Source organism: Mesorhizobium sp. WSM4983 (genome assembly GCF_029625765.1).
GTDB lineage: Bacteria > Pseudomonadota > Alphaproteobacteria > Rhizobiales > Rhizobiaceae > Mesorhizobium.
The window spans coordinates 165,126-248,133 of sequence record NZ_JARTVM010000008.1; the positions used below are offsets into that span (position 1 = coordinate 165,126).

Consider the following 83,008-nt stretch of genomic DNA (forward strand, 5'->3'; position numbering starts at 1 on the left):
CCCGCATGGGCGGCGCCGACAATCTCTATGTCGACCCGGTCCATATCCCGATCAACTACGACAATGTGTATGTGAAAGATGTGCAGTAACTGCGACTACACCATCCACGGGCGCCATCACCACTTCGGCTGGGACAATTCCTTTGCCCCGGCCGAGCGCGTGGCACCTGGCTCGACGATCGAGTTCCAGTGCCTGGATTCTTCCGGCGGGCAGCTCAAGGCCGACAGCACCGTCGGCGATATCGCCAATCTCGATTTCGGCATGATCAACCCGGTGACCGGGCCGATCTTCGTCGAGGGCGCCGAGCCCGGCGACGCGCTGAAGGTGACGATCGAAATGTTCAAGCCGTCCGGCTTCGGCTGGACGGCGAACATTCCGGGCTTCGGTCTGCTTGCCGACGACTTCAAGGAGCCGGCACTCAACATCTGGAAATATGACCCCGGCTCGCTCGAGCCGGCGCTGTTCGGCAGACAAGGCCGCGTGCCGCTGAAGCCGTTTGCCGGCACGATCGGCAACGCGCCGGGCGAGATGGGCCACCATTCGGTGGTGCCGCCGCGGCGCGTCGGCGGCAATCTCGACATAAGGGACCTTGCCGCCGGCACCATTCTCTATCTGCCGGTGGAAGTGGCAGGCGCGCTGTTTTCGGTCGGCGACACGCATGCCGCGCAGGGCGACGGCGAAGTGTGCGGCACTGCGATCGAGAGTCCGATGGACGTCGTGCTCAAGCTCGACCTCGTGAAGGACGCGCGGCTGAAGACGCCGCGCTTCACCACGCCGGGCCCGGTGACGCGGCATCTCGACGCCAAAGGTTATGAGGTGACGACCGGGATCGCGCCTGACCTGATGACCGGCGCCAAGCAGGCGGTCAGTCAGATGGTCGACCTGCTGGCCGGCCGATACAAGCTCGACCCGGTTGACGCCTATATGCTGGTCTCGGTCTGCGGCGATCTCAGGATCAGCGAGATCGTCGACATGCCGAACTGGGTGGTGTCGTTCTACTTCCCGCGCTGCGTGTTTGAATGAGAGGTCGGCGCCCCACCCCCGCCCCGCTGCTTCGCAGCGACCCTCCCCACAAGAGGGAGGGTAAAACGCCAGCGCCCTACCTCCCCCTCGTCGGGAGGTCGGACCAAAGGTCCGGGTGGGGACCGGCGCTCCGACTTGCTCGGGGAGAGCAATGACGCAAAGCGTTCGCGAAGTTCCATCAGCGCTGGCCGGCGAGGCGGTGCTGGAAATCGCCGGCCTCAGCGTCAGCGTGCGCGGCGAGGATGGCGAGCGCGAGGTGGTATCCGGCCTATCGCTGTCTCTCAAACGCGGCGAGACGCTGTGCATCGCCGGCGAGTCCGGCTCCGGCAAGTCGATGACCGCGCTGGCAATCATGCAATTGCTGCCGCAGCCGGCCGGCCGCATCGCCGCCGGCACGATCCGGCTTTGCGATAAGGATGGCAGTGCCGTCGAGCTGACGGTGCTCGACGAACGGCGCATGCGCGACATTCGTGGCGACCGCATCGCCATGATCTTCCAGGAGCCGATGACCTCGCTCAATCCGGTGCTGTCGATCGGCCGGCAGCTCACCGAGTCGATCGAGGCGCATACCGGTGTATCCCACACGGAGGCCAAGCTGCGCGCGGTCGCGGCGCTAAAGGCGGTGCGCATCTCCGAGGCCGAAAGCCGGCTGAAACAATTTCCGCACGAGCTGTCCGGCGGCATGCGCCAGCGGGTGATGATCGCGATGGCGCTGGCGCTCGAACCCGCAGTGCTGATCGCCGACGAGCCGACGACGGCGCTCGACGTGACGGTGCAGGGCGAGGTGCTGGAACTGCTGCGCGACCTGCAGCGCCAGCACGGCACCAGCGTGATCCTGATCACCCACGACATGGGCGTCGTGGCCGAAATGGCCGATCGGGTGATCGTCATGCGCAACGGCCGCATGGTCGAAGAGGGGACGACATCGGCTATTTTTGCCAGGCCGCAAGCCGCGTATACGCGCGAGCTCCTTGCCGCCGTTCCGCGCATCGGCTCCGGCGCGCGCCGCCGGGCTTCCGGCGAGTCCGACGTGGCGGCAATGCAAGACAAGGTGGCGGTCGTGAAAGACCTGCATGTCCGCTTCGACCTGCGCGGTGGCTTCTTCGGCCGCGTCAACCGAAGGGTGCATGCCGTCGAAGGCATTAGCTTCTCGATCGCGCCGAACGAGACGCTGGCGCTGGTCGGCGAATCCGGCTGCGGCAAGTCGACCACCGCCAAGGCGCTGGCCGGCCTCGTTCCTTATAGCGGCGGCGTGACGATCGGCGGACGCGAATTGTCCCGCCTCGGGCGCGACGAGCGCAAGGCGGTGCGACGAGACGTGCAGATGGTCTTCCAGGACCCTTATGCCTCGCTCGACCCGCGCATGCGCGTCGGCGAGCTGGTGGCGGAGCCGCTGCTGATCCATGGCATCGGCTCGAAGGAAGAACGGCGGGAGCGCGTGGCAGCGCTGTTCGAGCGGGTCGGTCTCTCGTCTGAGCAGATGGAGCTTTATCCGCATGAATTCTCGGGCGGCCAACGCCAACGCATCTGCATCGCGCGGGCGCTGGCGCTGAGGCCGAAGCTGATCATCGCCGACGAGAGCGTTTCGGCGCTCGACGTTTCGGTGCAAGCGCGCGTGCTCGATCTCTTGAAGGAGCTGCAGCGCGAATTCGGCGTCGCCTATCTGTTCATCTCGCACGACATGGCGGTGGTCGAAAACGTCTCGGATCGTGTCGCCGTCATGTATCTCGGCCAGATCGTCGAGATCGGCAGTCGCGACCAGGTGTTCTCCAATCCGCGCCATCCCTATACGCGGCGGCTGATCGAGGCCGTGCCTGTTCCCGATCCGTCATTGCGCCGGACACGCTTTGCCCGTCTCGACCGCGAAATTCCAAGCGCGACGCGGCGGATCGGCGAGAGCGTGCCGAAACTGGTGCTCAAGGATTTCGGCGGCGGACATTTCGCCGCCGTCGGAGATTGATCAGGATCACGGCCTGCCGCATTCAGCCTGGCATTCGATTGGCTTTCGGGAGCGGCGATCTGTCCGTTTCGGGATGTACGCGAATGATGGTAGAGCCTGAAGCCGCCACTCACCCATTCCGGATTCTCAATGTCGGTCTTCACACGCCGCAGACTCCTGCAGGGCGCCGCGGCGGCCGGCGCGGCCGGCATCGGCCTCTCGACCGCCGGCAAGTTCGCCGGCTGGGCGGCGGCGAAACCCGAACCGCTGATCTTGAAGACGGCAGGCATAGCAGCGCAGTTGATGGCCGGCGCGCCAACGAAGAATGTCCTGACCTATGGCGAGGCCGGCCCGCCGCCGGTCATCAGGATGAAGAAAGGCAAGCCATTCGCTGCGCGGCTCGTCAACGGCATCGACGACCCGACGACCATCCATTGGCATGGCATCCGCGTTCCCAACAAGATGGACGGCGTGCCGTTCATGATCCAGCCCTATGTGTATCAGGGCGATCATTTCGACTACGCCTTCGCGCCGCCAGACGCCGGCACTTTCTGGTATCACCCGCATTGCAATACGCTGGAACAGATGGGCCATGGGCTGACCGGCGTCATCGTGGTGGAAAACCCGAACGATCCTGCCTTCGATGCCGAAGTGGCGCTCAATCTGCGCGACTGGCGCCTCGGCGATGACGGCCAGTTCGTCGCGCAGTTCCGGCCGCGCGATGCGGCGCGCAGCGGCACCTATGGCACGGTGCGCACGGCCAACTGGCTCGACCAGCCGCAATATGACGCGCCGGCCGGCGGGCTGGTGCGGCTGCGGGCCGCCATCACCGACGTCGCGCGCATCTATGGCTTCCGCGTCGACGGCGCCGAGGCCACCGTCATCGCGCTCGACGGCAATCCGGTGCCGCAGCGCTTTGCGCCCGACGCCCTGCAGCTCGGGCCCGGACAGCGGCTGGAGCTTGCCGTCCGCATGCCCGACGACGAAGGCGCGATCGTCAGCCTGCGGGATGTCAGGGGCACGAAGCCAAAGGTTCTGGCGACGCTGCGTGCGGTCGGCCAATCGCTCAAGCGCGACCTTCGCGATCTCGGCCCGCTCGAGCCCAATCCGGTGGCGGAGTTGGACGTCGCCGGCGCGAGGCGCATTCCGCTGGCGCTGAGCGCCACGGCCGAAAATGTCGCGGCCGACAGCATCTGTGGGTCGCTCGGCTATAGTTTCTGGGCCATCAACAAGGTGCCGTGGCCGGGCGACACGCCGGACCCGACGGCGCCGCTGGCCGAGCTGAAACTCGGCCAAAGCTACATCATCGACATGGAAAACCTGACGCCGCACGCGCACCCGATCCACCTGCACGGCATGAGCTTCAAGGTGCTGTCGTCCTCGACGCGAGCGGTCCAGCCGCTTATCTCCGATACCTATCTGATCCAGCCCGACGAGAAGGTGCAGCTGGGCTTCGTCGCCGACAACCCCGGCGACTGGCTGCTCCACTGCCACATCATCGAGCACCAGAAGACGGGCATGACGAGCTATTTGCGCGTGGCGTGAGCGCAAGGAGCGATAGGCGCCCTCGCCTTTGCCCGGAATTTGCGGACCTCGACGGGTTGACGCCCTTGCCCGCTTGCCTAGGTAGGCAAGAGGCGCTGGGGCGGCACGCAACTCCGACCGACGGCATGACATCTTTGCGCATTCGAAAACTTGCCCTTGTTGCGGCAGGCATCTCCATCCTGTCGTCCTGCGTCATCCCCGACGATACGTCGCGGGTCGCGAAAGAGGATCCCACCACGGCCGCCGCCCGCCGGGAAATGGTCGGCCTCAGCGAGGCCGATGTTCGCATGTGCGCCGGCTTTCCGACCGCGACCGCCGATGTGGGACCTTCCGGCCAGATCTGGACCTATCAGCGCAGCGTGCAGCGCGGCAATCTCAACATCGCGGTGCCGACCATGGCCCTGGGCGCTATCCCCGCGGTTGGAGGGTCCGTCAACGTCGCGCCCGGCGGCTATTGCAACACGCAGATTCGCATGCTCGGCGGCCGTGTCGCGGAAGTGACCTATGCCGGCGACAACAATTTGCCCAACAGCATCGATGCGCTCTGCGTCAGCACGGTGGACGCCTGCGTGGCCTATGCGCGACAGCGCAATCGCAAAGCGACGGCGGTCTCCAGGTGATCGGGCAATACCGGCCACGCGGAGCGTCCAATTCGCACTTATCCTGGAGCTGCTTTAGCGTCCGCCGGGATGAATGGCGCCGGGCTCTTTTTCGGAGGCGCCGCGTGAGGCTTGCCGGCCCGTGTCTCTGCGGGTTTCGGGCGGCGAGGCGTCCATCAGGTTCCTGACCTTGGCGTTGTTGTGCGCATGGATGATGGCTCGGCCGAGATGGAGCAGGATTCCCACCACTGACATTGGTACTTCTCCGTTGAGATGGCGGATATGTCGGCGGCGGGACGCCCAACCCAATGCGCCCCGTCTGTTTCGTGGGAATGACGCGGAAGATGGCTTCTCGTTGCCAATTCGTGACCTGGAAACAGAGCAGGCCGGCGTGCAGGACGCAGGATGCTAGTGGAAACATGATCTGACGCCCATATGTGCGGCGGGAAAGAAAAGTGATGCTGGTCGCCGCAAATCGTCCCGAATCCGAAGGTCTCTCGGCCGCCCAATTCGAGACGATGGAGAGGTCGATGAAATTGTCCGTCCTTACCCTTGCCGGCACCATGCTGGCGCTGGCGCCCGCGGTTCAGGCGGCGCCGATGATCGGTATCCCGGCTGGAGACGGCCTCGTGCAGCAGGCGCATGTGACATGCGCGTACCTGACGGAAGACGGCTATTGCGTGCGCCCGCACAAGAAGCACAAGCATTGGAAGCGCGAGCGGCACTACCGGCCGGTCTATCGCACCTACGAGCCGCAGCCGTCGGACGAGTATTACTGGCGCTACGAGCGCCAGCGGCCGATTGTCCGCGTCATCCCCGGCTATCCGCGGCAGGATGAAGACAATTGGGACGATTGGGATGATTGAGCGACTGGCGGGCCCAGAGCCCGCCCCTGCTTTCGGCTGGTGGAGCTGAGGGGGATCGAACCCCTGACCTCATCATTGCGAACGATGCGCTCTCCCAGCTGAGCTACAGCCCCGTTCCAGCGGATCGGCTTGTATCGGTCGCGGCGGTTTGATGTCAAGGCGAAACGGCTGCCCGGCATCGAGCGCCGAAATGGCCGGGCCTTGCCCGTTCCGCGCGCAATGGCTACATGTCGGCGACAATTTGGAGACCGGCATGATCGCCCTTATTCAAACCATCGTCATGGCGCTTGATATCTACTGGTGGATCATCATCGCTTCGGCGATCTTTTCCTGGCTCTATGCCTTCAACGTCGTCAACTCGCGCAACCAGTTTGTCGGCACCGTCGGCAATATGCTTTACCGTCTGACCGAGCCGGCGCTGCGGCCGATCCGCCGCTACATGCCCGATCTTGGCGGCATCGACATCTCGCCGATCATTCTTCTTTTGATCATCTTCTTCATCCGCCAGTTTTTGATCACCACCGTCTGGTCCTGGGTCGCTTAAGGCCGATCCATGGGCTCGCCGTTTCGTCCGCGCGACGACGGCATCGACCTTTTCGTGCGGCTGACGCCGAAGGCGGCGGTGGATCGGATCGAAGGCCTTGAGATGACCGCCGACGGGCGCAGCCATCTCAAGGCCCGTGTGCGCGCGGTGCCGGAGAACGGCGCCGCCAATACGGCGCTGGAGCGGATGGTGGCGAAGGCGCTCGGCGTGCCGGGATCGGCGGTTTCGGTGGTGGCCGGAGGCACGTCCCGGCTGAAGACGCTGCGGATAGGGGGTGATGCGGCCGAACTGGCGAAGAGCGTCGAGGCGCTTTCCGGGTAATCCAAACTTGAGAGGCAGGGCGGGCCGGCGCCCGCCTTTGTCCTGCCGGACATTTCCTCCGCTTGGGTTCCCACTCGGGGAGATCGGCAGTTCAGCGCCGGCGCTTCAATCTCCCAGCGGCAGCTTCGGATCGTCGACCTTCAGCGTGTTCACGCTCTGCTTGATGCGGCGCAGGTTCTCCAGCACCTTCGGCCCGCGCGATTCCGCCACCGTGGTGGCGATCATGTCGAGAATGGCAAGCAGTGCGTAGCGCGACGAGGTCGGCTTGTAGATATTGCCGTCCTCGAAAGACTGCAGTTGGATGACCGTGTCGGCGACCTTGGCCAAAGCCGAATCGGGCGCGGTGATGGCGACGGTGGCTGCCCCATATTGCTGCGCGACCTCGACCGCCTCGATGACCGAGCGGGCATAGCCCGAGACCGAGAAGGCGACCAGCGTCGTCTCCGGTGTCGCGACCGCCGCATACATGCGCTGTAACTGGCCGTCGACCTGGGCGAGCGCCGAGAGGCCCAGCCGGAACAGCCGATTTTGCATCTCCGTCGCCATCATCGAGGAGATGCCGCCGGAGCCGATGCACAGCACATTGCCGGAACCGGCGATGCGGGCGCCGACAGCCATCAGCGTCGTCATGTCGAGATTTTCGCTGGCGCGCTGGATGGCGGCGACCGCTGCCTCGGTAATGGCGGAAGCGATGCGCTGCTCCCGCGCGTCGCGGCTGAGCGGTTCCGGCGACAGGTACTGACCGCCGATGGCGATCGCCTGCGCCAAATAGAATTTGAAATCGCGCAGGCCCTCGCAGCCGAGATTGCGGCAGAAGCGGGTGACGGTCGGCTCGCTGACGCCGACACGCGCGGCAATCTCCGAAATCGCTGCCTTGGAGGCGAAATCGAGATCGGAAAGCACCAAGCCGGCCAGCCGGCGGTCCGATTTGGTGCCGTCCTGCGACATCAGTTGCAGGCGGGTGATGATGTCGGCCGGGGTCTTCATCCTTTCATCTCACAGCGGCAGGCCCGTCGCCTTGTCGAAGAGATGGATGTTGCGCGGGTCGACGCTCACTGGCAGCCGGTCACCCGGCTTCACCTGCAGCCGGTCGCGGAACACGGCGCGTACCGTGTCGTCGCCGATCGAGCCATAGACATGGGTCTCTGAGCCGGTCGGCTCGACCACGTCGACGTCGATGGCGATGGCATCGTCACGCGCGCCGATGATGAAATGCTCGGGGCGGATGCCCGCCTCGACCGTGTCGCCGCCGGACGCTGTCTTGCCGGCAAGCGCCAGCCGGCCGCCGCCTTTGGTCTCGAACCAGGACTTGGCGTCGGCGGTCTTCAGCGCGCCGGAAACAAAACTCATCGACGGCGAGCCGATGAAGCCGGCGACGAACTTGTTGGCCGGCCGGTCGTAGAGTTCGAGCGGCTGTCCGACCTGTTGGATGCGGCCACGATCCATCACGACGATGCGGTCGGCCATGGTCATGGCCTCGATCTGGTCGTGGGTGACGTAGACGATGGTCGATTTCAGCCGCTGGTGCAGCGCCTTGATCTCGGTGCGCATCTGCACGCGCAACTGCGCGTCGAGATTGGAGAGCGGCTCATCGAACAGAAAGACGGAGGGCTCACGCACGATGGCGCGGCCCATGGCGACGCGCTGACGCTGGCCGCCGGACAACTGCCTGGGATAGCGGTCGAGATAGGAGAAGAGGTTGAGCACGCCGGACGCTTTCTTCACCTTGTCGTCGATCGCGGCACGCGTCTCGCCGCGGATCTTCGGGCCGAAGCCGATATTGTCGGCGGCCCTCAGATGCGGGAACAGGGCATAGGACTGGAAGACCATGGCGATGTTGCGCTTCTGCGGCGGCAGGTCGTTGGCACGGGTGCCGCCGATCACGAGATCACCGGAGGAGATCGTCTCCAGCCCGGCCAGCATGCGCAGGAGCGTGGACTTACCGCAGCCGGACGGACCAACCAGCACGACGAACTCGCCGCTTTTGATCTCGAGGTTGATGTCCTCGAGGATTTTATGCTGGCCGAAGGATTTCGATAGGTTGCGAAACTGGACATCGGTCATGGTCACGCTCCCAAAATGTCGTCGATGAAAGGCAGGTAGCCGGCTGTCAGTCCGGCGTCTACCGGCACCACGGCGCCCGTTATGCCGGATGCGCGGTCGGAAGCAAGGAAAGCCACGGCCTCGGCCACTTCCGACGCATTCACGATGCGGCCGAGCGGATAGAGCCGCTTCAGCCGGCCGAGGATCTCGGGATCCTTAGCCAGGCGATGATCCCAGGCGGCGGTGCGGATCGAGCCAGGGCAGACGACGTTGGCGCGCACGCCGCTGCGGCCAAGTTCGACGGCGATCGACTTGGCGTAAGCGTTGATGCCGGCCTTGGCGGCGGCATAGGCCGGATTGCCGAAATGCGCGATGGCGTTGACCGAGGAGATGAAGACGACGCTGCCCGAGCCGCGCGCGGCCATCGCCTTGACCAGCGGATCGGCGAAACTCATCACGCCGGCGAGGTTGAGGTCGAGCTCCTGTTCTATTCTGTCCGGCGTCAACGCTTTCAGCGTCTCGGCGCGCGTCCAGCCGGCATTGTTGACAAGGATATCCGGCACGCCGTCCTTGTCGAGCAGGCTTGAGATCGCCGCTTCGATCGAGGTGCGGTCGAGCAGGTTGAAAACGTGGCACGAGGCGATGTACGGGCTGGTCAGCGCCTCGGCCGACTGGTCGCAGCCGACGATGCGGCCGCCGCGCTCGGCCATCAGCGCCACGATCGCCGAGCCAAGACCGCCGCCGGCGCCGGTGACGACAATTGTCTTGCCCTCGAAATCGCCCTGCGACGCCACGATCAGTGCTCCTCGCCACTTCCGACAGGGAGAGAACGCTACTCAACGAAATGTAATTAAGCAACATGATAAACTGCTTGCTTCCCCGAAAACCATCGATAATGTAGGAAAGTAACATAAATCCTGTGCCCGCCGGGCCAGGCGCGAATGCGCATCACGGGAGGAGATCAGATGAGCCTTGCGAAATGGACTGTCGGCCTGTTGGCCGGAATGAGCATGCTGGCGCTTGCCGCGCCCGCCGATGCGGGCGAGGTGCGCGTCACCGTCGCCGAATACAGCGCCAAGACCGGCCCCTATTTCGAAGAGGTGAAGAAGGAGTTCGAGGCGGCCAATCCCGGCATTACCATCAAATATGAAGTGGTGCCGTGGGACGTGCTCCTGCAGAAGCTGACCACCGACATCACTGCCGGCACCAATGCCGATCTGTCGATCATCGGCACGCGCTGGCTGATCGACTTCGTGCAGCAAGACGTCGCCGAGCCGCTCGACAGCTACATCAAGCCCGAGTTCAAGGACCGCTTCATAGATACCTTCCTGCAGCCCTCGATCATGAACGGCCATACCTATGGCCTGCCGATCGCCGCCTCGGCGCGTGCCATGTATTACAACAAGGAGCTGTTCGAGAAGGCCGGCATAGCCAAGCCGCCGGCAACCTGGACCGAGTTGCAGGAGGACGCGCGCAAGATCAAGGCGGTCGGCGCCTTCGGCTACGGCCTGCAAGGCAAGGAGATCGAGACGGACGTCTATTACTACTACGCGATGTGGTCATTCGGCACCGAGATCCTCAACAAGGACGGCACGTCGGGCCTGAGCACGCCGGGCGCGCTTGAAGCGGCCAAGCTTTACAAGTCGATGATCGACGAGGGCCTGACCGAGCCTGGCGTGACCTCCAACAACCGCGAGGACGTGCAGAACCTGTTCAAGCAGGGCAAGGTCGGCATGATGATCACCGCGCCATTCCTCTCCAACCAGATCAAGGAAGAGGCGCCGAGCCTGAAATACGGCGTCGCCGCCATTCCGGCCGGGCCGACCGGCGCGCGCGGCACCTATGGCGTCACCGATTCCATAATCATGTTCAAGAACTCCAAGAACAAGGACGAGGCCTGGAAGCTGCTCGACTTCCTGTTCACCAAGGAGCAGCGCGCCAAGTTCACGCAAGGCGAAGGCTTCCTGCCCGTGAACAAGGAAGAGGCGAAGATGGACTATTACGTCAACAACGCCGACCTCGCCGCCTTCACCGCGCTGTTGCCCGACGCTCGCTTCGCGCCGGTCATCCCGGGCTGGGAAGAAATCGCCCAGATCACTTCCGACGCCATGCAGAAGATCTATCTCGGCAGCGCCGAGCCGGAGGCCGCTTTGAAGGAGGCGGCAGACAAGGCCAACGGCGTACTGAAGAAATAGGGCGTATCTCCCTGCGCCCGTGGCGCGCCCCACCCCGTCGGGGCGCGCCACATCTCTCCGGCTTGGCAATCGCAGGAAAACGGGCGCGGTTTTCTGTCGGATTGCGGAAGAACGACCGGGCAATCGGTTCAGACAAGGACAATCATCGATGTCGGCTCAAACGCCGGCGAGGAATGCAAATCCTGAAGCAATTGCCCAGGAAGAACGACAGCCAAGCCGGCAGGCCAGCGAAATTCCAATGCGGGGACGTGCCTTGAGCACCAATGCCACTGCCATCTACCCGCAACGCGGTGCAAGCCAGCCGATGCAAAGCCGTGTCGTGCCCTATCTGCTGACGCTTCCCAGCCTTTTGCTGGCGGCGGTGGTGATCTTCTGGCCCGTCTGGGATCTCGTGCAGATCTCGACGCATGACGTGAATCGCTTTGGCCAGCTGCGCGACTTCAGCGGCCTGGCCAATTTCCGGGCGCTTGCTGCCGATCCCGATTTTGTCGCCGCCCTGTGGCGCACCGGCCTATGGACCGTGCTGGTGGTCGGCGGGGCGCTGCTCTTGTCGATCCCGGTGGCGATCATACTCAATACCGACTTCTACGGCCGTGGGCTGGCCCGCGTCATCATCATGCTGCCCTGGGCGGTGTCGCTCACCATGACGGCGGTGGTATGGCGCTGGGCGCTCAACGGCGAAAGCGGCATGCTGAACTCGGGGCTGATGAAGCTCGGCCTAATCAGCCAGAACATCCAGTGGCTGGCGAGCGCCGAGACCGCCTTCCCGATGCAGGTGCTGATCGGCATACTGGTGACGGTGCCGTTCACCACCACGATCTTCCTCGGCGGCCTGTCGTCGATCCCCGACGATCTCTACGAAGCCGCGGCGCTGGAGGGCGCGACCCCCTTACAGCAGTTCCGCGAGATCACCTTTCCGCTCCTAAAACCGTTCATCAACATCGCGATCGTGCTCAACACGATCTACGTCTTCAACTCCTTCCCGATCATCTGGGTGATGACTCAAGGGGGACCGGCGAACTCCACCGACATATTGGTCACCCATCTCTACAAGCTCGCCTTCCGCATCGGCAAGCTGGGCGAGGCTTCGGCGGTGTCGCTGGTGATGTTCGTCATCCTGCTCATCTTCACCATGATCTATGTGCGGCTCGCCATGCGGGAGCAACGCGCATGAGAAACGGCAAGCTGAAACGCTCGATCATCGCCTGGCTGCTGCTTGCGCCATTGATCGTGGTGACGATCTTCCCCTTCGCGGTGATGTTCCTCACTGCGGTCAAGCCGCGGACCGAAGTGCTGACGCCAACATGGTGGCCGAGCGAATTCCGCTGGTCGAATTTTGCCGATATGTGGGTGGCGACCGGTTTCGGCCAGGCGCTTCTCAATTCGCTCTATGTCTCGGCGCTCGCCACGATCGGCGCCATCCTGATCTCGGTGCCGGCGGCCTATGCCATGTCGCGCTTCCGCTTTGCCGGTTATGGCGCCTTCCGCCAGTTCCTTCTGATCTCGCAGATGATCTCGCCGATCGTGCTGGTGCTTGGCCTGTTCAGGCTGATGGCCGCCTGGGGGCTGGTCGAGAGCACGACCGCACTCGGCTTCATCTACATGGCCTTCAACGTCGCCTTCACCGTCTGGATGCTGCAGAGTTATTTCGACACCATTCCGCGCGACCTCGAGGAGGCCGCCTGGATGGAAGGGGCCGGCCGCTGGCTGACGCTGCGAAAAGTGTTCCTGCCGCTTTGCCTGCCGGCAATCGCTGTGACGGCGATCTTCACCTTCATCAACGCCTGGAACGAGTTCGTCGTGGCGCTCACCATGTTGCGCAGCCAGGAAAGCTACACGCTGCCGATCCAGGTTTTCTCGCTGGTCGCCGGGCGCTACACGATCGAATGGCACCATGTCATGGCGGCCACGCTGCTGGCGACGCTGCCGGTGGCGATCCTCTTCATCTGGCTCCAGCGCTACCTGGTCCGCGGGCTGGCATTAGGAGCGGTGAAATAGCAATCCCGGCAATTCCAGGAAAACTGTGCAGCGGTTTTCCGTCCGGAATTGCCAAAAACAAATAGTCCACGGAGTTTTGATGCGCATCTTCACCGCCTCCCTGGCGACGGAAACCAACACTTTCTCGCCGGTGCCGACCGACCGGGCCTCGTTCGAGATGGCCTTCTATGCCGGCCCGGGAAAACATCCGGAGACCCCGACGCTGTGCTCCTCGCCGATCGTGGCGCTGCGCCGGCGTGCGGCCAGCGAAGGCCTGACCGTCATCGAAGGCACCGCCACCTGGGCGGAGCCCGGCGGGCTGGTGCAGCGGCAGGCTTTTGAGGCGCTGCGCGACGAGATCCTCGACCAGCTCAATGCCGCCCTGCCGGTCGATGCGGTGATCCTCGGCCTGCACGGCGCGATGGTGGCGCAGGGTTATGACGACTGCGAGGGCGACCTGCTGGAGCGTGTGCGCGCTATCGTCGGGCCGAAGGTGGTGATCGCCTCGGAATTCGATCCGCACAGCCATCTGACGCCCAAGCGCGTCGCGGCCTCCGACATCATGGCCTATTTCCTCGAATTCCCGCACACCGATTTCTACGAGCGCGGCGAGCATGTGGTCGAGCTCGGCCTTGCCGCGGCGCGGGGCGAAATCAGGCCGGTGATCTCGACCTTCGACTGCCGCATGATCCAGGTGCTGCCGACCAGCCGCGAGCCGATGCGCTCCTTCGTCGACAAGATCAAAGCGCTGCACGGCAAGGACGGCGTGCTGTCGGTCTCGGTCATCCACGGTTTCATGGCCGCCGACGTGCCGGAAATGGGCACGCGAATCCTGGTCATCACCGACAACGACAAGGAAAAGGGCGAGAAGCTTGCCGAGACGCTGGGACGCGAGCTCTATGCGCTGCGCGAAAAGACGGCGATGACGATGCTCTCCGCCTCCGCCGGCATCGAGCGGGCGCTTGCCGTGCGTGCGGCACAGAAGGACAAGCCGGTCGTGATCGCCGATATCTGGGACAATCCGGGCGGCGGCGTGCCGGGCGACGGCACCATCGTGCTCTCCGAATTGCTAGCGCGCGGGATCGACAGGGTCGGCGTCGCCACGATCTGGGATCCGATCGCGGTGACCTTCTGCCAGGCCGCCGGCGAGGGCGCCGTCATCGACCTGCGCTTCGGCGGCAAGGCCGGGCCGCAGGCGGGCGAGCCGATCGACGCACGCGTCACGGTGCTCAAGGCCGTCAGCGAGGGCTGGCAAAGCTTCGGGCCGAGCCGGGTGACGCTCGGGCCGGCTGCGGTGGTTCGCATCGAGGGCACCGAGGTCGACGTCATCCTCAACACCAACCGCACCCAGACCTTCGAGCCGGACATCTTCTCCAATATCGGCGTCGATCCGATGTCGAAGGACATCCTGCTGATCAAGTCGACCAACCATTTCTACGCCGGCTTCGCGCCGATCGCCGCCGAGGTCATCTATGTCGCGGCGCCGAGTTCTTATCCCAGCAATCCGGCGGTGACGGATTACAGGAAGCTGACGAGGCCGATATGGCCGAGGGTGAAGGATCCGTGGAAGGATGAGGCTCCTCCTTCTCCCCCTGTGGGAGAAGGTGTCGCCGCAGGCGACGGATGAGGGGTGCTCCAAGGAATGCTGACGTCTCACTCCGCTGGAACACCCCTCATCCGTCTCGGCGCTCCGCGCCGATCCACCTTCTCCCACATGGGGAGAAGGGAGGGGCGCGCTACACCAACCCTCTTTTCACCATCATCGCCTCGGGCGAAGGCATCTTGCCGCGGAAGGCCGTGTAAAGCTCTTCCGGGTCCTTGGAGCCGCCGGCGGCGTAGATGTTCTTCCTCAGCCGCTCGGCAAGGTCCGGGTTGAAGGGATCGCCTGCTTCCTCGAAGGCGGAAAAGGCGTCGGCGTCCAGCACCTCCGACCACATGTAGGAATAGTAGCCGGCTGAATACCCCTCGCCGGCGAAGATATGCCCGAAATGCGGGGTGCGGTGACGCATGGCGATGGTGTTGGGCATATGCAGCTTTTCCAGCGTTTCAGCCTCGAACGGAAGCGGCTCGGCCGGCGCGTCCGGCCTTGCGTGATAAGCCATGTCGATCAGCGCCGAGGCGGTGAACTCGACCGTGGCGAAGCCGGCGCCGAAGGTGCGTGCGGCGAGCATCTTGTCGAGCAGGTCCTTCGGCATCGGCTTGCCGGTCTTGACGTGCAGCGCATGCTTTTCCAGCACCGCCGGCACCGTCAGCCAATGCTCATAGAGCTGCGAGGGCAGTTCGACGAAGTCGCGGCTGACCGAGGTGCCGGAGACCGACGGCCAAGTGACGTCGGTCAGCATGCCGTGCAGCGCATGGCCGAATTCGTGAAACAGCGTCTTTGCTTCGTCGACGGAGAGAAGGGCCTGCTCGCCGGCCGGCGGCTTGGCGAAGTTCATGATGTTGTAGATGACGGGCTTCGCGCCTTTCCCAAGCTTGTAGCCGGATTTCAGCGCGCTCATCCAGGCGCCGGAGCGTTTCGAGGGCCGCGCGAAGTAATCCGCCAGAAACAGGCCGCGCTCGCTGCCGTCCGCGTTCTTGACCACGAAGACGCGCGCGTCGGGATGCCAGGCGGCAATGCCCTTCTTCTCCTCGAAGCTGACGCCGAACAGCTTGGTCGCGACATCGAAGCAGGCGTCGATGATGCGCTCAAGCTGCAGGTAGGGCTTCAGCTCGGCTTCGTCGAAAGCGAATTTCTCCGTGCGCAGCTTCTCCTGGTAGAAGCGCCAGTCCCATGCCGCGAATTTGTCGTTGCTGCCGGCTTCGGTGGCCAGCCGCTCCAACTCCTTCTGATCGGCGGCCGCTTTTTCCAGCGCCTTTTCCCAGACCGGATCGAGCAAGTTGTGCACCGCCTTCGGCGCCTTCGCCATCGTGTCGTCGAGCTTAAGCGCCGCGAAAGACTCATAGCCGAGCAGCTTCGCCTTCTCGGCGCGCAGCTTCAGCATGTCGCGCACCACATCGGTATTGTCGCTGGCGCCGCCATTCTGGCCGCGCATGATGAAGGCGCGGAAGGCGATCTCGCGCAGGTCGCGGCGCTCCGAGAAGGTCGAGAACGGCTCGTAGATCGAGCGCGACAGCGTCACCGCATAGCGACCTTTCTGGCCACGCATCTCGGCCGCCTCGGCCATCGAGCTCTTCAAGAAATCCGGGAGGCCGACGAGGTCAGCCTCGTCGAGGAACAGCGCCCAGTCGCGTTCGTCGGCCAGCACATTCTGGCCGAATTTGGTGCCGAGCGAGGAGAGTTCCTCGTTGATTTCCGCCAGCCGCTTCTTGCCTTCCGCATCGAGCTTCGCACCGGAGCGGACGAAGCCTTTCCAGGTCTTTTCCAGCACACGCAACGTCTCGGGATCGAGGCTCAGCCTGTCGCGGCGCTGGTAGAGGTCGTCGATGCGGGCAAACAGCTTCTCGTTCATCGAGATCGCGGAGAAGTGCCGCGACATCTTGGGCGAAATCTCGCGCTCCAGCTGCTGGATGGTGTCGTTGGTGTGGGCGCCGGCCCGACACCAGAAGATCGACGAGACATGGTCGAGCGGCTCGCCGGCGACCTCAAGTGCAGCCAGCGTGTTTTCGATCGTTGCCGCCTCGCTGTTGCCGGCGATCGCGTCGATCTCAGCCTGGTGCGCTGCTAGCGCCGCGTCGAATACCGGCCCGAAATCATTGTCGCCGATGCGGGTGAAATCGGGCAGGCCGAGCGGGCCTTGCCAAAGCGTCAGCGGATGGGCGGCGAGGTCGACGGTCTTTGACATGGGCAAATCCATAGGCGCTTTTGGTGGGGCTGAATGCAGGCGGGTTATCCCGATGTAGGGCGGTGCTCGGCACCGCGCAACAACAGGATCAGTAGGCGCTGCAGTCCTGCGCGACCGCCGTCTGAGTGCTGGCGGTGATGCGGCCGCCGACGACGGTGAAGGTCTCGCGCATCAGCGTGTCGTTCTCGGGGAAATCGTAGCAGGCGAGCACCGTGGTCTCGCCCTTTTCGCTCTTCTCGATGCGATGGCGGATGGCGGCGCCGGCAACCGCGCCTTGCCATTCGTCGATCGAAGCGAGGAATTCCTGCTTGTCCTGGACGACGCCGACATCGTCGAGCTTCATGTGCACCTCTTCAGAAAGCAATTCGGAAAGTTCGGTGCGGTCGGCGACCAGGAGTGCCGAATACCAACGATCGATGACGGCGCTGTCATCGGCGCTGGCGCTGATCGTTGCGGACAGCAGCAGCGCTGCCGCAAGGAAAAACCTACACCAGATCCGCTCCATCAACCCTCCATCAAAGCTCCGGCCGCTCGAAATCGCCGGTCTCCTTGTTCATCACCCAGAGCTCGCCGGTCGAGATGTCGAACCAGGCGCCGTGCAGGGTAAGCTTGCCCTTGCCCTCGAGGATCGAAACGCAAGGGAATGTCCTGAGATTGGCGATCGAATAGCGGATCGAGATGCGCTCCAGCGCCGTCTGGCGCTCGGTCGCCGTCATGAAGGTGCTGGACGAGACGGTCTCGGCAGCCGGCGCGATCAGGCTCATCCATTTGCCGATGAAATCGCCGGGCGACAGCGGCGCAAAATTGGTATCGAGCGCGGCGCGGATGCCGCCGCAGCGGCCGTGGCCCATCACCACGATGTTCTTAACCTTCAGGCTCTGCACGGCGAACTCGAGCGCGGCAGAGGTCGAGTGGAACTCGCCGTCCGGCTCATAGGGCGGCACGAGATTGCCGACATTGCGCAGCACGAAGAGCTCGCCCGGCCCGGCATCGAAGATCGCTTCGGGGGCCGAGCGGGAATCGCAGCAGGCGACGATCATGGTCTCGGGCGCCTGGCCCTCGCGCGCCAGCGAGCGGTAGCGGTCGCTTTCGGCGGGATAGCGGCCGCTCATGAAGTTGCGATAGCCGGTCAGCAGATGTTCGGGAAGGTGAGGCATTGGCGGCTAGAGCCTTTCCGAGGGTTTGGGGGCGGCAGCTCGTTGCGATCGAAAAAAGCCTCTAGCGGCAAAAGCCGGTCGCGGGCAATGCCGAATTGCGGATGGCGGCGTCGCAGACGCATGCCGGCCGCCCCGATCGGTCATGCCCAGATGGCGACCTGAATGCCGAACCGGTCGGTAAGCGGCGGATCGGGAGAGGGCCGCGCCTCGCCGCTGGCGATGCGGCCGGCGATCAGCATCATGGCGGCCGCGTCGAGGAAGTCGTCGCCGGCGGCACCCTTCGGCGGCGCCTGGTCGAGGAAGGTCTTGTCGTAGCCTTGCCGGCAAAGCAGCGCCTTGCGCTCCTCCAGGCCGGCCGGGTTGATAGTGCCCTTGATCTTCTTGGGCAGGATCATCGCGGTGCCGCCGTTCATCCGGCAGAAGGCGACTTCTGGGTGCGATTCGAAGATGCGGCCGCGCAAATCCGGTCGCGCGATCAACAGCTGGTCGATCTCGCGAATCTTCGAAAAAATACCGAAGGCCTGGATGGAAACGCCGCGCGGCGGATCGGAAGTCGTCATAGCCACCTCGCTTGCCCGCCGGTGCGCGGCATACCAGGCTTCCTCCATGGTGAAGTTGCCGGTATCGGCGTAAAGCGCAGCGCGCGATGGTATGGCAAAGACGCTCGACTGCCATGCTCCGAGCAGCGGCCGCACCAGCGCCTCCGGCCCGCGACCGCCGCGGTTGGAAAAATCAGGCAGGCCGATCGGCATGTCGACGGCGATCGTGGCGTCTGGCAGGGCGTGTAGCAGAGCCTCGAAAGTCGCGAAGACCGATGCCGATGGCGGCGCGCCAGGTTCGCGATGGACGGCGATCCAGCCGGCCTTGCAGCCGTCGACGCCGGCCAGCACGCCGCCGCCTGGCGTCACGCCCGCTTGTCCCGCCCGGGATGAAGGAGATGGCGAAGCTGCACCATCGCCATCGGATGCGAAAGGCTCTGCGCGTCCGTCTCGAGCTGCAGCTCGTCGCCGCCGCGTTTGGCGGTGCGGGCAAGAATCTCGTAGACGGCGGCCGTGGTCGACTGCAGCGCCTTCGCTGCCGGCTGGCCGGAAAGGATGCGGGCGAGATAGACGGCGGCCGTCAGGTCGCCCAACCCGTTCGGCGGCTTCTCGATCAGGCGGTGCTCGGCAAGCAGCGCGTGTCGGTCGTCGAGGAGGAAGTTACCGGTGCCGCCCGCCATCATCGAGGGTGCCGAGGTGACCAGCATGGTGGAGGGACCGGCGTGCAGGGCGGCCGCCGTCACCGACTTGATGTCGGGCAGCGGCGCTCCGGCCATCCATTCGAGCTCGTAGCGGTTGGGCGTGGCGATGTCGGCGATCGGCATCAGCCTGTCGCGCAGCGCGACGGCCGTCGGCTCCGGCACATAAAGGCCGCCTGAATCGCCCATCACCGGGTCGCAGACATAAAGGGCATCCGGTGTCCTCGCCTTGACGGCCGCAACCAGCGAAGCGACGGCCTCCGCCTGGCCGGCCTCACCGAGATAGCCCGAGAGCACCGCGCTCACCTCGCCCAACCACGGCGCACGCTCGAGATCGGCCATCAGCGCCTTGAACTGCTCGAGCGGCGGCACGATGCGGGTGGCGCGGCTGTGGCCTGGATGCCAGGGCAGGATCACGGTCGGCACCGCCCAGACCGGAAACCCCAGCGTCTCCAGCGCGAACACCGCGGCGCGGTTGCCGACCGAGCCGCGGGCGACATGACTGGAGATGACGATGACCGCGCGCGGCGCGTCGGTTTTATCAGCATTCATGAAATTCGGTTCCTAGCCACCCTGCGTGGCGGCATACACCAGCCAGACCAACAGCCCAATGGCGATGATGAGGCCGAGCGTTCGGCCAATGCGGGTGCCCCAAACTTCGATCGGATCGGAGCGGTCGGCATCGGCCGCGGTCACGTGGTCGCGTGCGTCCTTCGCGGTGCGGGCGACGAAGGAAGCGCCGCCCGGCGTCGTTTCGCGCGCCACGCGCTCGAGGATGCGGCGCGATTCGTTCTCGTCGTCCCGGCGCTCGGCCATGGCAAATGTCCTTTCCGGCCCGGAGCTTAGCCTGTTCGATCGCGTATTCACAGGGGGCGAGCGGCCGGACCAAGGCTGCGTCATCACCGGGTCGTTTTCTTGCGCACGGATTGTGGTAATGCTTCGCATCACAACTTCTGTCGAGGGGACCAATCATGTTCGCCGAGCGCCTTCTTCTACCCTCCGCTTTCCGCAATTTGCCGGCCTTGCTGATGATGGCCTTCGTGCTGCCGCTGCTTGCCGGCTGCGGCTACAACACCATCCCGACGGCGGAGGAGAATGCCAGGGCGGCCTGGAGCGAGGTGCTCAACCAGTATCAGCGTCGCGCCGACCTGATCCCCAACCTGGTCGAGACGGTGAAGGGCTACGCCTCGCACGAGAAGGACACGCTCGACGCGGTCGTCCAGGCGCGCGCCAAGGCGACGCAGATCACGGTGACGCCGGAGACGCTGAAGGATCCGGAAGCCCTCAAAAGATTCCAGGATGCCCAGGCCGGGCTGACGGGCGCGCTGTCGCGGTTGATCGCGGTCTCGGAAAACTATCCCGACCTCAAGGCCAACCAGAATTTCCTCGCGCTGCAGGCGCAGCTCGAGGGCACCGAGAACCGCATCGCGGTGGCGCGTCGCGACTACATCCAGGCGGTCAGGGAGTACAATCTGACGCTGAGGACCTTCCCGTCGGTGCTGTGGGCGACATTCTGGTTCCGCGGCAATGAGCCGTTTGCGAACTTCACCGTCGAGGAAGACAAGATGCAGGTGCCGAAAGTGGATTTCGGCACGAGCACCAAGCAGGGCGGGTGAGCGGCGACCGAATCTATCGAACTTGCCAACCTTGCGTTCCTTCGCACCCCCCTCTGTCCTGCCGGACATCTCCCCCGCAAGGGGGGAGATTAGCCGTCATCTGTCTCTTCGCCAGTTTTCGGCGTGTGGAGGAGATGGCTGGCGGCGAAGCTGCCAATCTCCCCCCTTGCGGGGGAGATGGCCGGCAGGCCAGAGGGGACGGAGTGCCTTCATTGGCGTTTTGCTGAGCATCTTCTGCCTTCTCCTCCCCATCGCCGCCCTTGCCGCCGACCTGCCCCCGCTCACCGGCCGTGTGGTCGACAATGCCGGCATTATCGATGCCGGCACGCGCGCGGCGCTGACCCAGAAACTCGCCGATTTCGAGAAGAAAGGCTCCGACCAGATCGTCGTCGCGACCATCCCCACCCTCGGCGGCGAGGAGATCGAGCCCTACGCCAACCGGCTGTTCCGCTTCTGGAAGCTCGGCCAGGCCAAGGAGAACAATGGTGTCCTTCTCCTGGTTGCGCCGAACGATCGCAAGATGCGCATCGAGGTCGGCTATGGGCTGGAAGGCACGCTGACCGACCTGCACACCAAGCTGATCATCGAAAACGACATGGTGCCGGCCTTCCGCGCCGGAGACTTCTCCGGCGGCATCAGCAAGGCCGTCGACGACATGATCATGGTGCTGGAGGGCAATCCGGAGGAGCTGGAGGCGCGCGGCAAGCGCAACGAGCAGGCGCCGTTCAACTCCGACGACCTGTTCTTCGCCATCTTCATCACCCTCTGGGCGCTGATCTTCTTCGGCAGCATCGCCCTGACGGTGCTGCCGCCGATCTTCGGCCAGAAGATCGGGCCCGGCCGCTACCGCTGGCTCGGCATGACCTTCGAGCCCAGCCGGCGATCCTCCGGCGGATGGTCGTCCAGTGGCGGAGGCTGGTCGTCGGGCGGTGGAGGTTGGTCCTCCGGTGGCGGCGGTGGCGGGTTTTCCGGCGGCGGCGGTTCGTCGGGCGGCGGCGGCTCCTCTGGAAGCTGGTGAGAAACCATGGCAACGCGACCGATCAGCCCCGAGGACCATGACCGCATCGCCGAGACCATCCGTGCCGCGGAAGCAAGGACCGACGGCGAGATATACTGCGTCGTGGCGGGGTCCAGCGACGGCTATTTCTTCCCGGCCGCGTTCGCGGCGGCGCTCGCCACGATTGTCGTCAGCCTCGCAGTGGCCTACGGGCTGGAAGCCTTGTGGCTGACCATCCGTTTGCCGCATTTCGTGCTTGCTCAGCTTCTGGCGTTTGGCTGCATGCTTGCGCTCCTCTGGGCGCTGCCCGGCTTGCGCATTCACCTCGTGCCGAAACGGCTGCGCTACCAGGCGGCGCATGCCAATGCGATGAAGCAATTTCTCGCCCGCAACGTCCACCGCACCCAGGCGAGGACGGGCGTGCTGATCTTCGTCTCCATCGCCGAGCGCTATGCCGAGGTCGTTGCCGACAGCGGCATCGATGCTAAGGTCGGCCAGCATGTCTGGGATGGCGTGGTGCGGGACCTGACACAGCACGCGGGCGACGACCGACTCGCCGACGGCTTCGCCAAGGCGATCGAATCGGTCGGCGCGGTGCTGGCCGAGCATTTCCCGGTTACCGCCGGCGACACCAATGAATTGGATGACCATCTCGTCGAGATCTGACGGAACTGGCTGAAAATCTGCTCTGCCGGGGCCGGGTGAGGGCTGGTTTTCGGCGCCTCCGATGCCGCCAAGCTCGCTTGTGAGAAAGCGCGGGCGCGACAGCGCGGACTCTTTGCAGTCGGGCCAAGCGGGTTTATGATTAACAAATCATGAACACGCTGACGATCGACATCCGGAAAGCCGACCCTCGCGATGCAATGGCTATCGCGGACGTGCACCAGGAGGCATGGCGCGGCGCCTATTCCGGCATCATCCCGCATCGCACGCTGACGGCCATGATCAATCGCCGCGGCCCCGATTGGTGGGCGAACGCAATTCGCAAGGCGGCTACCGTGCTGGTGGTCGAGATCGGGGGCACGATCGCCGGCTATGCCACGATCGGCAGGAACCGCGCCCGCGAGCTCAGGCAGCAGGGCGAGATCTACGAGCTGTACCTGCGTCCGGAATATCAGGGCATTGGCCTCGGCAGCAGGCTGTTCAAGGCGGCGCGGACGCGCCTTGCCGACCATGGGCTCAGAGGCCTGGTGGTGTGGGCGCTGGAAGACAATTACAACGCGCTGGCCTTTTATGCCGGCAATGGCGGCCGCGACGTCGCCGAAGGCGTCGAGGTCTTCGAGCAGAAGGCGCTGAAGAAGGTTGCCTTCGTCTGGGAATGATGGCCGCCACTTAAAACGCGTTGGGGTGACGTGCTTCAAGTCTTCGTTTGATGCATATCGTTCGCCCAAAACCGCTGCGCAGTGTTGGGCGACATGCATTGGGTTACAATCCATCACAAACTGTGCGCTTCCGTTAGCGTCCAGTGCTATTCGCCGCATTGCACCATGAAGCGCCGCCCGCTATCGATCTCACAAATCGAGAGAGGGATTTCAGCATGCGCATCGAAGCCGTACCAACGGGGAAGAATCCGCCCGAGGACATCAACGTCATCATCGAGGTGCCGATCGGCGGCGAGCCGATCAAGTACGAGATGGACAAGGAGGCCGGCACGCTGTTCGTCGACCGCTTCCTGCACACCTCGATGCGCTATCCCGGCAATTACGGCTTCGTGCCGCACACTTTGTCGGGGGACGGCGACCCGATCGACGTGCTCGTCTGCAACACGCGCGCGCTGGTGCCGGGCTGCGTCATCAATGTGCGGCCGATCGGCGTCTTGATCATGGAAGACAATGCCGGCCAGGACGAGAAGGTGATCGCGGTTCCCTCGCCGAAGCTGACGCTGCGCTACGAGAATGTCACCGAATACACGCACCTGCCGGAAATCACCCGCCAGCAGGTGCAGCACTTCTTCGAGCACTACAAGGATCTCGAGCCCGGCAAATGGGTCAAGATCGAGGGCTGGCACGATTCCAACTATGCCAAGAAGATGATCGTCGAGGCGATCGAACGGGCGAAGGCGGTCAAGTAAGTAAGCGGCAGCCAACGGCTGGGCGATGGGGCTTGGGCGAAGCCCTCAACGTCGTCATCCCAGGGCGAAGCAGGAGCGCAGCTCCGTCGCGGAGACCCTGGGATCCATGCCGTGAGGTCGCGCGAAGATCGTTACGGAACAGAATTACTGCACCGTGGCAACGCCTTGATGTAACGGCATGGATTCTTGGGTCTGCGCCGCGTCGCTTCGCTCCTTGCTCCGCCCAAGGATGACGAATGCGCAACCTTCGCCGTCTCGCATTCGTCGAACACCCTCTGATTTCTAGTTATCTACTCGCCCGAAGTCCGGCACGTTGCCGATCACCTCGCGCTTGTCCTTGCCGCAAGCAAAACCCTTCGCCTTTTGGTCGGCGAGCTTGCGGGCCTGATCGTTGGCCTGAGGGTTGCCGGTAGCGAGCACGAGGCCGATTGTGCAGCCCTCATGCTCCTCCGGCTGCGCGACCTTGGCGACGACCAGCACCTCGGTCGGCTTGTTTTCGTTTTCGGGATTGCTGATCTCGCGACGATGAATGACGGCGAAGGGCACCGCCTTGTCGCCATTGGTTTCGATGCGCCACTCGACCTTCGCCCCAGCGGTGTTGAACCCGGAGAAACTCTCCCAGATGGCGGTCATGTCGTCGGAGGGAAAACCGTAGTAGACGGACTCGCGCGCGTCGTCATAGCCGATCAGCACCGGATAGCCGCGATAGCCCGCGCAGGCGAGGTTCGCCCAGTCGCCGTCGCCTTCTTCCGATTGCGCGTAGGTCACGCAGTCCTTCTTCCAGTCGAGGTCGGTATAGTCGCTGGAAATGTCGCCGGCATGGGCCGAGCCACCAAGGATGACAAAGGCAGTAAGAGCAAGCCAGGCGCGCATCCGAAGACCTCCGTTTGGTGCAGCAGCGTAGCGTTAAAACCCGCGTGAGCCTAGGAAGCCGGGTTGGCGCGAAGGGTCAATTGTCTAGGCCGGTGCTGCTCCTCACCTGCCTGCCGGCATCCTCTCCCTGTATAGCGACGGGGAGAGGGGCGCTCTCCTCGATGGTTTCGCCAACAGCCGACGTTGCAGGAAAAGCGCCGAAGCAGCGGACCACTAGTTCTTCAAGCTGGCTTCAATCAGCAGATCGGCGTTACGGGGGACTGATGCCGCCGGTCCGCCGAGGCCGAACAATTGGCCGCTGATATAGGCGCCCTCGATCAGCAGCAGCAGCCCATCGCCCAGCGTGTCGGAATCACTCGCACCCATCGCTGCCGCCATGGCGCGCAGGCGCCGGCGCAATTCCTGCTTGTTGTTCTCGCTCACCACCCGCGCGGGATGGCCGTGCTCGGGATATTCGACCGCCGCATTGGTCATGCCGCAGCCGCGATAGTCCGGCCTCTGCGTGCGTTTGCCCACGCGGGTGAGGAAAGCGATGATCTGCGCGCGCGGGTTGCCAGGATGCGCGTCCACGGCGTCGTCGAACCGCTGCCAGAATTCGAGGTCGTACTTGCGCAGATAGGAAGCGGCGAGTTCGTCCTTGGACGGGAAGGTCCGGTACAGGCTGGGCTTGGTGACGCCGGCGCGCCTGACGATCTCGTCGACGCCGATCGCCCGGATGCCTTCGCGATAGAACAGATCGCGCGCCACGTCGAGGATCTTGTCGGCAGCCTTCGGCGCCGGTGCCGTGCCGGCTCCGCTGATCGACGCTTCAATTTTATTGTCCGATGGCATTCAACAAACTCGCTTGACAATGTTACTGACCGGTACGTATGAATGGCGCCGCTCCATTGCAACGTACCGGTCAGTAACATGATAGCTCATTCCCGTCCCTTTGGCCAGCGCTACGCCTTCGTCGTCGTCGCAGTCATCTTCTTCTGCCTGCTGATCGCCGCCGGGCTTCGTTCCGCGCCGGCGGTCATGATGCTGCCGCTGGAAGAGAGCTTCGGCTGGCGGCGCGATGTCGTCTCGCTTGCCGCCGCTGTCGGCATCTTCCTCTATGGCCTCACCGGGCCGTTTGCCGCGGCGTTGATGGAGCGGATCGGGCTACGCCGCACGCTGCTTGCCGCGCTGCTGATCATGTCGGGTTCCACAGCGCTCAGCCTGCTGATGACCAAGCCGTGGCATCTGCTGCTCACATGGGGGGTATTTTCGGGCATCGGCTCGGGCGCGGTCGCCACCGTGCTCGGCGCCACCATCGTCAATCGCTGGTTCAAGACCAATCGCGGCCTGGTGATGGGGCTGATGTCCGCCTCGAGCGCGACCGGCCTGCTGGTGTTCCTGCCGCTGCTCGCCTCGTTGGCTCAGTCGGGAGGTTGGAAGCCGGTCGCCGTTGCCATCGCCATTGCCACGGCGGCTCTCGTGCCGCTGGTCTTTCTGCTGGTGCCGGAGCGCCCGGCTTCCATCGGCCAGGTGCGTTATGGCGCCGATGCCGACGACGTGCCGCCGGTGTCGCCGGCCGCGCAAGGCAATTTCCTGGCGCATACGCTGAACACGTTGCGCCGTGCCGCGGGAACCAGGGTGTTCTGGTACCTGTTCGCCACATTCTTCGTCTGCGGTTTCACCACAAACGGCCTCGTCGGCACGCACCTCATCGCCTTTTGCGGCGACATGGGCATCGGCGAGGTGCAGGCAGCCGGGCTGTTGTCGATGATGGGCATCTTCGACCTGATCGGCACGACGCTGTCCGGCTGGCTCACCGACCGTTTCGATCCGCGCAAGCTGCTTGGCGTCTATTATGCCGTGCGCGGCCTGTCGCTGATCTATCTGCCCTATTCCGGCTTCTCGGCCGTCAGCCTGATCATCTTCGCCGTGCTCTATGGGCTCGACTGGATCGCCACCGTGCCGCCGACGCTCAGGCTCGCCAACGAAGCTTTCGGCGACCGCAGCGGCCCGATCGTGTTCGGCTGGATCGTCGCCGGCCACCAAGTGGGCGCCGCGGCGGCGGCGGCCTTCGGCGGCACGATGCGCGAATTGCAGGGCAATTACGAGCTTGCCTTCCTGATCGCCGGCATGACCGGCATAGCCGCGGCCTGTATTTCGCTCTTGATCAACACGAGCAAGCCGGCTTTTGAGCCGGAACCGCAGGCGGCGTAAGCGCGACTTCCCCTTCTCCCGCAAGGGGAGAAGGGGAGAGCTGTGACCTGTTATCAAAATTTCATGGTTCCGATATGCGCCTGAAACATTGAGGCCGGAGGTTGGCGGTCCCGTTCAACGCCATCCGGAGACAGCCATGAACAAGCTCTCGTTAACCCGCCGCGCTTTCGTCACCTCGGCCAGCGCCTTTGGCCTAGTCGGCGCCTCCGGACTCGCGTTGCCTTACTATTCGCGCGCCAATCAGCGCCCGGCCTTCACCCACGGCGTCCAGTCCGGCGATGTCGACGCCACCTCCGGCATGGTCTGGACCCGCACCGACCGGCCGGCGCGCGTGATGTACGAAGTGTCGACCACCGAAAGCTTCGCCGACGCCGTCAGGCTGGCGCCGCTCGATACCTCGCCCGCCAGCGACTATACGGTGAAGCGGCTGCTCACCGACCTCGCCGCCGACCAGGACATTTTCTACCGGATGACGGCCGCCGATCTTTCCGACATCAACGCCGTCTCCGAGCCGATCGTCGGCCGTTTCCGCACCGCGCCGGCGTCGAAGCGCGACGTGCGCTTCGCGTGGTCGGGCGACACCGCCGGCCAGGGCTGGGGCATCGACGAGACCGGCATGAAGACCTACTCCACCATCGCCAAGCACACGCCTGACTTCTTCCTCCATTCCGGCGACACGATCTATGCCGACGGCGCCATGAAGGACGAGGTCGACCTGCCCGGCGGCGGCAAGTGGAAGAACGTCGTCATGATCGACGGCAAGCGCAAGGTTGCCGAAACGCTGGACGAGTATCGCGACCAGTGGAAGTACAACATGATGGACAAGCACGTGCTCGCGCTTAGCGCCATCTGCCCGACCTTCTACCAGTGGGACGACCACGAGGTGGTGAACAACTGGTCGGATTCGAAGGACCTGACGACCGACAACCGCTACACGGAAAAATCCATCCCTGTGCTGGCGGCCCGCGCGGCGCGCGCCTTCCATGAGATGACGACCATCCGCTACGAACCTTCGGAACCGGGACGCGTCTATCGCAAGATCGCCCACGGGCCGCTGCTCGACGTGTTCTTCCTCGACATGCGCTCCTATCGCGGCCCGAACGGCCCCGACATGGAGGACACGCTGACGCCGAAGTCGCGCATGCTCGGCGAGCAGCAGACGCAGTGGCTGAAGCGCGAGCTGGCGAATTCCAAGGCGACCTGGAAGATCATCGCCGCCGACATGCCGCTCGGCCTCGTCGTCTGGAACGACGCGGCCAAAAAGGCCGGAGCCGAGGCGGTCAGCAACGGCGACAATGGCACGCCAAAAGGCCGCGAGCTCGAGTTCGCCGACCTGCTGCGCTACATTAAGAACGCCGGCATCACCAACACGGTGTGGCTGACCGCCGACGTCCACTATACGGCGGCGCATTACTACAATCCGGACAAGGCGCAGTTCCAGGATTTCAACCCGTTCTGGGAATTCGTCTCCGGCCCGATCCACGCCGGAACCTTCGGTCCCAACGATCTCGACATGACCTTCGGGCCCGAGCTGAAGTTCATCAAGGCGCCGAGCGCCGAGCAGGGCCAGAACCTGCCGCCATCAGCGGGCCTGCAGTTCTTCGGCCTGGTCGACATTTCCGGCGCCACCGAGCAGCTAACGGTGCGGCTGATGGATCGCGACGACAACGAGCTCTACAACGTCACGCTCGATCCGGTGCGGTCGGCTTAGGGTCGGCGCCAGGCACCCCCCTGTGCCCTGCCGGACAGTCCGGCAGGGCACAGGGGGGTGTCCCGGAGTGCCACCTTTGTCAGGTAGCCGTCGCAATATTAATCCGGATAGCAGGTCGCGGGAATGTTCGGCCAGACGGCGGTGTCGCAGTTGGCTGCCTTCTGGCGCTGCTTGAAGGCGGCGCTGACCGGGCCGGTGACGATCGGGTCGACCCCGTCCGGGGCGTCGGCAAACATCTGCTGCGCGGTTTTGGCATCACGGGGCGAGGGGTCAGCTTCTCTCAGGGCGGCCGCCGACTGTGCGGCGCCAGCCGCAACAAGCACGCCAAGCGCTGCCCACGCGAAAACCGGACGCAATCTGGACATCTGATCGGTCATGAACATGAAATTGCCCGGCCCCTCAAAGGTTCCGCCTTGGTTAACAGAATCATTTCACACCAAGACGTTTAAGAATCAGTGACCATTTATTTGGGGCGGGGCCTCCCCTTTCGCAATTGCGAAAAACCTTGTATGAGCCGCCCAACCGAAAAAGGCGGCGCTTTCGGGCCTGCTGCCTGCAACGCTCCCGAGACCAGACAATGAACCTCCGCAATATCGCGATCATCGCGCATGTCGACCATGGGAAAACCACGCTCGTCGACCAACTCCTGAAACAGTCCGGCGCCTTCCGCGAAAACCAGCGCGTCGCCGAGCGCGCCATGGACTCCAACGACCTCGAAAAAGAACGCGGCATCACCATCCTGGCCAAGGCGACCTCGGTCGATTGGAAGGGCACCCGCATCAACATCGTCGACACGCCCGGACACGCCGACTTCGGCGGCGAGGTCGAGCGCATCCTGTCGATGGTGGATTCGGCGATCGTGCTCGTCGACGCCGCCGAAGGGCCGATGCCGCAGACCAAATTCGTCGTCGGCAAGGCGCTGAAGGTAGGTCTGCGGCCGATCGTCGTCATCAACAAGATCGACCGCCCGGACGCCCGTCACATCGAGGTGGTCAACGAGGTGTTCGACCTGTTCGCGGCGCTCGATGCGACCGACGAACAGCTCGACTTCCCGATCCTCTACGGCTCGGGCCGCGACGGCTGGGTGTCGGAAAATCCTGAAGGCCCGAAAGACCAGGGCCTTGCGCCGCTGTTCGATCTCGTCGTCAAGCATGTGCCGGCGCCGACGGTGCATCCCGGTCCGTTCCGCATGATCGGTACGATCCTCGAAGCCAATCCGTTCCTCGGCCGCATCATCACCGGCCGCATCGAGTCCGGTTCGCTGAAGCCCAACCAGGCGGTCAAGGTGCTGCACCATGACGGCACGCAGATCGAGACCGGACGAATCTCGAAAATCCTCGCCTTCCGCGGGCTCGAGCGCCAGCCGATCGAGGAAGCCCAGGCGGGCGACATCGTCGCCATCGCCGGCCTGTCGAAGGGCACCGTCGCCGACACCTTCTGCGATCCGAGCGTGAGCGAGCCGCTGCATGCGCAGCCGATCGACCCGCCGACGGTGACCATGTCCTTCCTGGTCAACGACAGTCCGCTTGCCGGCACCGAGGGCGACAAGGTGACCAGCCGCGTCATTCGCGACCGGCTGCTGCGCGAGGCCGAAGGCAATGTGGCGCTCAAGATCGAGGAATCGCCGGAGAAGGATTCCTTCTTCGTCTCCGGTCGCGGCGAGTTGCAGCTTGCCGTGCTGATCGAGACGATGCGCCGCGAAGGCTTCGAGATCGCCGTGTCGCGCCCGCGGGTCGTCATGCAGAAGGGCGATGACGGCCAGTTGCTGGAGCCGGTCGAGGAAGTCGTCATCGACGTCGACGAGGAGCACGCCGGCGTGGTCGTGCAGAAGATGTCGGAACGCAAGGCCGAGATGGTCGAGCTGCGCCCCTCCGGCGGCAACCGCCAGCGCCTTGTCTTCCATGCGCCGACCCGCGGCCTGATCGGCTATCAGTCGGAACTGTTGACCGACACGCGCGGCACCGCCGTGATGAACCGGCTGTTTCATGCCTACGAGCCCTACAAGGGCGAGCTGCCCGGCCGCACCAATGGCGTGCTGATCTCCAACGAACAGGGTGAGTCGGTCGCCTATGCGATGTGGAACCTGGAGGATCGCGGCCCGATGATCATCGATCCGGGCGTCAAGGTTTACCAGGGCATGATCATCGGCATCCATTCCCGCGACAACGACCTGGAAGTGAACGTGCTGAAGGGCAAGAAGCTCACCAACATCCGCGCCGCCGGCAAGGACGAGGCGGTGAAGCTGACGCCGCCGGTCCGCATGACGCTGGAACGCGCGCTGGCCTGGATCCAGGACGACGAGCTGGTCGAGGTGACGCCGAAGACCATTCGGCTCAGGAAGCTCTATCTCGACCCGAACGAGCGCAAGCGCTTCGAGAAGTCGGCCAAGGTGATGGGCGCGGCGTAGGGTTTTAGCCCAGGCAGTTACACAAGGGAGGGGGCATCGCTCCCTCTCTTTTCACTTCATGCACATGCGGCCGAAACGACAGCGTCACGGCCGGTCTCGCCGGAGAGGTCGACGCGTACCACCATGCCGTCGCGCACCGGCCTGCGCAGGGCTTTGGCGCCGCACGGTTCGATGGCGAGCAACCGCCGCGCTTCCCAGGCCTGCAGCCTCGACCGGGAGATGCCGAGCTCGCCGGCGAGCAAGCGGTCAAGCCGCAAGGGCGTTGCGGCATCGAGCCGAAGCTCAAGCCAAAGCGCCGTCGCGCCTTCCGGCCTGCCATCCAGCGCCTCCTTTCGCACCGTGACTTCCGGAGATTCTTCGATCCGCCCGACCCGATTTCTGAGCGCCACGGCATCGAAGCCATAGTGTCGGACCAGCGTCGGATCGTTGCGCTCCAGTGCAGCCAGCAGCGCCGGTGCGATGTCGCGACGGTTGCATCGCTCAAAAATGGCGCGGTTCCAGGAATTGTCGCAGTCGGTGCAGCGATAGATCAGCCAGGCATCGATGCGCTTGCCGTTGGCGTTGACGCGGAACTTTCCGCTGCATTGGTAAGGTTTGACGCCGCCGCAGCGATTGCAGTTGATGAGAGGTCGAGGCGCGACTGCGGGCGCGACCACCCAGCGAATGCGCAAAGTTCGAGACATGCCGATAGGCCCTTCCCGTCGGGAAGTCCGTCAGCGCGGCAATGTCCGAGATGCCCATGCGGGCACGGTGTGGCGAAAGGCTGTAGTGGTTGAAAATCAGGCGCCCGCGCAATTGCGCGACGGCGGCTCAGCAATGCCAAACCGGTCTCGAGCCGCCGCCTGAAGAACACATGAAATGATGCAGGCGCCGCCAAAGCGCGCCTGCGCGTGCTTTCGGGAGTAGACGAGACCGGCGTTTACTGAGGCAAAGTGAAACTCGAAATCGGGAAGGATCGGCTCTTCTAGCCGTGCGACGGCGGGCGGGCAAGAGTATGCCGCCCGCCGTGTTTCACTCTGACGACCTTCGGGCGCTTTGGCGCTACATCATCTCGATGATCGGCGCGACCTCGACGCTGAAGGCCGGGTTCATCAGGATCGGACAATCCCTGGCCTTGGCGACGGCATCGTCGATATCCTTCGCTTCGACGATCGTGTAGCCGGCGGTTGGATTGCTGCCGCCATTGTTCTCGACCGCGCCGCCGGGCAGCACCGTTCTCGACATGCCGACAGGATTGCCGCCGTCGATCACGGCCGAACCCAGCTTGTCGTACCAGCCGGTCCAGGCATCCATCGCGGCTTTGCGCTCGGCCTCGTCGGTCGGCATCTTGCCGGAGCCGTGATAGACATAGAGAAATTTCGCCATGTTCTCCTCCCTTTTCGGCAGCGTCGAGCCGGGATGCGGCAGCGCCGCCTGGCGGTATGCGGCTATGCCGCAATCCGATATGCGGCTACGCCGCAATCGTTGATATGCGAGCTAGCCGCAATCATCGATATGCGGGCTAACCGCAATCGTTGATCATCGACCCAAACGGCGGGGCGGGCAACGAGAAATTCGACGTTGCTAATGTGAGGCCGGTGAGCCTCACCTTGCCATGGCGTGGTATTCGGGGTTCGGTCGCATGTCGACCGCGGCGGCCACACGGTTCGACATGTTGAAGAAGGCGGCAGTCGAGGCGATGTCCCAGATGTCGCGATCGCTGAAGCCCACCTGTCGCAACGCGGCGCGGTCGCCCTCGACGATCTTGGCTGGCTCCTCCGTCAGCTTGACCGCGAATTCCAGCATCGCCGTCTCCCTTTCGGGCAAGCCGGCGGCGCGGAAATTCATCACCATCATCTCGCCAAGAGCGGGCTCACCGGAAAGCTGGCGCACCGCCGCGCCATGCGCGGTCAGGCAGTAGTAGCACTGGTTGATCGAGGAAACGGCGACCGCGATCATCTCGCGCTCCAGCTTCGACAGGCCGGACTCGCCCAGCATCAGCTCGTTGTACATGTCGGCGAAGGCGCGCAGCTTCTTCTCGTCGAAGGCGTAGGCCAGAAGCACGTTGGGCACGAGGCCGAGCTTTTCCTCGCATTTGGCGAAATAAGCCTTCGTCGCTTCGCTCAGCTCCGCCCGGGCCAGGTCGAGCGCCGTAATCCTGTCGGTCATATCCGTTCTCCTCGCAGGGTGAGCGTCGGTTCGATTTTCTTAAAGCGTCGTCAAACCTTTGTCGCCAAATAGCGCTCATCTGCTACCATAGACCCAAAAGCATGTGACGGGAGGGACTTCACATCATGGCCAGCCTGAAAACCGCAAGCCAGCCGAAAAAAACCAGTCCGGCAAAAGGAGGCGCGGCAAGGGCAGGCGAAAAGCCCGGCAGGCTCGCCGACTATCTCCTCGCCCGCACGCCGGCCGAAGACATCGCCGCCTATGACGTCGCCGACCTCGAACGCGCCGCCGATCTCGCCGGCCGGGCGGTCGCCAGGCACAGAAAGGGCGATTGCATCATTGCCATAGACGTGGATTCCGGCGTGACGCGCCAGGGCCGGCCGATGACGGTCATCACCGTCGTCAACGACAACATGCCGTTCCTGTTCGATTCCATCCTCGGCGAGATCACCGAGAGCGCCGGCGAGCCGCTTTTGGTCACCCATCCCGTCATCGTCGTCCGGCACGGCAAGAGCGGCATCGAGGAGATCCTCGGAGACGGCGGCTCCGTCAAGGGCGAAACCAGCCATGACCGGCTGAGCGTCGTCCACGTCCATATCGGCCGCCTTTCGGCGGATCAGGCCGAAGCCCTGGCCGGCCGCCTGAAGAAGCTGCTGGACCAGGTGCGCGCCGCCGTCGCCGATTGGAAGCCGATGCTTGCCCGGCTCGATCAGGCCATCTCGGAATTCCGCTACGCGCCGGTGCCGCTCGACAAGGCGCATGTCACCGAGGCGATCGCCTTCCTCGAATGGCTGCGAGACGACAATTTCACCTTCCTCGGCATGCGCGAGTTCAACTACACCGGCGGCGAGAAGAGCGGCATGCTGGAGCGCGCCGACAAACCCGGCCTCGGCATCCTCGCGGATCCCGACGTCCTGGTTCTCAGGCGCGGCACCGAGGCGGTGTCGACAACGCCGGAGATCCGCGCCTTCCTGCATGGGCCGGAACCGCTGATCGTCACCAAGGCCAATGCCAAGTCCCTGGTGCACCGGCGCATCTATCTCGACTATATCGGCGTCAAAACCTACACCGCCAAGGGCGTGCTTTCAGGCGAGCTGCGCATCGTAGGCCTGTTCACCTCGACCGCCTACACGCGTTCGGTGATGAAGATCCCCTATCTGCGCTCGAAGGCCGAGACGGTCATCGCCAAGTCCGGCTTCAATCCACATGACCATTCCGGCAAGGCGCTGATCAACGTGCTGGAGAGCTATCCGCGCGACGAGCTGTTTCAGGTTCCGGTGCCGATCCTCAGGAAGCACGCCGAAGCCATCCTCGGACTGATCGAACGGCCGCGCGTCAGGGCGCTGGTGCGGGTCGATCAGTTCGACCGGTTCGTCTCGATTCTCGTCTTCGTGCCGCGCGACCGCTACGACAGCGTCGTGCGCGAGAAGATCGGCACCTACCTGAAGACAGTATTTCAGGGCCGGCTGTCGGCATATTATCCGGCCTTCCCAGAAGGCGGGCTGGCGCGTGTGCATTTCATCATCGGCCGCTCCGGCGGCAAGACGCCGAAGGTCGAGCCGGCAACGATAGAGGCAGCGATCCGCGACATCGTGCGCACCTGGGACGATGCGCTGCGCGAAGCAGTGTCGGAATCGGGCGCCGATGCAACGCTTACGGCAATTGCCTCGCGCTTTTCGGAAAGCTATCGCGATTCGTTCTCGCCGGCCGTGGCGCTGGCCGATGCAGGACGCATCGCCAGGATCGATGCGGCCAATCCAATCGCCATCGACTATTACCGCCATGCCGACCAGAAGCCGCACCAGGCGGCGCTGAAGATCTATCACCACGGCAGTCCGGTGGCGCTGTCGCGGCGCGTGCCGGTGCTGGAGAATATCGGCTTCCGCGTCATCAGCGAGCGCACCTTCGAGGTTGGCGACGAAGCCTCCGGCATGGTGTTCATCCACGACATGGAGCTGGAGAACAGCTACGGCAAGCCGATCGACCTCGGCGACGGTGCGCTGTTCGAGGATGCCTTCCTGTCGGTCTGGCGCGGCGACGTCGACAATGACGGCTATAACGGCCTTGCCCAGACCGCGGGTCTCTGGTCGGGCGAAATCACGATCCTGCGCGCCTACGGCCGCTATTTGCAGCAGGCCGGTATCCCGCAGAGCCAGGATTTCATCGCCGCCGCGCTCAACCGCTATCCGGAGATCGCGCGCGGCCTGCATCAGCTGTTCGTTGCCCGCCTTGGCCCGACGGCCGAGACCGAGGGCGTGGTCGCCGCCAAGCACCTCAAGGCCAAGATCAAGGACGCGCTGGAAGAGGTGCCCAACATTGATGACGACACCATCATCCGTCGTTATCTCAACCTGATCGAAGCCTCGCTGCGCACCAATCATTTCGTTGCCGATACGAAAGACAAAGGACAGTCGCTGGCGATCAAGCTGGATTCGCAGGCGGTCGACGGGCTGCCGGCGCCCCGCCCCTGGCGCGAGATCTTCGTCTACGGCTCGGAGGTCGAGGGCGTTCATCTGCGCTTCGGCCCGGTGGCGCGCGGCGGCCTGCGCTGGTCTGACCGCGCCCAGGACTACCGCACCGAGGTGCTGGGTCTGGTCAAGGCGCAGCAGGTCAAGAACGCGGTCATCGTGCCGGTCGGCGCGAAGGGCGGCTTCTATCCGAAGAAACTGCCGATGAGCGCCGGCCGCGACGCGATCTTCGAGGCCGGCACTTCGGCCTACAAGAATTTCGTCTCCAGCCTGCTTTCGATCACCGACAATATCGGTGTCGACGGCATCATCCCGCCGGCCGGCGTGGTGCGGCGCGACCAGGATGATCCCTATTTCGTCGTTGCCGCCGACAAGGGCACGGCGACCTTCTCCGATACGGCCAACGCCATTTCGGAGACGCACAATTTCTGGCTGGACGACGCCTTCGCCAGCGGCGGCTCGGCCGGCTACGACCACAAGAAGATGGGCATCACCGCCAAGGGCGCCTGGGAAGCGGTGAAGCGGCATTTCCGCGAGATGAACCGCGACATCCAGACCGAGCCCTTCACGGTCGTCGGCGTCGGCGACATGTCGGGCGACGTGTTTGGCAACGGCATGCTCCTGTCACCGGCAACCAAGCTGATCGCCGCCTTCGACCACCGCGACATCTTCATCGACCCCGACCCGGACATGGCGGCCTCGCTGGCCGAGCGCCAGCGCATGTTCGGACTGCCGCGCTCGTCGTGGCAGGACTATGACAAGTCAAAGCTGTCGGAAGGCGGCGTCATCGTCTCGCGCAGCCTGAAGTCGATAACGCTGCCGCAGGCGGCGGCCGCCGCGATCGGCCTCGCCAAGACCACGGCAACGCCGGTCGAGATCATGAACGCCATCCTCAAGGCGCCCGTCGATCTTTTGTGGTTCGGCGGCATCGGCACCTATGTCCGGGGCTCCGGCGAGACCAATGCCGATGTCGGCGACCGCGCCAACGACGCCATCCGCGTCACCGCGCTCGACGTGCGCGCCAAGGTCATCGGCGAGGGCGCCAATCTCGGCGTCACGCAGCGGGCGCGCATCGAGTTCGGTATGAAGGGCGGCCGCTGCAATTCCGACGCCATCGACAATTCGGGCGGCGTCAACTGCTCGGACGTCGAGGTCAACATCAAGATCGCGCTGGCGTCGGCCATGCGCAAAGGCTCGCTGGCGCGGCCGGCGCGCAACAAGCTGCTTGCCGAGATGACCGACGAGGTGAGCACGCTGGTGCTTTCCAACAACTACCAGCAGACGCTGGCGCTGTCGCTGGCGCGCAAGCGCGGGCTGGCCGACATCGCGCACCAGGCGCGCTTCATGACGGCGCTCGAAGCGCGCGGCCTGCTCGACCGCGCCGTCGAGACGCTGCCTTCGCCGGCGGCGCTTGCCGAGCGCGAGGCTCGCGGCGAGCCGCTGACCAGGGCCGAGCTCGGCGTGCTGCTTGCCTATGCCAAGATCGTGCTCTTCTCCGACATCGTCGCCAGCGACGTGCCGGACGATCCGCATTTCGACCGCGATCTGATGGGCTATTTCCCGGAGCGGATGGCGAAGAAATTCGCCGGCGAGATCCGTGCCCACCGGCTGCGGCGCGAGATCATCGCGCGCGTCGTCGCCAACGATCTCGTCAATCGCGGCGGGCCGTCTTTCGTCAACCGGCTGCAGGAAGCGACGGGCCGCACAGCGGGCGCCGTCGTGCGCACTTTCGCCCTGGTGCGCGACGGTTTCGCGCTGCCTTCGCTCTACAAGGAGATCGATGCCCTCGACAACCAGATCGACGGCCAGACGCAGCTCGATCTCTACCAGGCAGTCAGCCGGCTCATCTTCATGACCAGCGGCTGGTACCTGAAGAACGACCTATCCTCCGCGCCGCTAGGCCAGCGCATCGCCGACTTGCAGGAAGCGCGCAAGGCTTTGGAGCCGAAGCTCATCTCGCTGCTGCCGGCCTTCTCACGCGAGCGGATCGAGGCGCGGCGCCATGACCTGTTTGAGGGCGGCGCGCCCGACAAACTTGCCGAAAAGCTGGCGCTGGCCGAGGTGAGCGACCTGATCCCGGACATCGCGCTCACCGCACGCACGGCCAATGCCGACATCGTCAGCGCCGCCAGGGCCTTCTTCGCCGTCAGCGACGCTTTTCGCATCCCTCGCGTCGAGGAGGCCGCGCGCTCGATCATGCCGCCGGACTATTACGACCAGCTGGCGCTGTCGCGCGCGACCGACACGATCGGCGCCGCAAGGCGCGGCATCGCGGTGGCGGCGCTTACCGGCCACGGCAAGGCGGCGGATCCGGTGGCGGCCTGGCTGGAAGCCGGCGGCGAGCAGGTCGGGCGCATCCGCGAGCGGCTGCAGGCGCTGACCGAAGGCGGCGACATCACCGTGTCTCGGCTGTCGGTGGCGTCCGGCCTGATGAGCGACCTGACGGGGATGTAGGTTTACCCTGCCCCTTGCGGGGAGGGTCGCTGCGAAGCAGCGGGGCGGGGCTCGGCGCCACCCCCATCCGGACCTGAGGTCCGACCTCCCCAGAAGGAAGAGGTCGCGGCCGGCGCTCTTGTTCCCGCTGACGCGGAGTGGAAACGCGCAAGCCAATGAGCGGCGGCGCCGTGCTTGTTCATTTGCATCGCCGCCCGAAAACATGCAGACATGCGCGGGGCGCGGGGCAAGCGGACGATGCCGGAGGGGACATGGCCGAAGTAGCAGTGCAGCGGGCAACGGGGCGCGGCATCTGGGGCTGGATGTTCTTCGACTGGGCAGCGCAACCCTTCTTCACCGTCGTCACCACCTTCATCTTCGGGCCATACTTCGTCTCGCGCATGGCGAGCGACCCCACAACCGGGCAGGCTGCCTGGGGCTACGGCATCGCTGCCGCGGGTCTCGTCATCGCGGTGCTTTCGCCGGTGCTCGGCTCGATTGCCGACCAGACCGGGCCGCGCAAGCCATGGATCGCCTCCTTCGCGGCGGTCAAGATCATGAGCCTTACGCTGCTTTGGTTCGCCGCGCCCGGCTCCAGCCTGTTCCTGATCGTGCTGCTCTTCTCGCTCGCCTCTGTGGCCGCGGAATTCTCCACCGTCTTCAACGATTCCATGATGCCGCGCCTGGTGCCCAAGGAGGACATCGGCAAGATCTCCAACATCGCCTGGGGGCTCGGCTATCTCGGCGGCATGGTGGCCTTGATCTTCGTGGTGCTGTTCCTGGCCGGCAATCTGGAAACCGGCAAGACGATCATCGGCCTCGACCCGCTGTTCGGGCTCGATCCTAAGCTCGGCGAGGACGCGCGCTTCACCGGGCCGATGTCGGCCGGATGGTACTTCCTGTTCATCCTGCCGATGTTCATCTTCACGCCGGACGCCATCAAGGGGCTTTCAATGGGCCCGGCGGTGCGGGAGGGCCTGTCGGAATTGAAGTCCACGCTCTTCGAGGTGCGCAAGCGCGTCGGCATCTTCCGCTTCCTCGTCGCCCGCATGATCTATCAGGACGGCGTCAACGCGCTCCTGGCGCTCGGCGGCACCTTTGCCGCCGGCATGTTCAACTGGTCGATCACCGAGATCGGCATGTTCGGCATCATCCTCAACGTCGTCGCGATCTTCGGCTGCTGGATCGCCGCGCGCCTCGACACCGCGCTCGGATCGAAGGCCGTGGTGATGATTGCGCTGATGCTGCTTTTGCTGGCTACGATCGGCGTCGTGTCGACCGGGCCAGGCTTCACGCTGCTCGGCCTAATACAGCTGCCCACCACCGATTCCGGCGGCCTCTTCGGCACCGCGGCCGAAAAGGCCTACATCCTCTACGGCCTGCTGATCGGACTCGCCTTCGGGCCGGTCCAGGCCTCCTCGCGCTCCTACATGGCGCGCAGCGTCACGGCCGCCGAGTCCGGCCGCTATTTCGGCATCTACGCGCTGGCCGGCAGGGCAACGAGCTTCCTGGCGCCGTTCCTGGTGTCGACGATCACGCTGGCCAGCGGCTCGGCACGGCTCGGCATGGCGGTGATCGCGCTGTTCCTCAGCCTCGGCATGGCAATCCTGGTCAGGACGCCATATCCGGCAGACAAGCCGGTGGAATAGCGCTCTCCTTCTCCCCTTGTGGGAGAAGGTGTCGCCGAAGGCGACGGATGAGGGGTGCTGGACGGAATGAGGCGGCGGCAATTTCAAGCGCATTGCCAAGCTGGAACACCCCTCATCCGTCTCGGCGCTAAGCGCCGATCCACCTTCTCCCACAAGGGGAGAAGGGAAGAAGGGCACTCAATGCCTGAAGTGCCGCACGCCGGTGAACACCATGGCGATGCCGTGCTCGTCGGCGGCGGCGATCACGTCCTCGTCGCGCATCGAGCCGCCGGGCTGGATCACGGCCGTGGCGCCGGCCTCGATGGCCGACAGCAGGCCGTCGGCGAAGGGGAAGAAGGCGTCGGAAGCGACGACCGAACCCCTGGTCAGCGGCTCGGCCAGGCCAGCCGCCTCGGCAGCGTCGAGCGCCTTGCGGGCGGCGATACGCGAGGAATCGACGCGGCTCATCTGGCCGGCGCCGATGCCGACGGTCGAGCCGTCCTTGACGTAGACGATGGCATTCGACTTGACGTGCTTGGCGACGCGGAAGGCAAATTTAAGGTCGGCCATCTCGGCCGGAGTCGGCGCGCGTTTCGTCACCACCTTGAGCTCGAGGTCGTCGACCACCGCATTGTCCCGGCTTTGCACCAACAGCCCGCCGGCGACCGATTTGGCGACCGTGCCGTCGGCGCGCGGGTCGGGCAGACCGCCGGTGACCAGAAGGCGCAAGTTCTTCTTCGCCGCTATGATCGCCGCGGCCTCATCGGTGGCATCGGGCGCGATGATGACCTCGGTGAAGGTCTTCACGATCTCTTCCGCTGCCTCGGCGTCGAGCATGCGGTTCATGGCGACGATGCCGCCATAGGCCGAGACCGGATCGCAGGCCAGCGCCTTGGCGTAAGCCGCCTTCAGCGTCGCGCCCTCGGCGACGCCACACGGGTTGGCGTGCTTGATGATGGCTATCGCCGCTGACCGGGTCGGATCGAATTCACCGACCAGCTCGAAGGCGGCGTCGGTATCGTTGATGTTGTTGTAGGAAAGCTGCTTGCCCTGCAGCTGCCTGGCGGTCGCGACGCCCGGGCGCTTGTCGCCGGAGAGATAGAAGCCGGCGCCCTGATGCGGGTTCTCGCCATAGCGCATCACCTGGTCCAGACGGCCGCCAAAGGCCCGCCAGGTCGGATGCTCGATTTCGAGCGTGTCGGCAAACCAGCCGGAGATCGCCGCATCGTAGGTCGCGGTGCGGGCAAAGGCCTTCGCCGCCAGCTTCTTGCGGAAATCGAGCGACAGCGAGCCGAGATTCATCTCGAGCGCGTTGAGCACCGAGGCATAGTCGGCAGGGTCGGTGACGATGGCGACATAGGCGTGGTTCTTGGCCGAGGCGCGGATCATCGCCGGGCCGCCGATGTCGATGTTTTCCACGATCGAGGCGTAGCCGGCGCCAGAGCGGCGGACCTCCTCGAACGGGTAGAGGTTGGACACGACGAGGTCGATCGACTGGATGTGGTGGTCGTGCATCGCTTTCGCGTGCTCTGGGTCGTCGCGCACGCCGAGCAGGGCGCCATGCACTGAGGGATGCAAGGTCTTGACGCGGCCGTCCATGATCTCGGGAAAGCCGGTCAGCTCCGAAACATCGCGTACGGCCAGGCCGGCCGCGGCGATCTCCTTCGCGGTGCCGCCGGTGGAGACCAGCTCGACGCCGGCGGCGGCAAGGGCTTTGGCAAAGTCGATCAAACCGGTCTTGTCGAAAACAGAAAGCAGCGCGCGGCGAATCGGAACGAGGTCGGGCGCCGGAATGTTCTTGGCGGGGACGGCCATGGCTGGCGGCCTTTCAAGGCTGGTTGGGAACGTTCGCGGGCCGTAGCATATGAGGCTCGGAAATCAAGCGCGCAACTCGGGTTCCTTGGCCGCGAATCAGTTGTTCTCGGGATAGCCGGCGACGGCGGCGCGCGTCAGCTGCCAGTGCACCTCGGCGATCTCCGAGGCCTTGAAGGCAAGCACGATCTGCCGGCTGCGGCGCGGTCCGCCGAGCCCGGCGAAATAGATCGATTCCTCGATTTCCGGCGCCACTTCGGCACAAGTGAACACCCAGGTGTCGCCCTGGGAGGCCGCCAGGGTCAGGCGGCCCTGCTCGTCGTGCAACAGGCCGATGTCGGGATGGATATGGAAGCGCACGGTGACGAAATCGCGGCCATTGTTGCGGATCGCCGCACCTCCGGGGCGAAGGAAGCGGTCGCGGCCGGTCAGCACATTGCCGTTCTCCGCCAGCTTCACCTCCCGCTCGTGCAGCAAGCCGAAGCGCGCGGCATAGCCGTCGTGGCGCGCGACAAAGCCCTGCACACCCTTCTGGTCGATGCGCTTGCAGGGCACGTGCTGCGGGCCGCCGATCAGCGGCGAGCCGAGTAGGTCGCTGACCCGCAACGAGTGACTGAAGCGCGCCGAGGACGTGTCGTTGACGGTGGCGGTCGAATGCGCGGCGGTGGCGCGGGCGAGCGGCCGGAATTCGGCGGCGCCATAAGTGTCGATGCCTGCGTTGACGATGAAATGCTGGCGCCCGGAGGAAAGCTCGAAGGCGAGGCAGCCGGCATGCGCCGCGTTGGAGATGTCGACAGGCGGCGGCAGGCCGGTGTCGGCAATCACCGTGACGCCGCCCATCGACAGGCGCTCATAGCCGGAATGGGGCGCGTGCAGCAGCGGCGCGCCGACCGTGTCGTCATGACGCAGGATGGTGGCAATGCGATCGTGGATGGTGGCGCCCATGCCGTTGAAGCGGGCAAGGCTGCCGTCCTGGTGGCGGAAGAAGCGCAGCGCCGGCAGCATGCGGTCGATGGCATTGATCAGCGCCGGCGGCGGCGCCTCGGCTTGGTTGGCATAGGTCTGGCGCAACGGCAGAAGGTCGGCCAGCAATTCCAGCACCGTCATCGGGTTGCGCGAGATGTGACCGCCGTCCGGCAGGATCTGGTGGTCGAGCTCCTCGGCCAGGTTGCGCGTGGCGGCGCGCAGCGCCGAGGCCGGCGCGGGTAGCGACAGGGTGGAGAAGGCGAGCGCGATGCGAGCGCGCAGCCTGTCCTTGCCGTCCGGCATCTCGCGCGCCATCGATCTGAGATAGCGGATCTGCATGGCGAGCGATTTGAGGAAGGCGCGGTAGAACGGGAATTCGGCGCCTTGCAGCACGACCGAGGAATGCTGGAGCCAGGCAATCACCCGCTTGGCTGTCGTGCCAGGCTCCCAGGCGACGCCCGATATCTGGTTGCCGTGCATGACGATCCAGTCCGAGACCAGGGCGCGAGCGTTGGCGGCGGCGAGCTCGGTGCCTGCAGCGCGCATATGGCGCAGCCAGCGGAAGCCGTGCAGCGACTTTTGCCAGCCGCGGTTGGGCACATTGATCTGGAAAGGCGATTTGCCGCCGGTCTCGACCATGTGGCCGGACAGCGGATAGCGGCCATAGTAGATTTCGAGCGCGATCTGCGGGTCGGCGAGCCTCAGATCCGGCGGCGCGATGAGGACGCGCTCGGGCGTGCGGCCGGAATAACGCCAGCGATAGATAGGACCGGCACGAAGGCGCCGGCGCGTTTTGCGCCAGAACTCCCTCGCGACAAGCGTCCAAAGACGCGTCGTGCTGTCGGCAGCAAGTGCCAAAACCCCTCCTGATAGTCGTCAGCCCCTAAGCACAAGCTTATATGATTCAAGAACTTATGCGAAGGCGGATTTCGCCGAAGTGAACCCCTTCACGCGGCCATGGCCTGGGCGTCGCTAAAAAAGTCGGCAAGATTTATGCAATAACGTCCTAAATCGTCCTTCTCATCCGGGCGGCAAAGAAGCCGTCGAGCCCCGAAACCCCCGGTGAATTCAGCACCAAATCGGCGGGGGTGGTGCGCAGCGTGCCATCGGGCGTGAGGAAGGGATCGAGGCCGGCGAATTCACCCGCTTGGATCGGATCGGCGATCACGCCGCGAGTTCCGGCAAGGAAGACGCGATAAAGCTCCTCGCCCTCGATCGGGTCGAGCGAGCAATTGGAAAAGACGAGCCGTCCGCCCGGTTTGACGAGAGTGACGGCGTGAGCGAGCAGGCGCCGCTGCAGCGTGGCGAGCTTCTCGACATCGGCCATGGTTTTGGTCCACGGCACGTCGGGATGCCGGCGCACGGTGCCGGTCGAGGAGCAGGGCGCGTCGAGTAGCACGGCGTCGAACGGCTCCGCCGGCCGGTAGTCGAGCAGGTCGGTGTGCGCCAGTTCGGCCGAAAGGCCGAGGCGTTTTAGGTTCTCACCCAGCCTGGCCAGCCGGTTCTTTGAACTGTCGACGGCGGTGACGTTCGCGCCGGCGAGGATCAGCTGGGCCGTCTTGCCGCCGGGCGCGGCGCAAAGATCGGCGATGCGTTGTCCCTCGATGGCGCCGAAAAGGCGCGCGGGCAGGGCTGCCGCCGCATCCTGCACCCACCAGGCGCCGTCGGCGAAGCCGGGCAGATCGGTGACGCCGGTCTGCAGCTTCTCGACGCGCACCGTGCCGGTCGGCAGCACGATGCCGCCCAGCTTCTCCGCCCAGAGCGAAGGGTCGGTTTTAACGGTGAAATCGACCGGAGCCTCATGGCGATGGGCAGCAAGAATGGCCTCGGCCCTGGCGGCGCCATAGGCTGTGGCCAGTCGGTCTGCGAACCACTGGGGCGCCTCGGTCGTCGCGGCGAGCGTCGGCGCCAGCTCGGCGCCCTTGGCACGCGCCAGCGAGCGCAGCACGCCGTTGACGAGACCGGAGAAACGCAGCGTGCGTGGGTCGGACTTGGCGTGGGTGACGGCGAGGTCGACGGCGGCGCTGTCGGGGATGTCGAGAAACAGGATCTGCGCCGCAGCCACGTGCAGGATGTGCGAGAGCACGGTGGCGTTGGCCGGCAACGGCCTTTCCAGACGCCTTGCGAGCAGTCCGGCAATGGTCATGCGGTGGCGCAGCGCCGTGACCAGAATGGCGCGCACCAATGCGCGGTCGCGCTGGTCGAGCGCCTTGTATTGCGGGTGGCCGTGCTCGTTGTCGGTCAGGCCGTCGAGCGGGGTATGGGCATCGATGACGGCGGCAAGCAGGCGGGCGGCCGCCTTGCGCGCCGCGAGGCCGGCGACCGTTTCGCTCGCACTTGCGTCACCTCTGCCTTGGGTTTGCGGTCGGCGCTTCGCTCCGCTCACGACCACGGACCTTTGGATCCTGTGCCGCGGGGGCCGGTCGGGTTGCGACCCCAGGGATTGGGCTTCGGCCGCTCCGGCTCGGCCGGCTGGCTCCATGGTCCTGCCTGCGGCTCGTCCGGCTGGCCTGGCGCAGGGGCTTCGCGCCGCGCGGCTTGGGCGGCACCGCTCGTCTCGCGTGCCATCTGCTGCAGGGCGGCGATGCGGTTCTCTGTGCTCGGGTGGGTCGAGAACAGATTGTCCATGCGCTCACCGTGCAACGGATTGATGATGAACAGATGTGCCATCGCCGGATTTCGCTCGGCATCCGGATTGGGAATGCGCTCGGCGCCGCGCGCGATCTTGTCGAGCGCCGAGGCGAGCCACAACGGATTTCCGCAAATTTCGGCGCCGCGCCGGTCGGCCTCATATTCGCGGGTGCGGCTCACCGCCATTTGCACGATCATGGCGGCAAAGGGCGCAACGAGCATGGCGACAAGCACGCCGACGAAGCCCAGCGGATTGTTGTTTTCGCGGCTGCCGCCGAAGAAGAAGGCGAAATTGCCGAGCATCGAGATCGCGCCGGCAAGCGTCGCGACAATCGTCATGGTAAGCGTGTCGCGATGCTGCACATGGGCGAGTTCATGCGCCATCACCGCCGCGACCTCTTCGTGGCTGAGCCGCTCCAGCAGGCCGGTCGATGCGGCTACAGCGGCGTTTTCGGGATTGCGGCCAGTGGCGAAGGCGTTCGGCTGCGGACTGTCGATCAGATAGGTCTTCGGCATCGGCAGGCCGGCCTGCTTGGCCAGCGCCTCAACGATCGCATAATATTCGGGAGCGTTCCTCTCGTCGACCTCGATGGCGCGGTTCATCGACAGCACCATCTTGTCGGCATTCCAGTAGCTGAACAGGTTCATGCCGGCGGCCAACAGCAAGGCGATCACCATGCCGCCGGTGCCGCCGATCAGAAAGCCGACGCCCATGAACAGCGCGGTCATCGCAGCAAGGAGCATGGCGGTGCGAAGCGTATTCATCGTCTCTTCCGTCTGGCGTGGTGGCGAATAGGGTCGATCCTGCCATTGTCATGGCTATATGATGGGAAAGGCGGGTCCCCGTTTCAATCGGCAGGAAGCATCGCATGACCGATCAACCCAACAAAACCGAAGGCGCCAAGCCGCAAAGGACGCTGTCGCCTGAGGCGCAACGCGCATTGGCGGAAGCGGAAGCCAGGCGGAAGGCATACCGCGAGGCGGAAGCCCACCTGCCGAAAGAGTTCGGCGGACGCGGCGGCAAGGAACCCGGGCGCTACGGCGACTGGGAGGTGAAGGGTCTGGCCACTGATTTTTAATGACACTCAAGGCGCGTCGCGCTGAAGCGGATTCAGGCGACGCGCTTTAAGTCATTGTTCGTGCTGTCGTCTTCGCAAAACCGCTGCACACCGCGACATGCATCAGGCCGCGTCGCGCTGCGGCTCGATGATCATCCAGCCATCGTCGTCAGTGGCGACGCCGAGCGCATCGTAGGTGGCGATGCTGGCGTGCTGCGTCACGACCGGATGGACATGCGTGGCGCTGATCACCATCACCGAGGCGCCGGAGGCTTCGCCCGCGGCGATGCCGGCCGGGGCATCCTCGAAGACGAGGCAATCGCGCGCCTCGACGCCGAGACGCTTTGCCGCCAAAAGAAAACAGTCGGGCGCCGGCTTGCCGCGGGTGACGTCCTCGGCCGAGACCATGATGGCGGGCACCGGAATGCCGGCCGCCGCCATACGCAGCAGCGCGAGTTCCCGCGGCGCCGAGGTGACGACCGCCCAGCGCTCCGGCGGCAGCGACTTGAGAAACGCCACAGCACCCGGAATCGGAACGATGCCCTCGAGGTCGGCCGCCTCGGCCTCGAGCAGCGCATCGGCTTCCACGACGGGATCGACGCCGGGAAGCTTCAGCGCGGCGATGGTCTCGATCGCGCGCTTGCCGTGGATAGTCGGCAGGAAGCTCGCGACGTCGAGGCCGTGACGGCGAGCCCACTTGGTCCACACGCGTTCCGCCGCGGCGATCGAATTGAGGACCGTGCCGCATGTCGAAAAGGAAAGCGGCGAACTTTCTGCCTGGGAACATCGGATATCCTGGGGGAATCGTTTTCGGGGAGCGCGAAACGCACCGCTATCCTAACCTCCGAAGCGGAGCCTGCAAAGGCGCATGCCGGCATTTCGACTCGCCGCCGGAACAACGCTCCTCATTGCGGCGTTCTCCAACCAGTCTTGCAAGACCACCAACAAGGGCAAGACCACCAACAAGGGCAAGACCACCAACAAGGGGAAGTGATGCTGATCAGGCTCGGCTACGAAATCGCCATCGAATGCGATGCCGCGACGCCGATCATCGCGCTTCTCGACATCCACCCGGATCGCCATGCCGACATCAAGCGGCAGACTCGCTTTCTCACCTCGCCTTCGGTGCCGACGACCACCTATCGCGACAGCCATGGCAATATCTGCCGCCGCTTCACGGCGCCGGCCGGCGGTTTCCGCATCCTCTTTGATGGGGTGGTCGAGGACAGCGGCGAGGCCGACGAGATCAGCACGCTGGCGCGCGAAATGCCGGTGGCGGACCTCCAGGACGAGGTGCTCGTCTACCTGCTCGGCAGCCGCTATTGCGAAACCGATCACCTCAGCAACCTCGCCTGGGAGCTGTTCGGCCACCTGCCGCCCGGCTGGGCGCGCGCGCAGGCGATCGTCGACTATGTCCATAGCCGGCTTTCGTTCGGCTACGGCTATGCCCGCGCCACCCGCACGGCGGCGCAGGCGCATGAGGAGCGCGTCGGCGTTTGCCGCGACTTCGCGCATCTCGCGATAGCGCTCTGCCGCGCGATGAACATTCCAGCGCGCTATGTGAACGGCTATCTCGGCGACATCGGCGTGCCGGCCGATCCGGCGCCGATGGATTTCTCAGCCTGGATGGAAGTGTTCCTTGACGGGAAATGGTACGCGTTCGATCCGCGCCACAATCGTCCAAGGATCGGCCGCGTCGTGATCGCGCGCGGCCGCGACGCCACCGACGTGCCGCTGCTGCACAGCTTCGGCCCGCATCGGCTTACCCTGTTCAAGGTGTGGACCTATGAGCAGCAAGGCAATCTGTTCAAGCCGCCGCATCACGGCATCGACAGGACCGCGAGCGCCCAGATGCTCGCGTAAGCCAGGCGGCTGTTTCACTGCGGCGCCAGCACCAGCGCTGACCCGCTTTGGCACAGGGCGCACTGTGCCGAAGCGGGAAGGGCCGCAATGGCTCCGCCACTCATGGTAAGCGCTTTATGAACGGCATTTCCCTATTGTGTTTCCATTTACCCGCCATTCACCTTCCTGTCTGCCGTGTTCCAGCAGAAACAATGAGTTAGCTGTCGCTCCGCGCTTTCGAACAGAAGGGTGGCCGTGTCTGGCCGAAATCCTGCAGCGCTTCCGTTGAGCGGCACCGAAGCCGCAGCAGGCGAGGGTGACGATGCGGCAGTTGAAAGGTCTCGCTCGTGGGGTGGACGGCTTTGCGCGGGATCGCGGAGGCAATTTCGCGGTTCTGTTTGGGGCTGCCGCATCGGTGCTGGCGCTGGGGGTGGGATTCGCAGTCAATATCGCGCAGGTCTACAATGCGAGATCGAGTCTGCAGAGCGTCGTCGATGCCGCTGTGACTTCGACGGCACGCGATCTCACCCTAGGCATCATCAAGGAAGCCGATGCCAACGCATCGGTACAGGCGTTTCTCGACGCCAACAGCGCGGCCGGCATCTTGCAGGCCGGCCAGATCGTGCTCGACAAGCTCACCATCGACAGGACATCGAAGACCGTGCAGGTGAATGCGCATGCCGATGTCGGCCTCTATTTTCCGCTGTTCAGCGTTGGCGATATTCAGCGTGTCGCCGCCTCGACCACCGCGCTCTATTCGGACAAGAAGATCGAGGTGGCGCTGATGCTCGACATCACCGGTTCCATGGCGGCCAACAAGCGCGCCAAGACCAATAAGATCGGCGACCTGCAGGCGGCCGCGTCGCAGACGGTCAAGGATCTCCTGGGACAGAACCGGGATCCCAGCGAGCCTCGGGTCCGGGTGGCGATCGTCCCCTATGCCGAGGCCGTCAACACTGGCGGCCTCGCCGACACCGTCTTCGTCGAGACCTCGACCGGACCGAAGCTGCCGCCGCCGATCGATGCGCCCCTTGCCGTTTCCGTGACGACCGCGCCTGACAAATGCGCCACCGAGCGCAAGGACAAGGACGGCTATGCCGATTATTCGTCCGACGGCCCGTATACGCTGTGGCAGGACAACAATGGCAGGACCTATCAGGCCAAGGTCAACCGCGACTACCGCATGAAAGTGTGTCCATCCGCGGCGCTGGTTCCGCTGACGGCCGATCAGGACAAGCTGCTCACGGCCATCGGTCATTTCCAAGCTGCGGGCGTGACGGCAGGTGGCATTGCCGCGCAATGGGGCTATTACATGCTTTCGCCGTCCTGGCGTTCGGCCATCGCCGATGCCCGCCTGGGCGCCGGTCCGGCGAATTTCGATCCGAAGAAAGTGGCAAAGATCGCCATCCTGATGACGGATGGCCAGTTCAACACCGCCTTTGCCCGCGGGCGCGGCACGTCCGCGTCCGACGACGAGGGCCGGAGGTCGCGCGCCAATGCCGAAGCCATTTGCGAGAATATGAAGCACGACGGCATAGAGGTCTTCACCATCGGCTTCGATCTCAACGATCCGTCGATGACGACGATCGAGAGGGATCAAGCGAGATCCGTATTGAAGGACTGTGCGACCGACGACACGTCGTCGCTGAAGCATTTTTACGAGGCCGCCACAGGCGCCGAACTGTCAGATGCCTTCGATCAGATCACCCGCAACATCGAGAAGCTCACCATCAATCGCTGATCCACAGGTCAGCCCGCAGAAGGAAAAGGCCGCCGCTTCTTGACGAAGCAGGCGGCCTTCCGTGTTTCCGTCCATGACGCGGCTCCTGGCGGCGACCCCTTCGGGTCACCTGCCGCGCGTCTCGCGCCTTAACGGGAAGACTGCTTCCCGGAAGTGCAATCCGCTGAGCTCACGTTATGGAAAACGAAATCACTCGACATCGGATCACCTCCTTTCGGTTTGTTGAACACAGCCAAATGATGGGGTGCGTCGCGGCAAAACACAAGATGACGCTACGGAATGGCCGTGCATCGGGCGAGGATCATCCTCGCGCGATGCTTTTGCGCAACAGATCGGGATTGCGGTCGACGGGCCGGTGGACGACAGTGGCGCTCGAGGGCGGGGTTCGCCTATTGGGAGGTGGGAATGGACGCCGCCGACAGAGCCGCGCGGATCGTACGCAGGGTCGTCGAGACGTTGAAGCCGGGTTTTGCGGTCAGGCTTTGGACCGGCGAGCGGATCGGGCCCGCCGGCGGTCCGGTGCTTGCCATCAACGATCAGGACATCGTCTGGCAACTGGTGCGGCGTCCTGCCTTCTCGACGCTTGTCGAGATGTGGATTTCCAAGACCGTCGACATCGAAGAGGGCACGCTGTTCGACTTCTACGCCGTGCCCTCGCAGGGCAGGCTCAAGACGAAGCTCAGATCATTGCCCAAGCTGGAGATCCTGCGCGACCTGCCGGTGGTGCTGTTCTCGCGAAAACAGATGACGGCGCGCAGCGACCTCTCCGGCGGCAACCCCTATGTCAGCGGGTCGAACAAGGAAGCGATCCAGCATCACTACGACATCTCGAATGCCTTCTACCGGCTCTTCCTTGACGAGCGCATGGTCTATAGCTGTGGGTATTTCAAGGATTTCGCCAACGGCATCGACCAGGCGCAAGTCGACAAGCTCGACCATATCTGCCGCAAGCTCAGGCTGAAGCCCGGCGAAAGGCTGCTCGATATCGGCTGCGGCTGGGGCGCGATGCTGATCCATGCAGCGAAGCATTACGGCGTCGTCGGCCATGGCGTCTCGTTGTCGCGGGCCCAGACGCAGCTTGCCCGCGAGCGCATCCGCGCCGAGGGTCTCGAGGACCGCATCACCATCGAGATCAAATCCTACGCCGAGCTCTCCGGCGCATTCGACAAGATATCGTCCATCGGCATGTTCGAGCATCTGGGTATCGCCAATCACGACGCCTACTTTTCGGCCGTCCATCGTCTGCTCAAGCCCGGCGGCGTCTATCTGCACCACGCCATCACCAGGCGCAGCAAGGGCGACATCCGCAAGACGTTGCGCAAGGGCCCGGAATACAAGGCGCTGATCAAATACATCTTCCCAGGCGGAGAGCTCGACACGATCGGCATGACGCTCGGCAATCTCGAGGCGCGTGGCTTCCTCGTCCATGATGTCGAGAACCTTCGCGAGCATTATCAGCGCACCTGCCGGCTGTGGGCCGAGCGTCTCCATGCGCGCTTCGACGAGGCGATCGCCGAGGTCGGCGAGGCGAAAGCGCGGCTATGGCTGCTCTATCTCACCGGCTGCTCGATCGCCTTCGAACGCGCCTCGGCGCAGATTTTCCAGACCGTCGCCACCAAGCGCGCGCGGGGACCAAGCGGCCTGCCGCCGACGCGTGAAGATTTGTACCGGTAGGGACAAGGCAGGTCAGGCGAACCGCACTTCCGCGCCGATCTCGACGCGTGCCGGCCGGTCGACGGTGCAATAAACGCCGATATTGTGGGCGTTGTAGCGGACCAGGTTGCGCAGGATGCCGGGGTCGTTGTCGAAGCCGTCCTGGGCGATGATGGTGAAGCCGCAGCGGCGGCAGGGCTCGGAGATCGTGAGCAGCAGATCGCCGATCGCGAGCTTGCGGCCGAGCCATTCCGTCTCCGGGAAGGAGCCTTCCACCGGCTCCATGTCGACGACGATGTTGGGGCGAAAGCGGCGCGAATCTGGCACGCCTTGCGGATGCAGCGCCTTCAGCCGCGCCAGCGAGGCGGTGGTGAGCAGATGGATCGGCGTCCTGCTGTATCGCTCGGCCGTCAGCGGGCCGGCATAGCCCGGCGCGTGCTCGCGGAAGTAAGGCCGGATCGAGGCGTCGAAGCCGAGAAATCCGGAAAGAACCCGGTCGCTTTCCGGGTCGGGCGCCGGCAGCCAGTCGCCGCCGGGCACAGCCACTTCGAGCCGGCGGTCTTCGGTCAGCCGGGTGCGGATCAGCGGCACCTTGTGCCATTTCGGTCCGCGGTCCGGCCTGGCGATCTCGCCATCCGAGGCATCGACCAGGCCGAACAGCCGGTCGCCGTCGACAGTCGACGTGCCGACGGAGATGGTGTCCAGCCGCTCGCCGGCGAGCGAGCTCGCCGGATAGCGCCATAGCTGGCTGACGGTGCCGAGTGCGGACTGCGCGTTCATCAGGCCCTTTTATTCTGCCGGTTGGCAACGAGATCGTCGACCACGGCCGGATCGGCGAGCGTCGAGGTGTCGCCGAGCGCGCCGTAATCGTCCTCGGCGATCTTGCGCAGGATGCGCCGCATGATCTTGCCTGAACGGGTCTTGGGCAGGCCCGGCGCGAACTGGATCTTGTCGGGCGTTGCGATGGCGCCGATCTCCTTGCGGACATGGGCGACAAGCTCCTTGCGCAGATCCTCGCTCGACGTCGTGCCGGACATCAGCGTGACGTAGCAGTAGATTCCCTGACCCTTGATATCGTGCGGATAGCCGACGACGGCGGCTTCCGAGACCTTGTCGTGGCTGACCAGCGCCGATTCAACTTCCGCCGTGCCCATGCGGTGGCCTGAAACGTTGATGACGTCGTCGACGCGGCCGGTGATCCAGTAGTAGCCGTCGGCGTCACGGCGGCAGCCGTCGCCGGTGAAGTATTTGCCCTTGTAAGTCGAGAAATAGGTCTGCACGAAACGGTCGTGATCGCCATAGACGGTGCGCATCTGGCCGGGCCAGGAATCGGTGATGCAGAGATTGCCGTCGGCCGCGCCTTCCAGCACCTTGCCTTCGCCATCGACCAGCTGCGGCTTGACGCCGAAGAAGGGCCGTGTCGCCGAGCCGGCCTTAAGGTCGGTGGCGCCCGGCAGCGGCGTGATCAGGATGCCGCCGGTCTCGGTCTGCCACCATGTGTCGACGATCGGCACCTTGGCGTTGCCGACGACGTTGAAATACCACTCCCAGGCTTCCGGATTGATCGGCTCGCCGACCGTGCCCAGCACGCGCAGCGACTTGCGCGAGGTCTTCTTCACATGGGAATCGCCGGCGCCCATCAGGGCGCGCAGCGCCGTCGGCGCGGTGTAGAAGATGTTGACCTGGTGCTTGTCGACGACTTCCCAGAAGCGCGACTGCGACGGGTAGTTCGGCACGCCCTCGAACATCAGCGTCGTGGCGCCGTTGGCCAAAGGGCCATAGACGATGTAGCTGTGGCCGGTGACCCAGCCGACATCGGCGGTGCACCAGTAGATGTCGCCGTCATGGTAATCGAAGACATACTGGTGCGTCATCGAAACATAGACGAGATAGCCGGCGGTGGTGTGCAGCACGCCCTTCGGCTTGCCGGTTGAGCCCGATGTGTAGAGGATAAACAACGGGTCCTCCGCCTTCATCTTCTCGGGTTTGCAGTCGGCCTTAACGGTCGCGGCCTCATCGTGGTACCAGACGTCGCGGCCCGGCACCCAGCCGGTCTTGCCGCCGGTGCGTCGCACCACCACCACTTTTTCCACCTTGGTGCCGGCCTTGGCGGCGATGTCGATGGCCTTGTCGGTGTTGTCCTTCAGCGCAATCGGCTTGCCGCCGCGCAGGCCCTCGTCGGCGGTGATGACGATGGTCGACTTGCAGTCGTCGATGCGGCCGGCCAGCGCATCGGGCGAGAAGCCGCCGAAGACGACCGAATGGATGGCGCCGATACGCGTGCAGGCAAGCATCGCGTAAGCCGTTTCGGGGATCATCGGCATGTAGATGGTAACGCGGTCGCCCTTCTTGACGCCGTGCTTCTTCAGGACATTGGCGAAGCGGCAGACATGCGCATAGAGCTCGTTGTAGGTAATCTTCCTGTCATCGTAAGGGTTGTCGCCTTCCCAGATGATGGCGGTCTGGTTGCCGCGCTTCTTCAGATGCCGGTCGATGCAGTTGTAGGAAACATTGGTCTGGCCGTCCTCGAACCACTTGATCGAGACCTTGCCGTCGAAGGAAGTGTTCTTGACCTTGGTGAAGGGCTTGAACCAGTCGATGCGCTTGCCGTGCTTGCCCCAAAACTTGTCCGGGTTCTTCACGCTGTCGGCATACCATTTGAGATAGGTGTCGTTGTCGATCAGCGCGTTTTTCTTCCACGCCGGCTGGACGCGGTGGACATGGACATCGGACATTTTCTAGCTTTCCTCCGAAACCGTTCCGCCGGCTTGATGTGCCGACGGCATCACGGCGAAGCAGCCGTGAATTCGCGGCATTATTAACAGTTCCGCCGTGACGGCAATATTAGACGTTGGATTCGCGCGGCGGGATGACGCAGGGGCAAGTGCAAACGCCTGTCAGCACTCTCGCCCTAGGGCTGCTAACCGTCTGTTTTTCCGATGGAAAACTTGGGTCTGATATGCGAAAATCAATAGACGGTTAAGCAACGAGGCGCAGAGTTTCGCGTTGGGAGGAAAGGAGAATCAACTGAGGACGGCAATGCGCCATCATCTCGAAATGGACTTGATGCTCAGCGGCTATGGGCTGACCACGGCCAAGATCCTTTATCACTTCCCAGACCATCCACATCTGCTGCAAAGCTATATCTGGCAGGATTACGACATCGCGCCGGAGTTTCCGGTGCTGATCCGCTTCATCGAATTCTGGAAGACCAAGCTCGACGGCCCGCTGCATTCGGTGACGTACACGCACCAGAAGCTGATCGCGCCGAACGAGTGGCGGAAAGTGGACGGGGAGTTCGTGCTGCACTGAGCGGCGCAGAGGTTCTCTGTACGTCGAATGTTGGCGGAAACGCCCATCACTCGTCATCCGCGGGCTTGGTAGGAACGGCCCGGTTCGTTTCAAGCGCCGGCGGAAGCGTTATCGTTCGATTGTCGGCTCGGTAACAAGATCGCTGCCAGCGTGTCGAGGCGCTTAGCGACTGCCGAAGATTGCCGAGCCCAGCCTGACACTGGTCGCGCCGAAGGCGATCGCGGTCTCGTAATCGCCGGACATGCCCATCGAGAGCATTGCGACGCCGGCCTCGCGGGCGATCTTTTCCAAAAGCGCGAAATGCGGGCCGGGATTCTCGTCCGCCGGCGGGATGCACATGAGGCCCTCAATGGCGAGGCCGTGCACCTCGCGGCAGCGTTTGACGAAAGCGACGGCGTCGCGCGGCTCGATGCCGGCCTTCTGCGGCTCGGAACCGGTGTTGACCTGGACATAGAGTTTCGGCGCCCGGCCTTGCCTGGCGGTCTCCTTGGCAAGCTCGGCGGCGATCTTCTCGCGATCGACGGTCTCGATGACATCGAAAAGCGCCACCGCTTCCTTCGTCTTGTTGGATTGCAGCGGCCCGATCAGGTGCAGCTCGATGTCGGGAAACGCCGCTTTCAGCGCCGGCCATTTACCTTGAGCTTCCTGCACGCGGTTCTCGCCGAAAACACGCTGGCCCGCCTCGATGACCGGGCGGATATCTTCGGCCGCGAAGGTCTTCGAGACCGCAACCAGCATGACGGCGCCGGGCTCACGCTTTGCCTCGCGTTCGGCGCTTGCGATCTTCGCCTTGACCGCGCGAAGCTGTTCGACGGGGCTCGTCATGTCCATATCCTGCCCATAGTTTTAGCACCAACGCCGGATCGCCACAGTTGACGGGTCTGGCAATCCATGGTGAACACCGCGACGACATTGTCTCGGCTGCCGGCCTTGCCCAGCGCCGCGCACCCGCTTTTAAGTGAAAAACATCTGATGGCAACCGAACGATACAATCCGCGCACGTCAGAGCCCAAATGGCAGAAGGCCTGGGCCGAAAAGAAGCTGTTCGAGGCCAGGAACGAGGACCCGAAGCCGAAATACTACGTGCTCGAGATGTTCCCTTATCCCTCGGGGAAGATCCATATCGGCCACACCCGCAACTATACGATGGGCGACGTCGTCGCGCGCTACAAGCGGGCCAAGGGCTTCAACGTGCTGCACCCGATGGGTTGGGACGCCTTCGGCATGCCGGCCGAGAACGCAGCGATGCAGAACAAGGTCCATCCCAAGGACTGGACCTACGAAAACATCGCCGTCATGCGCGAGCAGCTCAAGATGATGGGCCTGTCGCTCGACTGGGCGCGGGAGTTCGCCACATGCGACGTCGACTACTATCACCGCCAGCAGATGCTGTTCCTCGACTTCGTCGAGAAGGGGCTGGTGACGCGCAAATCCTCCAAGGTCAACTGGGACCCGGCAGACATGACGGTGCTCGCCAACGAGCAGGTCATCGACGGCCGCGGCTGGCGCTCGGGCGCGCTGGTCGAGCAGCGCGAGTTGACGCAGTGGTTCTTCAAGATCACCGATTTCGCGCAGGACCTGCTGGATTCGCTCGGCCGTCTCGACGAATGGCCGGAGAAGGTCAAGCTGATGCAGCACAACTGGATCGGCCGCTCGGAAGGGCTGCTGATCCGCTGGCCGCTGGCGGCTGCAAGCTCTGCCAAGATCGGCGGCGACATGCACGAGCTGGAAGTCTACACGACCAGGCCGGACACCATCTTCGGCGCCTCCTTCATGGCGGTCGCGGCGGATCATCCGCTAGCCAAACAAGCCGCCGAGAACAATCCGGCGCTGGCCAAGTTCATCGACGAGGTCCGCCATATGGGCACCTCGGTGGCGGCGCTTGAGACGGCCGAAAAGAAGGGTTTCGATACCGGCATCCGCGTCGTCCATCCTTTCGACGACGGCTGGACGCTGCCTGTCTACGTCGCGAATTTCGTGCTGATGGAGTATGGCACGGGCGCCATCTTCGGCTGCCCGTCGGGCGATCAGCGCGACCTCGACTTCGCCAACAAATACGGCCTGCCGGTAGTCCCGGTAGTGATGCCGGAAGACGGCGACGCAAAAAGCTTCCAGATCACCGAGGAGGCCTATGTCGACGACGGCGTGATGATCAATTCGCGCTTCCTCGACGGCATGAAGCCGCAGCGCGCGTTCGACGAGGTGGCGAAGCTGCTCGAACAGAAGACGATCGGCGGCCGGCCGATGGCGGAGCGCAAGGTGAATTTCCGCCTGCGCGATTGGGGCATCTCGCGCCAGCGCTACTGGGGCTGCCCGATCCCGATGATCCACTGCGAGGCCTGCGGCGTGGTGCCGGTGCCGAAGGCCGATCTGCCGGTGAAACTGCCTGACGACATCGAGTTCGACCGTCCGGGCAATCCGCTCGATCGGCATCCGACATGGCGTCACGTGAAATGCCCGCAATGCGGGCGCGACGCGCGGCGCGAGACCGACACGATGGATACATTCGTCGATTCGTCGTGGTATTTCGCGCGCTTCACCGCCCCCTGGGCGAACGAGCCGACCGAGCCGAAGGCGGCGGACGAGTGGCTGGCGGTGGACCAGTATATCGGCGGCATCGAGCACGCGATCCTGCATCTGCTCTATTCGCGCTTCTTCACGCGTGCCATGCGCGAGACCGGCCATTTGAACCTCGCCGAGCCGTTCAAGGGCCTGTTCACGCAAGGCATGGTGGTACACGAGACCTACCGCGTCGGCGGTCCGTCGACAAATGGGCGCTGGCTGTCGCCGAGCGAGGTCAGGATCGAGGATGCCGGCGGCAAGCGCCGCGCCATCGAGATCGCGACCGGCGAGGAAGCGTCGATCGGCGCGCTCGAGAAGATGTCGAAATCGAAGAAGAACACGGTGAGTCCGGAGGAGATCACCGACGGCTACGGAGCCGATACCGCGCGCTGGTTCATGCTGTCGGATTCGCCGCCCGAGCGCGACGTCGAATGGACCGACGAAGGTGCCGCCGGCGCGCATCGCTTCGTGCAGCGCGTCTGGCGCCTGGTGCAGATCTCGGCCGAACAGCTTGGCGACGTGAAGCCGGCCGCGGCGAGCGAAGGCGAGGCAGGTGCCGTTTCCAAGGCCGCGCACAAGATTCTTAAGGCGATCGGCGAGGACATCGAGAAGCTCGGCTTCAACCGAGCTATCGCCCGCATCTACGAGCTTGCCAATGCGCTGGCCGTGCCGCTCAACGACGTCGCCGAAGGCAAGGCTGACGCGGCGCTGAAGGGCGCCTGCCGCGAGGCCGTCGAGATCCTGGTGCATGTGATCGCGCCGGTGATGCCGCATCTGGCCGAGGAATGCTGGGAGGCGTTGGGCGGCACCGAGATGGTCGCCGAACGGCCTTGGCCTGCCTACGATCCGGCCCTAGTCGTCGACCACGAGATCATGCTGCCGGTGCAGGTCAACGGCAAGAAGCGCGGGGATTTGACAATTGCCCGCGACGCGGATCAAGGTGCCGTCGAAAAAGCGGTGCTGGCTCTCGACTTCGTGCAGAAAGCGCTCGATGGTAAAGCCCCGCGCAAGGTGATCATCATCCCGCAGAGGATCGTCAATGTCGTTGCCTGATCCGGAAAAGTCACAGGCGGCGCGTTTGCTGCGTCGCGCTGCTCTCAGCGGCCTGATCGCCTCGCTGGCACTGGTCTCCGCCTGCACGGTACGGCCGCTCTATTCCAGCGCGCCGCTCACCGCCGGCTCGCAGGTCGGGGCCGCCGCCGAGCTGGCCTCGATCTCGATCAAGCCGGTGAGCACCCGCCCTGCACAGCAGGTGCGCAACAATCTGATCTTCGCTTTCGGCCAGGGCTCGGGCGAGCCGGCATCGCCTGCCTATACGCTCGACCTCGGCGTCACCGAGCTTGTCGAGTCGGCGGCCATCGTTCAGGTGCAGACCGAAGAGGACGAGCCGACGGCGGGCACCGTGACCCTCACCGCCAATTATGTGCTCAGAGACGCCGCGACCGGCACTGTGGTCGCGCTCGGCAAGCGCTCGATTCCTTCCTCCTTCGACCGGCCGCGCCAGGAGTTTGCGGCCTACCGGGCGCAGATCGACGCCGAGAACCGCGCCGCCCGCGAGCTCGCCGATCTGCTCAGGCTGGCGATCGCCCAGGACCTAGCCAAGAATGGCAAGAAGGCCTGAGCTGGTCTCTGGGCGCCGCCGCACTATTCCCCTATTCGAGGCAATAAAAAAGGCCAGGTTACCCCCGGCCTTTTGTTGTCTGCTCTCCGGCCTCAGCCAATCTTCTGGCCGGTCTTGGCCCAGTCGGCGAGGAAGGCGGCGAGGCCCTTGTCGGTGAGCGGATGGTTGACCAGCGCCTTCAACGTCGCCGGCGGCGCGGTCACGATATCGGCGCCGATCAAAGCCGCCTGCTTGACGTGGTTCACCGTACGCACGGAAGCGGTCAGGATCTCGGTCTTGAAATCGTAATTGTCGTAGATGGTGCGGATTTCGGAGATCAGCTCCATGCCGTCCGAGCCGGTGTCGTCGATGCGGCCGACGAAGGGCGAGATGAAGGAGGCGCCGGCCTTGGCGGCAAGCAGCGCCTGGTTGGCCGAGAAGCAGAGCGTGACGTTGACCATGCGGTTCATCTCGGTGCGGATCGTCTTGCAGGCCTTCAGACCATCCAGCGTCAGCGGCACCTTGATGGCCACATTCGGTGCGATCTTGGCCAGCACCTCGGCCTCGGCCATCATCTCCTTGTACTCGGTCGCCACGACCTCGGCCGAGACCGGGCCTTCGACAATGTCGCAGATCTGCTTGGTGACCTCGGCGATCTTGCCGCCCGATTTCAGGATCAGCGACGGGTTGGTGGTGACGCCATCGAGCAGCCCCAGATCGTGCAGCTCCTTAATTTCCTTGATGTCAGCGGTATCGACAAAAAACTTCATGGCTGTCTCCTTGGGGATTGCCTGAACGCCGGCCAGGCAGATGCGGGGGTCCCCTTTGATCTAGAGCAAAGTCGGGGCAAGGTCACGCCCGATGATCGAAGATTCGCCCTTTGTCGCGGCCGCGCCGGTGCTGGTGCCGATGCCGGCCGAACGGCCCTACACATATGCCGTGCCGCCAGGCATGCGCGTGGTGCCGGGCTCGATCGTGCGCGTGCCGCTGGGGCCGCGGCAGGTCGCCGGCATCGTCTGGGACGCCGTCGTCGAATCCGTCGATCCGAAAAAGCTGCGGCCGATCGAGGAGGTCTTCGACTGCCCGCCGATCGACAAGGCCATGCGCCGTTTCGTCGACTGGATCGCCCAATACACGCTGTCGGCGCCCGGCATGGTGGCGCGGATGTTGTTGAGGGCGCCGGAAGCTTTCGACCCGGAGCCGTGGATCGAAGGCCTGCAGCGCACGCTTGCCGAGCCCGACCGATTGACCGACGCGCGACGCCGCGTGCTGGAGACGGCCGAAGGCGGGCTTGCCTGGACGCGCTCCGGTCTCGCCCATGCGGCGGGTGTCTCCTCGACCGTCATTGATGGCTTGAGGGCACAAGGCGTGTTTGAGACGGTGATGATCCCGCCAAGGCCGGTGGTCGCCGCACCCGATCCCGGCCATGCTGTGCCGGAATTGATGCCGGACCAGAAGGCGGCGGCCGAGAAGCTGCGCGCGGCGATCGCCGCCGGCGCCTTCAACGTCACCCTGCTCGACGGCGTCACCGGATCGGGCAAGACGGAAGTCTATTTCGAGGCGGTGGCGGCGGCGCTCGACAAGGGCAAGCAGGTGCTGATCCTGCTGCCGGAGATCGCGCTGACGCACGCTTTCCTCGAGCGCTTCCAGGACCGCTTCGGAGCCAAACCGGCGGAGTGGCATTCGGACCTGCCGCCCAGGATGCGCGAACGCGTCTGGCGGCAGGTGGCGGAGGGTGGCGTGCGCGTCGTCGCCGGGGCGCGCTCGGCGCTGTTCTTGCCGTTCAAGGAGCTAGGCCTGATCGTCGTCGACGAGGAGCATGACCCGGCCTACAAACAGGAAGACCGCGTCTTCTATAATGCGCGCGACATGGCGGTGGTGCGCGGCCATATCGGCGCTTTCCCGGTCGTGCTCGCCTCGGCGACGCCGTCGGTCGAGAGCCGCGTCAACGCCAGCCAGGGCCGCTACCAGCGCGCGGTGCTGTCGGCGCGTTTTGCCGAGGCGGCGCTCCCCGACCTGAAATCGATCGACATGCGGAGCGCGCCGCCGGCGCGCGGCGGTTTTCTGTCGCCTCTCCTTCTGGAGCAGATGGAGCGCACGCTGGAGAGACAAGAGCAGTCGCTGCTCTTCCTCAACCGGCGCGGCTATGCGCCGCTGACGCTCTGCCGCGTCTGCGGCCATCGCTTCGGCTGCCCGGTCTGCTCGGCCTGGCTGGTCGAGCATCGCTTTCGCGGCCAGCTCGTTTGCCATCATTGCGGCCACAATGAGCGGCGGCCGGAGGCCTGCCCGGAATGCGGCACGCTCGATCATCTGGTCGCCTGCGGGCCGGGCGTCGAGCGCATCGCCGAGGAAGTGGTGGCGCATTTCCCGGAAGCCCGCACGATCGTATTGTCGTCCGATCTCTTGGGCGGCGTGCGCCGGCTGCGGCTCGAGCTCGAGGCCGTCGCCAATGGCGAGGCCGATATCGTCATCGGCACGCAGCTCGTCGCCAAGGGTCACAACTTCCCCGGCATGACGCTGGTCGGCGTGGTCGACGCCGATCTCGGGCTCGCCAATGGCGATCCGCGCGCCGCCGAGCGCACCTTCCAGCTGCTCAGCCAGGTGACCGGGCGCGCGGGCCGCACCGGCAAGAAGAGCCTCGGCCTGCTGCAGACCTACCAGCCCGACCATCCGGTGATGCGGGCGATCGTCTCGGGCGATTCGGAAGCCTTTTACGAGCGCGAAATCGCGGAGCGGGAGCGGGCCGTACTGCCACCGTTCGGCCGGCTCGCCGGCATCATCGTCAGTGCCGCGACACGCGCCGAGGCCGAAACCCATGCGCGCGGCTTGCGGCGCGCGGCACCTACAGCCTCCGATCTCTTCGTGCTCGGACCGGCCGAGGCGCCGCTGTCGCTGATCGGCGGCCGCCACCGCTTCCGCTTGCTGGTGCAAGGCGAGCGGCGCGCCGACATGCAAGGTTTCATTCGAGCCATGCTGGCGGAGGGGCCGAAGCTGCGCGGCTCGGTCAGGGTGCAGGTCGACATCGACCCGCAGAGCTTCCTATAAGCGAGAAAGACAGCCCCAACGGAGCGCTCGCTTTATGAAAACCCTGGGCCTTATCGGCGGCATGAGCTGGGAATCGACGGCGATCTACTACCGACTGCTCAACGAGATCGTGCGCGAGCGGCTGGGCGGGCTGCATTCGGCCGAGCTGTTGCTCTGGTCGTTCGACTTCGCCGAGATCGGCGAACGCCAGCATGCCGGCGACTGGGACGGCGCCGGTGTCCTTCTGGTAAAAGCAGCGCGCAAGCTGGAGGCCGGCGGCGCCGAGGGCTTGATGATTTGCACCAACACGATGCACAAACTCGCCGACACGGTGCAAGCGGCCATCTCGATTCCCATTATCCATATCGCCGACGCAACTGGACACGCTGTTGTCGCCGCAGGCGTGAAGCGCCCGGCGCTGCTGGCGACACGCTTCACCATGGAACAGGATTTCTATAAAGGGCGGCTCGCCGACAAATACGGCCTGCAGCCGGTCGTGCCCGCCCAGGCCGGCCGCGACATGGTGCACCGGATTATCTATGATGAGCTCTGCCAAGGCGTCGTCAAAGCCGACTCGAAGTCCGCCTACGTCGAGGAAGTCGGCCGTCTGCGGCGCGACGAAAAGATCGACGGCCTCATCATGGGCTGCACCGAGATCACCATACTGATCGGCCAGGGCGATTTCGACATGCCGGTGTTCGACACCACGCGCATCCATGCCGAGGCAGCGATCGACTTCGCATTGTCCTGATCGGGCGCTCTTCTGTCGCTTCTTCTCTTGCGGTCTTTTCAAATGTGCCGGCCGACATCTGGCGCGCGGATTTTCCTCGGCTAGAATGCCGGCAATTTCAGAACAAGACTTTACGAGGGGGATCAGATGGAGTTCGCGTTTCCGTGGCCGGCGAGCCAGGGCGAGTGGCTGGCATGGTCGAGCGCCGTCGTGACGCTGCTCATCGGCCTCGGCCTCTTCCTGGCGCCGAATCTCGCCTTCCGCATCCTGCGCCTGCAGGCGAAGCCGGAGAAAGCGGCGGCGATCGCCGAAGGGCGCGGCCGCATGTCGGGCTTCTATCTCGGCGTCAGCCTGTGCTGCATCCTGCTCGCGCAGCCGCTGCTCTATATGGCGCTCGGCTTCTCATGGCTGTTCACCGCTTTCGGTCGGCTTTTGTCGATGATGTCGGACGGCGCCAATACACCTTTCAACTGGGCTTCCATCGTGGTTGAATTGGCCCTGGCGGCGCTGCCGCTTGCCTTCGCCTTCGGCTTCGTACCGTGAATTCGTGGCTAATCCGCCGCTCAGGCTCGGCCTTCGCCGTCTGATGCGACAAAAGTGCCTGAAACCATGCCGGACGATGCATTGCGGTCTCAAAAGGCCTGTGCTAGACGGCAATCGACTTTCGGCCGGGGATAGCGGAAGCCATCCCTCCGTGCTTGGAAAAATCGCAGTAAGGTCAAAGATTTAGCCAGAGTTTTCGCTCGCGCCAACAATCTGCGGCCTGTCAGACAAGAGAAAAGACGGTCCGTGGCCCAATCGTCATCGCCAATCTCAGCTGTCGCAGAGCGCTATGCAAGCTCGCTGTTCGAGCTCGCGCTGCAGGAAAATTCGGTCGCCCAGGTCGAGGCTGACCTCAACGATTTCGAGGCGATGCTCAATGGCAGCGCCGACCTTGCCCGGCTCATCAACAGCCCGGTGTTCTCCAGCGACGATCAGGCCAAGGCGATCGGCGCGATCATCTCCAGAGCCAACATCACCGGCCTCGTCGGCAATTTCCTGCGCGTCGTCGCCCGCAACCGCCGCCTGTTCGCCGTGCCCGGCATGATCAAGGCGTTCCGCCAGATTGCCGCCGACCACCGTGGCGAGGCGTCCGCCGAAGTCACCTCCGCGCATGCGCTGACGGATGCGCAGCAGGCCGAACTCAAGGCGACGCTGACGGGAATCGCCGGCAAGGACGTGGCCATCGCCATGACCGTCGACCCGTCGCTGCTCGGCGGCCTGATCGTCAAGATGGGCTCGCGCCAGATCGATACGTCGCTCAAAACCAAACTCAATTCGCTCAAGCTTGCACTGAAAGAGGTCGGCTGATGGACATCCGCGCCGCGGAAATTTCCGCAATTCTGAAAGACCAGATCAAGAATTTCGGCAAGGAGGCCGAGGTCTCCGAAGTCGGTCAGGTTCTGTCCGTCGGTGACGGCATTGCCCGCGTCTACGGGCTCGATAACGTCCAGGCCGGCGAGATGGTCGAATTCCCGGGCGGCATCCGCGGCATGGCGCTGAACCTCGAAGCCGACAATGTCGGCGTCGTCATCTTCGGCAACGACCGTGACATCAAGGAAGGCGACACCGTCAAGCGCACCGGCGCCATCGTCGACGTTCCGGTCGGTCCCGGCCTGCTCGGCCGCGTGGTCGACGCGCTCGGCAATCCGATCGACGGCAAGGGCCCGATCCAGGCGACCGAACGCCGCCGCGTCGACGTCAAGGCACCCGGCATCATTCCGCGCAAGTCGGTGCATGAGCCGATGTCGACCGGCCTCAAGGCCATCGACGCGCTTATCCCGGTCGGCCGCGGCCAGCGCGAGCTGGTCATCGGCGACCGTCAGACCGGCAAGACCGCCATCATCCTCGACACGATGCTGAACCAGAAGTCGGTGCACGACAACGGCCCGGAGAAGGAGAAGCTCTACTGCGTCTACGTCGCTGTCGGCCAGAAGCGCTCGACCGTCGCGCAGTTCGTCAAGGTGCTCGAGGAGCGCGGCGCGCTCGACTACTCCATCATCATCGCCGCCACCGCGTCGGATCCGGCACCGATGCAGTTCCTGGCGCCGTTCGCCGGCTGCACCATGGGCGAATATTTCCGCGACAATGGCATGCATGCCCTCATCAGCTATGACGACCTGTCGAAGCAGGCCGTCGCCTACCGCCAGATGTCGCTGCTGCTGCGCCGCCCGCCGGGTCGCGAAGCCTATCCGGGCGACGTGTTCTACCTGCATTCGCGCCTGCTGGAGCGCGCCGCGAAGCTCAACGACGATAATGGCAACGGCTCGCTGACCGCGCTGCCGATCATCGAGACGCAGGCCAACGACGTGTCGGCATACATCCCGACCAACGTGATCTCGATCACCGACGGCCAGATCTTCCTCGAGACCAACCTCTTCTTCCAGGGCATCCGCCCGGCGGTGAACGTCGGTCTGTCGGTGTCGCGCGTCGGCTCCTCGGCGCAGGTCAAGGCGATGAAGCAGGTCGCCGGCTCGATCAAGGGCGAGCTCGCGCAGTACCGCGAAATGGCGGCCTTCGCGCAGTTCGGCTCCGACCTCGACGCCGCCACCCAGCGTCTGCTCAATCGCGGTTCGCGCCTGACGGAGCTCCTGAAGCAGCCGCAGTTCTCGCCGCTCAAGACCGAAGAGCAGGTCGCGGTGATCTTCGCCGGCGTCAATGGCTATCTCGACAAACTGGCGCTGAACCAGGTCGGCAAGTTCGAGCATGGCCTGCTCAGCCACATGCGCTCGGCCGGCAAGGACGTGCTCGACGGCATCCGCAAGGAGAAGGCGCTGTCGGACGACTTGCGCGGCAAGCTCAAGGCCGAGATCGACGCCTTCGCCAAGACCTTCGCTTAACGAACAGCCGGACGCACGGGATCAGGTTTGAAGCATGCCTTCATTAAAAGACCTTCGTAACCGTATCGCCTCGGTCAAGGCGACGCAGAAGATCACCAAGGCGATGCAGATGGTCGCCGCGGCGAAGCTGCGTCGCGCGCAGGAAGCGGCGGAAGCGGCGCGTCCCTATTCCGAGCGGATGGGGGCTGTGCTGGCCAACATCACCCAGGCGATCGGCGGCGGCGGCGATGCCCCGGCGCTGATGACGGGCACCGGCAGGGACGACGTGCATCTGCTCGTCGTCTGCACCGCCGAGCGCGGACTGTGCGGCGGCTTCAATTCCCAGATCGCGCGCCTAGCCCGCGAGCATATTCGTAAGCTTCTCGCCGACGGCAAGCAGGTCAAGATCATCTGCGTCGGCAAGAAGGGTTTTGACATCCTGCGCCGCGAGTACGGCTCGCTGATCCTCGAGCGCGTCGACCTGCGCGAGGTCAAGACGCTCGGCTTCGTCAATGCCGATGCGATTGCGCGCAAGGTGATCAACCTGTTCAATCAGGGCGGCTTCGACGTCTGCACCTTGTTCTACTCGCAATTCAAGTCGGTGATCAGCCAGATTCCGACGGCGCAGCAGATCATCCCGGCGGCCCCGGCTTCCGCCGCTGCCGAGACGAGCAACGGCGCCACGGCCGTCTACGAATACGAGCCGGAGCCGGGCGAGATCCTCTCCGACCTCATCCCGCGCAACATCGCGGTGCAGATCTTCCGCGCGCTGCTGGAAAACGCGGCTGGCGAGATGGGCGCCAAGATGAGCGCGATGGACAATGCGACGCGCAACGCCGGCGACATGATCAACAGGCTGTCGATCACCTACAATCGCCAGCGGCAGGCGCAGATCACCAAGGAACTCATCGAAATCATTTCGGGCGCCGAGGCGCTCTAGGCGCGCCCCGCCGCCGAGGCAATCGACCTCGCGGCAGAAGGCGTGAGCAACAGACAGACGAAAAGGGCAAAGACGATGGCGAAAGCAGCTACCCCGAAGACCGCCGCCAAGGCGGCACCGGCCCCCAAGGCGGCAAAGGCTCCGGCAGCAGCCGCGAATGCCGCTCCGGCCAAGAAGGCGGCCGCTCCGGCCAAGGCAGCGGCTCCGGCGAAGGCGGCCAGCGTTGCGGCGAAGCGGGTCGGCGCCGCCGGCAAGGTGCGCCAGGTCATCGGCGCCGTCGTCGACGTCCAGTTCGAAGATCATCTCCCGGCCATTCTGAATGCGCTGGAAACCGACAATGTCGGCAACCGCCTCGTCCTCGAAGTCGCCCAGCATCTCGGCGAGAACACCGTGCGCTGCATCGCCATGGACTCGACCGAAGGTCTCGTGCGCGGCCAGGATGTCTATGACACCGGCGGACCGATTTCGGTGCCGGTCGGCCCCGGCATGCTCGGCCGCATCATCAACGTCATCGGCGAACCGGTCGACGAGGCCGGCCCGGTCGACGCCGTCGAAATGCGCGCCATCCACCAGCCGGCCCCGGCCTATGTCGACCAGTCGACGGAAGCGCAGATCCTGGTCACCGGCATCAAGGTTCTCGACCTGCTGGCGCCTTACGCCCGCGGCGGCAAGATCGGCCTGTTCGGCGGCGCCGGCGTCGGCAAGACCGTGCTGATCCAGGAGCTGATCAACAACGTCGCCAAGGCCCACGGCGGCTTCTCGGTGTTCGCCGGCGTCGGCGAGCGCACCCGCGAAGGCAACGACCTCTATCACGAGTTTATCGAATCGGGCGTCAACAAGAAGGGCGGCGGCCAGGGCTCGAAGGCCGCGCTGGTGTACGGCCAGATGAACGAGCCGCCGGGCGCGCGCGCCCGCGTCGGCCTGACCGGCCTCACCGTCGCCGAGTATTTCCGCGACCAGGGCCAGGACGTGCTGTTCTTCGTCGACAACATCTTCCGCTTCACTCAGGCGGGATCGGAAGTGTCGGCGCTGCTCGGCCGCATCCCCTCGGCCGTGGGCTATCAGCCGACGCTCGCCACCGACATGGGCGCGCTGCAGGAGCGCATCACGACCACGACCAAGGGTTCGATCACCTCGGTGCAGGCCATCTACGTTCCGGCCGACGACTTGACCGACCCGGCGCCGGCCACGTCCTTCGCCCACCTCGACGCCACGACCGTGCTCAACCGCGCGATCTCGGAAAAGGGCATCTACCCGGCCGTTGATCCGCTCGATTCGACCTCGCGCATGCTCGACCCGATGGTTGTCGGCGAGGAGCACTACCAGGTCGCCCGCCAGGTGCAGTCCATCCTGCAGCGCTACAAGTCGCTGCAGGACATCATCGCCATCCTTGGCATGGACGAGCTGTCGGAAGAGGACAAGCAGACCGTTGCCCGCGCCCGCAAGATCGAGCGCTTCCTGTCGCAGCCGTTCTTCGTCGCCGAAGTGTTCACGGGCTCGCCCGGCAAGCTGGTCGACCTTGCCGACACCATCAAGGGCTTCAAGGGCCTTTGCGCCGGTGATTACGACCATCTGCCCGAGGCCGCCTTCTACATGGTCGGCGGCATCGAGGAAGCGGTCGAGAAGGCGCAGCGCCTGGCGGCTGAAGCGGCGTAAAGAAGCGAATAGCGAATAGGGAGTAGCGAATAGGGATCAGTGGGCCGGCCGAGTTTTTCACTACTCGCTACTCGCTATTCCCTACTCGCTAGATTGGCATGGCTGAAGCTTTCAAGTTCGAACTGGTCTCGCCGGAGCGGCTGCTCGTTTCCGAGCAGGTCGAGTCCGTCGTCATCCCGGGCGCCGAAGGCGAGATGACCGTGATGGCGCAGCACGCTCCGGTCATGACCACGATCAAGCCCGGCGTCGTCACGGTGAAAACCGCGGCAGGCAAGGAAGAGCGCTACGTCGTGTTCGGCGGCTTCGCCGACATCTTGCCTTCCGGCTGCACGCTGCTGGCCGAATCGGCGGTCGCCGTCGGCGACATCGACCGCGCTGATCTCGCCCGCCGCATCCAGGAAGCCAGGGAAGACGCCGCCGACGCCAAGGACGACGAAGCCCGCAGCAAGGCCGAGCAGTTTCTCAGCCAGCTCACCACGTTGGAAGGCGCGCTGCTGCCGGCCTGACGGCGGCATCTTAGGATGGACTGAAAGAGAGCGGGCTTGCCCCGCTTTTTTGTTTGCCTCGTTTGCCCGTTTTCTCGTTTGGGAGACAGTTCGCCCTGCTTGTCAGGGTGTCTTGCGGTTTCATGCAAACGGCGAGCCGCTCTATCTTCTTGTTTGGGTGATCGACCCCGACACGAGTTCGGCAGGCAACGACACGCCGGAAATCGTCGTGCCGCCTGATGAATATTTCATGCTCGGCGACAATCGCGACAATTTGGCCGACAGCCGCTTCACCGGGCACGGTGCCGTACGGCAATCTCGTTGGCAAGGCAGTGCGCCTGTTCTGGACGGGGCCTACTCTGCCGCACGGCAGGTCGTGAACGAGTCGGGCGAGTAGTCTCGGTTCAGAGACGCGCTACTCGGCCAGCCGGGGCGGTTCCTTGCCGATGCCGAGCGCCGCGAGAGCCAGCTTCGGACCGCCCTGCTTGAAATGGACGAAATGCGTCGCGACAAACTCGATCAATTTCTGTCGCTCCGGATGATCTTTGGCAAAGCCGGCGAGGTCGAACACGGCCTCGGCCATTGTTGCCGCCGGCAGATTGCGGCCGAACAGGTTGCTGAGGGCGTCGTCGAGCGGGTCGGTGAAATGACCCTCGGGCAAGCTGCCACCGCGCGCGGAGCATGCGGCGATCCAGGCGGCGACAACCAGCGACAGATGTTCCGGCAGCAGGCCCGCCTCCAGCCGGGCAAGCGCGGAAGCGACGATGCGCTGCGGCAGCTTCTGGCTGCCATCATTAGCGATTTGCGCGGTGCGATGAGCAAGCGCGGTGTTGGAGAAGCGCTGGGCGAGCTCGGCGGTGTAGGCGGCGGTATCAAGGCCTGCATCCTGGGGCAGCGTCGGCACGGCTTCGGCCCACAATGCGTCGACAAACCGTCGGATCGACGGGTCGGCGAGGGCGCGGTCGACGGTCGCGTGGCCGCTGAGCAGCCCGAGATAGGCGATGCCGGAATGCGCGCCGTTGAGCAGTCTCAGCTTCATGTCCTCGAAGGGACCGACATCCTCGACCATGGTGACGCCGAATTTCTCCCAGGCCGGCCGCCCGGTGGGGAAACGATCCTCAATCACCCATTGCCGGAACGGCTCGGTCATCACCGGCCAGGCATCCTCGAGACCAAGCTCGCCGGCGATGCGCGCCCGGTCGGCGTCGGTGGTCGCAGGCACGATGCGGTCGACCATGGAAGACGGGAAGGCCACTTCGTTGGCGACATGGCTGGCGAGTTCGGCATCGCCCTGTCGAGCGAGCCCGGCATCGCCCTGTCGAGCGAGCCCGGCATCGCCCTGTCGAGCGAGCCGTAAGTCGCGCAGTTTCGCGAACTCGATCAGCAGGCGGTGCAGCGTGGCGCCGTTGGCCGGAAGGTTGTCGCAGCACAGCACCGTGAAGGGCGGCGTGCCGGCGGCGCGGCGGCGCGCAAGCGCCTCGGCCAGGAAACCATGCGCCGTCTTCGGCGATCCAGGGTTTCCCAGATCGTGGACGATGTCGGGATGAGTTTCGTCGAGCCTGCCGTCGGCGGCCCTTAGATAGGCCTTTTCGGTGATGGTCAGCGTGACGATGCGGGTGCGCGGATCGGTGAGCGCGGTAAGCACAGCGTCCGGATCTTCGGGCGCCACCAGCAACGACAGGATCGAGCCGATGATCTGCAACTGCTCGCCGGCGCTTTCCCTCACCGCCAGTGTGTAAAGCCCGTCCTGCGGCGACAGCGCATCGCGTGTATCGGGACTGCGCAGCGAGACGCCAATGATGCCCCAACCCGTATCGCCATCCGCCAGGACGGCGTCGACATAGGCCGCCTGATGAGCGCGATGGAAGGCGCCGACGCCGAGATGGACGATGCCGGGCGTCACGGCGCCGCGATCGTAGCGGGGTACGGCGATTGCGCCCGGCAGCTGCGCGATCGAGGCGTTCGACAGACGGCTGTTCATTGGGTTTGAAGTCTCCGATCGGCGCGTCGAGCCTGGCAGGAATGGCGGCAGCGGCGTAGCACCCGCCGCTGCCCGGTACAATGGCCGGGCCTTATGCAAAAGTCATCATACAACTGGCTGGTTTTTGTATGTTGACAATGTTGTTTGCTAATCCACCAATGGGGCAGCCTGGGAGGAGCGAAGTGGCTGCATTGACTGATCCGGACCTGTTGTTCGCGCCGGAAACGCGAACGCTGGCTCGCGCCCTTCATGCAGGGGTCAAGGACCTGCCGATCGTCAGCCCGCATGGCCACACGGACCCGCGCTGGTATGCGCTCAACGAGCCCTTTCCCAACCCCGCGCAGCTCCTGATCGTCCCGGACCACTACATTTTCCGCATGCTGTTCAGCCAGGGCGTGCCGCTGGAAAAGCTCGGCGTGCCGACGCTCGACGGAGCGCCGGTCGAGACCGACGGCAGAACGATCTGGCGGCGCTTTGCCGAGCATTACTATCTCTTCCGCGGCACGCCGACCCGGCTCTGGCTCGACCATGTGTTCGAGCACCTGTTCGGCATCGACGAACCGCTCAACGCCAGCACCGCTGATCGGTGCTACGACACGATCGCCGCGCTTCTTCAGCGCGCCGACTATCGGCCGCGGGCGCTGTTCGAGCGCTTCAACATCGAGGTGATCGCCACCACCGAAGGGGCGCTCGACGATCTCAAATGGCATCGGATGATCCGTGACAGCGGTTGGCAGGGCCGCGTCGTTACCGCCTACCGGCCGGACGCCGTGGTCGATCCCGACTTCGAAGGGTTTCTAGCCAATCTCGATCGCCTGGGCGAAATCACCGGATGCGACACCGGCACATGGGCCGGCTATCTCGAGGCGCACCGAAAGCGCCGCGCCTATTTCAAGGAAATCGGCGCCACCTCGTCCGATCACGGCCATCCGACCGCCGACACCGCCAATCTTTCCGACACGGCGGCGCAGGAACTGTTCGACAGCATCCGCCGCGGCTCGGAGGACGAGCGCGAGCGAAAACTGTTCCGCGCCCAGATGCTGACCGAGATGGCCAAGATGAGCCGCGACGACGGGCTGGTAATGCAGATCCATCCCGGGTCGTGGCGCAATCATTCGCCGGCTGTTTTCCAGAAATTCGGCCGCGACAAGGGCTTCGATATCCCGACCCGGACCGACTATGTGACGGCGCTGAAGCCGCTGCTCGACTGCGTCGGGCTGGAGCGTGACCTGACGATCATCCTGTTCACGCTCGACGAGACGAGCTATGCGCGCGAGCTGGCGCCGCTCGCCGGCGTCTATCCGGCGCTGAAGCTTGGGCCGGCCTGGTGGTTCCACGACAGCCCGGAAGGCATGCGCCGCTTCCGCGAAATGACCACCGAGACGGCGGGCTTCTACAATACGGTCGGCTTCAACGACGACACGCGCGCCTTTCCATCGATCCCGGCGCGCCACGACGTCGCGCGGCGTGTCGACTGCGCCTTCCTGGCGCGGCTCGTCGCCGAACATCGGCTGCGCGAGGAGGAAGCGTATGAGCTGGCGCGCGAGCTTGCCTACACGCTTGCCAAGAAGGCGTACCGGCTCTGAGCCGGTCGCCAGGATTTGAGAGGCATGAAGTTCCGCATCATCCAGTCGGACGTCTTCGTCGAACATGGTCGGCAAGATCATGGTCTGGGAAGCGATGCGCTCGATCTGGTCATTCTACGGCGCGGGTATCGTGGTTCTGGCGCTGGTGACGTATATTCCCGCGATCTCGCTGTGGTTGCCAAGTGTCTTCAAGTAGGCGTCCTCAATAGGGCGTTCAGATAGGGGAGTGCGACGTGGCCGGGCCCACGACGGATCTCAGGGTCGAACGGAAGCCGAAGCTGTCGGAAACGGTGGTCGCGGCGATCCGCAAGCAGCTGTTGGCGGGCGAGATCCCGCCCGGGCACAAGCTGCCGACCGAGGGGCAGCTCACGGAAACCTTCGGCGTCAGCCGCACCGTCATTCGCGAGGCGCTGGCAAAGCTTGCCGCCGACGGTCTCGTCGAGGCGCGGCAGGGCGCCGGCGTCTTCGTAACCGAACACATCTCCACCACGCTCGGCGTTTTAGCCGCCGATATGGGCGCCAAGGATTCGATCGCGCTCAACGTGCTCGAGGTGCGGCTGGCGATCGAGATCGAATCGGCCGGCCTTGCCGCCATCCGCCGCAACGCGGCGCAAGAGGCGGCAATCCAGGAGGCTTTCTTCGAGTTCGAGCGGCTCCTGCTCGCCAGTCAGCCGACCGGTCCGGCGGATCTCGCCTTCCATAGGGCGATCGCCAGCGCCACCAATAACCCGTTCTATGTCGAGATGCTCGACGTGCTCGGCCGCCGCGCCATTCCCTGCGACGTAACCTCGCCCTGGTCGGCCGAGCTCGTCCAGTCCGACGAGTACCAGCGTGGCCTGCAACGGGAGCATCTGGTGATCCTCAATGCGATTTCGGCGGGCGACGCCGAAGCCGCGCGCGAGGCGATGCGGGCACATCTCACCTCGAGCCAGCAGCGCTACCGCGAGCGCCTGCAGGCGCGGCAGGCCTATTACGCAAAGTCCGTGGCGGCTGCGTCGACCGGATAATCATTCGAGCAAGGTAGAGATGGACCAGACACACACCGGCGCTTTCAACTGGGCCACGGCCGGCGACAATGTCGACTATACCGAGGTCGACCAGGTGACGATGGACCAGCTCAAGTGAGCGATCTTTTCGCCTTCAGCCTTGCGGGAAAACGCATCCTCGTCACCGGCGCCAACACCGGCATCGGCCAAGGCATTGCCGTGTCGGTCGCGCGCGCCGGCGGCGCCGTCATCGGCGTCGGGCGCTCGGCGATGGATGAAACCGCGGAGAAGATCGCGGCCATTGGTGGCCAGTTCGAAACCGTGGCCGCCGATCTCGGCGATCCTGCCGCGGCTGCCGTCATGCTCGACCGGATATGGGACGAGAAGGGACCGCTCGACGGCTTGGTCAACAATGCCGGCATCATACGGCGCGCCGACGCGGTCGATCTGACCGAAGCCGACTGGGACGAGGTGATGGACATCAATTTGAAGACGGTCTTCCGGCTTTGCCAGAGTTTTGCCAGACGCGTGCTGGCCGAGCCCGGGCGGCGCGGCAAGATCGTCAATATAGGCTCGGTGCTGAGCTTCCAGGGCGGCATCCGCGTCGCCTCCTACACCGCTTCGAAACATGGTGTGCTTGGCCTCACGAGGCTGCTCGCCTGCGAATGGGCGGCGAAAGGCATAAACGTCAACGGCATCGCACCGGGCTATATCCAAACCAACAACACCGAAGCCTTGCGCGCCGACCCCGACCGCAGCGCCGCCATCCTCGGACGCATTCCCGCGGGGCGCTGGGGCCGGCCGGGCGACATCGGCGACGCGGCCGTTTTCCTGCTCGCGCCCGCGTCGGACTACATGCATGGCGCGGTGATGCCGGTGGACGGCGGCTGGCTGGCGCGGTGACCATTCTGCCAATTTCGAACGGAAGCTAAGCGATGACGCCTCTCTTTTCACATGCCGGCGAAAAAGCCTGGGAGCCGACGCCCGACGGCAACAGACGGCGCGTGCTGGTGCACACGGCCGAACTGATGATGGTCGAATTCGCCTTCGACAAGGGCGGCCTCGGCGCGCTGCACTCGCATCCGCACGTCCAGGCAAGCTATGTCGCCGAAGGCCGCTTCGAAGTCACCATCGACGGCAAGTCAAAGATCCTGGCAGCGGGAAGCAGCTTCATCGTGCCGTCCAACCTGGTGCACGGCGTCAGGGCGCTGGAAGCGGGGCGGCTGGTCGACAGTTTTGCGCCTTATCGGGCCGACTTCCTATAACGATGTTCCTGTTGCCAAAGAAAAACCCGCGCCGTAAGGCGCGGGTTTGTTGCCTGGGCGCTCGTGGCACCGCCGCGGTACTCAAACATTGCCGCAGGACGACAACGGTGCCGCAACATGGTGAAGATAGGTTTAACGAAGAGGACTGGCACTCTGCCGGCATATCGGCCAAAGAGACGGCGCGCCGCAGCTTTGGCACGGATGAACTAAGCCGGCGGGAGCGAAAGTCGGAAATGGACGTCGCACGAAAATCAGAAGCCTTTTTGCGCAAGGCCATCAGGCGGCCGATCAGAGAGGTTCGGCGCTTGGCGCTGGATGTGAAGCGGCTGTGGCGGCTTTGGTTTGCTGGACGCTCGGCGCCTTACAAGAAGATATTCATTGCCGGCTGCGCGCGCAGCGGAACGACGCTGACCCAGCGCCTGATGGGGTGTTTCGAGGACACCTTCGTCCATCGAGCCGAAGCGAAATACACCCAGCTGGATATGTTGGACCGCTCCGAAACCAACCTTGTCGTCAAGCGCACGGATCGGGGTCATATGCATCTGGCGAAATTGCCCGCCGCCATTGGCCTGATCTATTGCGTTCGCCATCCTTTCGACGTGCTCACCAGCTCGCATCCGGAAAGCAGGGCGGAGCGCCGGTTCCATGTCACCTCCGAACGCTGGCTGGCCGAATACGAGGCCTTGCTGCGGCTGAGAAAGGCGCAGCCGGACCGCGCGATCGTCTATGTCCGCTACGAGGACATGATCGCTCGGCCGGACGAGGTCCAGGAGAGGATCGCGCGAGCATTCGACCTCAGGCCGCGTATCCGCTTCAGCGAGGATGCCGGCAACCCGATACGGGCAACATCGCTCAAGAAGTGGGAACGGAACGAGGAATACCTTGCCTATCTCAAAGCCCTGCCCCCGGCCTTCCTCGCCCGGCTGAGAGGGTTCTGTGACGAGTTCGGCTATGACATGCCGGAGTGGGCAAACGCATGACGTCGATGCTCGGCCTTTCAGCCGAACGGCGAGGACCGTTGATTACGCCCGATATGCTGCCGGGCGATGAGGGAGCCAGCATAAACGGCCCATCGCTGGTGAGGATGCCGGCGTGGGCGACCGGCCGGCTCGCAACGTATCACCTCTATTTCGCGCATCACAACGGCACCCACATCCGCCTAGCCTATTCAGATACGCTGCAGGGTCCTTGGAGCGTTCACCCGGGCGGCGCGCTTTCGCTTGGCGAATGTCCTTTTCTGAGGGATCACATCGCCTCTCCCGACGTGCATGTCGACGAGCAGACCCGACGCATCGTCATGTATTTTCACGGCCCCGAGCGACATGGCCGCGAGCAGACGACCTTTGCGGCGACATCGGTCGACGGCCTTTGCTTCAACCCCAGCCCCCAGGCGCTAGGGCCGTTCTATGCGCGGATCTTTCGGCATGACGGCTGGTGGTATGGGCTTTTCGGCACCGGTAGTATCAGGCTTCGCCGATCTATCGATGGTCTTTCCGGTTTCGAGGAAGGGCCGGTCGTGCTGCCGGGCTCGAGCCGGGTTCGGCCGCGGCATGTGGCGGTGCAGAAGAACGGGGATTCGCTGATTGTCTATTATACGCGCAAGGGCGACGCGCCGGAGCGCGTGATTTACGGCAGCATCGACCTTTCCAAGGAGTGGCGGCGCTGGGTCGTGCGCGGCAGGACCGAATTGCTGAGACCCGGCACCGACTACGAGGGCGCCGGCCTGCCGGTTCGCCGCAGCAAGGCGGGCGTCGCAAGAAGCAAGGAGAACGGGCTGCGCGATCCGGCCATTTTCGAGGAGGATGGCCGGACCTGGCTGCTCTATGCCATTGCGGGCGAGAGCGGCATCGCGCTGGCCGAAATCCGACCGGGGGAACCCCGGGCTGCCGGGCTGCGAAAATTGATTGCGGATCTATGGAGCCGGCTTGGAGTCTAACGCGCCCTGCCTTTGCTAACCTCGGCTCAGTGGACACTGCCGACCGCCTTGCCCTGCCATCTCGGTATCGCCGGGTTGCGGCGCAGGGAGGAGCCGACACCTCCGGCAGAGACGGCGGCGCCGGCAGGCAAAAACGGCGGACAGCACGGGTTGCGATGGCGTTCGGGCGATCCGCGCCTTAAGAACGTGACCTCAGCCGAAACCGGGAATCACTCTCAAATGCAAAACGCGATGGCGGGGCGGGCATCGGTGGCGGGCATTGCGGCGGAGGGGCGCGATCCGAAGCGGCGCGTGCTGAAGGACGTGTTCGGCTTCGACGATTTTCGACCCGGTCAGGCCGAGGTGATAGAGGCGCTGCTGTGCGGCCGCCACGTGCTGGCGGTCATGCCGACCGGCGCCGGCAAGTCGCTCTGCTACCAGGTTCCGGCGCTGGTCCTTGGCGGGCTCACCATCGTCGTCTCGCCGCTGGTGGCGCTGATGCAGGACCAGGTCGCGGCGCTGCGGCTCGCCGGCGTCGCCGCCGATACGATCAACTCCTCGCTCGATCGCGATGCCAATGTCGCGGCGTGGCGCCGCGTCGCCTCGGGCCAGACGCGTCTGCTCTATCTGGCGCCGGAGCGGCTGATGACCGAGCGGATGCTCGACGCGTTGGCCAGGCTCGACATCCGGCTGATCGCCGTCGACGAGGCGCATTGCATCTCGCAATGGGGGCCAGCCTTTCGGCGCGAATATGAGGACCTTGCGCGGCTGCGGGACCTCTTTCCGAAAGTGCCGATGATCGCGCTGACCGCGACCGCGGACGAAACGACGCGCACCGACATTTCGGCGCGGCTGTTTGCCGAGCGTGTCGACACGCTGGTGCTGGGCTTCGACCGGCCGAACATCAAGCTTGCCATCGAGCCGAAGCAGGACAGCAAGCGCCAGCTGCTGCGTTTCGTCGAACGCCATGCGGGACAGAGCGGCATCGTTTATTGCCTGTCGCGCAGGAAGACAGAGGAGATGGCGGCCTTCCTCGAAAAGAACGGCGTCACCGCGCTCGCTTACCATGCCGGCATGAGCAAGGAGGCGCGGGACGCGAACCAAAACGCTTTCATGACGCTGTCCGGCGTGGTCATGGTGGCGACCATCGCCTTCGGCATGGGCATCGACAAGCCGGACGTCGCCTATGTCTTCCACACCGACCTGCCGGCGAGCCTCGAGGCCTATTACCAGGAGATCGGCCGTGCCGGCCGCGACGGGCGGCCGGCCGAGGCGCATATGCTCTACGGCCTCGGCGACATCCGCACGCGGCGCCTGTTCATCGACGACGAGGATGCCTCGCCGGAGCACAGGCGGCGCTCGCATGGCCGGCTGGACACGCTGATCGGCTATTGTGAGACGGCGCAATGCCGGCGCCAGGTCCTGCTTGGCTATTTCGGCGAAGGCGCCTCGCCTTGCGGCAATTGTGACAACTGCCTCAGCCAGGCGCCGCGCGCGGACGGAAGCATCGAGGCGCGCATCATCCTTTCGGCCGTCGCGCAAACCGGCGAGCGGTTCGGGGCCTCGCACATCGTCGACATCCTGCTCGGCCACGAGACCGAGAAAGTGCTGGCCCGAGGTCATCAAAGGCTTGCCAGCTTCGGCACCGGCGCGGCGCACAAGCGACCCGCGTGGCTGTCGCTGATCCGCCAGCTTGTGGCGGGCGGGTACCTGGTGCCGGACCCGGACGGCTATGGCGGCCTTGCCATTTCCGAGAGCGGCCGCGCGCTCGGGCGCGGCGAGATCGCCTTCGAGTATCGCGTCGAGACGCGGCACCGTTCCCTGCGCGACAAGGCGCGTTCGGCCCAGGCAGCGGCGGACGCCGAAGACCTGGACGCCGCGCTGCTCGCCACGCTCAAGGCGCTGCGGCTGCGCTTGGCGAAGGAACGCCAAGTCCCGGCCTATGTCGTTTTCTCCGATCGCACGCTGATCGCCATGGCCGAGCGCTGCCCGCGCGACCTCGCTGCCTTCGCCGAGGTGAACGGTGTCGGCGAAGCCAAGCTCAAGGAATTCGGCGAGGTCTTCTTGAGCGCGATTGCGGAGCATCAATCCGGCGGATCAGGTTGAGGCAAAATCGGCCGGCGCATCACGCTCGTCCCGCACAACCTACAAAACGGATCATTCGCATTCAAACGGCAATCGCCCGCAGCCAGCGCGCAACGCCCGCCCTCAAGTTGGCGCCCTGGATGGCCCCGACCATGATGCTTACAGCTTTCGAGGGCTGCAAGCCGGCCTCGCGCACCAGCGTGCGCCAGGTGAAGAAGCTCAGCGCCGGCTGAAGCATCGCGCGCTGGCTGCCGTCGAGGCCTTGGCCGAGCACGTCCTGGCAGGCCGTGGCGGCAAGCGCGTGCGCTTCATCGATACACCCGATACGCCGCACGCTGAAATGTGAACGGCGCCGATCGGTGGTTGCGCGCCGTTCCTGTGGAAACATTCCTGTTGCAATCTTCGAGGCAAACAGTTCGAATAAAGTCTTTCCGGGGGAACAAGAATTGTGAACAAGGGTGTGGTACGGCTTATTCCAAAGCCGAGGGCCTCAATATTCATCTGTGGTTGCGGTCATACCGGGTCGACCTTGCTCGCCCGGATATTGGCAGCGCATCCGGATGTCTTCAGTGTTCCGCGGGAGACAAGCGCTTTTGTCTCGGACAAAGGCGCCAGATGGACCAAGCTAAGCTTGCTTTTGCTTGAGGCGGCGATTTCGCGCCGGAGCGTCTGGGTCGAGAAAACCCCCGGGCATATTCATTACACCCGTCAGATACGCGAGACGATCCCGGATGCCCGTTTCATCGTGGTGACGCGCGATGGCCGTGATGTCGTGGCATCGCTCGGGCAGCGCTACGAGGGCGATTTCGACAGAGCGTTCCAAAGGTGGGTCGCCGACAGCAGGGCTTCGATGCTCTGCGTCGAGAGGGGCGGGGCCATGTTGTGGCGCTACGAGGACTTTATCGAGTCGCCTGCGCTTTCCATCGAACGGCTATGCCGCTTCATGGGTGTGGCTTTCGATGCTGCCATCCTGGACTATCACCGGCATCCGGTCGTCTGGGGAAGGGCAAGAAGAGTTCGCACGGCGCATTCGGCTCGCCGTTCGGCGCAGGTCAACCAACCGATAACCGACTACAGGGGCGGCTGGCGATCGAAGCTGCCTGAGGAATTCGCCTCGCGTTTCGAGGCAGGTGAGGCTCAGGAGCTGATGACCTATTTCGGATATTGCTGAGGGCGACTGTCGCGCTCCTTCGCCAAGGCTTCGGAGGGTATCTCGCTCGCTCTTAAGGGATTTGAGGCTTGTCCCGCCAAAGCGCGCAGCTCGAAGCAGGATGGCGGAGAGGGAGGGATTCCCTTTCACCTCTATGATACTGAAAATACTAGTCTTTTCGCGCTTTTTGTTACACAGTTTGTTACACAGCTACAACTACGATTTATAACCGCTCTAAGCTCGCAGCTTTTGGGCTCGCCTGCCCAATCCATCCGATCTGTCGAAACCGATGGCTTGTAGGACACTCCCGCGTGTGTACGTTGGGGCTTGGGTCAGAAGGTGACCCACAGCAAAGACGGGAGCGCCGCAGCGCAAAAGATCTCATCGGTCAAGGAACAGATAGTGAAGTAGCCTGTGACAATCGGCGCCAGCATCACCTCCAAAGCCGACCAGGAAAAACCCGCAAAAAACGTCGCCCTCAGATACCCCGTCGGCAATGAATATGGGACCGAAGTTGCGCGGCAGATCGGGCGTTAGATGCCTTCATGACATCTGAACCTGAGCAGGCTCCTACGCCGCGAGCCGGCACATTTCCGAACGGAGTTTCGTCCGGCTGCGCAAAAAGGTGCCCTGTCGAGACTTACTTGTTGGCCAAATGGCTTAGCAGGGACGAACTCGTGAAGAGATTGATAATGCAACACTATCAGTCGTTGTGCTGATCCGACAGGCTGTGCGTTTTGGCACGAAAATCATGGCGAAAAGCGCACCGGCACTTTACTCTCCAAATTATGATTCGCCTCGATCCCGCGACCGCCAGCTCCTCTGCGCCGCCCTCCGTTCCCGCGTGGGCGATCACAAGCGCCGGCGCGCCGAGTGACGGCGACGCCGCCTTCCGGGCCGGCGCCGCCCTGGGTGCCCTCGACACGCTCGCCCGCGCGCAGGCAGCCTGGGCCGGCGCTTGGCGGCAGCGGCTGGCGGTTCGCTGCGCCGCCTCCAGCATGCGGCTCGCCGGCCGCGCCGAGGATGCGGCCGCCTTGCGCGATGCCTGGCATTTGCGTCCCCTACGTGCTGACCCCGGTCCCGCAGGCGCCGTCTTTGGCGCCTGGCGGCAGTTGGCCAGGCAGCCGCCCGCCGCTACGCCCGGCCGGCTCGGGAAGATACTCGACCAGCTTGGCCTCCATTGGGACGGCGCCGCGCTCGCCGACCTTTGCACGCAGATCGAAAAACTCGGGGTATCCCAGCGGTCGGCGCCATTCGACGCCGCGGCGATCGCCGCTGAGGTCGTCGCCATGCGTCCCGATGCCGAAGTCTTTGGCTGGTGGCTCGCCGACCTGGTACTGGCGCAACGCCTGGGCTGGCCGCAGCCCCTGCCGCTCCTAATGGCGCAGGGTTTTGGACCATCTTTCCGCACCGAGGCCGGCGGTGGCCGGCGCATCCGGCCCGGGGACAAGAATTTTGAGCGGGCGGTTTGCATCGCGCTCGTCGCGGCCGCCGCGGACGCTTGTCGGTTGGCCGCCGAGCTGTCGCGCCGGGCCGAAAAACTCCTGGCGGTGGCGCCGAAACTGCGCGCCAAAGGCGCCGGCGACGTAATCTTTCTGCTGCTCAGTGAAGACGCCGTGTCCGGATCGCTGACGACGGACAATCTGTCGCGCTTTGCATCGCGACGGCTGTTCGAACGGCTGCAGCAACTGGAGGTCGTGCGCGAGCTCTCCGGCCGCCCCACATTCCGGCTGTTCGGGCTGTAGCGATGAGCGAAGCGTCCGCCCGCCGCAAGCCAAACGATCAGCCGGCGCTGCTCGACACCGAACTGGAACATCTGCCGCCGGAGCTGCGCTGGTGCGAATGGATGGCCCGCGTCGAAGCGGTGATCTTTGCGGCAAATGAACCGGTGACACGTAGTGTCCTCGCGCGGGTGGTGGGAAAAAACTGCAATATCGAGCTGATCATCGACGACATTCGCGCCGAACTCGCCGGCCGCCCTTACGAGCTGGTCGCGGTCGCCGGCGGCTGGCAGCACCGGACCAAAAAGGTTTTTGGCGACGCCATTCACGCAGCCTTCGGCACGGCAGCGGGCGAGGGAGCAAAAGAACTGTCGCAGGCGGAGGCGCTTGTCTTGATGTGCATTGCCTATTTCCAGCCGATCACCCGTGGCGAGCTGTCGAGCTTTTTCGGCAAGGAGGTGTCACGTGACCTGATCGGCGTGCTGCGCGCTGAGCAGCTGGTCGCCTCGGGGCCGCGCAGCCCGCAGCCGGGCGCGCCCTACACCTATGTGACGACCAAAACTTTTCTGTCGCAGTTCGGGCTCGACACGCTGCGCCAGCTGCCGGATTTCGAGGCGCTCGAGGACGCCGGGCTGCTGTCGAAGGAGAAGCTGCTGGATCATCCCAGGGTTTGCAGATATCGACGATGATGGCGCCAGCGCCGCGCTCGACGAATAGATGATCCCATCACGGCGGGACACACGCGATCTCGCCGCTCGTCACATAGAAGATTGCGCCACGCACGCCGTCTGGTCTCGCCGGCTGGGTCCTTCGCGTGACGGAAGGGAGGTGGCGGCACGCGTCCGCTTGTCGATGAAGGATAAGCGAACAGGCAATTGATCGAGCCTGGTCGCACATGTCGATCACCATTGAGAGCTCTCGAAGGGAGAAAGTTCAATTGAACCACGTCTACCTTGAGCTTCTCGCGACGATTGAGGCGTTAAGATCCAGCCCATCGGGGCGACCATTCAGACGCTGATGGACAAGGTTCGCGACCTTTCACAGACGATCAAAGCCCTGAAAGACGATCTCCACCAGACAGCCGGCTATGGCCTGCTAAGAACCTAGCCAGCCGGCGAGTGCCCATCCCGGCCATTGTCAGCGAGGCGGCCATCCCAACAAGATCGCCTTGCCGCCACCGCCAATGGCGGATGCTGACAGCAGCGCCATAAGAACGCCAACGTAGATGGGGAAGATCATCCTCGGGCTATTCGTCCTTCCAAATGACAGTCTTCCCCCGAAAATCCCAATGAAATTTGAGGTTGGCTTTCAGTACCTCGGTGGGGATCCTCGGCTCGATCGCTGTGTGGAGAGCGTTATACGTTTCTCGGCAGAAGCTCGGCGGCGGGACATTCAGCTTGTACCCCGACGGGTACCTAAAATCTTGCTGAGAATTCATCAGGTCAAGGTTGTTGGCAATCATCTTCACGTTCCCAATCGGCGGCATTCCTAGGGCCACTGCGGCTTCGTAAATGTCCTCGATCTTGTGACCGAAGCCGAGCCGGAGACCGCGTTTCGACACGCCCTTTGAAGCTAGATACGCTTTCAAGAGGAGTTCTAGGTGTGAGCTTTCGAGAGGTTGTCCATTCGGACCGGACCGAGGAGACTGGAGTTACCACGCTTCAGCATCCATC

At 64.4% G+C, this 83,008-nt stretch carries 76 protein-coding genes, 1 tRNA gene and 2 pseudogenes (1 of these 79 running past the window's edge); 51 read left to right on the forward strand and 28 right to left on the reverse strand.

Annotated features, from left to right (window positions below):
* From P9254_RS21265 to P9254_RS21285, 5 genes are all read left to right on the forward strand, one after another.
* Positions 1–89: the 3' portion of an ABC transporter substrate-binding protein gene (locus P9254_RS21265; protein ID WP_095827469.1), read on the forward strand. 1,555 nt of this gene lie to the left of the window's left edge; 89 of the gene's 1,644 nt are visible here — the last part of the coding sequence; its start codon lies beyond the left edge, outside the window; its stop codon occupies positions 87–89.
* Entirely contained in the window at positions 79–1,023 is a 945-nt protein-coding gene (locus tag P9254_RS21270; protein ID WP_278051691.1) for an acetamidase/formamidase family protein, read from the forward strand. The genes P9254_RS21265 and P9254_RS21270 overlap by 11 nt, the downstream gene beginning before the upstream one ends.
* A gap of 151 nt (positions 1,024–1,174) precedes the next feature.
* A complete protein-coding gene (locus P9254_RS21275) occupies positions 1,175–2,983 on the forward strand; it encodes an ABC transporter ATP-binding protein (protein WP_278057095.1) in 1,809 nt (602 codons plus the stop codon).
* 129 nt (positions 2,984–3,112) lie between these two features.
* Positions 3,113–4,507 carry a multicopper oxidase family protein gene (locus tag P9254_RS21280; RefSeq protein ID WP_278057096.1) on the forward strand — a complete coding sequence of 465 codons (1,395 nt, stop codon included), beginning with the start codon at positions 3,113–3,115 and terminating at the stop codon, positions 4,505–4,507.
* A gap of 125 nt (positions 4,508–4,632) precedes the next feature.
* Positions 4,633–5,127, forward strand: a complete 495-nt coding sequence (locus tag P9254_RS21285) for a hypothetical protein (protein WP_095779821.1) — start codon at positions 4,633–4,635, stop codon at positions 5,125–5,127.
* A 54-nt stretch (positions 5,128–5,181) separates the two neighbouring features.
* Here the strand turns inward: P9254_RS21285 and P9254_RS21290 are convergent, their stop codons facing one another.
* Positions 5,182–5,361 carry a hypothetical protein gene (locus P9254_RS21290; RefSeq protein WP_278057097.1) on the reverse strand — a complete coding sequence of 60 codons (180 nt, stop codon included), beginning with the start codon at positions 5,359–5,361 and terminating at the stop codon, positions 5,182–5,184.
* A gap of 275 nt (positions 5,362–5,636) precedes the next feature.
* Here P9254_RS21290 and P9254_RS21295 point away from each other — a divergent pair, with 275 nt between their 5' ends.
* On the forward strand, positions 5,637–5,972 hold the full coding sequence (locus tag P9254_RS21295; protein ID WP_127247301.1) for a hypothetical protein: 336 nt from the start codon (positions 5,637–5,639) through the stop codon (positions 5,970–5,972).
* Positions 5,973–6,009: 37 nt separating this feature from the next.
* On the opposite strand, the gene P9254_RS21300 is transcribed toward P9254_RS21295, so the two are convergent.
* Positions 6,010–6,085 (reverse strand) — tRNA-Ala (locus P9254_RS21300).
* A 140-nt stretch (positions 6,086–6,225) separates the two neighbouring features.
* Between P9254_RS21300 and P9254_RS21305 the strand changes: the two genes are divergently transcribed.
* Positions 6,226–6,516 (forward strand): YggT family protein, encoded by a 291-nt coding sequence (locus tag P9254_RS21305; protein ID WP_095782652.1) that lies wholly within the window; start codon positions 6,226–6,228, stop codon positions 6,514–6,516.
* 9 nt (positions 6,517–6,525) lie between these two features.
* Complete coding sequence (locus P9254_RS21310; protein WP_278051687.1) at positions 6,526–6,837, forward strand: DUF167 family protein; 312 nt, start codon at positions 6,526–6,528, stop codon at positions 6,835–6,837.
* Positions 6,838–6,942: 105 nt separating this feature from the next.
* Here the strand turns inward: P9254_RS21310 and P9254_RS21315 are convergent, their stop codons facing one another.
* The 3 genes from P9254_RS21315 to P9254_RS21325 are packed head-to-tail and all read right to left on the reverse strand — an operon-like array spanning position 6,943 to position 9,674.
* A complete protein-coding gene (locus tag P9254_RS21315; protein ID WP_067001412.1) occupies positions 6,943–7,824 on the reverse strand; it encodes a MurR/RpiR family transcriptional regulator in 882 nt (293 codons plus the stop codon).
* Positions 7,825–7,833: 9 nt separating this feature from the next.
* Complete coding sequence (locus P9254_RS21320; RefSeq protein ID WP_095782651.1) at positions 7,834–8,901, reverse strand: ABC transporter ATP-binding protein; 1,068 nt, start codon at positions 8,899–8,901, stop codon at positions 7,834–7,836.
* Between the two features lie 2 nt (positions 8,902–8,903).
* Positions 8,904–9,674, reverse strand: a complete 771-nt coding sequence (locus P9254_RS21325) for an SDR family NAD(P)-dependent oxidoreductase (protein ID WP_127324572.1) — start codon at positions 9,672–9,674, stop codon at positions 8,904–8,906.
* Between the two features lie 171 nt (positions 9,675–9,845).
* Between P9254_RS21325 and P9254_RS21330 the strand changes: the two genes are divergently transcribed.
* From P9254_RS21330 to P9254_RS21345, 4 genes are all read left to right on the forward strand, one after another.
* Complete coding sequence (locus P9254_RS21330; protein ID WP_067002159.1) at positions 9,846–11,075, forward strand: ABC transporter substrate-binding protein; 1,230 nt, start codon at positions 9,846–9,848, stop codon at positions 11,073–11,075.
* A gap of 304 nt (positions 11,076–11,379) precedes the next feature.
* Entirely contained in the window at positions 11,380–12,249 is an 870-nt protein-coding gene (locus tag P9254_RS21335) for a carbohydrate ABC transporter permease (protein WP_127215915.1), read from the forward strand.
* Positions 12,246–13,073, forward strand: a complete 828-nt coding sequence (locus P9254_RS21340; protein WP_067001418.1) for a carbohydrate ABC transporter permease — start codon at positions 12,246–12,248, stop codon at positions 13,071–13,073. The genes P9254_RS21335 and P9254_RS21340 overlap by 4 nt, the downstream gene beginning before the upstream one ends.
* Positions 13,074–13,152: 79 nt before the next feature.
* On the forward strand, positions 13,153–14,679 hold the full coding sequence (locus tag P9254_RS21345) for a M81 family metallopeptidase (protein ID WP_278057098.1): 1,527 nt from the start codon (positions 13,153–13,155) through the stop codon (positions 14,677–14,679).
* A gap of 109 nt (positions 14,680–14,788) precedes the next feature.
* Here the strand turns inward: P9254_RS21345 and P9254_RS21350 are convergent, their stop codons facing one another.
* The 6 genes from P9254_RS21350 to P9254_RS21375 all read right to left on the reverse strand — a co-directional run bounded on the left by P9254_RS21350 (position 14,789) and on the right by P9254_RS21375 (position 20,047).
* A complete protein-coding gene (locus tag P9254_RS21350; protein ID WP_278057124.1) occupies positions 14,789–16,843 on the reverse strand; it encodes a M3 family metallopeptidase in 2,055 nt (684 codons plus the stop codon).
* A gap of 82 nt (positions 16,844–16,925) precedes the next feature.
* A complete protein-coding gene (locus P9254_RS21355) occupies positions 16,926–17,342 on the reverse strand; it encodes a hypothetical protein (RefSeq protein WP_095799694.1) in 417 nt (138 codons plus the stop codon).
* A gap of 10 nt (positions 17,343–17,352) precedes the next feature.
* Positions 17,353–17,994 carry a carbonic anhydrase gene (locus tag P9254_RS21360; protein WP_067001427.1) on the reverse strand — a complete coding sequence of 214 codons (642 nt, stop codon included), beginning with the start codon at positions 17,992–17,994 and terminating at the stop codon, positions 17,353–17,355.
* A gap of 140 nt (positions 17,995–18,134) precedes the next feature.
* Complete coding sequence (locus P9254_RS21365) at positions 18,135–18,902, reverse strand: DUF429 domain-containing protein (RefSeq protein WP_278057099.1); 768 nt, start codon at positions 18,900–18,902, stop codon at positions 18,135–18,137.
* The gene (gene pdxY, locus P9254_RS21370) at positions 18,899–19,783 is read right to left on the reverse strand and encodes a pyridoxal kinase PdxY (protein WP_095799696.1); all 885 of its coding nucleotides are present in this window, start codon (positions 19,781–19,783) and stop codon (positions 18,899–18,901) included. The genes P9254_RS21365 and pdxY overlap by 4 nt, the downstream gene beginning before the upstream one ends.
* A gap of 12 nt (positions 19,784–19,795) precedes the next feature.
* Entirely contained in the window at positions 19,796–20,047 is a 252-nt protein-coding gene (locus P9254_RS21375; RefSeq protein WP_067001435.1) for a hypothetical protein, read from the reverse strand.
* Between the two features lie 155 nt (positions 20,048–20,202).
* On the opposite strand from P9254_RS21375, the gene P9254_RS21380 reads away from it, so the two are divergent.
* The 5 genes from P9254_RS21380 to ppa all read left to right on the forward strand — a co-directional run bounded on the left by P9254_RS21380 (position 20,203) and on the right by ppa (position 23,915).
* Positions 20,203–20,847: a LemA family protein gene (locus P9254_RS21380; RefSeq protein WP_095779831.1), complete on the forward strand. Its 645-nt coding sequence runs from the start codon at positions 20,203–20,205 to the stop codon at positions 20,845–20,847.
* A gap of 211 nt (positions 20,848–21,058) precedes the next feature.
* Positions 21,059–21,865 carry a TPM domain-containing protein gene (locus P9254_RS21385; RefSeq protein ID WP_442920335.1) on the forward strand — a complete coding sequence of 269 codons (807 nt, stop codon included), beginning with the start codon at positions 21,059–21,061 and terminating at the stop codon, positions 21,863–21,865.
* A gap of 6 nt (positions 21,866–21,871) precedes the next feature.
* Positions 21,872–22,510, forward strand: a complete 639-nt coding sequence (locus tag P9254_RS21390) for a TPM domain-containing protein (RefSeq protein WP_067324916.1) — start codon at positions 21,872–21,874, stop codon at positions 22,508–22,510.
* Positions 22,511–22,659: 149 nt separating this feature from the next.
* Positions 22,660–23,166, forward strand: a complete 507-nt coding sequence (locus P9254_RS21395) for a GNAT family N-acetyltransferase (RefSeq protein WP_067324917.1) — start codon at positions 22,660–22,662, stop codon at positions 23,164–23,166.
* A 215-nt stretch (positions 23,167–23,381) separates the two neighbouring features.
* A complete protein-coding gene (ppa, locus tag P9254_RS21400) occupies positions 23,382–23,915 on the forward strand; it encodes an inorganic diphosphatase (RefSeq protein ID WP_067001447.1) in 534 nt (177 codons plus the stop codon).
* A gap of 282 nt (positions 23,916–24,197) precedes the next feature.
* Here the strand turns inward: ppa and P9254_RS21405 are convergent, their stop codons facing one another.
* Together P9254_RS21405 and P9254_RS21410 are read right to left on the reverse strand one after the other, a co-directional pair.
* Entirely contained in the window at positions 24,198–24,788 is a 591-nt protein-coding gene (locus P9254_RS21405) for a hypothetical protein (RefSeq protein ID WP_067324919.1), read from the reverse strand.
* 213 nt (positions 24,789–25,001) lie between these two features.
* The gene (locus P9254_RS21410; protein WP_278057101.1) at positions 25,002–25,619 is read right to left on the reverse strand and encodes a TetR/AcrR family transcriptional regulator; all 618 of its coding nucleotides are present in this window, start codon (positions 25,617–25,619) and stop codon (positions 25,002–25,004) included.
* Between the two features lie 78 nt (positions 25,620–25,697).
* On the opposite strand from P9254_RS21410, the gene P9254_RS21415 reads away from it, so the two are divergent.
* Positions 25,698–26,981, forward strand: coding sequence for an MFS transporter (locus P9254_RS21415; RefSeq protein ID WP_095799700.1), 1,284 nt, complete (start codon positions 25,698–25,700; stop codon positions 26,979–26,981).
* A 136-nt stretch (positions 26,982–27,117) separates the two neighbouring features.
* Positions 27,118–28,692, forward strand: coding sequence for an alkaline phosphatase D family protein (locus P9254_RS21420; RefSeq protein WP_127324610.1), 1,575 nt, complete (start codon positions 27,118–27,120; stop codon positions 28,690–28,692).
* 98 nt (positions 28,693–28,790) lie between these two features.
* Here the strand turns inward: P9254_RS21420 and P9254_RS21425 are convergent, their stop codons facing one another.
* Positions 28,791–29,075 (reverse strand): hypothetical protein, encoded by a 285-nt coding sequence (locus tag P9254_RS21425; RefSeq protein WP_245307538.1) that lies wholly within the window; start codon positions 29,073–29,075, stop codon positions 28,791–28,793.
* Between the two features lie 194 nt (positions 29,076–29,269).
* On the opposite strand from P9254_RS21425, the gene typA reads away from it, so the two are divergent.
* Positions 29,270–31,099 carry a translational GTPase TypA gene (gene typA / locus P9254_RS21430; protein ID WP_067001463.1) on the forward strand — a complete coding sequence of 610 codons (1,830 nt, stop codon included), beginning with the start codon at positions 29,270–29,272 and terminating at the stop codon, positions 31,097–31,099.
* 56 nt (positions 31,100–31,155) lie between these two features.
* Here typA and P9254_RS21435 read toward each other — a convergent pair whose 3' ends face one another.
* The 3 genes from P9254_RS21435 to P9254_RS21445 all read right to left on the reverse strand — a co-directional run bounded on the left by P9254_RS21435 (position 31,156) and on the right by P9254_RS21445 (position 33,247).
* Positions 31,156–31,782, reverse strand: a complete 627-nt coding sequence (locus tag P9254_RS21435) for a DUF1062 domain-containing protein (protein ID WP_095799702.1) — start codon at positions 31,780–31,782, stop codon at positions 31,156–31,158.
* A 358-nt stretch (positions 31,783–32,140) separates the two neighbouring features.
* Entirely contained in the window at positions 32,141–32,464 is a 324-nt protein-coding gene (locus tag P9254_RS21440) for a YciI family protein (RefSeq protein WP_095799958.1), read from the reverse strand.
* Between the two features lie 219 nt (positions 32,465–32,683).
* The gene (locus tag P9254_RS21445) at positions 32,684–33,247 is read right to left on the reverse strand and encodes a peroxidase-related enzyme (RefSeq protein WP_278057102.1); all 564 of its coding nucleotides are present in this window, start codon (positions 33,245–33,247) and stop codon (positions 32,684–32,686) included.
* Positions 33,248–33,372: 125 nt separating this feature from the next.
* On the opposite strand from P9254_RS21445, the gene P9254_RS21450 reads away from it, so the two are divergent.
* Together P9254_RS21450 and P9254_RS21455 are read left to right on the forward strand one after the other, a co-directional pair.
* A complete protein-coding gene (locus P9254_RS21450) occupies positions 33,373–38,169 on the forward strand; it encodes an NAD-glutamate dehydrogenase (protein WP_278051645.1) in 4,797 nt (1,598 codons plus the stop codon).
* A gap of 251 nt (positions 38,170–38,420) precedes the next feature.
* Positions 38,421–39,797, forward strand: coding sequence for an MFS transporter (locus P9254_RS21455; protein WP_278057103.1), 1,377 nt, complete (start codon positions 38,421–38,423; stop codon positions 39,795–39,797).
* Between the two features lie 177 nt (positions 39,798–39,974).
* On the opposite strand, the gene purH is transcribed toward P9254_RS21455, so the two are convergent.
* The 4 genes from purH to htpX form a co-directional block, all read right to left on the reverse strand.
* The gene (gene purH, locus P9254_RS21460; protein WP_278057104.1) at positions 39,975–41,591 is read right to left on the reverse strand and encodes a bifunctional phosphoribosylaminoimidazolecarboxamide formyltransferase/IMP cyclohydrolase; all 1,617 of its coding nucleotides are present in this window, start codon (positions 41,589–41,591) and stop codon (positions 39,975–39,977) included.
* Positions 41,592–41,687: 96 nt separating this feature from the next.
* Complete coding sequence (locus P9254_RS21465; RefSeq protein ID WP_278057105.1) at positions 41,688–43,412, reverse strand: heparinase II/III family protein; 1,725 nt, start codon at positions 43,410–43,412, stop codon at positions 41,688–41,690.
* A 148-nt stretch (positions 43,413–43,560) separates the two neighbouring features.
* Positions 43,561–44,946, reverse strand: coding sequence for an RsmB/NOP family class I SAM-dependent RNA methyltransferase (locus P9254_RS21470; RefSeq protein ID WP_245307539.1), 1,386 nt, complete (start codon positions 44,944–44,946; stop codon positions 43,561–43,563).
* On the reverse strand, positions 44,937–45,950 hold the full coding sequence (gene htpX, locus P9254_RS21475) for a zinc metalloprotease HtpX (RefSeq protein WP_278057106.1): 1,014 nt from the start codon (positions 45,948–45,950) through the stop codon (positions 44,937–44,939). Before htpX ends, P9254_RS21470 begins: the two co-directional genes overlap by 10 nt.
* A gap of 104 nt (positions 45,951–46,054) precedes the next feature.
* Here htpX and P9254_RS21480 point away from each other — a divergent pair, with 104 nt between their 5' ends.
* Positions 46,055–46,264, forward strand: coding sequence for a DUF1674 domain-containing protein (locus P9254_RS21480; protein ID WP_278057107.1), 210 nt, complete (start codon positions 46,055–46,057; stop codon positions 46,262–46,264).
* Positions 46,265–46,366: 102 nt separating this feature from the next.
* Here P9254_RS21480 and P9254_RS21485 read toward each other — a convergent pair.
* Positions 46,367–47,030: pseudogene (locus P9254_RS21485) on the reverse strand (HAD-IA family hydrolase).
* 81 nt (positions 47,031–47,111) lie between these two features.
* Between P9254_RS21485 and P9254_RS21490 the strand changes: the two are divergent.
* The 4 genes from P9254_RS21490 (at position 47,112) to P9254_RS21505 (ending at position 51,500) form a co-directional block, all read left to right on the forward strand.
* The gene (locus P9254_RS21490; protein WP_278057108.1) at positions 47,112–47,237 is read left to right on the forward strand and encodes a hypothetical protein; all 126 of its coding nucleotides are present in this window, start codon (positions 47,112–47,114) and stop codon (positions 47,235–47,237) included.
* Positions 47,237–48,106, forward strand: coding sequence for a transglutaminase-like domain-containing protein (locus P9254_RS21495; RefSeq protein ID WP_278057109.1), 870 nt, complete (start codon positions 47,237–47,239; stop codon positions 48,104–48,106). The genes P9254_RS21490 and P9254_RS21495 overlap by 1 nt, the downstream gene beginning before the upstream one ends.
* A 301-nt stretch (positions 48,107–48,407) precedes the next feature.
* On the forward strand, positions 48,408–49,826 hold the full coding sequence (locus P9254_RS21500) for a pilus assembly protein (RefSeq protein ID WP_278057110.1): 1,419 nt from the start codon (positions 48,408–48,410) through the stop codon (positions 49,824–49,826).
* A gap of 405 nt (positions 49,827–50,231) precedes the next feature.
* On the forward strand, positions 50,232–51,500 hold the full coding sequence (locus P9254_RS21505; RefSeq protein ID WP_278057111.1) for an SAM-dependent methyltransferase: 1,269 nt from the start codon (positions 50,232–50,234) through the stop codon (positions 51,498–51,500).
* Positions 51,501–51,512: 12 nt separating this feature from the next.
* Here P9254_RS21505 and P9254_RS21510 read toward each other — a convergent pair whose 3' ends face one another.
* Together P9254_RS21510 and acs are read right to left on the reverse strand one after the other, a co-directional pair.
* Positions 51,513–52,259, reverse strand: coding sequence for an MOSC domain-containing protein (locus tag P9254_RS21510; protein WP_278057112.1), 747 nt, complete (start codon positions 52,257–52,259; stop codon positions 51,513–51,515).
* Positions 52,259–54,214: an acetate--CoA ligase gene (gene acs / locus P9254_RS21515; RefSeq protein ID WP_095824161.1), complete on the reverse strand. Its 1,956-nt coding sequence runs from the start codon at positions 54,212–54,214 to the stop codon at positions 52,259–52,261. Before acs ends, P9254_RS21510 begins: the two co-directional genes overlap by 1 nt.
* Before the next feature lie 304 nt (positions 54,215–54,518).
* Here acs and P9254_RS21520 point away from each other — a divergent pair, with 304 nt between their 5' ends.
* A complete protein-coding gene (locus P9254_RS21520; RefSeq protein WP_067001506.1) occupies positions 54,519–54,791 on the forward strand; it encodes an usg protein in 273 nt (90 codons plus the stop codon).
* A gap of 162 nt (positions 54,792–54,953) precedes the next feature.
* Here the strand turns inward: P9254_RS21520 and P9254_RS21525 are convergent, their stop codons facing one another.
* Positions 54,954–55,616: a YggS family pyridoxal phosphate-dependent enzyme gene (locus P9254_RS21525; RefSeq protein WP_127247285.1), complete on the reverse strand. Its 663-nt coding sequence runs from the start codon at positions 55,614–55,616 to the stop codon at positions 54,954–54,956.
* A 147-nt stretch (positions 55,617–55,763) separates the two neighbouring features.
* Between P9254_RS21525 and leuS the strand changes: the two genes are divergently transcribed.
* Positions 55,764–58,406 (forward strand): leucine--tRNA ligase, encoded by a 2,643-nt coding sequence (gene leuS / locus P9254_RS21530; protein WP_278057113.1) that lies wholly within the window; start codon positions 55,764–55,766, stop codon positions 58,404–58,406.
* Entirely contained in the window at positions 58,393–58,974 is a 582-nt protein-coding gene (lptE, locus tag P9254_RS21535; protein WP_067324955.1) for an LPS assembly lipoprotein LptE, read from the forward strand. The genes leuS and lptE overlap by 14 nt, the downstream gene beginning before the upstream one ends.
* 92 nt (positions 58,975–59,066) lie before the next feature.
* On the opposite strand, the gene fsa is transcribed toward lptE, so the two are convergent.
* Positions 59,067–59,723 (reverse strand): fructose-6-phosphate aldolase, encoded by a 657-nt coding sequence (gene fsa / locus P9254_RS21540; protein ID WP_095799713.1) that lies wholly within the window; start codon positions 59,721–59,723, stop codon positions 59,067–59,069.
* A gap of 91 nt (positions 59,724–59,814) precedes the next feature.
* On the opposite strand from fsa, the gene P9254_RS21545 reads away from it, so the two are divergent.
* The 9 genes from P9254_RS21545 (at position 59,815) to P9254_RS21585 (ending at position 69,043) form a co-directional block, all read left to right on the forward strand.
* A complete protein-coding gene (locus P9254_RS21545; protein ID WP_278057114.1) occupies positions 59,815–61,998 on the forward strand; it encodes a primosomal protein N' in 2,184 nt (727 codons plus the stop codon).
* 34 nt (positions 61,999–62,032) lie between these two features.
* Positions 62,033–62,728, forward strand: a complete 696-nt coding sequence (locus tag P9254_RS21550) for an aspartate/glutamate racemase family protein (protein WP_278057115.1) — start codon at positions 62,033–62,035, stop codon at positions 62,726–62,728.
* A 126-nt stretch (positions 62,729–62,854) separates the two neighbouring features.
* Complete coding sequence (locus P9254_RS21555; protein WP_095799716.1) at positions 62,855–63,250, forward strand: AGROH133_08824 family phage infection protein; 396 nt, start codon at positions 62,855–62,857, stop codon at positions 63,248–63,250.
* A 246-nt stretch (positions 63,251–63,496) separates the two neighbouring features.
* Positions 63,497–64,057, forward strand: a complete 561-nt coding sequence (locus tag P9254_RS21560) for a F0F1 ATP synthase subunit delta (protein ID WP_067324965.1) — start codon at positions 63,497–63,499, stop codon at positions 64,055–64,057.
* Positions 64,057–65,586, forward strand: a complete 1,530-nt coding sequence (atpA, locus tag P9254_RS21565) for a F0F1 ATP synthase subunit alpha (RefSeq protein ID WP_067001528.1) — start codon at positions 64,057–64,059, stop codon at positions 65,584–65,586. Before P9254_RS21560 ends, atpA begins: the two co-directional genes overlap by 1 nt.
* 34 nt (positions 65,587–65,620) lie before the next feature.
* The gene (locus tag P9254_RS21570) at positions 65,621–66,505 is read left to right on the forward strand and encodes a F0F1 ATP synthase subunit gamma (RefSeq protein WP_095799719.1); all 885 of its coding nucleotides are present in this window, start codon (positions 65,621–65,623) and stop codon (positions 66,503–66,505) included.
* 75 nt (positions 66,506–66,580) lie between these two features.
* Positions 66,581–68,161 carry a F0F1 ATP synthase subunit beta gene (gene atpD / locus P9254_RS21575; RefSeq protein WP_067002177.1) on the forward strand — a complete coding sequence of 527 codons (1,581 nt, stop codon included), beginning with the start codon at positions 66,581–66,583 and terminating at the stop codon, positions 68,159–68,161.
* 98 nt (positions 68,162–68,259) lie between these two features.
* Positions 68,260–68,667, forward strand: coding sequence for a F0F1 ATP synthase subunit epsilon (locus P9254_RS21580; RefSeq protein ID WP_067001534.1), 408 nt, complete (start codon positions 68,260–68,262; stop codon positions 68,665–68,667).
* A 112-nt stretch (positions 68,668–68,779) separates the two neighbouring features.
* Positions 68,780–69,043 (forward strand): S26 family signal peptidase, encoded by a 264-nt coding sequence (locus P9254_RS21585; protein WP_336619660.1) that lies wholly within the window; start codon positions 68,780–68,782, stop codon positions 69,041–69,043.
* An 18-nt stretch (positions 69,044–69,061) separates the two neighbouring features.
* On the opposite strand, the gene P9254_RS21590 is transcribed toward P9254_RS21585, so the two are convergent.
* Entirely contained in the window at positions 69,062–70,627 is a 1,566-nt protein-coding gene (locus P9254_RS21590) for a mannitol dehydrogenase family protein (protein ID WP_278057116.1), read from the reverse strand.
* 182 nt (positions 70,628–70,809) lie between these two features.
* Between P9254_RS21590 and uxaC the strand changes: the two genes are divergently transcribed.
* From uxaC to recQ, 8 genes are all read left to right on the forward strand, one after another.
* On the forward strand, positions 70,810–72,213 hold the full coding sequence (gene uxaC, locus P9254_RS21595; protein ID WP_278057117.1) for a glucuronate isomerase: 1,404 nt from the start codon (positions 70,810–70,812) through the stop codon (positions 72,211–72,213).
* Between the two features lie 64 nt (positions 72,214–72,277).
* A complete protein-coding gene (locus tag P9254_RS21600) occupies positions 72,278–72,409 on the forward strand; it encodes a hypothetical protein (RefSeq protein WP_278057126.1) in 132 nt (43 codons plus the stop codon).
* A gap of 37 nt (positions 72,410–72,446) precedes the next feature.
* On the forward strand, positions 72,447–73,220 hold the full coding sequence (locus tag P9254_RS21605; protein WP_095799723.1) for a FadR/GntR family transcriptional regulator: 774 nt from the start codon (positions 72,447–72,449) through the stop codon (positions 73,218–73,220).
* 114 nt (positions 73,221–73,334) lie between these two features.
* Positions 73,335–74,102 (forward strand): 2-dehydro-3-deoxy-D-gluconate 5-dehydrogenase KduD, encoded by a 768-nt coding sequence (gene kduD / locus P9254_RS21610; RefSeq protein WP_127239265.1) that lies wholly within the window; start codon positions 73,335–73,337, stop codon positions 74,100–74,102.
* Positions 74,103–74,134: 32 nt separating this feature from the next.
* Positions 74,135–74,464 carry a cupin domain-containing protein gene (locus tag P9254_RS21615; protein WP_278057118.1) on the forward strand — a complete coding sequence of 110 codons (330 nt, stop codon included), beginning with the start codon at positions 74,135–74,137 and terminating at the stop codon, positions 74,462–74,464.
* A gap of 2 nt (positions 74,465–74,466) precedes the next feature.
* Positions 74,467–75,444, forward strand: coding sequence for a sulfotransferase family protein (locus tag P9254_RS21620; RefSeq protein ID WP_278057119.1), 978 nt, complete (start codon positions 74,467–74,469; stop codon positions 75,442–75,444).
* Positions 75,441–76,400: a hypothetical protein gene (locus P9254_RS21625; RefSeq protein ID WP_278057120.1), complete on the forward strand. Its 960-nt coding sequence runs from the start codon at positions 75,441–75,443 to the stop codon at positions 76,398–76,400. Before P9254_RS21620 ends, P9254_RS21625 begins: the two co-directional genes overlap by 4 nt.
* A 219-nt stretch (positions 76,401–76,619) precedes the next feature.
* Complete coding sequence (gene recQ, locus P9254_RS21630) at positions 76,620–78,485, forward strand: DNA helicase RecQ (protein ID WP_278057121.1); 1,866 nt, start codon at positions 76,620–76,622, stop codon at positions 78,483–78,485.
* 61 nt (positions 78,486–78,546) lie between these two features.
* Here the strand turns inward: recQ and P9254_RS21635 are convergent, their stop codons facing one another.
* A complete protein-coding gene (locus P9254_RS21635) occupies positions 78,547–78,798 on the reverse strand; it encodes a hypothetical protein (RefSeq protein ID WP_278057122.1) in 252 nt (83 codons plus the stop codon).
* Between the two features lie 126 nt (positions 78,799–78,924).
* Here P9254_RS21635 and P9254_RS29120 point away from each other — a divergent pair.
* The 4 genes and pseudogenes from P9254_RS29120 to scpB all read left to right on the forward strand — a co-directional run.
* Positions 78,925–79,077: pseudogene (locus P9254_RS29120) on the forward strand (sulfotransferase); the annotation flags it as partial.
* A gap of 18 nt (positions 79,078–79,095) precedes the next feature.
* On the forward strand, positions 79,096–79,635 hold the full coding sequence (locus P9254_RS21640) for a sulfotransferase family protein (protein WP_336619661.1): 540 nt from the start codon (positions 79,096–79,098) through the stop codon (positions 79,633–79,635).
* Between the two features lie 767 nt (positions 79,636–80,402).
* Positions 80,403–81,359 (forward strand): DUF1403 family protein, encoded by a 957-nt coding sequence (locus P9254_RS21645; RefSeq protein ID WP_063169437.1) that lies wholly within the window; start codon positions 80,403–80,405, stop codon positions 81,357–81,359.
* Between the two features lie 2 nt (positions 81,360–81,361).
* A complete protein-coding gene (gene scpB / locus P9254_RS21650) occupies positions 81,362–82,024 on the forward strand; it encodes an SMC-Scp complex subunit ScpB (protein WP_063169436.1) in 663 nt (220 codons plus the stop codon).
* The last annotated feature ends 984 nt before the right edge of the window (positions 82,025–83,008 follow it).

Bases quoted from the DNA above. Each gene is read 5' to 3' on its own strand.
- P9254_RS21270 (WP_278051691.1), top strand. From the start codon at position 79: ATGTGCAGTAACTGCGACTACACCATCCACGGGCGCCATCACCACTTC.
- P9254_RS21275 (WP_278057095.1), top strand. From the start codon at position 1,175: ATGACGCAAAGCGTTCGCGAAGTTCCATCAGCGCTGGCCGGCGAGGCG.
- P9254_RS21280 (WP_278057096.1), top strand. From the start codon at position 3,113: ATGTCGGTCTTCACACGCCGCAGACTCCTGCAGGGCGCCGCGGCGGCC.
- P9254_RS21285 (WP_095779821.1), top strand. From the start codon at position 4,633: ATGACATCTTTGCGCATTCGAAAACTTGCCCTTGTTGCGGCAGGCATC.
- P9254_RS21290 (WP_278057097.1), bottom strand. From the start codon at position 5,361: ATGTCAGTGGTGGGAATCCTGCTCCATCTCGGCCGAGCCATCATCCAT.
- P9254_RS21295 (WP_127247301.1), top strand. From the start codon at position 5,637: ATGAAATTGTCCGTCCTTACCCTTGCCGGCACCATGCTGGCGCTGGCG.
- P9254_RS21305 (WP_095782652.1), top strand. From the start codon at position 6,226: ATGATCGCCCTTATTCAAACCATCGTCATGGCGCTTGATATCTACTGG.
- P9254_RS21310 (WP_278051687.1), top strand. From the start codon at position 6,526: ATGGGCTCGCCGTTTCGTCCGCGCGACGACGGCATCGACCTTTTCGTG.
- P9254_RS21315 (WP_067001412.1), bottom strand. From the start codon at position 7,824: ATGAAGACCCCGGCCGACATCATCACCCGCCTGCAACTGATGTCGCAG.
- P9254_RS21320 (WP_095782651.1), bottom strand. From the start codon at position 8,901: ATGACCGATGTCCAGTTTCGCAACCTATCGAAATCCTTCGGCCAGCAT.
- P9254_RS21330 (WP_067002159.1), top strand. From the start codon at position 9,846: ATGAGCCTTGCGAAATGGACTGTCGGCCTGTTGGCCGGAATGAGCATG.
- P9254_RS21335 (WP_127215915.1), top strand. From the start codon at position 11,380: ATGCAAAGCCGTGTCGTGCCCTATCTGCTGACGCTTCCCAGCCTTTTG.
- P9254_RS21340 (WP_067001418.1), top strand. From the start codon at position 12,246: ATGAGAAACGGCAAGCTGAAACGCTCGATCATCGCCTGGCTGCTGCTT.
- P9254_RS21345 (WP_278057098.1), top strand. From the start codon at position 13,153: ATGCGCATCTTCACCGCCTCCCTGGCGACGGAAACCAACACTTTCTCG.
- P9254_RS21355 (WP_095799694.1), bottom strand. From the start codon at position 17,342: ATGGAGCGGATCTGGTGTAGGTTTTTCCTTGCGGCAGCGCTGCTGCTG.
- P9254_RS21360 (WP_067001427.1), bottom strand. From the start codon at position 17,994: ATGCCTCACCTTCCCGAACATCTGCTGACCGGCTATCGCAACTTCATG.
- pdxY (WP_095799696.1), bottom strand. From the start codon at position 19,783: ATGAATGCTGATAAAACCGACGCGCCGCGCGCGGTCATCGTCATCTCC.
- P9254_RS21375 (WP_067001435.1), bottom strand. From the start codon at position 20,047: ATGGCCGAGCGCCGGGACGACGAGAACGAATCGCGCCGCATCCTCGAG.
- P9254_RS21380 (WP_095779831.1), top strand. From the start codon at position 20,203: ATGTTCGCCGAGCGCCTTCTTCTACCCTCCGCTTTCCGCAATTTGCCG.
- P9254_RS21390 (WP_067324916.1), top strand. From the start codon at position 21,872: ATGGCAACGCGACCGATCAGCCCCGAGGACCATGACCGCATCGCCGAG.
- P9254_RS21395 (WP_067324917.1), top strand. From the start codon at position 22,660: ATGAACACGCTGACGATCGACATCCGGAAAGCCGACCCTCGCGATGCA.
- ppa (WP_067001447.1), top strand. From the start codon at position 23,382: ATGCGCATCGAAGCCGTACCAACGGGGAAGAATCCGCCCGAGGACATC.
- P9254_RS21405 (WP_067324919.1), bottom strand. From the start codon at position 24,788: ATGCGCGCCTGGCTTGCTCTTACTGCCTTTGTCATCCTTGGTGGCTCG.
- P9254_RS21410 (WP_278057101.1), bottom strand. From the start codon at position 25,619: ATGCCATCGGACAATAAAATTGAAGCGTCGATCAGCGGAGCCGGCACG.
- P9254_RS21415 (WP_095799700.1), top strand. From the start codon at position 25,698: ATGATAGCTCATTCCCGTCCCTTTGGCCAGCGCTACGCCTTCGTCGTC.
- P9254_RS21420 (WP_127324610.1), top strand. From the start codon at position 27,118: ATGAACAAGCTCTCGTTAACCCGCCGCGCTTTCGTCACCTCGGCCAGC.
- P9254_RS21425 (WP_245307538.1), bottom strand. From the start codon at position 29,075: ATGTTCATGACCGATCAGATGTCCAGATTGCGTCCGGTTTTCGCGTGG.
- typA (WP_067001463.1), top strand. From the start codon at position 29,270: ATGAACCTCCGCAATATCGCGATCATCGCGCATGTCGACCATGGGAAA.
- P9254_RS21435 (WP_095799702.1), bottom strand. From the start codon at position 31,782: ATGTCTCGAACTTTGCGCATTCGCTGGGTGGTCGCGCCCGCAGTCGCG.
- P9254_RS21440 (WP_095799958.1), bottom strand. From the start codon at position 32,464: ATGGCGAAATTTCTCTATGTCTATCACGGCTCCGGCAAGATGCCGACC.
- P9254_RS21445 (WP_278057102.1), bottom strand. From the start codon at position 33,247: ATGACCGACAGGATTACGGCGCTCGACCTGGCCCGGGCGGAGCTGAGC.
- P9254_RS21450 (WP_278051645.1), top strand. From the start codon at position 33,373: ATGGCCAGCCTGAAAACCGCAAGCCAGCCGAAAAAAACCAGTCCGGCA.
- P9254_RS21455 (WP_278057103.1), top strand. From the start codon at position 38,421: ATGGCCGAAGTAGCAGTGCAGCGGGCAACGGGGCGCGGCATCTGGGGC.
- purH (WP_278057104.1), bottom strand. From the start codon at position 41,591: ATGGCCGTCCCCGCCAAGAACATTCCGGCGCCCGACCTCGTTCCGATT.
- htpX (WP_278057106.1), bottom strand. From the start codon at position 45,950: ATGAATACGCTTCGCACCGCCATGCTCCTTGCTGCGATGACCGCGCTG.
- P9254_RS21480 (WP_278057107.1), top strand. From the start codon at position 46,055: ATGACCGATCAACCCAACAAAACCGAAGGCGCCAAGCCGCAAAGGACG.
- P9254_RS21490 (WP_278057108.1), top strand. From the start codon at position 47,112: ATGCCGGCATTTCGACTCGCCGCCGGAACAACGCTCCTCATTGCGGCG.
- P9254_RS21495 (WP_278057109.1), top strand. From the start codon at position 47,237: ATGCTGATCAGGCTCGGCTACGAAATCGCCATCGAATGCGATGCCGCG.
- P9254_RS21500 (WP_278057110.1), top strand. From the start codon at position 48,408: ATGCGGCAGTTGAAAGGTCTCGCTCGTGGGGTGGACGGCTTTGCGCGG.
- P9254_RS21505 (WP_278057111.1), top strand. From the start codon at position 50,232: ATGGACGCCGCCGACAGAGCCGCGCGGATCGTACGCAGGGTCGTCGAG.
- P9254_RS21510 (WP_278057112.1), bottom strand. From the start codon at position 52,259: ATGAACGCGCAGTCCGCACTCGGCACCGTCAGCCAGCTATGGCGCTAT.
- acs (WP_095824161.1), bottom strand. From the start codon at position 54,214: ATGTCCGATGTCCATGTCCACCGCGTCCAGCCGGCGTGGAAGAAAAAC.
- P9254_RS21520 (WP_067001506.1), top strand. From the start codon at position 54,519: ATGCGCCATCATCTCGAAATGGACTTGATGCTCAGCGGCTATGGGCTG.
- P9254_RS21525 (WP_127247285.1), bottom strand. From the start codon at position 55,616: ATGACGAGCCCCGTCGAACAGCTTCGCGCGGTCAAGGCGAAGATCGCA.
- leuS (WP_278057113.1), top strand. From the start codon at position 55,764: ATGGCAACCGAACGATACAATCCGCGCACGTCAGAGCCCAAATGGCAG.
- lptE (WP_067324955.1), top strand. From the start codon at position 58,393: ATGTCGTTGCCTGATCCGGAAAAGTCACAGGCGGCGCGTTTGCTGCGT.
- fsa (WP_095799713.1), bottom strand. From the start codon at position 59,723: ATGAAGTTTTTTGTCGATACCGCTGACATCAAGGAAATTAAGGAGCTG.
- P9254_RS21545 (WP_278057114.1), top strand. From the start codon at position 59,815: ATGATCGAAGATTCGCCCTTTGTCGCGGCCGCGCCGGTGCTGGTGCCG.
- P9254_RS21550 (WP_278057115.1), top strand. From the start codon at position 62,033: ATGAAAACCCTGGGCCTTATCGGCGGCATGAGCTGGGAATCGACGGCG.
- P9254_RS21555 (WP_095799716.1), top strand. From the start codon at position 62,855: ATGGAGTTCGCGTTTCCGTGGCCGGCGAGCCAGGGCGAGTGGCTGGCA.
- atpA (WP_067001528.1), top strand. From the start codon at position 64,057: ATGGACATCCGCGCCGCGGAAATTTCCGCAATTCTGAAAGACCAGATC.
- P9254_RS21570 (WP_095799719.1), top strand. From the start codon at position 65,621: ATGCCTTCATTAAAAGACCTTCGTAACCGTATCGCCTCGGTCAAGGCG.
- atpD (WP_067002177.1), top strand. From the start codon at position 66,581: ATGGCGAAAGCAGCTACCCCGAAGACCGCCGCCAAGGCGGCACCGGCC.
- P9254_RS21580 (WP_067001534.1), top strand. From the start codon at position 68,260: ATGGCTGAAGCTTTCAAGTTCGAACTGGTCTCGCCGGAGCGGCTGCTC.
- P9254_RS21590 (WP_278057116.1), bottom strand. From the start codon at position 70,627: ATGAACAGCCGTCTGTCGAACGCCTCGATCGCGCAGCTGCCGGGCGCA.
- P9254_RS21600 (WP_278057126.1), top strand. From the start codon at position 72,278: ATGGTCGGCAAGATCATGGTCTGGGAAGCGATGCGCTCGATCTGGTCA.
- P9254_RS21615 (WP_278057118.1), top strand. From the start codon at position 74,135: ATGACGCCTCTCTTTTCACATGCCGGCGAAAAAGCCTGGGAGCCGACG.
- P9254_RS21620 (WP_278057119.1), top strand. From the start codon at position 74,467: ATGTTCCTGTTGCCAAAGAAAAACCCGCGCCGTAAGGCGCGGGTTTGT.
- P9254_RS21625 (WP_278057120.1), top strand. From the start codon at position 75,441: ATGACGTCGATGCTCGGCCTTTCAGCCGAACGGCGAGGACCGTTGATT.
- recQ (WP_278057121.1), top strand. From the start codon at position 76,620: ATGCAAAACGCGATGGCGGGGCGGGCATCGGTGGCGGGCATTGCGGCG.
- P9254_RS21645 (WP_063169437.1), top strand. From the start codon at position 80,403: ATGATTCGCCTCGATCCCGCGACCGCCAGCTCCTCTGCGCCGCCCTCC.
- scpB (WP_063169436.1), top strand. From the start codon at position 81,362: ATGAGCGAAGCGTCCGCCCGCCGCAAGCCAAACGATCAGCCGGCGCTG.